Here is a 115,343-nt window from a genome sequence, read left to right as displayed (position 1 = left end):
AAGATACCCTCGAAATTAATGGCCTGCACTCGGTCTACCGGAAGCGCCTCTATGCTGCCAACACAATCGCGGTGTCAGGGTTAGCCCTGACACCGCATAGTAAAAAAATACATGATATAAGAAGCAGAAACCGACAACCATGAAAACAGAAAACATTTTCCTCCTTTACCTAACCTTCTTGGTAGCCATGCCTACCAAGGCTCAATATAGGTTTGACAAGCCGCTCTATGGTGCTGCCTATTATCATGAGTATATGCCCTACGAACGTCTGGACGAAGACATCCGGCTCATGAAGAACGCTGGACTGAATGTTGTACGTGTCGGGGAATCGACATGGGGGTTATTCGAACCGCAAGAAGGGGTATTTGATTTTAATTGGATGGATCGCATCATCGACAAGATGTACCAAGCAGGTATCAAAGTGATATTGGGTACTCCTACCTACTCCATTCCGGCTTGGCTAGCCCATAAACACCCCGAGGTAATGGCCGAATATCTCCGAGGCAGTAAAGCCTATTATGGCATTAGACAGAATATAGATTTTACCAATCCCACATTTAAATATTACAGCGAAAGGATCATTCGCAAACTAATGGAAAGATATGCTCAACACCCGGGAGTAATCGGCTATCAGGTAGACAATGAGACCGAAGCACGTGGTATAAACAACCGCGATTACTTCGTTGGGTTCCGCAACTACGTTAAAGGACGCTTCAACAATGATCTTGCTCTTCTTAACAAAGAATGGGGAATGAATTACTGGGGGATGAATATCAACAGCTGGGAAGAATTCTATACCCGGGATGGTGTTACCAATCCCTTCTATAAAAACGAGTGGGAACGGTACAACCGCAAACAGGTGGCTGATTTCCTGAATTGGCAATGTGATATCGTCAATACGTACAAACGCGAAGATCAGTTTATCACCCATTGCTTTATGCCCGATTTTCATGATATCGACCAGGTAGAAAGCTTTCGACAGATGCAATATCCTGCCATCAACATTTACCACGATGTGCAGGACAAACAGGACGGTCAGCGCATCGCCTATGCAGGTGATTTTGTACGCACTGTCGCGCACAACAATTATCTTGTCACGGAAACCAATGCCCAGGGAACCGGATGGGATTCGCGCACACAATATCCACCCTACGACAAGCAATTGAGGCAAAATGTCTACGGACATTATGCCTCCGGTGCGAATATGGTGGAATACTGGCACTGGGCGACCTTACATTACGGGCAAGAAACGTACTGGCGCGGTATCCTGGGACATGACCTGCAGCCTAATCGCGTCTACGACGAGTTCAAAACGACTTCAGAAGAGCTGAAGAAAATTGGGAACCAGATCGTAGATCTGAAAAAGAAAAACAAGGTAGCCATACTCTATAGCCACGACTCCTACCACGCGCTAAATTTTATGCCGTATACTCACAAAAGCAATTACCCAATCGATATGGTACATAGATCATTATACTTCCAAAATATCGAGACCGACATCCTGCCTTGTGATAAAACTATCAATTTCAAGGGATACGATATGTTGGTGATTCCGCCGCTATATGTTGCCACCGATGAGCTGTTAAAGGCCATTGAGCAGTTTGTAAAGGAAGGCGGGCATGTCGTAATGATGTTCAAAAGCGGGTATTGCAACGAGCATTCGGCAGTCAGGGCGTCGCTCTCTCCCGGCCCCTTGCGCAAGGCCTGCGGGTTCTACTATCAGGAATATTCGACAATCGGTGAAATGCTCCTGAAAAATAATCCCTTCCAATTGAAAAATAACAAGCAGATCAGTGACTGGTACGAGTTTCTGATCCCTGAGACAGCTGAACCGCTGGCTTATGCCGAACACAGCTTTTTCGGCAAATGGCCCGTCATTACCCAGAACAAATATGGCAAGGGAATGCTGACCTATATAGGAACCTATCCATCTCAAGAACTGCTCGATAGCATCATAAGAAAGGTCGCTGTAGAAGCTCAAATCATCCCCGCAGATAAGTTCATCTTCCCTATTATCGAACGTTCGGGTACCAATAAATCGGGAAAAAAAATTCACTATTTTTTTAACTACAGTGCAGCAGCCAAAGAAATCACCTATACCTATCGGCCTGCGAACGAACTGGTTTCGGGTATTGCACTACAATCTGGTAACAAGATAGTCCTGGAGCCCTGGGACGTATTAATTATGGAAGAGAAATGATCCATCATCCATCTAACTATTAAACAACTTTCATGAAAACATTTTTAGTCAGCATATTTCTATATTTATCGTTTGGCCTCTGTGCCCAAACGATTACCGTGCAGTCACCTAACGGACAGATCGCTGTGCATATCGACCTTTCCAACGAACTTCAGTATACCGTTTTTTATAAGGGTCAGCCATTGATATACCCCTCCCCCTTGGGTTTTGAGTTACAGGATGGACCGGCCATTCATAAAGGCTTTACTTTGCTAAATGATGCCCGTTCTAACTTTCAGCAAGAATCCTGGGCACCCGTGGTCAAAAACAAGCATGCTCAAGTTACCATGAAATGGAATGAAACACATCTCGCTCTCGTAGAAAAAGGAGGCGAAAAGCGCCGAATGGATCTCTTTTTTAGAGCGTACAATAATGGAATCGCCTTCCGCTATCAACTCTATAGCAGTCAGCGAATCGGCAATAGAGCCATCAGTCGGGAAATGACGGGTTTTTCGGTACCAGCACATGCCCAAGCATGGATAGCAGAATATGATCCCTCCTATACCTCCAGTCAGGAGAGCGAATTTAATAAGCGACCAGTGTCTGCATTAAAGCCGACAACTGTAGCCGGACTGCCACTGCTGGTCGAAATCAATAAAGACAACTATCTGGCTATCACTGAAGCAAACCTAGACAACTTCCCAGGATGCTACATTGGTCGCGAAGCCGAAGATACCACAGCGAAAGTCATGCTCACCACCAAGCTCTCACCCCTTCCCGGCGAAAAAGAAGAGGGCATCAAAGCACGCTTTGCAGACAAAATATATACCCCTTGGCGCGTGGTGATGATAGCTGACAAACCCGGACACTTCATCGAATCTGAAATAGTGCAATCGCTCAACCCGCCCTGTGCCATTGACGATCCTTCATGGATACAGCCCGGTCTTTGTGCATGGGATCACTGGTGGAGCGGTGAAGTAAAAATGGAAATGGCTGTCATTAAACAATACATCGACTTTGCTGCAGCGCAGGGATGGCCCTATATGCTCATCGACTGGCAGTGGTATGGCCCATTTAACCAAGCTCAGGCCGACATTACCAAACCTGCTCCACAACTCGATATGACTGAAATCATCGCATATGCCCGTGAAAGGAATGTACGCATCTGGTTGTGGCTATACAGCACGGACGCCAACCGTAATAATGCATTCGAAGAAGCCTTTGCCTTATACCAACAATGGGGTATCGCGGGCGTGAAAATAGATTTTATGGATCGTGATGATCAGGATATGGTAAATTGGTACCGTAAAGTGATCAAAAAAGCTGCTGAGCACCGGCTTATGGTCAACTTTCATGGTGCATATAAACCGGATGGTATTGAACGTACCTATCCCAACATGATAACCCGGGAGGGCGTGCTTGGCGAAGAATATGCGAAATTTTCGAAACGCATTACGGCTGCTCATAACGTCACACTACCTTTTACGCGTATGTTGGCAGGCCCCATGGACTACACTCCCGGCGGTTTTCTCAACGTTACTCCCGAACGGTTTAAGAATCAATCTCCTACTCAGGTAATGAATACACGCTGTGCAGAACTCGCCAAATTCGTGATCTATGAGAGTCCATTAACGGTCTTTTCTGATCACCCCAAACATGTGTTGGGGCAGCCCGGAAGTGACTTTCTAAAGATTGTTCCCACAGTATGGGATGATATTCGCTTTATCGATGGGTATCCAGGAGAATACATTGCGCTAGCCAAACGTTCAGGAAAAAACTGGTTTATCGGTGCCATGAATAATCACGCGGCACGTAAGATTGACTTACTAACCGATTTTCTACCCGCTGGCGAATATGAGCTGGAATACTGGGCAGATGCGAACGACGCAACAGAGAATCCCACAAAGCTCCAAAAAAAACGTCTGATAATCGAGTCTGGGACGACAATAACGATACGAATGGCAAACAGTGGCGGCTATGTCGCTGTGCTTAAACCCCTTTGATCCAACTTAAACAATGAAAAATATAATGACAACTATGTGTAAGAAAATTTTTGATATGTTATTGCTAATAACGGCGTTTGCCTATCCCGCCGCTGCCCACGCCCAACAACAGCGGCACGAGCAGGCACAGCAAGGCAAATTCCAGCCAACTTGGGAATCTCTCGCACAGTACGAGGCGCCAGAGTGGTTTCGCAATGCGAAATTTGGAATCTGGGCCCACTGGGGTCCCCAATGTCAGCCCGAACAGGGCGACTGGTATGCCCGAGGCATGTATGACGAAGGAAGCTGGCAATATAATGCACATGTGCAACGGTATGGCCATCCTTCTGTATTTGGTTTTAAAGACATCATTCATACTTGGAAGGCCGAAAAATGGAACCCCGAAAGGCTTGTCGCCTTATACAAAAAGGCAGGCGCACAATATTTCTTCGCGATGGGCAACCACCACGATAACTTTGACCTATGGCACAGTAAGTATCAAAAATGGAATTCGGTCAACATGGGGCCCAAACGCGACATCCTCGCGGCATGGTCGAAGGCCGCAAAAAAAAATAAGCTGCCATTTGGTGTCAGTATTCATTCATCTCATGCCTGGACATGGTATGAAACATCACAAAGGGCTGATAAGTCGGGGCCTTTTCAAGGTATACCATACGATGGACATATGACGAAAGAAGATGGTAAAGGTAAATGGTGGGAAGGCTATGATCCGCAGGAATTGTACCGTCAAAACCATTCGCTGAGCCAGGGTAGCGAAGATGTGAAATCACTCTGGGCACAATGGGATTGGCATAATGGGGCCTCCCTGCCGACTCAAGATTATATTGACAATTTTTACGACAGAACGGTGGATATGATCAACAGTTATCAGCCAGACCTCTTGTATTTCGATGATACCACGCTCCCACTATGGCCCATAAGCAATGTCGGGCTCGATATTGCTGCTCATTTTTATAACAGCAATGCAAAGAAAAACAATGGAAAATTAGGCGCTGTATTGTTCGGAAAGATCCTCAGCGAACCCCAAAAGGAATGCTTGGTGTGGGATGTCGAGCGTGGCGTCCCAGATAAAGTTCAAGAAAAAGCATGGCAGACCTGCACCTGCCTGGGAAGCTGGCATTATAACAGATCGGATTACGAAAACAACAATTACAAGTCGAGTAAGACGGTCATACATATGCTCATTGATATTGTCAGCAAAAATGGAAACCTCTTGCTCAATGTGCCAATCAAGGGCGATGGCAGCATAGACGAAAAAGAAGAACAAGTATTGCATGAGATCGGCGAATGGATGCAAGTGAACAAAGAGGGAATTTTTGACACTAGACCTTGGAAGATCTTTGGCGAGGGGCCAAGTGCGGAAGAATCAAAACCGTTAAATGCCGCTGGATTCAACGAAGACAAAGAAAAGATGTATAGTTCTAGAGACATTCGTTTTGTTCAGAAAAACAACTCGATTTATGCCCACATCATGGCATGGCCGCAGGATGGAGCAATTAGCATAAGATCTTTGGGAAGAAAAAACAAGGCAATAGAACCAATAGTCGTGCAATCCGTCGCCCTGCTGGGATACGATAAAAAGTTGACATTTCAACAAAGCGATGAATATCTTTCTGTAAAGCTGCCAGCGATAAAGCCAAACCAGATTTCACTTGTTCTGAAAATAAACTAGATTCACACCTAAAACAAACTCAATGATAACATTTTCAGCGACATGACTAACAAACAACACATGAATAAAACTATTGACAAAATAAAAATAACACTATTGTGGTTGCAAATATTTCCAATCCTATTGCATGCACAGTCGGCAATGACTAATATTGAGGGACGACAATCGACCAGTTTGAACGGTATATGGAATATTATCATCGACCCTTTCGATGCTGGATCGGGCAACTGGGCCGCCTACTACAAAGACCGAAAGCCAACAAACGACTCCGACTTTGTCGAATATGCTTTTGAAGGCGGCCCCCAGCTCTATGTTCCCGGCGACTTTAATTCGCAGCTTCCGGACCTCAAATATTACGAAAGTAGCATCTGGTACAAACGTACATTTTCCATACAAACGACGGCAAACAACAGATTCTTCCTCCACTTTGGAGCCGTCAATTATAGAGCCGAAATCTATTTGAATGGAGCCAAAATCGGTGAACATGAAGGTGGATTTACTCCGTTCCAGTTCGAAGTAACAGATCAGCTCAAAAACGGGGACAACAGCCTGATTGTAAAAGTTAACAACCAGCGTGTGAAAGACGGTATCCCCGGTCTCGGATTTGACTGGTTCAATTATGGTGGAATAACGCGGGATGTCGACCTTGTCTCCACACCTAAAACTTATATCAAGGATTACTTTATCCAGCTGTCGCAAAACAATGAGAATATCGTCAAGGGATATGTGAAACTGGATGGCTCGACTAAACAACAAGAAATCCGGATAAGCATTCCCGAACTAGGTGCCAATTTCAGAACAAGAACCAATGAGGATGGAATGGCAACACTGCGGTTCCCCCTTAAAAACAAAAGCCTGTGGACGCCAGCAAATCCTAAACTATACGACGTGATTGTATCTGCACAAACAGACACTATACAAGAAAAGATTGGCTTCAGAACGATTAGAGTGGATGGGACAGATATCTTACTTAACGGCAAATCAATCTTTCTAAAAGGCATTAATATCCACGAGGAGATTCCACAGCGCCAGTCTCGTGCATACCATGAGAGTGACTATAAAATCCTTCTGGACTGGGCTAAAGAACTGGGCTGTAACTATGTCCGCCTAGTACACTACCCGCATCATGAAAAGATGGTAAAAATGGCAGAGAAAATGGGACTGATGGTTTGGGAAAAGCTTCCGGTGTACCAAGGAATCGATTTTGCCAACGAGAGCATGAAGGAAAAAATGAGCTTAATGCTAAAAGAAATGATTTCGCGCGATCAAAACAGAGCAGCCATTATCATATGGAGTCTTTCAAACGAAACCTACTCCTCCCCTCCGCGCGACAGCGCACTGAAAAGGTTATATCAGCTCACAAAATCGCTGGACGATACCCGACTGGTAACATCAGCGCTCAACAATATGCGCTTTGAGGGTAACAAGGCTTATATTGAAGACGAGGTGAATAGTTTCATGGATGTCATGGCCATCAATCAATATCTCGGCTGGTACAAACAATGGCCTGAAGCGAATAAAGAAGTGGAGTGGATATCCAAATTCAATAAACCGCTTATTTTTTCGGAATTTGGCGGTGAAGCAGTTTTTGGCAACAATAATAATCCCGAACGCGCCAGTAGCTGGAGCGAGGATTATCTCGCAAATATTTATAAGCGACAGTTTAACATGTTTAAATCCATATCTTATCTTCGCGGAGTGACACCGTGGCTCCTCGTCGACTTTCGCTCGCCGGGCAGAGCACACCCCCTGTACCAGAAAGGTTGGAATAGAAAAGGATTGTTGTCTGATCGCGGAGAAAAAAAGAAAGCGTGGTATATAGTCGCTGGTTATTTTAAAGATAACTAAAAACAATCAAAAGCAGCCCTGCATAAAAGGACTTCCCCAATCTCTCTTCTCGGGAAGTCCCCGCTTTTCGCAGCGAGATGCCGAAAACACAGAGCAGGTACCGACACGATAGGAATAAAAGCGATTTCCTAACGGACTTTCAGAAAGAACCGACTGTATCAGGAGACAAATACCGGATAAACGATTTGATATTGATGATATGTTCAAGCTGGCTATCCAAATAAGTTTGGTGTAAGGGGGAAGGTATGATTAATTGCAAGTTCTGGGCGATCATCTCATCAGTCTGGTTCTTGCTTATAGCCGGTTCCAATGTTATTAAATGTTTAGCCGAAATACGATCCGCTTCGGAAAGGACTTGTCTCCATCGATCTTTGGCCGTCGTTTTTACTCCAAGCATAAAGAGGCGTTCTGCAGGAAATGTAATATCATGATAGGATTCCGAAGAGGGGAAAATAAAATCAGGGCGATTATTTCTCTCCGTCTTTGCTCCTTTTGAATACTTCACATCACACACATCAAAAATATGTCGAAGGTGGTTTTCAAAACTATGTCCTGCTCTGGACTTACGCCTATTAATGACGGTCAGCGCAAATTTCAAAAATGCATCTACGTCCTCCCCAAACCCTTCTCTGATTTTTTCACCGACCACAGCGCGTTCAAAAACTCTGAGTAGCTCTCCTTCCCTTTCCCACCAAGACATTAATGCGCCATCCGGATCATCAAGCGGGCTCACATGCAGTACAGTGGACCGTGCAAATTCCGAAAAGATAGCGGTGCTTGGAAAAGACAGCCCAAACCGGTCTAGCATTAGAGCCAGATAATCTGGCTCGTTCGGAATATTGATCTCCACGCCGATAGATTCAAGGATATATCTGCCTGCAAAGCCTAGATCAGCATAATCTTCCCTGTAGTCCCTGACGACAAACCGGTTATCTACCTCTTCTAAACCGAAAAGATACAGTAACTGTTTTTCGGAAGTGGAGCCCTGCGCTGCTACCATCACCTTTAGATCATTCTGCACAGTTTTGCCCATGATCACGAGATCTCCGACCGATGCATTTCGAATGATTTCGTTATCGGAATAGTACAACCTAAATTCGGGAGAACGCGACGGATTATTCTCCCTTACATCATACCATGTAAAATCTGACGGATTGTCGATCACCTCATCTTCGTCGTCCGCAAAATAAATAATACTTCCGGCAAAATTCAATCTGTCTTTACCGAGAATATCCCTGAATCTATTGATCCCGTTAAATTCGTGCTGATTGGAAAAAATTTCCACACGGCTCAGGCGTTTTGCAGCAATTCCCACAAAATGATCTGATAATTTAGTACTCATATCAATGGATATTAGCTATGTCTGATAATACCTACCCCAAGCCTTAAGTAAATAACTGTTGTTTTTACTCATTTCCCACTGGCCTACACATCCTCTTTCAAAATCAAGGACGTGGGCACGCATTGATTCCCATGATCAAAATCGATTACCTTACTTCAGTAGTTGGCTGATAATCTCTTTCGCTAAGGTTTTGATCACCGGAACCGAGACAGAATTACCAAACTGTTTATAGGCCTGCGCATCCGAAACCGCTATTTCAAACCGCTCGTTCTCATTACGTTCGTCTATAGGATACCCTTGCAACCGTGCTGCTTCGATGGGGTGTAGTTTACGCGGCCTTTTGCCCAGGGTGCTCTGATCAATTAATATCTCCGACCCATCCTTGTAGTAGCGCGCGGATATAGTGCTGGTATAAGGGGAATCATCTCGAAAAAGCGAATATCCAAATCCGTTCCCTTTTTCACCATGCTCCTTTTTGCGCCGCTGATGGCCGTCCCAAAGCTTATCCGAAATCGTATAGGTCCGACCTGTCAGGGACTCGATCCGTTCAAGTTCTTCCTCATCAAGCAAAATCTGGCCCACACTCGTAGGCAGACTCTCGGGATCTCTCAGATTGCGTTCGAATATCGGTGTACCCTCTCTGTTGAGCCCCCATGGAAATCTAAAATCAGTGGCCTGTACCAGTTGTTTATACCATGCTACAATAAAAATCCGCTCCCGATTTTGCGGCACCCCAAAATTCTTACTATTCAAAACTTCGGCTCTAACCTCATACCCCAATTCCTCGAGATGATGCTTTATAGTCTCAAAAGTTCTTCCCTTATCATGATTTTTCAATCCCTTCACATTTTCCAAAAATAGAACCTTAGGGATAAGGTCGTTATTGTTTTGCTTTTTTGATGCCTCTATTTTGGTGCGTACGATCTCTTCAATATTGAAAAACAATGTACCTCTTGTATCGCCAAAGCCTTTTTTTAATCCCGCGTGAGAAAAAGGCTGACAAGGAAATCCCGCACACAGAAGATCAAATTGCGGAATACTATTGTAATCCAGACTCTTATCTGTGATATCCTGATTAAAATTACCCGACTCAAACAGTTCGGGAGACCACTTTTTGTAGTTATGCTCGTAAGTGATTCTGGCAAACTTGTCAATTTCGGATGCGAAAACGCATTTACCTCCTACGCTGTGCATCGCGATATGAAAACCACCAATACCCGCAAATAAATCTATAAAATTGAATTTGTTTTTGCTATCTAGCCTTGCATTATCCCCTGTTTTCTTCGGGGTAGTTTTTTTAGTCTTTACTTCCACGCTATATCCTTTCATAAATAAAATGTCAGATCCATCAAATTAGGCCTGGTCTAATGTATGGCTCTCCTGAAAAAACACCGCAAATGTCGTATCCAATGCAATGATTATCTTTTCCAGATTGACGATAGAAACATTTCTCTTACCGTTTTCAATTTCGTTGAGGTATGTCTTGTCCATGGCAGCTTTAAACGCCAAAGCCTCCTGAGTTAAGCCCAGTGACTTACGTAACTCTCTAATTCTCAGCCCAACTTTTATTTTGATATCCATATTGCAAAGTCGCCAAAATTGGCTTATAAGTCAATCGGATATAAGTGAACTTTTGGATTATTTCAAGGATAGACCTTAAAATGATTCTCAGGACATATCCAGGTATAATTTTTGGAATTCTCTGATCTCATACCTATCCCGCCTTCAACATTTTCTTTGAGGCAATATTTGAAAAAATCCGTCATTGTGATATAGCGCCATTGCAGGAACTCACGCGTCCTCTGATCTTTTATCTGCTTTATAAAATAATAAGTCTCCATCCCGATCTGCCGCTTTAAATCTCCAAAGAAGCCAATACGTTCTATATCCATGCCAAAGCCTTTTGGTTCCCGCTTACAGAGATCTTTCTCCTTGACTTCAAGTAAATAATAGTCATCTGTTTTTCCAGAAAGTACTATCTGATCAATATCAGTAGGCTTCCCCCGTTCATATTGAAGCCCTATATATCCGTCAAAGACGAGCCGCTGCAGATATAGTTCTTTTAAGTGGGTTTCATCAAAGCGCATTAATGTGTCCGCAAAATGTTGTTTTATGCAGGAGTTAACCTCGTCTTTATACGAATGGTATGTTTTCCTAAACTCTGCCAGAAGCTCGTCCAATGAGGAGCTGATAAAGTCGCCGTCCTTAAATTTATATACAATAAATGTGGGAACAAGGATAGATTTGCCAATATTCAAGATATCTTTTCTGTCCCAGGTATGTGATGTATCCGCGTTCCAGCATAAAATATACAGTGCTTTGCAGCTCACGTTTGAAAACCTGCTATAAACGTCGCGGTAGTTTTCGATCGGTTGTGATGTCACAGTAAAATAAACGGGGTTTTCCAAATATGACGTCTTCTGTTTAATGGGTACAAACATCCCTCCGTCCAAAAAGATATTGTCAGGTTTTCTAAGTGTCATAAATTCCTTAAAGTCCAGTTCGCCCACAAAGCCATCAAACCGATGCTTGTATTGCACACTGCCCCTGACATTATAGGCAATCAAAGTGCTTAAGTTGTCGATAATTTCTGCTTTCAAGGCTATCTGTATAAGGTAAACATATTAACCTAAATTATAAAAAAGAACCAATAGACGCAATAGGATATAAGTGAACTCAGCTTCCACAAACGACTTCCACAAAAATATTGTTCCGTTAGACAAGATATTTGTAATTTTAGCAAATGGGGAACTACGAAGAGGAAGCAGATAAAATACATGTCCCACGTTTTGAGGAAGCTGCCGGTTTCTATACGAGCCCGACACGCAGCTTCAACATGTCCAAAATCAGAAGTCGCAATTCAAAGCCGGAATTAATACTACGAAAAGCATTGTGGGCTAAAAACATACGATTTCGTTTGCACGATAAATCTCTTCCTGGAACTCCGGATATTGTCATTAAAAAATATAAACTCGCCATATTCGTAGATGGAGAATTCTGGCATGGCTTTGACTGGAAAAATAATAAAGAGCGTATCAAATCCAATCAGCTTTTCTGGATTCCGAAGATCGAACGTAATATGCAAAAAGACAGACGTGTCAACAAAGCCCTGCGCGATATGGATTACGTCGTTTTCAGATTCTGGACACAGGACATTCTCAGAAATCTTCCTAAAGTGCTCAATCAAATTGAGTTGTTTCTCGAAACTAGGAGGCTCTGGCCATAATTTCCCAACGAACTAAAAACTTCGTGATATCGGGTGCATCAACTGTTGCCCCGGCCTATATATTAAAACATAGGATAAAAAAGCAGCGCCCTGATGGCAGCGACAATCATTCTTTTCCAGCTAATCACACTGCCGTAGCGGTTCAAGGGGCTACTTTTATCACACAAAAGCATGAACGGAGGTATTCTCGCCTATCTTGTGTCGGGATACGTGGCTTACCTATACCCCAGGACAACATGTCGCAGTAGTTACTGTATCGTTCGCCGATCAAGAGGAGCTTAGGATTAGACGACCTCGCCCTTTTTTAATTCTTTGTAAACCAAATTCCATCGAGATCAGTTCAAAAATAAACTTAAATATAAAAATTATGGCACTAACAACAGGAAACGAGGACAAGGTTACGAAAGGTATCGAAAAAGAAACATCAAAGCTTCCATCAGTTTTATTTTTAGGTGCGGCTTTTGTCGCTATGGGAGTTTCTGCGGCATTGAAATGTTGCAAAACAACACGCGACAGTGACGCACTGTTCATCGGCCAATGGGCTGCACCTTTTCTACTGCTGGGTATTTACAATAAGATTGTAAAAACTGAAGGCCACGATTAGAAGCTTATTTGAATTGTTGATCAAAAAAGACGGAATTTGTTCCGTCTTTTTTGATTTTATAAACCTACCAGAGCAACTATCCTTCACTGACTTGAATAGTTTTGAAATAGGTATCTTCGTTTATCATCGGCGTCGCCATCTGATTTTACCTTGCTGAATCATGTCGATATATTTCTGGATATGCTCCTCGGTTAATACGGTTTGTTCGTCATAGTGATATTCAAATCGTTTACTAAAACGATCATACTGAACACTTGCAGCATAAACATCATTCACGAAAAAATGCCAAATATTATACTTCTTAGGTCTGACTCGCACAACGTAACGCTTCCCCTGATGATAGAACATTTGTGGCACATCGTGATCGTAGCGTAATATGAGTGCATCGATACAGGCCTCTTTTATGTCATCTGCAAGCTCGCCATACGCAAGCAGCCAGCTTCCTCGATCTTTTCGAAAGATATAATAAATAATACTGTTTTTATGATACAAATAGAAATCGCGCATACCCGGGCCTCTTCCATGCACGACAATCTGCGCAAACATTACTCTTCCCCGACAGTGAATTTCAAGCAGATTCATAGCTCAAAACCACTAATAATTTTAGTAATTTTCAAAATTCTGTCTTCGGATAGGATGTTTGCCTAAGCGTGCTGCCATTTACAACAATCTATTGTTTAAGGCGAAAGCCAAAGCTTCACTCATGTTACTCACACCTAACTTTTCAAATAGCTTCCGACGGTGGAATTTTACCGTGTCTATCGAAATGAATATCTTTTTAGACGTTTCGTGAATATTAAGACCCCTGTGATAATAACGTAAAATCTCTATTTCCCGTTGTGTAAGGTTAACTCGTGTATTAGCTACCCATTTATTTGTCGAAAGATCGAGATGCCATATCAAATCCGAATGGAGTTTCTCTATCGTGACATTCCCCGAAGATATGTTAGAAGATAAGGATACGATACACATGGCTTTCCATATCTTCCCTTCTTCGGTTAAAAAAAACGGAGTCAGCTTATGATTGATTAAAATATATTTTTTGCTCGCATCCTGGATTTGAAAATCATAAGAGATAACATACAGCTTCCGATCCTCCACCGGTATTGTCTCATAAAAGCTGAAACCAGCATTGTTAATGTTGATAAGCATCTCAAAATCCGTTAATGGGACATATTTTTGATAAAAACTATAACCCATTTCCATCACTTCCCCTGGACTTAAACCAGCCAGAAATAAAGGGTTGCCAGAAACAAATTCAAATGATTTCATCTGATAATCAATTATATATATACTATTATAGGTAACACGGGCAAACGCCTTAACGAGTTCTATATAATGATTAGCCTGTTCCAAATCCTTTACGGATAGCTGGGTAACTGTATTTTTAGGGGAAAATAAATCGTTAAAATCCATAGCGAAATTCTATATTCCGAAAATAAAAAAAACTACACTTCCGTGTAGTCTTTATTAGAACAATCTATCCTATTTTTGAGCGGAAAATGTAGAATGTCCACCCAGCCATAAGCGAAAATTTAGAGACAGTCTATATTGAAAACCCTAACACCTATAAAACATCTATAATGATTCATTGCAAAAACTGTGGCACTGATGTTACCTCTAAATTCTGCCCCAACTGCGGTCAACCAGCGGTACTCAAAAGAATTGACGCCCATTATATCACGCACGAGATTGAACATGTACTTCATTTTGAACGGGGCATTCTGTATACCATCCGTGAACTCATTACCACGCCAGGAAAAAATATAAGACATTACATTTCCGAAAACCGAAGCCGCTTAGTCAAACCTATTATTTTTATCATTGTCACCTCGTTGATATACTCCATTATTACCCATATTTTTCATATTGAGGAAAACTATGTCCGTTTTTACGAATCCAAACCTTCTGCGACAGCATCCATGTATCTATGGATACAGCATCACTATGGCTATGCAAACATCATTATGGGGATATTCATTGCTTTCTGGGCAAAACTGTTTTTTAGGAAATATGGCTACAATATTTTTGAAATTACCATACTTCTATGTTTCACAATGGGCATGACGATGCTAATCTATACAGTCTTTGCCTTGATTGAAGGAATTACACATAAGAATAGCATGATATATGGAAGCATACTCGGCTTCTGCTACTGTGTTTGGTCCATGGGGCAATTTTTCGATCAAAGTAAAATAACGAATTATATAAAAGCGATCGCCGCCTATCTTATTGGTTTTATAACCTTCACAATAGCTGTATTCCTTATCGGCACTATCATTGACACCGTATTTACCTAACATGTGCATAGACTGTTACTGATAAAATGACTTCCGAAATTCCAGTGGTGAAATATCCGTCTTTGCCTTAAATAGCTTATTGAAAGACTGTGAATGTTCAAAACCCAAACGGTATGCGATCTCAGCGACTGACAGGTCCGTGGTGGAAAGTTTTTCTTTGGCCTTGTCAACTAATTTTTCGTGGATCAGTTGTCGCGGAGTTTGCCCGGTTAGCGATTTGAGTAGACTACGCATGTATTTGGGCGACATATGCAGCTTCTCGGAAATAAACTGTACGGTCGGAAGGCCATTCTGAGCGACATGGTCACCATCAAAATAGTTATTCAGCAACCTTTCCAGTTTCTCTAAAAATTGATGATTCGCCTTATGGCGGGTCATAAATTGACGCTGATAGAAGCGCTGTGCATAATTGAACATGGTTTCAAGCTGAGAAATAATAATGTTGTGGCTGAAACGATCTATGTTCATCTGATACTCCTGTTTGATATTTTCGATAATCTGCTGAACTTTTATTTCTTCATCCGCCGATAAGAACAGCGCTTCGTTAACTGCATAATCAAAAAAATCGTACCTCTTAATTGATGTTGCCAATGTGGTATTCCAAAAAAAGTCTGGATGAATCATCATCATCCATCCAGACGGATTTTTACCCTGCTCTTCTCTTATCACACGCAACACCTGATGGGGCGCCATAAAGAACATCATGCCTTCATCAAAATCGTAATCATGCTGTCCGTACTTGTATTTATGATCCATATTTCTTTTGACGGAAATCGTATAATAATCAAATAACAAACTCTCCTTGCCTATGGCTGGCTTTGTCATATCTTCAAAATCAACAATACTGATCAGTGGATGCTTTGGTTTCGGTAAACCGCGCAAAGCATGAAATTCAGATATGGTCTTTAGTCTTATCGGCTGATAGTCTGGCATGTCAAGTGTTTTAGAATATCACATGTAAACAGATCAAAGATACACTTTATTGCATTGGAGTAAAATAATCACCCTTCTTTAGATCGTGCAATAAAGTTGGATATTGAGGAATCCAGCCCAAATATTTTTTGGTCTGCTCACTCGATGTCAGATTATCCAACTCTGCAAAGTGTGTAAGCCACCCGAAATGTTGTGTCGCCTCTTGTTCGTTAAGGGAAACGAGCGGAATCTCCAATTGCTCGGCAATAGCTACCGCAATCGATCGGAAGGGGACGCCTTGTTCGGCAACGGCATGATAACGTATCCCTTTTTCAAAAGGTTTTTCTAAAGCCAGACGGTATAGCGCTGCTGCATCTAAACGGTGGACTGCCGGCCAGACATTATTTCCTTGATGGATCATCGCCGAAACACCTTTTTCCCGCGCAGCTTTGATCAGTAATGGAACAAAACCTATGCGGTCGCCCCTGCCGTGGACGGATGGCGACAATCTGATAACAGCAATGTTGACACCTTTTGCTGCCATTTCATCGGCAGCATTTTCTGTAGCAATTCTTGGATTCGGAATGTTGGTAGAAACATCCTGTTCAGTGGTTATACCGGGCCTAGAAAATAAAGCTGTTCCGGAGGTCACGATAAAAGGCTTGCTGGTTCCCAGCAATGTGTCTCCGATCGCACGGATCACTTCCTTATCTAGGGCACACATCTCTTCAAAGCGGCTAAAATCGTGAACAAACCCCAAATGAATGACAGCATCTGACATCGCCGCTCCGGATTTTAAACTTTGAAAATCGGTTAAGTCACCGTGATGAACTGATGCGCCCATCTCCACCAATTTCTCTGCTGATGCTGCTGACCTAGCCAATCCCAGAACAGTATGGCCAGCAGTTAATAATTCATGTACTACCGCGGTTCCGACGAAACCGGTAGCGCCTGTAACAAATACGTTCATATTAGATACTATTTATGAAACAAATTTCAGCTTTCATTTGTGGCTGTATGTTGCCAAAAAGAACTTTGTTGTAGCCGAATGGTCAGAGCTACCCTTCCCGTTGGCAGCAAATAGGGCGTATATTCTTAAGGTAAAAATCAAACTGCAAAAAGAGCAACTAACTTTTCAAAACGACCATGATGGCTTACTGAAACCGCCAAAGGTTCTCTCCGATCAGGCACTAAAAAATAGGGAATACCATCTGGATCTTTCAGAATTTTAGCCTTTTCAATCTCCTTAACTTGACTGAAGTTGGCCAGATCATCAACGGCAATGCTATGTATCAGATCGGCACTAATCATAGTCACAGTATAGAAAATTGATTCACCGCAGGTTACCTTACCCCATGCATAATGGCTAGACAACTTGATCAAGGAACACACCAACTGTTTGGGCATGAATTTTCTAATCCTGTTATGCCGATGCCATATTTTATAAGCAGCTTCTTTCATACTCCACAGCAACCATACCGTGAGCTCCGAATCTTTGCTATCAGCGACCAACAACTGTTCGCTGTCTGTAAAAAGCTTCGACATAAATCCTGGGCGAGTCCAGTTACTTTCACGACGGGATTGGACTAAATCAACGACATCATTCCCGATCATTTTTTCTTCTGAAGCTTGCTCTGTATGATATCAATAGCAGCTCTTACGTTAAGCATGCGCTCCATATCAGGATTGTCGATGACCACGTCAAACTTTTCCTCTATATCCAATACGACATCGACTAGGTTGGCCGAATTAATCTGAAGATCATGAATAAAATCGGTATCTTCATTCAGATTGCTAAACGCTTCATCATTAACCGCATAAGGCTCTATGATATACCGCAATGCATCAATTAATTCTTTTCTGTTCATAACTCGTGCTGATCAAAATTTTTTAAAAATTACACAGGCGTTCACATCTCCAAAACCGAAACTGGCCTTAGCAATGATATTCGCTTTATGAGCGAGTGTTGTTAAGGGTATTTTTAACGGATCGACGATCGCAGCGATTTCCGGATGTAAATCTTCGCAATTGCAGTTGCCGAAAAGAAATCCTTCGTGGAGCTGTAATACCGACGCGACACTTTCAATGCTCCCAGCTGCACCAAGACAATGTCCCGTCATACCCTTTAGGGAGTTGATATATGGGAAATCACTTTTATTACGTCCAAGAGCTTTGGCCCAGTTGTCGATTTCCACAGCGTCTTTTGTCGTCGCCGTAAGGTGTCCATTGATAGCATCAACCTCGGCCGCAGAAATACCTGCACTTTGAAGGGCGTCGGTTATACATCGCTGCACGGCAGCACTATTAGGAGCGGTCATGCTTCCATCTCCACACTGTCCTCCCGAATTGATCTGTCCGCCTAGCAATTCCGCATATATGGTCGCCCCCCGGTGCAGAGCACTTTCCAGTTCTTCCAACACCAGTGCGCCAGCACCGCTACCGGGGACAAATCCACAAGCGTTGGCGCTCATGGGACGAGAACCGGCCCATGGTTCACTATTGTAACGGGAACTACATACACGCAGGGCGTCGAAGCCCGCCCAGATATATGGACCGCTATCTCCGGCGCTGCCCGCTACCATACGTTTTGCATTTCCATGGCGTATACGGTCATAAGCCATTAGAATAGCCTCTGTCCCCGTCGCACAGGCAGAGGAGTTGCTGGTAACCTGATTTCCCAGCGCCAGTTTGCCGCCCAGGTACGCACTGACCCCACTATTCATGGTTTGAGCCACTACCGTACTGCCAAGCCTGCGGACCTGCAACTCGTCGATTTTGTAAATGCTCTCACGAAACTTATCTACTCCCGAAGTACCGGAACCAAAAACAGTCCCGCTGTCCCAGTCGGGATCAATGGGCATAGCTAGTGACAGACCTGCGTCCGCCCAGGCTTCCATGCCAGCGATGACGCCATACAATATACCAGTGCTACTAAAGGCTCTGAGCTCGAGCTCGGTAAAATACTGCCTCTTAATATCTTCCGTTATCGTTGGCATCCCAGCAATCTGACAAGAAAACTGCAACTCTTGTAGCCGAATATCATGACGAATGCCCGAGACTCCATTTTTTATTGCTTCCCTAAACGCAGGTACGCCTACTCCATTCGGCGCCACTACCCCGAGTCCCGTGATCACAACTCTTTTCATCCCTCTTGTATTATCATGCCTGACAATATACCTTTGCAAACTTCCTGCCCCATTTCATTTCGCATGCTGACAGCACACTTCAGTTTACCGAACCGAAAATAAAGCTTGTCTGCAATAACGGTAACTTTCTCTTTGGGATACACTGGCGTTAGGAATTGTACTTCAATTGATGTTAAAGCCATGGTGTAGGCATTCTGCTGACCGTCTTGGCTTAAATAAGCGCCAAAGCAGGCCAGCCCGATTTGCGCCATCGTCTCAGTCAGAATTACGCCAGGTGTGACTGGCTTATCCTGAAAATGCCCACGGTAAAAGTCGAGATTTTCGTCGAAAGTATACGTACCCACAATTCGGTTATCGTCTACATCAACCAGTTCGTCCACAAACAAAAACGGCTTGGTATGTGGCAACTGTGCAATAATATCATTCAATTCCATCACTCCCTTATTTATAAAATTTACCACCTCAATAAAACGCGCTGCGCCGTAAACCCAGGACCAAAACTCAGCATTAACCCCAACTCACCGGTACAGGGTTTACGCTCCATAATACGTTCAAGAACATACAGCACAGTGGCACTGGACATATTACCGTACTGCGAAAGTATGGCTTTCGTATCGGCAATATCCTTCTCCAATCCTTTGAAAATATGCTCGATTGTCGCCACTATTTTTTTACCTCCGGGATGGAAGATAAGATAATCAATGTCTTTAATTCCCAGATTATTCTTTTCGAGAAAAGGGTCGATGACCGCTTTAAAATGTGACGCGATTACATTCGGCACTTCCTCATCCAGTATCATCTGCATGCCCGTGTTGGTCAGCCTAAAACCCATGATATCGTGAGCATCGTAAAAATGATACATCTGCTCGTCCAATATCACAGGTCCTGAATCCGTCTCATCAGACGAGAGTAGACAACAAGCTGCCCCATCCCCAAAGATGGCCGCACTAACCATGTTGGACATCGAAAAATCGGCCAATTGAAATGTCGCTGAAGGTGCCTCCACAGCAATGACTGCGGCGCGCTTTCCAGGATTGGCCTGTAAAAAACTTTTGGCATAGATAATACCTGAAACCCCGGCAACACACCCCATTTCGGTAACCGGCAGCCTAACGATATCCTGCCGGAGTTTCATTCTATTGATGAGATGAGCATCCAAAGAAGGTATCATAATGCCGGTGCAGCTGACGGTGATAATATAATCCAACAACCGTGGCTCCCAACCGGCTTTGTCAAGTGCTTTTTGGAGTAAAGCTTCGCCCAAAATAATGGCTTCCCGACAATAAATATCATTCTTTTCTTCAAAAGATGTCGCCGTAAACACTTCAATAGGACCCATGATCGCATATCGTCGATCCACAGCTGAGCCTTCAAATAGTTTTTTCACCTTATTGACAAAGCGCGCTTCCTGGCCATCGAGCCACGCTTCCATTAGCGGTAGGATCTCAGCTGTTGTACAAGAATACTTAGGCAATTGCTTGGCGATACTTGTTATCTTAACGTTCATATATTGGAAATTATCCATTGGTAACGGAACGCCCATTTCCAGTGGAGACTATAATTTTTCAAATGCAACTGTTTAGCTAATCGTTCCAGCTCGCATTTCTTAAATCCTCGCAATATGGATATTAGCCCATCATCTTTTGTCATCTTATTTAACTTAAAAAGAAAGCAAATAGTTTGAAATAGCCTATAGGCAATTTTGCTGCGTTGAAGATCATTGATGACGACTCCCACACGGGCAAGTCTGCTCAGAACGCGCATGAAGTGAACTATTTTTTCATCATTAAAATGGTGTAGTGTCAAGGTGCATAACACGATATCAAAAGAAGCGGCTTCAAAATTCTCTTCAAATACGTCGGCACACCGATATGAAATATTTGGATAATCTCCAGATAGTTTCCGAGCATAATCTATAGTAAATGAATTAGCATCTATGCCGACCATTTTAAAATCGATATTATTTTGAAAACCGTAATCGCTTAGTATACGCAGCATATCGCCATTACCACAACCTATATCAATAACCATAATTGTCTGGACTGTACCAGTTTTAGCAAGCAATTTCTTGACACCGTTTAACGTGGTACTATTACCGCCAAGAAAACGATTGATCAAGGACAGTTGATCCAATGTGGTACGAAGCTCTGTTCCCTCAAGCGAAAAATCGTCCATAATTTCGGTTTGCGCTGTCCTATATTTGGTATTTATGCCCATTTTATTGTCTTTGTGGTTCCATGAGTTTGTTTGATGATCCAACTCAGTACGGCTGGAAAAAGAGTTGACATGTGGATAAGAACGGTTCTGCCAATTTCGTATTGGAGCACTTTTGCTAAGACTCTACCGAAAAATAGACGTCGTCCAAAATTTCGTTTCCATTGCCTGATATATGCGTTTTCCAGTTGTTGACGAGAAGTTATTTTGCCATCGTAATAATCGACGATAAGTTCCGAAGCAAGCTTGGCACTTTGTATGGCCATAGTCATTCCATTGCCACAGAATGGGTGAATCAGTCCAGCAGTATCACCTATCATTAGCATATGCTTTTCTACAGTGGTCTTTTTCTCAAACGAAATCTGGCTTATCGTAAGTGGTCTATCATAAAGCATGCTGCTATGCTCGAAGAAATATTTCAGCTGATTGTTTTCAGCTAAGACATACTTTTGATGCTCCGCGATATTTTTATATCTCTTAAAAGTCTTGATATCTGCCAAATAGCATACGTTGATAGTGTCTTGTTCGGTTTTTGAAATACCACAATACCCACCCTCAAAATAATGTAAGGCAATGAGATCATCTGGGAAGCACCCTGTATAATGGGCTTTGACAGCTATCCATCCCGACATCTTTTGTATGAAATTGCGCGACAACGCTTGGTCTATATGGCCACGTTTGCCGTAAGCGCCAAGGACGATTTTAGATTTAAGCACTTTGTCACGACAGGTAACGGTGAATTCATCACCTTCGAAAGAAATTTCCGATACTGTACCCGTGTTTACAATACATCCATTTGCAATAGCATTCTGATATAAAAAGTCATCCAGACAGTAGCGGCTCAGTCCGATCCCACCCAAGGGAAGTTTAATAATACCCTCCCGCCCAACTTGTGTTGTGAATTTAAGTCGCTCAATTTGGCTAGGCTTCAAGGTGTTGACATCTACCCTTAGCGAGCGTAAATAAGGTAAAACCTCATTGGACAAGTATTCGCCGCAAACCTTATGTCGGGGATAAGCGTATTTTTCAATTACAGTCACTGTCAACCCTTTTCTGGACAAATGTATGGCACCTGTAAGCCCGGCAGGACCGCCACCGATAATAATCACATCTGGATCTTTTTCCATACAGCCTATTTTACTCTTAAGACAACCTTCAAAAAGCCAATTTCTTGAATTACAATCCTCCAATAAGATGGCTGACCCTCTTATCACAAATAAGATTATCAAAAAAAAGAGCACGCTAGTGAGGGGAACACTGCGTGCTCTTTCGTTATTAACCTATTTTTGAAAAGTCTTCAATAGAACAATGGTTACCTGTAAATAGTTTTGTAGCCGCGGCAGATCTTACGGGTATCGGTATGCTGCTCGCCATATGGCCAACCCGACCAAGAGAATAACAGCCCCTACAATTACAGCGGTGATGCCCTTCGACGCGATAATACCCAATAGGACCACACCCGAACCTACTATCGCAATCGACAAACCAATCACCTTGATTCCAAATACGTTTTGACGATCGGCCTCCTTGTTTTTGTACTCATCCTGTGCCCCCGTCTGCTCAAACGACGGATAAGATTGTCGTTTATTCGCGCATTCAAACCAAGCCAATACTAACAGTGGTAGCCCGACACCAAGGGCAGTTTCCCAAAACCGATCCAATTTGATATTCAATACATAAGGTGCTCCGATCTTCATAAACAGACTAACCGCTAAGCTCAGTAGCGACGCCACAACAAGTGAGCGCGCGGTCTGTCGTTCGGAAAAGAGTGACCAGATCAATGGAGCAAACAACGATCCACCGGCTATGGCTGCTGTGCTCAAAACCATCTCCACGATGCCCCCAACATAAGGGATCAGGATGGCAAGTACCATGGTCAATATACCAAACAACGCCGTAAAGACACGGGCTACCCAGATCAATGTTTGCTCCGAGACTTTAGGAAAGAAAATTTTCTTATAAACGTCGTTGGCAAACACTACCGCTGCAACATTGAGTGTCGTATTGGCTTTACTCGCTGTGGCGGATACCATACCCGACAATACAAGCCCAATAAGACCTGCAGGCAATACACGCTGAGCCATCATCATGTATGCACCCTCCGACGCTACACCTTCAAGCGCTGGATTGATAACCCGATAGATCATCGGAGGCAGCATCCAGACAAATGGACATATAAGATACAAACCTGCAAATAAATAGGCGACCTTGCGGGCATTCCGCTCACTTGATACACTTGTATACCGCTGGACATATGACCAGTTGCCACCAATATAGACCGTCTGATACAGTAAAAAGGCTAGAAAAAATCCAAAAGTGTATTCGCTATTGAAAAAGGTAAAAAAATTGTCGGGCGCATGGTCGACAAAACTCGCCAATCCACCGACATCTTCCAGCGCCAGAGGAATAACAATCATCACCGCTGCTGAAAGCACAACAAATTGGACCACATCTGTAACCAGCACAGCCCATAAACCTCCGGCAGCGGTATACAGTACAATGATACCTCCTATGGCAAGTACACTCAGCTCAATGGATAGCCCCGAAGCGACATTAATCATTTTGCCTACAGGATACAATACCGCAGCAATAGAAAAAAGGCTGTATAATAAAGTAAGTACTGTATAGAACTGCTGCGTTTTCACACCAAAACGAACACCAATATACTCAGCTGCAGTCAGAGCGCCAGTACGTTTCCATCGATGTGCAATAAAAATAGCAATGATTAGGCCGCCAAGGGTCATCGTTAATTGAATCCCGTTGGCGACAAAGCCCGATTGATAGGCAATGGATCCCCAGACCACAAAGGTGCCGGCAGAGAAATAACTGATAAACAAAGAAAGTCCATTGATCCACCAGGGCGTTTTACCACCCGCTTCGAAATAAGCGGACGTATTTTTACTGCCAGCAGTGAAAAGAAGACCAATGCCTAAGATTAACAGTGCAAAAATAGCCATTACGGCATAATCAAGATTGCTCATATGAAAATGTTATTGAGCATAGCAACGTACTGCAAATAATGCAGCGGGCACATGCGCGGATGGATGATTTAATTGTATGGTCAACGAATCAGTAAAAATAGGAACATTAAATCGGATCTGGTCACGACTACGATAATTTGCTTTCTGTTCATAAATCAACTGATGATCTCCATCCAGAATCCGATACTCGCGGATACAAAACGGCATTACTGTTTCGGGATGGGTCATTAGTACGGATTCCATCGGATGGTCAAAATCGGTATCAAAAAAAAGATCGATTGACGATATATACTGCTTCTCCTTCCATTTCAACTCGACAGTGGGGCTGCTGTCTTCAGGATCCGCCACCCAGGCGTTGGTAACCGTGGTCGGACGGTCTACGCCGTTCTTCAAATAATCGGGCTGAAAGATATCTATTGACTCAGAGAGAGTAAAATAAAGGTTCTGTCCCTGCGGCCGGCGTTCCGGACACCAAAACTCAAATTCATCCACGCCTTTCCCCGGCGGCGGCAGCTGTTTTCCAAAATTGGAAACGGCTTTGTTTTCGCCGTTACGCACAGCAACTATGCCTGTCACACGCTGCTCCGTATAAGGCAACTGCACGGCGGCATTGCTCCTAAAAATTAGAAAAACATAGGCCGGTTCGGGTAAACGAATATCAAAAGATAATTCCAGTTCTTGCTCCCCCTTTTGTAACTTCCATTGTTTGCTGTCCAACAACACATCGGGCGTAAAATTGCCCGCTTTTGCCGACGTCCTGAGTTCCACTGTCAAAAGGGTATTTTCCGAGGCACGTACAGGCATCTTTACAACGGGCCATTTTCCCGCTGGAACGGGTAGCAGCTGACCGGATGCGATAGCCAACGGCTTCCATTTTAACGAAATGGCGGCAAAACCTCTGAATGCCCAAGCAGAAGAAATCCGCAGGTTAGCAGCCTGTACAAGGTCTGTCTCGTCCCTCAACGGGACAGACGGAATATAATGCCCAATCTTCAACAGTTCGTTTTGAAGACATCTCATGTGCTTGCCCGCTCCGAGCTCTCTAGGGCGTAATGAGAAACGTTTACAAAGTGCCGCCGCCATCCCCACAGCCTCCCCTACATACGCACTGGTTGCCATAACACGGGTTGCACCGAAAGCCACGTGACTGACACTGATAATACGTCCAGACAAAAATAGATTTTTGATATTTCGGCTGTAAATACTTCGGTACGGAATCTGAAAAATCCCTTTACTATGCCATTGATCACAGCCATTTTTCTCCCCAAAGACACCGTCTGCAGGATGCAGATCAATGGACCAGCCTCCGTACGCAATAGCATCCACATGCTGCCGCTGTTCGACCAAATCGTGTTGTGTCATGATGTAATCACCTTCAAAACGCCTGCTCTCCCGCTTACCCGGTATTGTCCCTACCCATTCCAATGTCATTGTGTCGGCTTCAGGAAAATTGCCTGAGTTTTTGATATAATCCCATACCCCATACACAATTTTCCATAGATCGAATTTGATCTGTTCACTATCATATACAGTATCCATCCGCCCACCATGCTCTACCCACCATAACTTACATCCGAATTCTCTGGCATTGAAATTTCTGAATCGTGGGATCTCTTTGGTTACATCCAAAGCAAATGCTGGTGGTATAAATTTCACGGGCTTTCCAACGTCTTTACTATAAAAATAAAGAGAATGCCCCAACAGTTCCCCATATTCTTGATCTGGCGCCATTAGTTCACCAAACTCCATCGTGGACTCCGCGCCCATGCGGAAAGCTGCACCAGCCATAAAACCTAGTATACCATCTCCCGAGGCATCACAAAATAATGGCGCTTTTAGGTAATATTCAGTGGAATTCTGACTACAGAATGCTACAACCGCCGCTATCTCATCGACACCGTTTTTTTCCAAATCGTAAACGACCGTGTTGAGTAGGAGCGTTATGTTGGCCTCCTTATACACCTTTTCCAATAAAATCATATCTAGAATCAAAGGATTTCCCTCAGGGTTGCGATATGTATTTTCAACTAATATCTCGTCAATTATCCCTCCCTCCCTGCTCCAGCGATTGTTATTCCCCATATGCGAGGTCGCACCTAATATCCATAAGCGGACTTCACTGGAAGCATTTCCGCCCAAAACAGGCCGATCCTGCACAAGAGTGACTTTTAAACCCTGTCTCGCAGCCGCAAGCGCTGCACAAACGCCGGACAAACCTCCTCCTACGACCACCAGGTCGGGAACTATATTTACTCTCTTCTTGCTTCTTTTTTCTGCTGACTCAGCTTCCTTTACAATCATTGTCTATTAATATATGTATCTAAAAATTTTCGTTATCGTAGAATCTGTCCTTTGACCAGGACTTTGGCTATGTAAATTTTGCTCCGCGCATATTTTCGGGGATGCAATGCAATATCTTCCTGCTGATTGCGCCCCAGTATCGCAGCCTTATCGGGTAGCTCCGAATCAATACTGAATGTCAGCTCATGCTCTCCCCGAGGGACTTGCAATATAAAAAATTGACCACGGTAACGATTATTGCAATACTGATTGAACCGATTGAGGCCCAGTTGTCCATTTTCGTCAATACGATACCTTACACCACCATTCAGAGTGATAGAAATCTCTTTACCGTCCAATTTGAACTTCAGCTGTCCAACTTCGGGGCCACCGATATCGAAGAAACCTATTGCATCTCCTTCGAACCGGACAGTCCCCCAAGCACCCGGGTTTTCAGCAGCCATCACCGCGGGAAACCACAAAGCAAATTGTTGTAAACTATCTTTCATCGAAACGGACTGCCAGTCCTGCGAAAATTGAATAGCCGCTATTGCATCACTCCATCGAGCGCCTTCCCAATTATCTGGAAATAATGCCTCAGGTACATCTTTTTCTGCTGATCCTGCACCGATGTCTTGACCTACTGAACCATTGGCCTGCACGAGCGCCTTTTCGAATAACCTACCCATAGCTGCGGCGTAGAGATTGCCACCTTGCTCCAGGGGATGTACACCGTCTTCCGTAAACAAAATATTTCCCGCTCTGATGTCTGCCTGACTTCCCTTACCTGTCAATTTACTGTGCATGAGTACCCAGGTTGGATAAAGTGCCATATGTACGGAAGGGATACCATAATGATCGGCTAGCTTTTCTAGTTGTAGAATGTGTTCCGGCACCTTTCCATGGAGATAATCTTGTAGCTGATCTGCTGTTGCTGCATAAAGCAAACAGATATCTGTACGATTGTCTGTCTTTCTTACTTGTCTGATAATTCCTTCTACGCCTTGTGGAAATCCGCCATTAACAGCAAATTCAATAAATACAAGATCAGGATGATGGACCAGCACCTGCTCTGCGACCCGACAGGCGCCAAGGTCGGCATCGGTGCCCGGGATACCCGCAGCAACCTCCACCACTGTTGTTTTTGGATAGCGCTGACGGATATAATCTGTAGTCTGTCGTCTATATCGCTCAGCGAGTTGGGTAATACTCCCCCCAATGTATGCTATACGGACTGTATCACACGTTTGGAAGCATGTTGCGAAATGAGGCATTCCTTTCCGTAGCTCCGATTCTGCGATACCATTTAGACGAAAAGTCTGTAAGCTGCGTTTCTTAAAAGGAATACCAATCTTCTCGACCACTTGGGTCGCGACAGCCTCGCCCACTGCATTTAATCCCCGCTGATTATAATGGATATCATCCGTCATCCAGCCCCGCTCAAAGAATGTGATGGCATGTTCAAACGCAATATAAACTTGTTCTATATGCTGAGCTACATGAGTCTGCGCAGCTCTTACCTGATCAAAACCCTTTTGCGGATGATGACGATAGTAACCTGTTTTTACAATAAAGAAAGGAGTATGTCCGCCCAGCTCCGATCGAAACCGCTGAATAAGTTTCTTAAGACTGTCCCGATATTCCATGGCGCTTAGCTGTCCGCTATTTATCGCATTGGCATCCCGTTCGCCTTGTATCCAGACAATGGCACTAAGTGACAGTCCTGTTTTTTTCATGGCAGCCTTCACCTTTGTCACTGCAGCATCAAATAAAAGCAGCTGTCCAGTTGGAGACCATGTCCCCATCCCATGAAGCTCTGCCTTTACATGGTTGGAACTCCCACCTCTAGCAGCTGCCACTATAATGACTGTATCCCCAGTAAGCCGGTTAAAAGTCTCCACAAAAGCTGGCCATGCACTGCCGGATGCCGCTTGCTGGAAATTTAGTTCTTCTTTACCTACTGGGTCAAGCAAGGGAACCAGGCTATCTCCGGCAAACAGATATTCCCAGGCTGTGCCGGGCATGCCGACAGAAGACAGCGAGGCATCTCCTTTACCAACGCAATTACTTTGTCCAGCGACAAGTATCAACCGCCTGTCTGCTTTTGCCCGAGCGATAAACAATATGCCCAGCAGTCCGATAAAAAATACAATCACTGTTTTCATTTATTCAACTTTTATCTTAACCAGTCGGGTAAACCACCCCATACCATAGGCAAAGGTGACTACATCCCCTTTCTTGAGATTTGGAAATCGATTCATGGAAATGACACTTTCAAAACATAAACCATCGACGCCGTCTTCCTTCAGCTCAACAGTGCCCAGCGGTTCGTCACCATTCTTCATCACGATGAGTTTCGCATTTTCCCGAACAGACGGATCTAGGTTTAACGGAGCGGTCAGACGTAAACCTACCTGTTGAGATCCGGAGACCTGACTTAACGATTCTTTGAATTCACCGTCAAATAGCTGTACTTTCGTGAGATCATAATTTCGATAAGCTATTCCTTCAATCCAGGCAGTATTAAATGTTACCCATCCTTCGGTATGCCCCGGATCACCCCCGTAAGGATGATATGGATACATGTCTTCCTTGGGCGAACCGTCAAGTACACCACGTACCGTCTGCAGCATACCAGCACCGCCTTCAAGTTCCTGAAACCAAGGCACATCTGCTCCGACGAAATCCGTCAGAGCATCATAACTATAATGCCTTCCCGCCGGATTTCTGCCAAATACATTGTCAATCTGCCCTACGGCCAATATTTCCAGCTGATGTTGCAAGTTCGGATCGTTCACGACATCCTTGGCGATCAGTGCCGGTACAGGAAAACCCGCAATATTGCCCGGCTCGTTAAAGCTCCCTTGTGGATTGAAGGCGGGATCAGATGCCGGTTTGATATCCGGAATAACCCATTTATTATCATTATACATTCTAAAATCCCATAGGTTATGCCCGCGAGGCACTATTGTCCGCGCCCAGTCGACTATTTTATTAGCTAGGCCTTTAGGACATTTGTCAGGATATTGCTTTAAGAAATAACCGAGGTTCTGCAGAGTAACATATTCGTTCATGCGTTGCCCCTTGGTGACTGCAGGGTCTTTCCAGTCGATATGCCCGATGATCCACTCCGCCTGTTTAAATGCTGCATTCCAATATTTTTCAGCATCTCGCCGGCCCTCCCTTTTGGCCACTTCGTACATCATTAGATTAGGTGCAATAGAATGTCCCGGCGGAAATTGTCCTTTACCTGTACCTATAATCGTATAGGTCTGAAACAGGTTGGCGTCATGTTCAATATCGTGCCAGCGCCAGCGGCTGTTGACACTATCCCCCCAGATTCCAAATAAATAATCACGTGCCTCAAGATAGACCTGCTTAGGAATATAGTCGCGAAGCATGGGATATGCATATAAAAAGTAGGCCAGCTGTTCTTTTAAAAGAGTATGGTTTACTTTACCCCGAAGATAAATATCCACTGCATAATAGATGAGCCGTACCACTTCAGGTGTATTTGCCGGCAAGTCTTGCCGTAGCCCTTTGTAATGTCCTTCGACAGGCATCCTTTCGACAGTAAATGCGTCCGGATTCGAAAAATAAAGATTAATCAAAGCTTGAAGCTCAAAAGAAAACTGATGACTGTCGCGCCAGGCTACGCCAAGTGAAGGACAGTCCGCACAATCCTGTGTAGGTGAATAGGCTATCGCATTTCCATACCAGCAGCGGTCATCAATCATAAATTGCAGGGCTGGCCTGTAGGATACTCGCTCCATCACATAAGGGGCAATGAAAAAAGGATGAGATTTCCCGACAACCGGGCCATTCACAACAATCTGATATTCCGAAGTTCCTGATGGGTTGAATGCCGTAAAATCACCAACCTGTCCTTGGATCGTTCCTTGATAAAGGGGTTGTTCCTGTCCGGCCTTTACTACCCAAAAGATGGTACCTTCTGTAGATTTAGGCGCAGTAAAGCGTTTAATGGCGTTCGTATTATAACCACTCTGGTTTACCATAACCGGCTCCCGCTCGTAGGCGTAGACTTCAAGCTCCCCCATCAACGTCTTATTTTTGGGGACATATTCAAGAATCAGTTTATGTGCGGAAACTGGTTGGAAACTGATGAGTTTTTTACCAGGTAATGTTCCTTTGAACACAACAGTTTGCCCTCCCTTCTTGTCCACAGTTATCACCTGCATCGTATCATTTCCTCTAAATCCGCGTAGCAGGACACGATCAACCTGGTATTCACCCTGGAGATCGACAGTTATCCTATTTAGTGGTGCACTAGGATAGGCATAGAACAAGGTTTCATCGCGTCCATCGACCAGATGAGAAGGATTATTATCAGCGATATGGGGTTCCGCTGCGATGGGCTTTCTTGCTGCCAGATTTATCATCTGTGCCACGACCGCATCCGGACAGCAGAAAACCATGATCAACAATATAAATAAAAAAAATGATTTCATCCTCTACGATTAAAGGGTAAACAATGACTTCTTAATAAGTATTTTGTGGTATCCATCGGTCTTTATTGGCTAACCTGTAAGACACGTAATCCCCCTGGCGGAACAAACACTTTCTGCCGCTCATTAGACAACTGAAAACCAGTAACCTTCTCCCCTTTTTCATCCAATACACATGCCCTCATCGGTCGAAAAGCATCATTTAACAACCTACCGAAATCAAACTGTACACTGGCATCCTGTGCGTCTACACTGTTATTCAACAGAATCAAAAAGAAATGTTTTTTATCGGTACTCAAGGCTGAAATATAATCTACACGTTCGTTTTCAACCTGTAATCCCTTTTCAGGAAGCAGCATATCTGCAGGAATTCGGAAAACTTCTCCGGGTTTAAAGCCATAGGGCTGATGTGGACCTACTTTGGGAGTTACAAACCCTCGGGGAAACTGAATCAAATTATTACTTCGAACACTCGCTTCTGCTTGTAAATAGTCCGTAATCCAGCCGATCTGCCACCAAGCATGATGCGGATACGGACCAGCTCCCTGATTCATCGCCCACCAATAATAGGAAGCTACGTGAGTGCCTTTGTCCACAAATGCATCACGTCCCCATGCTGCCGCTCGCGCCATATCCAAAAAAATAGAATCTTGGGTGAGTCCAAACATACGTACAAACATCCCCGCATGGCTTGCCAATAAAATTGGACCGTCATTATTGACCGATCCCATTAAGCCCCCGTGTTCAAAACTTAATCCTGTCTGGCTGATTTCCCAATCTTCGCGTTTTATACCTTTTACTGACTTTTGGACTTTGCTCGCAATCGGATGAGTAAAAACAGAGGCTGTATAAATGCGCGCGGTTGCCTTTGCAGCTTCTAAATATTTATCATCTTTCGTAATATCAAAAAAGTCTAAAAAAGCCTGTGCGGTCTGTGCAGTAGCAAAATCCGGCACGAAACGTGCGTCTCCACATACTCCCAGGAAAAATCCATTATTGACAGCTTGCTGTAATAACCAGTTGGCGCCTCTTTTGGCAGCATCCAAATACTTATTATCGCCCAAAATGCGGTAAGCCACCAATAACCCATAGAATGTCGGACGTAGATCTTTAATATCTATAAATAGAGGCTGTTCATGCTTCTTATCATAGGCCACTTCCCAGCTACCGTCAGGCTTTTGCCATCCGAGCAATTTATCTGCTCCAGCACGAAGACGTGCCCGAAGTTCCTCATCGTTGGCATGGAATAATAGGATGTTACCGATATCAAGCATAGTATAATATGTGAGAGCAATTGGCTCAACATAATCTCCCCATTCTTCCGTAAACCGCTTACTATTCGACAAATAATACTGTCCAATCGCAGCCCCCTTAAAAAAACCTTCGGCTTGCTGCTGCTGAACAAGTTTGAAATTTCGCACGTAGGGCAGACGATCTTGATTTAGGACCTTGTCGCCTGTCAACTTTGCCAGCATCCACATGGCCCCATAATCCGAATTTTTCATAGCGTCTCTATTTGAACCGATCACTCCACCGAAGTAAGATTGCGCGCCGATCTCTAGTCCTCGATAGGAGACTTTTCGCCACAGTGAGGTGGAATCTGCACGTACGTAATCCAGCATGCCATACAATCGGTGCGTCAGCGACTCTTTAGTATCCTTCAATCTCAGGAAATGCTTAAATTGATAAATATCATAAATCGCATGTTTGTATTGATCAAACCAGTCTCCCTTACTCAAAGCATACCGAAACTTTAATACTCTGGTTTCTCCTGGCTGTAAATAAGAATCCAGCTGCCCCAAGACAGGACGGTACAGTGTAGGGCTCAATTTTCCCGCCCGATTCATCAGTGATAGTCCTAATCTCCATTCCGCCTGTGTCAGCTTATCAGCAGCCCAAGGATCCCTTGACATACCGGGATCGGCAATGACACTTAAATTTATACCCGTTTTATCTTGAATCAAGGGAGCTAATGTACTTGCTGCCTTTTCTCGTACGATAACCGGTTTATCCGGAATTCCGTGTCCATAAGCATAAGAGAGCACCAGATTAGACTGCAGAGCCTTCCCTTGAAAATATCCCGGCAAAATGCCCCAGCTTAACGCTTCTTCCGGAACACTGTACAACGTCGGGCTGGCAACCGAAAAATATCCGGCTGTCTTCGCACGGATATGCATTGCAACAGTTATGTCTCCCAGAAAGTTCGGGTCAAGTTTCCAAATAGCGTCTAATACAAATCGGTCTGTTTCCTGCGTAAACTGAATCCCGTCGTTGAGCTGTTTGGCTCTGACGGGATAAAAGTCAACAGCTTCACCAGCCGTGTTCATTGGCACAGGACAAAAAGCTTCATTCCACTTTTTGATATGATAGGTATAAGGCCTAAACAAATCCAACCATGCCCGATTCGGAAAGTGAGGAGTGCTGTCTGGTTTCACCTCGCTGTATAAGATGGTATATTGACCTTTTGGATCCGGAACCGTGATCTGATATCGTTGATCTCGCAATTGTAGTTCCGACAACACATATCCAGCACCACTATTGTGCCACTGGAGTTTGAGTTTGGCATTTTCCAGTCGCAAAGCTTGTGCCCGAAGTATAGAAGCAGATAGGCAGCATCCTATACATGCCATTAGGCTTATGGCTATATTTTTCATTTGCATCACAATAAGATTTAATCCCAATCAGGATTTTGAACTAACAGATTATTTGCATTGACCTCATCCTGCGGTATAGGAAAATACCTATATTTTGGCTGGACATTGCGCACAGGATATACAGTATTGGTCGCTTGAGGGATAACTTTTAGGTACTTTCCGGTCCGGGTAAGATCATACCAGCGGTCACCTTCGGCAAAAAACTCCCAGGCCCGTTCTTGCAGTACTGCCTCAATGAAGGCATCTTTGGCTAATCCTGCAGGCAGCTCTCCTAATCCTGCACGGTGCCGGATTGCATTCACATAACCATAAGCTTTGCTTGTTGCGCCGCGCAAACGAGCTTCTGCTTCTGCCGCGATGAGGTAGATGTCTGCCAAGCGCAGAATAGGAATATTGCAGATCGTACCAACGGTGGAAACGGGATCCTGATATTTTTTGATCAACACAGCGTCAGTTGTGATGGGTGTAATTTTAGCCTGCGGCACTATTTTCCCCTGTTTATTCACATAGCTAGTATCCAACAATTGACGTCTTCCGTCCTTAGGATCAAACGAATTAAAAAAATCCATGTAAGCAAACATCGAACCATAGGAAGTAACTGCATACTGAGGTGCAGCGCTCCCTGTAGGTCCACACAAACCAACAAGCTGATGTCCGTTGCCCGGTGAAATGGGATCGGCTTCATAAGCCCATATCATCTCCTTACGGTTCTCGTTTTCTTTAGCGTAGCTAAAAAGTTCTGCTTCAGTGGCCACCAATGAATAGGTACCTGCGGACAATACGGCTTCCGCTTTCGTTAAGGCGGTGCTCCAATCTTCATTATATAGTGCGGCCTTCGCATAAAGGGCATTAACCGCCTCTTTCGAAGGGCGTCCTGCCACGACATTAGGATATGATGACAAGCCTGCATCATAAGCAGCATCTAAATCTTTATATATTTGACCGTACACTTCTTTAATCGCGCTCTTGGCGGTATAGGCCTCCTGCTGCGAGGTACTCGGAACTAGTTTAATCGGTACTTCTCCAAAATTTTTGGCAAGCATCCAATGATAAAAAGCACGAAGGAAATGGGCCTCGCCCAAGATCTGCTTCTTACGAACCTCATCCATAGCTATTTCAGGCACTTTAACCAACAACCAATTGGCCTGTTCGATACCTTTGTAACAGGATATCCAGATCTGCTGTGGCGATTCATTTGTACGACCTTGGCTTATCTGTGCAGTATAGGTTGGCTCCAAGGTAAAAAGAGTCAATGAATTTCGTCCCACTACTGCCCTTGGATACACCTGATCGGCGCTAAAGTCCGGTACAAGCGTCGCTGCTGGCCCACCATACAACGCGCCCATCACACTATACACCGAAACCAATGCTTTTTCGGCATCAGAAGCTGTCTTATAAAAAGTTTCAACGGTAATGGATGAATATAGGTCCTCATCCATGGAACATGAGGTATACGTACCGCACAACGTAAGGACAAGAGCGATCTTTAAGTAGTTTCTAACTCGAGAAGTTTTCATAATTCGATTACATTTAGGTTAAAAATTCATTTGAATCCCCATAATAAAGGATCTCGCCTGCGGATATACCAGATTATCGATACCAATTTGAGTATTGGATCCCGCATAACTGTTTACCTCAGGATCATAGCCGGAATAATCTGTTATTGTAAACAGATTGTTGCCGCTGACATAGATCCGGATATCCTTTAATCCGCGTTTAAAGTTTTTAAAACGATAGCCCAGTGAAATATTGCGCATGCGCAAGTAAGACCCATTTTCCATCGGATAATCACTTATCGGAAGCCGCCCACCCGCAAAAGCACTAACATACTGGTTGTTATGATTTTCTGGATTCCACCGATTAATCATTCCCTTGAAAAGATTCCGTTGCCCCAGTGGATTTTCGAAAGAAAACCTACTAATATTGAAAATATCGTTACCATATGTTCCGGACAGGAAAAAGCTTAGATCAAAATTCTTATAACTCAAATTAGAGGTTAAGCCGTAGATAAACTTTGGATTGGGATTTCCGGTGATCAGCTGGTCGCTGGAATTGATTTCACCATCATTGTTTATGTCCTTCACGCGATGCCCTCCGATCCGGCCGTCGTAACCGGGTAAAATATCGTCTGCCGACTGATTAATCCCATCAAACACATACGTCTTGAATATACCAATAGGTTCACCTACTTTAAGCAGCGAATAGGTATTGATAAACCTCTCCTGTGTAATGCCATTGTCTAAGTCCAGTATTTTATTTCGGTTGAATGTAATATTCGAACCCAAAGACCATTTGAATTCTCCACGCATAAGATCTGCGTTGAAAGCAAATTCAAATCCTTTGTTTTGCAGGGCTGCAAAGTTGCCGGTCATATTCCCATATCCAGAAGACAAGGGAAGCGCAAGCACATACAATAGATCGTCTGTTTTTTTCTTATAGTAATCCGCCACAATTGACAAACGATTATCGAACATACTCAGATCCAGCCCAATATTCAGCTGTTTGGATTTTTCCCACCGCAAATTTGGATTGGCAATGCCAGTTGAGCCAATTGATGTAACCCACATGTGACCAAGATTGGCTCCGCCGTTTGATTCCACTCTGGCTAAAGACTGATAAGGATCAATACCTCCAGCGTTGCCGGTAACTCCATAGCTTGCACGGATCTTCAGATCACTAATCATTTCAACCTTTTTCACGAAATCCTCCTGACCTAAACGGTAGGCTGCTGCGACAGCAGGGAAAAAGCCATATTTATGGTTGGCCCCGAATTTACTGGAACCATCAATACGCGCAGTGATGTCAATAAACAGTTTATCTTTAAAACCATAATTAATGCGCCCCATATACGAATCAAGCCGTTGTTTGCTGCGATAGCTAGTGACCTGCCTATTGACCGCAAGTTGTAGCGCCTCGTTTTGCGTAATGTCGTTCGGGAAACCGTTGGCATCAATGCGGTTCTGTTTGTAAGTCTGTACCTGCGAAGCAAAAAGCCCTGTCAGTTTCACGGAATGCTGATCTCCGATCTTGGTAGTGTAAGTCAGCAAACTCTCGTGTAGCAAATTTAAATTATCCTGATTGTCTTTCGTTGCTGATCCCGAAGTTTCATTGATATCCGGCTTAGCTATTAACGCCAGTGGTGAATAGCCATCAAATAAACGATTATCATTGTCCACATTAAATGACGCCTTATATACCAGACCAGGCAATAGAATATACTCTCCATATAAATTAATCAAGGTGCGCTTGATGGCATTCCTTCGCAATATTTCTATAAAATTCAACGGATTGACCACCTCTCTATAACGACCGTTGCCTTGTTCAGCGAAAGGGTAAATGGTACCGTCCTCACGATACGGCTGCAATAACGGTGGGGCACCTATCGCCGCTCCCAGCACACTCTCTTTGACGACTCCAGAATTATCCAAACCGGTCTCGCCCGAGCTAATGCCATTACTAATTGTATAGCTTCCCAAAATACTGGTTCCTAGTTTAAAACGCTCGTTAACCTGATGATTTACATTCAGACGATAGGAATACCTCTTGAAATCAGAATTACGAATGACTCCATCCTGATCAAAATAGTTAAGAGACAAAGCCAATTGGGTCTTCTCACTACCACCACTGATCGATAGCTGCTGATTATTCATCGCCGCACGTCTGAAGATCTGATCCTGCCAATTAATTCCCTCCCCCAGTGAAGCTGGGTCTTTATAATAATTATCTTTGAACACCTCATTTTCTAGTTGGGCGAACTCACTGGCGTTTAAGACATCTAGCCGTTTAGCTACATTCTGTAACCCGAAATAACTTTCCAACGTCACACGGCTAGCCCCCGCTTTACCCCGCTTAGTTGTGATCAAGATTACACCATTTGCAGCCCGGGAACCATAAATTGCAGATGCTGAAGCATCTTTTAAAACTTCGACTGACTCAATATCATTAGGATTGATAGTCGATAACGGGCTTATATCATTGATGCCGCCGCTGTTGGAGATTTGTATCCCATCCACAATGTACAGAGGTTCTGATGTCCCATTGATTGAGTTTGTACCTCTGATTCGCACGCTGACGTTTCCACCCGGAGAACCCGAATTCTGATTGATCTGCAGACCTGATACACGTGATTGTAAGCCCTGAGCAACATTCGCAACTGGTGTCCTGGTAAGCTCTTCGGCCTTCACGGAGGCGATCGCGCCTGTCGTTTCAATTTTACGTTGCGTACCATAACCGACCACGACTACCTCATTCAAAACCTCTTGTTTTGACGAAAGTTCAACATGGACGGTTGTCTGGTTTTCATTCAAGGTGACCTGCCGGAGTTCGTAGCCAAGCAGAGAAAACAGCAACTCACGCTGTCCATCATTCAATTGCAGCGTAAAGGTACCATCCCCTTGAGATTTGGCTGAGACCTGTTTTTTTGTATCGCTGACCGTTACTCCCGAAAGCGCCCGCTGTGTTTTCACATCGACAATTCTTCCAGAAATAGTTCGCTTTTCCTGCGCCAAAGCGATAATGCTGAGGAGGACGCAAAGAGATGATAAAATTAGCTTTTGCATGGTTAGCATATTTTTGTTTAAAATTGGTATGGTCTGGTTTGGTATTACAGACAAACAATTATAAGGAGATTAATTTCTAATTCCAAATAAATTTTATACTTTCGTAACGTATAAACGGTTTTTATTACAAAATCCCTCTTTGGTCAGGCTTGGTCGGTATCTTAAACAGGGGATTTAAAAGCGTATTACCAGTATAGACTATGAACGAAAACAGAGATTCTTCGCAGCAGCGTATGAAATATCTTCAGTTAGTAAACCACATACTACAATTGATTGAAGCGGATGAATTGCAGTTAAATGATCGTTTGCCTTCATTAAAACAGTTTGAACAACAATTTGGTATGAGCAAAGAAACCGTGCTGAAGGGCTTGAACTTCTTGTTGGAAAAAGGAATCATTGAATCCGTGTATAGGAAGGGCTATTATGTGAGAAAAAAATCAATAGATCATAGTTTCAGGATTTTCCTATTGCTTGATAAGATGAATATTATGCGTGATAAATTTTATCACACTCTTTTTGACTCGTTAAAAGACAGTGCCGATATTGATGTCTATTTCCATCACCACAATTTCAAGGTGTTCGAAAAGTTAATTCTTGAGAATCTCCACAGCTATACCCATTTTATTGTCGCCCCTTATCTTAAAGAAGATGTTTCGGAGGTATTGGACCAGATTCCGGCCAATAAAAGGATTATTATTGATTTTGATCAGCCTCATTTATCAGGAACGTACTCGTCTATTTACCAAGATTTCAAATCGGACATTTATGATGCACTATCGCATGTAGCCGTCCGGCTAAAAAAATACAAACAGCTCATACTCATTGTTCCGAACGAAGCTTTCCATGCTAATTTGGTGATAGAGGGCTTCCTTCAATTTTGCCAAAAACATCACTATAATTATATTATACAACATGAAATACTAGCTACTGGGTTTAAGAAGGGCAATGTTTATATTACTTTCAGCAGGTATGATACGGACGACGTTGCGCTGATCAAACTTGCAAGAAAGAAAAAGTTGCGGCTGGGTGAAGACATTGGTCTGATCTCGTACAATGATACGGATGTGAAAGAAATCCTCGAGGGGGGCATAACAGTAATATCTTCTGACTTTGAGGCCATGGCTGAAACGGTAGTAGACGTCATCCAGGATAAGCAAACTATTCGAAAGCGAAACCCAACGAAGGTTATCCTGCGCCATTCGCTTTAAAATTAAAACTGTACGAATAGCAAAAGCAACGCTTCCGCTACGGCATAGATTTCGTTCTTTTCCAGAAAAGCTACTCCAGAAAAATACCTGTCCCGTTCGCGGACATCATTTCTCTGAAGGTTGGCCAGTGCTATGAATCAGCTTTGCTTTGTTCAAACTTTTTATATGCAGTATCTAGTGTATCGAATTCGGATTCTGATATAGTGACTTGTTGGCCGTCCGCCAACTGCGCTACACGATTAAAAACATCCACAGTTTTTGAGATGATTTCTTTGGGGAATTCGTTCAGTTTTCCCTCTTCAATAAGCGATCGGAAAAACTTCAGCTGTTTCGTGTAATAGGGTTCGTCCTGCTCCAGGATAGCGTCGTAGATCTTTCTTAAAGTATCGACGTGAAAGTATAATCCACTTTTTTCCATACCATCGTTTTTTTAATTTTAAGGTTTCTTTATGAGATTTTACTCAATTGCATGTTTCGTATTGAACAAATATCAACACAACATCGTTGCCAGAAGATGAAAAATACTGCCTCCAGAAAGTTAAATATTTTCTGGAGGCAGCCTATACATCTGCATGAATTATTTCCAACCTACATTTTGAACCAGATTCGGATTTTTATCGATCTCGGATTGTGGAATGGGGAACCAGTAATTTTTGGCGGTAAATACACGTTTTTGATAAACCGACCGTTTGAAAAATGCCTTCGGGTTAGCATCGTTATCGTCTTTTTCTGTGCCCGAAAAATTCATACCATAAAAATTTCCATTTAGGACACTTTCTCCTATTTTCCAGCGTCTTATATCACGATATCGTATACCTTCATTGTTCAATTCCACACGGCGTTCATTTCTGATCGCCTTTCGCATCGCATCCTGAGAGGTAGGAACGGGCAATGCATCTTTTCCGGCACCATATTGAGGGACACCAGCACGTTGTCTTATCAAATTGAGATATTTCAAAATATCGGAATGGGAAGCATCTATCTCATTTAGGGCTTCTACATAATTCAGATAAACTTCGCCTAGACGATACAAGATGCCGGGCCGGTACGGATTCGTTCCATTTCGGGGATCATGATCCGGATGTACCTTTTTTCGGATCAGATACCCATTCTGTGGTGCGTCGTGTGTAGGACCTCCGTCCCAGTTGCCGCTGTAAAATTGGGTTGTCCGATTTTCCCTTCTATACCAGGCACCATTATACAATACCGAGATATAAAACCTCGGCTCGCGATGTGTATACATGTTATAGGTACCGGCGAGAGTGACTTTTCCGTCTCCCTGTGATTCGGCCCAACGCGTATTTCTGACTTCCGCTGCTGTTGAAAATCCCTTCTCCTGATAGCCTGACAAAGGGTCGTCTATTGTACGTCCATTCTCCATAAAAAAAGCGTCTACCAGCGATTGCGTGATACCGAGTCCGCCATTACCACCGGTACCTCGTGGCTGCGCGTGTTTGTCGTATTCCCAGACATTGCAGTCGGGTCGCGCAAAAAGAATCTCCTCATTGCCATCTTGAGGCCTTCTGAACAGCATATTCTGGTAGGAAAGAAACGGATCAATAGTCCCGTCAGGATTATACTCTACATAGAGCTTATGCCCAGCCATTTCCGCTTTCTCTATCAGCAACTTTGAAGCCTCAGCAGCTAGTCTCCACTTCTCAGGATTATAGGTTCCATTAAATATCGCTTCACCTTTATTATTGACAAACCCTGTATAGGCAGTATTTCCATTGACCAGCGGACTGGCCGCAAACAACAGAAGCCGAGCTCTTACTGCTAGACACATAATGGAAGTGGCCCGTCCATACTTTTGTGCAGCGCTGTATTTGGCGGGTAGGATAGCGGATAGATCCAGCAGCTCCTTTTCTGCCCACTGCACCACCTGATCAAAGGGAGTCTGCCCGATCATCAACTCTTCGGCTGGAGCATTGGGATCCGACAAGCCGAGATGAAACGGTATAGCGCCATAAGTCTCCAACAAGAGCGTATAATAGTAAGCAATCATAAAACGTGCTTCCGCTTTCATCAGATTAACTTCTTCTTCCGTCACTAGTTGGGCGGGATTAGGTTTTACATTTTCCAGAAAAATATAAGCCGATCGGATCCGTTTGGGAAGCTCCACCCAATAGTTTGGTTCCCAGGCAGTACTTGGATTCCAGTTCCCTGTTTGCATACCGATAACCGACCAACCAAATTGTTCCCAGCCTGTAGATGGAGCCATGTCGTCCGAAAGAGGGTCCCACCCCAACGTCCGTGTGCTTCCCCAATAGGGGTCCGGCACATTGCTGTAAATCCCGGCCAGCCAATCTTCGGTCCTCGTTTTGTCCTTAAAGATCATTTCCAGCGTTAACTGATCGTCAGGGCTTTTATCCAAATATTTGGAACAGGACACCAAGGTAAGAACTATCGTTGCCAGAGAGAAAAAGGCAATTTTATATTGTATTGTCTTCATATTCTTATCGCTTAACTCTATTTAAAATTTAACTCTAACCCCATCGAGACGGATTTCATGATTGGATAGCGCATTCCATTGTTGACACCAAGTTCAGGATCCCATAGCTTAAAATCACTGACCGTCAAAAGGTTGTTACCACGAAGAAATATCCTAAAATTGCGTATCGAAAGGTGATCCAATAGTTTTGTAGGTAAACTATACCCTATTTCAACATTTCGTAACCGAATAAAACTCATATCTCTGAGCCACCAAGTAGAAGCCATATTATTGTTTGCACTCTGATAGTCGGAAAGACGCGGATAAAAAACATCCTGACTCGGGTTATCCACTGTCCATCGGTCCCAAGCATTACTAAATATATTTCCCATAGCACCATTGGCGCTTCCCGGAATAAAATTTGAGCCGCCTATAATACGGTAAGTACGCGATACGCCTTGGAAAAAGAAACCGAAATCAAGGGCTTTATATCGCAGGTTGGAACCAAAACCGAAAACAATCTGTGGATCCTCTGTCCCCCCTATTGCCGTCCTGTCCAGCGCGTCCACCACACCATCTCCATTGAGATCGCGGTATTTGATATCCCCAGGACGTACAGGCCCAAAAGAATGCCTAGCGATCCCGGGCTTCAAGACGCCGTTAGCCACATCGGTGAAATCCGCATCCGTGAAAAGACCTTCGTCAACGAGGCCAAACAGCTGTCCGATCGGTTTGCCCGTCGAAGAGCGTGATGTGCCGATTACCGCACTAGGCTCATCCTGTTCCAGTATTTTATTGATAGCATAGGTGAATGTGCCTCGTACGGAAAGGGATAAATTATGGTTGATCGCTTTATTTACTTCAAGTGACATATCTATACCTTTGTTGTTCACCCGTCCAAAATTTGCCCAAGGCGCATTGGTAAAACCGCTAGATCCCGGGATCGAACGACGTTGCATAAATATGTCTTTTCGCTCCTCATTAAATAAGTCAAGTTGAAATTCCAGGGCTCTCCATAGCCCCAGTTCTACACCGACATTCGACTTTGCTACGGTTTCCCATGTCAAATTGCCGTTACCTTGATCTCCTTCCATGCGACCAGCTCGTTTAAAATCATTGTTGAGTCCCCAGGAATATCCTCCAGTTTCGTTGATGGTCGTGATATAAGCAAATCGACGGCCGTCGAGTTTATCATTCCCTACAAGGCCATAGGACCCGCGCAGTTTAATTTTGGAAAAGGTTCCCCTCAGATGCTCCATAAAAGGCTCCTCGGAAAGATACCAGCCAAGTGCAAACGAGGGAAAGAAGCCGTACCGCTTGCCCGGTGCAAAGTTTTCAGAACCATTATAACCAAAATTAAATTCGGCTATATACCTATTGTTATAATTGTAGGAAAACCTGCCCGCAATACCTTGATTGCGATAAGACAAAAGGTCGCCATTATCATAGTTTCTCTGGTTGTAAAGAAACATGGCTTCTATATTATGCCCCGCGAAAGTCTGGGTATAGTTAAGAGCTCCCTCTAGATACATGCTTTTATCTCCCCAGTCCGAGTTTTTCTCATACCCCAAGAATTCCTGTCCATAACTATCAATCACCAACTGTAGTTTTCCGTTTTCATCCCGGCCAATGGCTGGATTATAATAGTCAGGGCTTTTGCTTCTCACCACTGATGTGTTCGAATATCTATCAAACGAAAATAGCCCCCGCGCTTTTAACCCTTTGAGCCAAAATGAAAGGTCTTGTTCCACAGAAAATAGAGATTCGATTTTACTGGCGCTGATCCGTTCGTATCCCCGTTGTGTGGCTAGAGCCCATGGGTTGGTCCGCTGTGGGGTACGGGGGATTTCACCGGAAGAATAGATAGTCGGATGCACATAGGGCGGGATAGTGAATGCTTCTTGAAATAGATCATCGACGCTCTGAGGTGCCCGGGTTCTATCCTGCAGATAGCCACCAATATTCAGGCGGAAAAGTGTAGTCGGGCTGACATTGATATCCACATTGGACCGCACATTGTAACGGTTTAATCGCGAAGATGAGTTCCAAGCCTGATTTTTGTCACGCTCGATCAGCCCGCCCTCCCTGTAATAAGAAGTCACCAATGAATATCGCAGAATATTTGATCCACCATTGACACTTACATTAGCCCTTGAATTTCCGGCGCGGTCGCGAAGTATTGCATCAAGCCAGTTGACATCGGGGTAAAGATCCGGATCTGTTTGATTACGAATATTTTCTATCCGTTCTTTGGAATAAAGTCCTTGCTCTCCTCGCTCCTCCCGGATACTATTCATGACTTCGAGATAATCGGCTGCTCCTATAAATTGTGGTAGTTGTACCGGCGAAGTGATACCTTGCTCAAAACGCGCCGAGACATTCGGCTTACCGACTTTGCCTCTTTTTGTATTAATTAAAATGACGCCGTTAGCGCCCCGGACTCCATAGACTGCGCTGGCCGCAGCATCTTTTAATATCGAAAATGATTCAATCTCTTCGGGATCCATATTATCGAGTGAGCGCTCGACTCCGTCTACAAGAATTAATGGACTACGGCTTCCCCCAAAAGTACTGATGCCACGAATCCAAAAGTTGGAATTATCATAACCCGGCTCTCCCGACCGCTGTACGGCGATAATACCTGCAAGTTGCCCGGCAAGGTTATTACTCATAGAGCGCGATGTCCCAATTTGTAACCGTTTGGGTTCAATCGTCGTAATAGCTCCAACGACAGAAGCCCGACGCTGTGTTCCAAATCCGACTACAACAACTTCATCTAATGCACTGACGCTGTCGCTTAGTAATATGCGATATTCACTACTGGCATGTAAGGGTACTCGCTGATTCGCGAAGCCAACCAAACTCACAGTAAAATAACTGTCCTCAGGACCAAGGCTGAGCTGAAAGCGTCCCTGACCATCTGTAAATGTGTGTCTCTTACCTGAACCACTTGTGACCGTTGCATTGGCCAAAGGTGTTTGCCCGGTATTGAGCACTTGGCCGTTGATTAGACGCTCTTGTTGCTGTACAACTGGTTTACCACTACGTTTTACAATAATGGTATTATCATTTATAGTATAAGAGGCTTTCAAACTCGAAAATATGCGGTCCAGAACATTCTTAATAGGTTCATTTTTGAATGTCATCGATATACGCCTTGTATCGTTGATATCGTTTGGTGAATAAATAAATTTTAAACCAGTCCTGCTGTTTAGGTCTTTAAATACCTGCTTCATGGGGAGGTTATTAAAATCTATTGTGATATTTTTTTCCTGACCAAAAAGTGGACCGCTTAGACAAAGCAACCAAACAGAGCTGCTCAAAAAAAAGCAAAAAAAGTTTCGCGCAAACTTATTTTGTTTGCGGGATGTCATAAGTAATTTATACATTTGAAAATTGATTAATATTTGATCATTACCAAAATGCCATTAGGCGTGATTAGGAATGTAGCAGCATTCCTAATTTTTTTATGGATTTGTTCGTGTTACATATATTTTTCCTTTCTTTTCTAAATAGTTTATATTATTGGTCTGTTGAATGATATCCAGAACATCGCTGATGTTTTCATATCTACTGATCATACCTGTTATGGGAAAGTTGGAAATTGCCGGATCAACAATGACGTTGATCCCGTACCACTGTTCGAACTCAAGCGCCACATCTGATAGCTTTTCATTTTCAAAATAAAATAGGCCTTTTCGCCAAGCACTGGCCTTTTCAATGTTGTTGGACTGTACCAATAGGATCTTCGATTTGCTCCTATCGATAAAGGCCTGTTGCCCCGGTTTAATAATCACCTGTGTTTCAAACAGGTTATGTTTAAGACGGATGCTTCCTTCCGTCAGTACCACATTTTCTTCATTATGACCAGATGCGTTCACATTGAATTTGGTTCCTAGTACTTCAATGGTCTGCAGCGTTGAACGTACCACGAATGGCACCTTTTTACCCGCCGAATATTGCTTATACACATCAAAAAACACCTCACCATGGACGTCTACAGAACGGTTATTCTTGTTAAAATCTCGATCAATCTCTATGGCAGCCAAATAATTGAGCCATACCTGCGTACTGTCGTTCAACAATACGGAGAAAACACTACGTGACGGATTTTCTATGCGTAGTTTTCCATCGCTCTCCATATCCGCGAGTAAGTCGAGGGCAAGTACTTTTTCATCGTTGATTGTTGTATAACGTACGCCTCTGGGAAGCGTATCCAGAAGATCAAACCGTTGTTTATTGCCTATTAGCAATGATGGATTGCGGTTGCTGCTAACGGCAATTTTCATAGGGCTAATTGTGGTATGCTGATTTCGATAAAAAATAAAAATTCCTAAGATAATAAGGATACTTGCTGCAGCATACCATATCTGAGGGCGATACCGGTGTACTCCTCTTTTTCTGGTGCCTTGATGGACTGCCGTTCTAATTTCCTGTCCGATACGGTCTATATCAACAGGATCTTCACCTTTCCTGTCCATTGCATCATATAGACGCTCTACAAATTTTTGTTCTCTAGTTGTCGTCCTGCCCGAGAGATATCTATCGAGAAGATCTTTTAAAATTGCACGGACATAAGGTTTCCTTTCAGACATATAAATTGGTTTATACTGCTTCCTTTTTTATATGTCGTTCGTACTAGCGGGAATTCCCAAAAAAAAATTAAAAAAAAATAAAAAGGATCTTTTGGATGAGGTGTTTGAGCGTATTTGTGGTATTGAGTAGCTGATTTTGTACTGTCTTGGTAGATATTCCAAGTAGATCTGCAATCTCTTTTACGGTCTTGTCTTCATTGTAACGCAGCAAGAAAATCGCCCGACGTTTTTGAGGCATGCGCGAAAGCCATGTATTTACCATTAATTGAAGTTCTGACTGTATATATCGGTCATCAGCGGTCGACCCGTCACTGATCTCCTCAACGAGGAGCTCCAGTTCATCAACGTATTTCTTTTCTTTCCGAAATCGATCAATCACTTTAAAACGAACGGCCTGGCAGAGGTAGTGGTCTACGTCCAGAATTACTTTTCGCTCGCGTTTTTCCCATAATTCTATATAAAGATCCTGAATAATTTCTTTTGCAGTATCTGCGTCCCGCAGCCGACGGAAAGCTATTTCGTACAATTTCTGCCACGTCCGATGGTAAAGTTCGTCAAACGCTTCCTCGTTCGAGTTCTTTACCAAAAGAAAAAGTTCTTCAAGACTAGTTTTGCTCATAACAGACGATTTATAATTGTTACGATATTAACTTGGTTTAAAATTGATGAATGCAATATATAAAATCTTAATGGAAGATCCTATCACGACACATCCGCACCATCTGCAAGATCTTTTTTAACGTTACCTACTATCACTGATGTACATCTCTATTGTTATTGTTGAAGCAGCTTTTTCTGCTAAGCTCTTCTTCCAAATTTTGTTTATATTTACATATTCGCAACAATTCGGAATGAAGTCACTGAAATAAATTATGGAAAACAGAATTATCGACAAGGTCGCCCTTATCCATATTGCCAACAAAAAAGTATTGAGCACGCGCTCCAAGTCGAAGAATAAGCTGTACTTTCCCGGAGGAAAACGAGAGAATAACGAATCAGACCTCGAGTGCCTAAAAAGAGAAATAACAGAAGAACTGAATGTCGATATCGTGGAAAGCACCGTGAAATTCTTCGGTTTTTTTGAAGCACCAGCAGATGGGCATGAAATCGGTGTGACGGTCCAAATGCTGTGTTATTTAGCGGATTTTACAGGCATATTGGAAACGGCCAATGAAATAGAGTCTTTTGAGTGGATAACCTATAAGGATAAAAACAGAACCTCCGCCGTGGATCACCTGATATTGGATAAACTGAAGAGTATGAATCTGATCGATTGATTTTTATTAAATCAATTATTTATTTCTCGGCTGGTTGATCACCTGTCGACACCAAAGGCGTGCACCCCAGCTTGGAAAACGACACCAGACCATGCCGCTATCGTATCCTCAAATTGCTTGAATTGGCTTTCGCCATTGATGTCCGCCCCTTGGTCCGTATCAAAAATACGTTGCCATTGCGGCATATCTGAAACAGAAATCTGCTGGTCTCTATCCGAAAAATTCATCACAACAAGTAGGCGTACGCCTTCCTTTTCGATACGGAGCATCAGCAGACTTTGCTCATGCACATAACTCGCCTGCATCTCTTCACGCTGTATATTCTTAAATACGGGGTTAGTTTTTCGGAAATTAATCAATGCGCGATAGTAAGCCAAATACGAACGATGTTTGCCGCTATCGGGCTCTTTCCAATCTAATACTGAGCCCTCAAAAGTCGCTTGGTTCTGTGGATCCGGCACTTCATTCCCGGTATGGAACTCCGCAAACTCCTTCCTCCGGCCTTCCCGTACGGCCTTCACAAGCTCCGCACTGCAATGACTGACAAAATATTGGAACGGTTTTTTTGTTCCCCACTCTTCACCCATAAAAATTAAGGGAATAAACGGAGATACAAACACAGCCAGCGCCAACAGCTTTGGAATGGGATCTTTATAAAGCACAGTACTTCTTTCACCCAGCATCCGGTTGCCCACCTGATCATGATTCTGGCTGAAAACAATAAACTGCTTTCCGGGGAGGCCGTCGGCCTTACTACCAAAGAATTTCTGTCGATGGGTAGAATAACAGCCATCGTAAACATAAGCAGTTTCATAGGCTTTGGCTAGGTGACCGATCCCATCAAACTCTTCATAATATCCCCTTCTCTCCTCACCTACCGCCACACGTAGCGCGTGATGAAACTCATCAAGCCATTGCGCATCCATCGCAAATCCGTTCTTCACCAGTGGCTCAAGAAAACGGCGGTCATTCAGATCGCATTCCACAAATAGATAACGCGGCTTACCCGTGGCTGCAATAATTTCATCGGTCTGTTGTCGGATAGCTTGCAAAATATGTACTGGACTGAAGTCCTTTATCGCATGAACCGCATCCATACGTAAGGCATCAATATGAAAATCTTCAAACCACATACGAACATTAGCAAGCACCATATCGCGGATGCCATGATTTAAGCGATCATCATAATTGATCGCTTGACCCCAAGGGGTATGATATTTGTCTGTAAAGTAAGGCCCAAACTCCGGGAAATAATTTCCTTCAGGTCCCAGATGGTTATAAACGACATCCAAAATCACGGCTATATCGAGCTGATGACAGGCGTCAACAAAACGTTGTAATCCTACAGCCCCCCCATAACTATTATGCACAGCAAAAGGAAAGACGCCATCATAACCCCAGTTTCTGTCGCCAGAAAATTGTGCTATCGGCATAATCTCTATCGCAGTAATGCCCAAATCTTTGAGATGCGGAAGTCTTTCCATCGCTCCGGCAAAATCATGCTTTTCTGTAAAAGTACCGACATGGAGCTCATAAATAATAAAGTCCGACTGTCGTGATGGCTGGTAATCTCGATCCGTCCACGGAAAGCTCAAGTCAATTATTTCGGAAGGACCGTGTACGCCCTCGGGTTGCGAAAGCGATGCTGGATCAGGGTATTCTTGTCCGTCAATATTGATTCGGTATAAACAACCTTGTCTAAGATCTTGGCTCTCAGCATACCAATAACCATATTCCTCTTTCTGAAGCGGTATCGTAAGCTGTGAACCCAACACGCAGCTTACAGAAGTTGCAAAAGGTGCCCACACCCGCACCTGCCCGCCCGTCGCACTGCAGCTGGCTCCGATTTTTTCTATTCCCGTTTTTTGCATATCTGATAATACTTGATGAATTTTAAATAGACATAAATACAAGGACCGAACGTGGTGGCACCATAATCGGATCTCCGGGCGCATGTGATGCAAGCTCACCTATTTGGTCGAAATTGGTGTCCAGTACTTTCGTCCAGCCGGCGCTATATCGCTCGTCAGGAAGTATATATTCAACTTCTTCCCAATAGGCATTAAAAAGTAGATAAAAGTTTTTATCAGTCACTTTGGTACCGTCCTGATCTACCGACCGGATCCCTTGCCCATTCAAAAATAACGCAAGTGAACGCGCCAGATCATCCTCCCAATGCTGGTCGTCCATTTCGGAGGCATCTGGCAAAAACCAGACAATATCTTCAACACCCGTACCTCGGATAGGAATTCCCTGAAACCACTTTCGTCGGCAAAAAATCGGATGTTCGCGCCGAAATGCGATCAATTGTTTGGTGAAATTCAGCAAGGATTCATCTTTACGCGCCCAATCGAGCCATGAAATTTCATTATCTTGACAGTACGCATTGTTGTTTCCTTGTTGGGTGCGCCCCCATTCATCTCCTGCTACTAGCATAGGTACTCCTTGAGAAAGAAACAACGTTGTCAGCAGATTCCGTTTTTGCTTTGCTCTCAACTGATTGATTCCGGAATCGTCCGTGGGACCTTCGGCTCCGCAATTCCACGAACGATTATGATCGTCACCATCTTGATTATCCTCTCCATTGGCTTCATTATGCTTTTCATTATAGGAAACGAGGTCATGCAAGGTGAAGCCATCGTGGGCGGTCACAAAATTAACGCTGGCAGAAGGGGTGCGGTTGTCACCCTTATAGAGGTCTGACGAGCCAGTGAGGCGGTTGGCAAACTCACCAATCATGCTATCTGCTCCAATCCAATAGTCACGGATACAATCACGGTATTTTCCGTTCCACTCTGCCCAACCCGCCGGAAATTCGCCCACTTGGTAGCCGCCCTCGCCAATATCCCAAGGTTCAGCAATCAATTTTACCTGAGAGATGACAGGATCCTGATGAATGACGTCGAAGAAGGAACTCAATTTATCCACATCATGCAGTTCGCGAGCCAAGGCAGAAGCCAGATCAAAACGGAAGCCGTCTACATGCATTTCCTGAATCCAGTAACGCAGACTGTCCATGATCATTCGCAGAACATTTGGCTGTCGCGCATTTAGGGTATTTCCGGTGCCTGTAAAATCCATATAATACCGGGGATCTTCTGCCAGACGATAGTAAGATGCATTGTCAATACCTCTAAAGGAAAGCGTGGGCCCCATTTCGTTGCCTTCACCAGTATGATTATAGACAACATCTAAAATCACCTCAATCCCCGCCTGATGAAAGGACTTCACCATATTTTTAAATTCTACCACTTGCTCGCCGTGTGTACCTGCCGATGAATAACGGACATCTGGAGCGAAAAAACCAATACTATTGTAGCCCCAGTAGTTGCTGAGGCCTCTATCTTGTAAGTGCCGATCTGTTAAAAAATGATGTACTGGTAACAGCTCAACAGCGGTAATGCCCAAATCTTTGAGGTAGGCGATTGCCACGGGATGTGCCATTGCGGCGTAGGTTCCCCTGATTTCCTCGGGTATATCAGGATGCAGAGCCGTAAATCCTTTTACGTGTGTTTCATAAATAATACTTTTGTGCATCGGTATACGCAACGGCCGATCTTCACCCCAATCAAAGCCACTGTCGACAACGACTCCCTTTGGAATATAGGGTGAACTATCCCTTGTGTCAAAACTCAAATCTGCCTCAGCGTCACCAATGTGATACCCGAAGAGTGCGTCATTCCAATTTATTGTACCGGAAATGGCTTTGGCATAGGGGTCAATCAACAACTTATGGGGATTAAACCGATGTCCCTGAGCTGGTTCATAGGGACCGTGAACGCGGTATCCATACCGTTGGCCGGGTCTGACCCCAGTAAGGTAGATATGCCATACTTGGTGCGTCTTCTCGGTCAATTTATATCTGGCGACCTCTTCAGAATCCTCGCCGTCATCATAGAGACAAAGCTCCACGCCCTCTGCGTGTTCAGAAAAAAGTGCAAAATTAACGCCTTTGCCATCAAAGGTAGCACCAAGTGGGTAAGGACTACCGGTAAAAACTTGAATTTCCATGGTATTTTATCGATTGAATAGTATGGTGAGTTGAAGTAATTGTTTTTGGATAGCTATATTAAAAGCATCCTTCTGCATTCGCCAAATCCAATTGCCTGTTGTGCTCGCAGGTCTATTCATCCGGCAGGATCCATCCAGATCTAACAGATCCTGCATAGGGACAATAACCGTATCAGCTACGGAGGCGTACAACATATGCAGAAAAGATTGGTTTATCGATCTGCTATCGATCGATCGTCCCATATACTTGCTGATCCGACCCTTAGCGGTTTGATCCAGATCCTGATTATACCAGGACAAAGTCGTATTGTTGTCATGGGTACCCGAATAGGCAACAAAATTCTGTTGATAATGATGTGGAATATGAGGTGAACAGGCGAAATCTTCGCCAAAAGCAAACTGAAGTACTTTCATCCCGGGAAAACCAAATTGGTCGCGTAACTGAAAGACCCGTGCATCTACATCCCCAAGGTCTTCAGCTACGAAGGGCATACTGCCCATCGCCTGTTTGACCTTATTAAAAAAAATAGCGCCAGGGCCCCGAGACCAATGCCCCTCTTTAGCCGAAAGGGCGGTAACGGGAACTTCCCAAAAGGCCGAAAAAGCCCTAAAGTGGTCCAAACGCACCCGATCATAAAGTTTGCAGCTATGGACCAGACGATCGATCCACCAGCTATAACCATCTTTTTTAAGCGTCTGCCAATTATAGACAGGCATGCCCCACAACTGCCCAAGCTCGTTAAAATAATCGGGTGGAACCCCTGCGGCCATCGTCGCCTTGCTATCATCAGCGATTGAAAAATATAACGGGTTGGCCCATACATCAGCAGAATCATAGCTAGCATAAAATGGTATGTCGCCCAGTAGTCGTACCCCCCGGTCTTTACAATACTGATGTAAGCTTTCCCATTGGCTAAAGAAGATGAACTGCATCCATTTCTCTCTTGAAATATAATAATCATGGGCTTTCTCAAATTGATCAAGTGCTGATTGATCACGTTTCCGATACTTTTCTGGCCAGGTATACCAAGGTTTATATCCATGTTTTTCTTTCAAAACCATGAAGAGCGCGTAATCGTTGAGCCAAACAGATTCCTGCAGACAAAAATCATGGAAAGCTGTTGTAGCTTCTCTCGAAGCACGCTCATAGGCCCTTGACAGCAGTGCGAGTTTCCCCGCATGGACGCTGTCAAAGTCAACCGGTAGTGAAGGGTTAACTTTAACCTCGGTGAGATCAGCTTTGTCGAGCAGTCCTAATTTTATCAAGGGCTTCAGGTCTATAAATAATGGATTGCCAGATCTGGTGCTAAAGGTGCTGTAAGGAGAATGATTTTGCGCGGGATCAGTGGGACCAAGTGGAAGCACCTGCCACCAGGTCTGCCCGCTTGCCTGTAGCTTGTCCACAAAACGACGGGCCTGTTTGCCCATATCTCCTATGCCAAAGGGAGACGGAAGCGAACTGATGTGCAGCAATATTCCGGCGCTCCTGTTTTGCGGCTTATCTTTAAAGGTCAAAATTGCCAACGGTAGCTGATTAAAAATGTCGTTCATCAGGATTTCGTTGCCTTCACCACTGTTTTCAGAAACGACTTGCTGCCAGTTCACTTTATGCATAGTTGGGAGGCAAACCCGCGTATCCGCCCAGTCAAAACTTCCGGTAACAAACTTGACAGCTTTTGCGAGTGCCCCTAGATGTAGAGGTACTACTACGACCAGCCAGTTGTCATCAGATCGACGTGCAAAAGCTAAAATATGCTTCCGGTAACGGCCGGATACCTTAAGTTTAATATAACTGCCGCTGCCAATTAGCGCTGGATTTGTCTTACGTATCCGGATCAGTTCGCGGATCAGCCAAAGCTTGATCTTCCCATCATGCCGTTCACGCCACAGTGTAGCAACCAGATCTTCTTCTTGTATTGCAGCGATATCAGATATTAGCTGCTTCCGCAACGGATAATCGACCGGCCGCCGATTATCGGGGTCGACAAAACTATAATCCCAAAGTTCGGAACCTTGGTAAATATCCGGAACACCGGGACAGGTAAACTTTAATACTTGCTGGACAAGACTGTTGAGCATACCATGGTCTGCAATCTCTTCGATAAACTGATAAAAGCTCGTGAAGAACGGGCGTTCCGCATCAAGCAGAAAGCGCGCGAAGTCCTGAACAGTGTTTTCATAACTGAAATTGGGTTCCTCCCAGTTAGAGCGTTCTTTACCTTCGCGCAGATATTTAACCAAATAATCCAAAAAGCGCTGTTCAAAGCCCTCGTCTACAACCTTTCGATGTTTCCCTGAAGGATAAGAACTCACTAAGGCCTGATAAATAAAGTACTCGTCATTAGGGTGCGGGAGATCGCTACGATATTCGTTCCACACAATGTCCTGCCAGATCTGTACTTGTTTCACCCATTTATCTGCGATTGATGTGAGCACCAATAGGCGGCTACGGGCGTCTTCCCCACGCTTCGTATCGTGCGTCGAGCTTGCATTCAGCGAAAGGGGCCAATATTGTTGCCGATGACGCATTGCGCGATGAAACTCCTTTTTGCTGAAGCCAAAATTATGCGGGTGATCCCCTACCTCGTTGTGTGCAATAAACCGGTTGTACGTATACATGAGCGTATCCTCCACTCCTTTAGCCATAACAGGGCCGGTGAATTGCATCATACGCATCAATAGTTGAAGTAACGCAGGCAATGTGGATATCTCCCGCCCCTCCTGCGCATCCTTAAATAGGCTCCAAACTTCTTGTACAATCTGTTGGTCCAGTTCTGTAGTACAGGTTAGCTTCTTAAATAATCTGGTTATTAGGGCATAACTCTCTTGCGATAGGGGAAAATGGTCATCATAAATCCTATACAATGGAAAATACGCGAGAAAAAATTCCACAAATGCCTTTATAGCATCTTGTTTATCATGGGCAGCCGGCAACAATGCCGACATCATCCGCACCAAATTGTCAACGTCACCACTCATGTGCTCACGAACAATATGCAATTTCTTGTTCAATTGCAGCTTTTTGATCGTTTGTTTTTCACCCATCAATTTTCGGTAGTAGCGATCGAACACTTTCCTACTTTTCCGATTGGTAAAGACATTATTGCAGGCAGATAGAAATTCGTACCCGGTGGTTCCCTGGATAGGCCAGTTTTGAGGCAATTTTTCTCCTCGTTCGAGAATTTTTTCGGCCACGATATATGTATTAGGCCCGACCAGTTTACGTAAATTATGTAGATATCGACTAGGGTTATAAAGACCGTCGATATGATCCACGCGTAGTCCATCTATCAACCCCTGTTCAATGAGTGTGTTTAACAGCTGGTGCGCATGATCAAACACAGCCGCATCCTGCATATGTATACAGATCAGGCCGTTGACCGTGAAAAAACGGCGGTAATTTATCCGCTTGCTGGTTTCCCACCAGGGACATAGTTCATAATACTGACTATGGGCAAGTTCGCGCAGACGCTCACCGCTGCTGTTAAACTTCTGTAGGATAAGCTCAAGTTCCACATCGCCAATTTCCGAAATGATGGATTGACGGATGCTATTCCACTCTTCGATATTGCCGTTGGCTTGAAGGGTATTTATCTGCACGAGAAACCCGTTGTAGTCACCGTGCGTTTTCCGGAGGCTATCCACCAGGATGTAACAGTAGGATTCGGGACAAAGGGGATAGAAATTGTCCTGATAACTCAGGTAAAATTTGTCATGATTTCGGATTAAAGAGAGATGCCCCTGATGGATTACATCGTCCAGCGATTGTACAAGAACTGGAACCATGAGCTTTCCATCTTCAAACATATTTGAACTGAGACAGGTATCAAAATACGTATTGTACCGCGAAGCCGCGCCAAATTCTAAAACATCCATCAACCATTGATTTGAAGTATGGAACGCCATGTGATTCGGCACGATATCCTGCAACCATTTTATACCATATTGATGGAGTTTTTTTCTGATCCGTTTAAAATCATCCAATGACCCTAGTTCCGGATCAATTTGGTTCATTTCGATTCCATCATAGCCGTGGCTGCTGGAAGGAACCGAACGTAATATCGGTGCAGCGTAGATAGTATCTATCCCAAGCTGCTGCAAATAATCGATTACCAATTCGAAGTCACTGAAATTAAAGTCTTTATGAAATTGTATTCTGTAGGTAGTATATGGCGCTGACTGATGGCAAATGGACACATTTTTATTTGTATGCATAGCTTGGCTGATTTCGTTTTTATAGCAGAACAGTACCCAGCCGAATTAGTTCGCCAGATCTTTGAAAAAAATTTGTTGATGCAATCCAATCTCCGGAACATCTTAGAAAAAAAATAATTTAAAATTAAAACGAAATCTGCTGAACGAGGTTCTTATTGTACTTCTTCAATATATATTGCAGGTTAAAAATAAATACATTATGAAAAAAATAGGAATTACCTTTTCTGCTTTTGATTTGCTCCATGCTGGTCACATCAAGATGCTCGAAGATGCAAAAGAACAATGCGACTTTCTGATCTGTGGTCTTCAGACTGATCCAACTTTAGACAGACCCGAAAAAAATAAACCGACGCAAACCGTATTTGAACGTTATATGCAATTAAAAGCCTGCAAACATGTGGATATGATTATTCCCTATGCCACCGAACAGGACCTGGAAGATGTACTGCGTTCCTATAAGATCCATGTACGGATCTTAGGCGATGAATATATGGATAAAGCTTTCACAGGACGGAAATATTGTGAGGAAAAAGGTATAGTGCTTTATTTTAATCGGCGCGAAAACCGGTTCTCCAGCTCTTCTTTACGTAGCATTATAGCGACCAAACAGCAAGCCAATCAGGGAGCGATTGTCAATATTAATGAAAATACCAATTATCCATTGAAACGTGCGAATGCATAACTTTTTAAACTAGCAGATATGATTATAGGAATTATTTTCGGTGTTTTTGATATGTTACATGTAGGTCATATCGTCGCTTTGCAGGAAGCCAAACGGCAATGCGACTACCTTATCGTCGGCCTCAAGACAGACCCAAACCGGCAGGAACCAGGTGAATATGTACCTGCCCAGACCATGGTAGAGCGATTTATAAAATTAGAAGGATGTCAATTTGTTGATGAGATCATTCCGTATGAATCCGATGATGATATTACTGATATGTTGCAATCACTGCCTATTCACAAACGCTTTATTGGTGAAGAATATAGAGCCATAGATTTTCCCGGAAGAGATTACTGTGTGGCCGAAGGCATTGAAATCATCTATACCAAGCATAAAAATCGCTTCTCCAGCCATTCGCTACGAAAAATTGTAAGCACAAAGGAAATGGAAAAGTCCAGCAAAAGCTTTATGATGAAAGCGGCAAATTAAAAACTATCCAGAGTCCTGATAGCGAGCCATATACTCCTAGTTCGATAATAAAAGGCACAAGCAATTTATTCTTCAATGATGGAAAAGATCAATATCGGCATAATAAGCAATATCAGAAAAATCCGGCTAGCTTATCGGACTCTAATCAACGAACATCCGCAAAGCCCTGCAAGAGTTGTACTTGAAGGGCCTTCGATTGATACTATCAGCATTTCACCCAATATCTCACCCCAGCTCTTATTATTGGATTACCGGATCGTATTCAAGGATGCTGACCTCTTTTTTGCATTGACAAGAGATCATTTCGGAAATATCCCGATACTGCTAATAGCTGATCCGGCAAATATCGATCAAACAAGATCATGTGATCGTTTTATTCATTCCTTAATAGCCGTTGAACTTGATCCTCTACAATTGTTCTCCCATATTAGAAGTTCGGTTGAACAATACAGTTACCATTGATGAACGGATAGTATCCAAACCTCACTCGACAATCTGCCAGTAGCCAGTCAATACCGCCACATGAACGCTATCGGTTGGCATACATACATCAGTTCATCCTAAAAATCGGATATAGCAGATGGGATTTTTCATAATAATCAGAGTGCTTATAGATCCAGTCTAACTGAGCTCTCCCATCAGTTGCAAATTTCGAATTGTTTGCTTTTTCCCGTTCGAAAGCTATTTTCAAATTCTTGTTTTCCTTGAGCAGCTTAGCGGCCGTATCTTCAAAAACGTAAGCTGAATAATATTCTTTCTGCCCTAAAATTGCATCAAAAAAATTCCAGTTGAAGTAGGAATCGGTTGCCTCGGGTTCCAATGTCTCCAAAAGATATTTCACACCATCCTGATCTAGTGGAATTAAAAGATCGCCGGCGCTAAACTTGCGCGCGGCAGATTGGCGGACTACATCGGTGTCGTAGTGCAAATAATGGCCCTCGTACGGAGAAGTGACAGTCTTGAAATCCTTGATTCGATATTCCTCCACGTTCAGTACAGTGTCCTGCTGGATCGGAATCATTTTAATATGATTAAGTTTTAGCAGATCAACGACTTTCCATTCAGATTGAGGAATTACATAATATCTCGGGATAATGATCTTTTTAACGGGCACATAGGAATTATACAGTTTGATCTTTTTTGAAAATTTTGCATTCCGATCATACCATAACCTCTGGGTTGATGAGACTTCGCTTGGTTTATATTTTGCTTCATACCCTTTGAAGTCGATGTTTTCATATGTTGATGTATCCAGTCTCCAGGAAATCGGATAGTCATTTCCGATACGATATTGGACCAAATTCTCGGCCTTTTTCCGCTGTATCACCTGATAATTCTGCTCCATAAACTGAATATTATAATGCATATAGTCATAAGTTGCCTTGACACGGTCGGAATAAGATTTTAGCATGTGTGTTTCGACCACTGTTCCGATAACGTTAAATAGACTGGTATAACCCGTGGCATACCTGGGGGAATCCATAAAAACTGGAAAACCAGCATCGGGAACATCGTTATGAATATTTACGTAAGGAACCGATAAAAAACCATTCTTTTGCAGCTGATGTAGCAGTGTTTTTTGCATTTCATTGTTTAAATAGCTTCCCAACTTCTCTCCCAGTCGCTCCTTATTTGTCGATATATAGGTAAATGTATATTGATAGTCTGCACCATTGCTTACATGGTTGTCAATAAAAACATCGGGCTTCAACCAATGGAAAATCTGCTGAAAGCTTCTCGAGTTCTTCGTATCAGTTTTGATAAAATCACGATTTAGATCATAATTGCGCGCGTTACCGCGAAAGCCGTACTCCTCCGGCCCGTTCTGATTGGCTCTTGAGAAACTGCCCCGATTGAGCATACCGCTTATATTATAACTCGCAATAGCAGCGACGACAACGTTCTTGGGTATCGTTATCTTGCCTGTTGCCAGGTCCCGCATAAGCATCATCGTCGCATCAATTCCATCTGGCTCACCGGGATGGATCCCGTTGTTTATCAGCAATACGGATTTTGCTACCCTTGATTCTTCCAGAGCCTCCCTTGATGCGTCAAATATGACAACGTCGATGGGCATGCCGTTATCATCTTCACCTCTGGTCTCATATCGGATAGACGGGTATTGACTGGACAAAGCTCGGTAGAAATGCTGCATCTCTGCCAATGTTGTCGTTTGATTGCCATTCCCGCGTTCATAAGGCGTCAGATTCTGCCCATAGGCAACACTGACGGTCAAGAAAAGCAATAGTATGGGAAACGTATTCATAAATAAATTTGAAGGGCTAATTTACAACAAACTTTATTTAAATCGTAGTCACATTCTTTCCCAACGCTCCACCGATGTATTTTCCACCACCGTTTGAGCTCATGAAGTGTTAGATAAATGTCATCGGATAACAATTGGTTATCTGCCCCTTGCGGATTTTTTGCAGTTTAGACTCCAGCATCCTTTTCGTCAATGGCTGTAAATGGTCAAGATAAAGGATGCCAAGTGTGTGATCATATTCATGCTGAATCATCCTCGCGGTCAGCCCAGAGAACTCACGACGTTGTTTCTCAAAGTGAGCATTATAATATTCGATCGTAATTGACCAGCTGCGTTTCACCTTACGGGAAATTCCGGGGATGCTTAAACAACCTTCTTCATCTTCCCACATTTCATCGGACCTTTTGATAATCTTGGCGTTAATGAACGTTTCTCTTATGCCTTCATCGGTTACATCGAAATATACTGTCCTATCTTCATAGTCTAGATTCCTATAAGAGGAAATGCTATCGACAACAAACAATCGGATAGGAATGCCGATTTGTGAGGCCGCTAATCCACAGCCGTTGGCGTTTTCCATTGTTTCCCATAAATCCGCTATCAATGTCTGCAACTGCGGATAATCTTTGTTTATGGACATACAGTCCTTTTTCAGTATGCTATGCCCATAGGCTAAAATGGATCTCTTCATCTGTCATCTTTTTAACAAAGATCACAAGTCTCAGGCATTCAGACAATGAACCTATGTTAACAAATCTCCCGACGGATACGGCTCAAGCCCTGTGGCGTAATGCCAATATAGGATGCAACATATTTTAATGGGATCAACTTAATTATTTCAGGCTGTTCGGTAAATAAATTTATATAGCGCTCCTTTGCACTATATTTCAATAAAGAGACCTCTCTCTTACTCTTAGTGAGAAATAGTTTTTCTGCAATATGACGTCCTAGATAATTCCCCACCTCGCTATGGGCATAAATGTGCTGAAGATCTTCATAGGAAATATACCAAACTATGGTCTCAACCAAAGCCTGTAATTCATATTCCGACGGTGTCTGTGTCAAAAAAGAATCGTAAGCACAGGTAAATTCTTTGTTAAAACAGAAATGAAAAGTGATTTCTTTTTCTTCGTCGGGAATACAAAATCTAACAATACCGCTTTCTACAAAAAATAGGTTATTTTCAATCTGCCCCCTAGCAGTGATAACCTCATTTCTCTTATAAATTCTTCTTCGAAAATGACGAGCGATAAAATGCCATTCCGACTCGGACAATTTTATAATCCGTTCATAATATTCTCTTATATGTCCCATATGATCAACTTGCACAGCAGTACGACTGAGTCACCCTGCGGTCAAACGCCTTTATGTTATTATCAATTTATGATTTGCCCCTTGTTATCTTCCAGTTTTCGCCGAAACTGCTCCAGTTCTGCCTGACTCGGTCTCTCCCAGTCGGTTACTTCTCCAATAATTTTTAAGGGCGAGCGCGAACGGTAGGATCGTGTTGGATTACCCGGAAATTGGTCCGTAAGATTTGGATCGTTTTCGAAGCTGCTCACTGGTTCGACTAAATACACGTGTTCCCGGCCCTCACCTTTGGCCAATGCCGCAGCAAGACCAGCTCCATTGACAAGGGCAGTAAAATAAATATGGTTCATCTTGACATCCGCCTTATAATTGGAATTCCCCCCAGGCGTCAACAAATCTCCGATCTTCAAATTCGCTCTGGTACCATGATAAAAAGGTCCTTTGTCAGAGGGATTGCCGGCGAGCTGTTTTGACAATGCTGCATAATCAGCCGACTTTTTGGCTTGCCCCAATCGCCCATATGATTCAGATATCTTCAAATAAAGAAAAGGCAACGCACTCTTTACTGTATCATCATTTATTTTCATCGCATAGCGCAACACGGTCTCTTGCCATTTTAGCGTATCCGATAAGGTGTCTTGGTGCCTGGATATATAATAGGCAGCCAGAAATCTCTCATGGTCGTTCGTTGATTCGGTCCATCCCTGCTCAAACAGTCTGGCAGCTTCTTCATTATTTCCAATATCCTCCATGGCCATTCCCTGTAGACAAAGCTTAACAACAGCATTAAAGGGTGAAAATTCCATATTTAGTTTATTTGATGTTCCTACAAAGATAATGATTAATCAACGCTAAAGCATCATCCTTCCTTCGTCTCCAAAAGAGAGACTAATTGTTCGAGAAATGACACTTGCATCACATTGATCTTCTGTTTTGCTTCTTCTAAGGTGAACCAGCCCGCTCGATCTACTTCCGGGAAGCTGTGTCGTGTACCCGATCTTGGCGGCCACTCTATCTCGAAATGGTTGCTGGATATCGCATCAGGGTCAATGGTGCCCTCAACAGCCCAGCACTTTACCGTTTTTCCACCCTTCTGTCGGATGGGATCCAGCAGAATAAACTGTCCCTCGGGTAAATACCCTGTCTCTTCGAAAAATTCACCCTTGGCTGCACTGAGCTCATCCTCGTCTTCTTCAACCTCTCCTTTGGGCACCGTCCACCAGCCGTCATCTTTTCTGACGAAGAACGGTCCTCCCGGATGCACCAAGAAAAACCTGATCTGTGAGTCCTGAAATTTATACAGCAATAAGCCTGTGCTAAATTTTCCTTTCATGAGCGCTAACGATCGATACCTAACTATTGAACGAATATCATACCAATAGTGGTGTAAGATTATTTTTTTTAGTATATTTACTCCACAGTCAGCATCCGACACACCAATCACAGCGTTATATTATAAACCTCCACATATTTTTTTATATTTATAGTTGGAAAAATAGCATAAACATGTCAAATACAGAAGGTAAATCTGAAACAAGAGCAGCAGAGATAACCCGCAAATACTTACTTTTTTTGGATAAACATATTGACGATGTTGTACAAGGCCGTGTGTCGGACTTCATGGAACTCAATGAGATCGCGAAAGAACTGGCTATATCGCATACACACCTCACCGATACGGTGCAAAAAGAGAAAGGTAATCACCCCTGTTATTTTTATGACCTCAAGATTATCAATAAAGCAAAACAACTGCTGGCAGATTCGGACCTCTCTATTGCCAAAATCGCTTTGGTATTGACGTATGACCCCTCGAACTTTTCGAAATTCTTTAAAAAATGGACTGGGCAGACTCCTGGCTCCTTTAGACAAAAGAATAAGATCCCACTGGAGTCGTAGAAAAATGATATGCCGGCGTTTGGTACTTAGATTATCCAAGCCGCGTGGGTATATTACCTGAAATTACTATATTCCACTTGTTGCGTCAAGCAGACTAATGCTTATCTGCTTGACAGAGTGCAGCTGCATAATTCTCGCTTTTGGTTCTTCTCACGTAAAATAACGAAATAATAATGCCCCCAGCAGTCATTGCAGTTCCTACTAGTAGTGGAGAGGCATAGCCATATCCCTGCTCAATTGGAACTCCGCCCAGAAAGGCCCCCAGAGCATTGGCGATATTGAAACAGGCTGGGCCCAAGGATGCCACGAGCATTTCCGAATCACTCTTTACAGAATTAAGCAATAAAACGGTAAGTGATGGCACTAGCGCAAATGTGGTCATTCCAGTCCAGAAAGTCATGACCAACGAAGCCCAAGCAATCGAAGCAGTATAATAAGTCGTAAGCATGCTGAGCATCTGAATTATCAGTACAACAATAACAACTACCGGAGCAGAAAAGGAATCCGTAAGCTTTCCGCCAATCAGGTTGCCAACAAACATACCCAGTCCAGCCAGAACCATAATATACGGCAAGTGTTGCTCCGCAATGCCAGACACTTCACTCATCAACGGAGCAATGTAGCTGATCCACGCGAAAAGAGCTGCAGGAGCCACTGAAAAGATCAATATCATAAACCAGACATTGCTATCCCTAAAGATGGCGAGATCTTCCCAAGGATTTGTTCTCTTCTGTTTACCTATTGTTTTTGGAAGCCATAATTTTAAAGCGATAATGGTCAGCAAGCCAATTAGTGCAATCAACAAAAAGGTATAACGCCATGAAAAATGATGCCCTATATAGGTTCCCAGTGGTACACCAAGCAGATTCGCAACAGTAAGGCCAGAAAACATAATGGATACCGCCTGGGCTTCCTTACCTTTTGCAGCAAGACGGCTGGCCACCACGGATCCCACACCAAAGAAAGCCCCATGAGGAAGCCCCGATATAAAACGCGATAACAACAGAAAGTGATAATCAGGAGCGATGATCGAAAGACCATTAAAAATAGTGAAAAGCACCATTAGCACGATCAGCGTCTTCGTGGGCGAATACCGGTTCATACCCAGTACAAGTAACGGAGCGCCGATAACTACACCTAATGCATATGCTGTAATTAAATAACCTGCTTGCGGGATTGAAACATCGAGATCGTTGGCAACATCTGTCAACATTCCCATCATCGTAAATTCCGTAACACCAATGCCCAGTCCTCCGAGCGCAAGTGATAACAAGCTTTTTTGAATTTTCATTTCTTCAAAGTATTTGCTTACAAAGTTCCGACAGGAAAACATATAATCAAAATAATTTAAATTTCGATAATCTATAACTATAATTATACAAAAGCAACAACTGGCCCCCGCATGTACACAAATTGCACAGGGAGGCACTTATTTCACATGATAAGATTTAAATGGAAGTGTGTAAGAAAGTTCCTGCTTCAAAAGAGGTATCAGTCAATGATATTGTGGATCGGTTTGTGGTTTGTATCGATTTGCTTACCGATCATTTCATAAATAGTATGATCAATCACACTACACATACTATTAAGTGCCAGATCGTTTGCTTCTATACCAAAGGGTTCTTCAATTTCGTCGGCTATGGCTTCCAGGGCGACAAAAGTATACGCAATAAAAACCACAATCAATGGCATAAACCACCCTAACGCATCCACAAGACCAAAAGGCAACAGAAGACAATAAATGTAAACTGTGCGATGCAATAGCACACGATAACTATAGGGAATCGGAGTGGAAATTATTCTTTCGCATCCGCCGACGATATTTGCCAAATTATCAAAATTTTCATCGAAACGGGCCTGTTGTATACTATCTATTCTATTTTCCTCTCTAGACTGCTCTACCCACTCAGCCATTAGTTTTAGTACTATGGCTGGCTTGTACCGCGCATTTTGGACCAGCCGGAGCTGTTGAGGGCTTAGCCTTGGCGTCAAGTCGTCATGCGCGTCTGTCTGTCGCAGCTGATGTTTAAGGGCATGTAAAAAAGCACTCAATAGGTTTACAAAATCGGCAACGGTATCTTTATGGGCTTTTGGACTGCCTAAAGTTAAAGCCTGCCGGGTCAATGAACGGGATACATTCAGCAAGCTCCCCCATAGTTTGCGCCCCTCCCAATACCTTTCATAACTGACATTGTTACGAAAACCTAAAAACAAAGCAAGTACAAAACCAAAAAGTGTCAGCGGAGCGGTATTCAATGGGACTTTAAAGGAAAAGATATTGCCACGAAAATAAGCGACCGATAAAGACAGGGCAAACAATAATAACAACCTAGGGACTAGGGCAGGTAATACGGAGCCATGCCACACAAAAAGCATCTTAAACCAGTTTTCCTTTTTTCTTACAATCATTGCTTTTGCTCAGATCACTTAATTATCCTTGCCTCACGAGACAGCCAACTGGCTTATATCCTATCTATCACTTTCCAAAGATAAGTTTATAATTTAATAGTGCAATTAGGAAGGATTATTTTATCGGCATCACATAGTAAAAAAGGCGGCATCTTCGATACCGTCTTTTTTGTCATTTTCCCTGTTTGTCAATGGATGCCATATCAATCACAAAACGATACTTCACATCACTATCTAACACCCGCTGATAGGCCTCGTTGACATAATCGATATCAATAAGTTCTGTCTCCGGAAGAATATTATGCGCTGCACAGAAATTAAGCATATCCTGAGTTTCTTGTACTCCCCCAATGCTCGAAGCCGTCAGAATTTTATTCCCCCCCATGATGGAACGTCCATTAATTTCCATGGGAGCTGCAGGAATGCCAACACAGATATAAACTCCTTGTGTTTTCAATAAGCTCAGATAAACATTGTAATCATGAGGTGCGGAAACCGTATCTATAATAAAATCGAAATACGAAGCTGACGCAGTTATTGCTGAGGCTTCTCGTGCATTCAGAAACTTCTGAGCACCCAGCAATGCCGCATCCGCTTTTTTCCTTGGCGAATGGCTTATCATGGTCACCTCAGCTCCCATAGCAACTGCGATCTTAACAGCCATATGCCCCAGTCCGCCTAGCCCTAGTACACCGACTTTGTGTCCTTTCCTGACATTCCATCGCTTTAATGGTGAATAAGTGGTGATACCGGCACAAAGCAATGGCGCGACTTTCGTAATGTCCAGCGTCTCCGGCACATGCAAGACAAAATTGGCATCAGCTACAATATTATTGCTATAACCACCATATGTACAAGAGTGGTCATGCATAACGTCGACACTATTATACGTCCACACGGTCTTCTTCTGCTGACAGAACTGCTGTTGATCTGACTTACAGTTATCGCATTCCCCACAGGATGCAACCATACAGCCTACGCCTGCAAGATCTCCTTGTTTAAACTTGGTCACTTCACTTCCCACAGCCTGAATCCGTCCAACAATCTCGTGCCCTGGAACAATGGGATATTGTGTCCCCCCCCATTCGTCACGAACTTGATGGATATCCGAATGGCAGATACCGCTGTACAGTATATCGATTAACACATCATTCGGACCAAGCTCTCTTCTCTCAAATTCCCAGTATTCGAGTGGCGAATGCTGGTCTTTTGCCGCATATCCCTTCGATTTAATCATTATTCCTTTTTTTAGTAAAACAAAAAATACAAATTACAGTACGAAGGTAATAGCTATTCGCTTCGGATAAAAATAACATTCGGATATTGACATTGCACAAACAAACTGAAGTGCCGACGTGCTTGTTGAAGTACTTTACTCATCCCTTAGCGATTCCACTGGATTGGCAATTGCTGCTTTAATCGACTGATAGCTCACAGTGAGGAACGTCACAGCAATAGCGCCGACACCGGCAAGCACAAAGATATCCCAACCAATTGATATTCTATAGGAGTAACCGGACAAATAGCTTTCCATTGCCCAATAGGCCGCTGGAAACGCAAGTACACAGGAAACCACGATCAGCACGACAAACTCCTTTGTCAGCATCTGTGTCACGCCAATGACCGAAGCCCCAAGCACTTTACGGATACCTATTTCCTTAGTCCGGCTTTCAGCCATATAGGCAGCCAAACCAAATAGCCCTAAACAGGAAATAAAAATTGTTAGCCCCGCAAATAAGCTGGCTAGTTTACCTGTGCGTTGCGCATCGGCGAATTTCCTTGCATATGCTTCATCCACAAATTTGTAATCGAAAGGATAATCCGGGTTAAACTTCTTGAAAACGGCCTCAGCTTTCGCTAGCGCATCCATCGTGTTTAGCTTCGGATTAAGCCGAATATGCATCGTGCTCATCCAATTGCTTGCCCCTTCTATAACCAGCGGTTTCACCGGCTCAAATGGTGATTCTTGGATAAAATCCTTAATCACGCCAATAATTTGGAATTTTTTTCCACCATCATTAAAATACTGTCCAATAGGATTCTTAAAACCCATTGTTTTCGCAGCGGTCTCATTGATTATTGCCGCCGTTGAATCCGTGGCAAATTTCGTCAAATCAAAGTCCCTTCCGGCCACTAGCTCAAAACCTGCCGTTTCCACCACCCGATCGTCACCAGTCTGACGGTTAAACTGAATCACATCATTTGGATTTTTCCCTTCCCATGTAAAACCATTCCAGCCACTCCAGCGCTCGGTGAGAGGCGACATCAACCGACAGACCGATTGGGCAATATTCTCGGCCAACAACGCCTGCTTGACCAGCTGCACGTTTTTTGGTAGCTCGCCTACCTCCTGCACATAAATAAGATTATCTTTTTTAAACCCAAAATCCCTGTCTTGTGCATGTTTAATCTGCTTCCGTATGACGAGGGTGCTGATAATTAGGACAATAGCGACACTAAATTGACTAACCACCAGTATCTTGCGTGGATTAATCTTTTTGTGAACATTTTTAAACTTTCCTTTCAGTACTTTGATCGGGTTAAAAGAGGACAAAAAGAACGCGGGATAGATACCGGCAAGGAAACCTGTCGTTAAAATGAAGCCCAAGAAGGATAACCAAAACGTATATTTCTGGACGGGTAGGCTAAATTTCTGGCCTACCAAGGTATTGAAGCTGGGCAAAACGACAGCAAGGAGAATCAGGGCAATGATTCCCGATATAAAAGCTAACAATAAAGATTCCAGTAGAAACTGAAAAACAAGCACACGCTGATGTGCTCCTACCACCTTACGGATACCGACCTCCTTGGCTCTTTTCTCGCTTTGTGCTGTACTCAGATTGATAAAATTAATACAGGCGATTAATAGGATTAAACAGGCTACGATGCTAAAAGTCTTAACCATATCTATCCGGCCGCCTACAACCTTGCCATTTTCGTATTTATTGTAGAGATAGATATCACCAAATGGTTTTAAGAAAGTCTCGGTCTCAATACTCGAATTACGGGGAACAATATCTTTGATCTGTTCCTGGATCTTGCCAAGCTGCGCACCTTTGTGAAGTTCAACATAAAGGTCAACGGAACTATTGCCCCATTGGCTATCTGAATAGCCTAATTTTTCCATCAATGTCCAAGGTAGGAAATAGGCATAGCCACTGAAAATAGTATTGGCCTCGCTTTTTTTCAGCACCCCAGTGACGGTTAAGACATGAACAGTATCGATTTGTATCGTCTTCCCGATCACATCTGCACTTCCGAAAAGCCCTTTTGCGGTTTGTTCGGATAGTACAATGCTCTGAGGTGAGGTTAACATGGAATGACGATCTCCCGCATATAGCGGAAATTCAAACATATCGAGAAACGCTGAATCAACAAAGGCCCCTACGTCAGCCATGACCTTTTTTTCTCCTGTACTAAACAACAAACCGTTTATACTGCTTAGCCTTGACACATCTTTAATTTCCGGCACCTCGTTTTTTAACACTGGCGCTAAGGGCTTGGCCGTAGAAAACCAGACATTAAGCTTGTTATCCGAAAAATCTCTGGATCCAACTGTATATAATTCCGACGTTTTCGGGAAGTGCCGGTTAAAGTTTAGCTGAAAACTCACCCATAACAAGATCAGCATGGCTGAGCACATACCCACCGCCAGGCCAATAATGTTCGTTAGCGTAAAGCCTCTGTTTTTCTTTAAATTACGAAAGGCTATTTTGAAATAATTTTTAAGCATAGTCATCAATCGTTCCAAGCAACCCACTTGCCATACAAATAACACGCTGATAAACAAAATATTAAAACAAACAAACACCAATTTCAGCTGTCCATTATCGAACGCTTTTTGTCCGGAACTGAACAGCTGTCCTCTCATATTGCCGCAAATACACCGGCCTTGTACTTTCCCCTTTCCTTCAATTTGAATATTACCAAATAAACGTTTTCGGACCAACACTGGAAATTTCCCGATGGATAATGTTAGCAATACAGCAAGAAATATACAATTACTCACAAACCGGACAGTTGGGACTTACGCCCTGCAATAGGTTTGTCCCAATTCGCCGCTCAACAATTTGCTTTAGCAGAAACTAAAACCACGCTCGCTGGATGCTGCGTCAAACCGATAAATATCTCTGTGTAATGAAAGCTTTAATGGCAGGTAGATCTTATCTTTATAACATCTAATATTTCATAGTATGGTACACAGAGACAAAAAACTGCAAAATATTATTAACTGGTCACAGCGTAATGATGATATCCGGGCGGTACTGTTAACTAGCTCCATGGTTAATCCGCTTGCTCCGGTGGACGATTTAAGCGATTTAGATATTGAACTGATTTTTGAACACAACCAACACTATATCGCCGATAATCAATGGCTACACAATTTTGGTACTCCCATAGCGATGATCGAAGAGGGCGAAACTAATTTCGATGGTAAACATGCCATGAAAATGGTTCTTTATGAAGATCAAGTAAAAGTAGATTTTAAACTTTTTAGTAAATCGAATTTTCTCGGAGAAGTCAAACAAGCACAACTCCCTGAAGATTGGGATATCGGATATAAGGTATTATTGGATAAAGACGGAATAACGCATGGCCTAAAGAAACCGAGCCATCAGGTATCTATTATAAAAAAACCAAATAAACTTAAATTTGAGCAGGTCCTAAATGACTTTTGGTGGGACTGCACATATGTTGCCAAATGTTTGGTCCGCAAGGATATCTTTTATGCAAAATTCATGGCGGAAAACAATATCCGAACAGACTACTTAGTTCCACTCATCGAATGGTATATTGCAAACCAGCACGACTGGAATATCACGACCAATAAGCACGGGCGGCTTTTCCAGACCTATCTCACTGATGAAATGTGGAACAAAACATTACTTACGTTTGCTGGGAAAGAAATTGAAGAAAACTGGAATGCCCTGTTTGCAATGGCAGATCTTGTCTCCCAGATAGGTCGTGAGCTGTCAAGTCAGTTGGTTTATGAATATCCTGAACAGCTTGAAGCCGACATCCGGAAATATCTGATTGGATTAAAAACAATTTCCTTAACTTAACGTCCACCTACAATACGCTGGCACATGGATACATTGGAACTGAATAAAGACTATTGGGACGAACGCTATAAAAAACATGAAATCGGCTGGGATATTGGCTATGCATCGCCAGCGATCGTCGCCTATGCAACAGCATCGATTCCAAAATCCGCCACGATACTGATTCCCGGCTGTGGCAACGCCCACGAAGCTCGGGCCCTGTTATTTGAGGGCTTTACAAATCTTACTTTACTTGATATCGCACCCACACTTGTTCGTAAGGTGCAAAAACAATTCGATAAAACTAAATACGTACGGGTTGTCTGTAAGGACTTTTTCCTGCACACACCACAGTACGATTATATCCTCGAGCAAACCTTCTTCTGTGCGCTCCATCCCAGCTTGAGAGAAAAATATGTCGAACAAATGGCATCTTTGCTGCGCCCCGGGGGAACTCTTGCCGGTCTATTGTTCAACAGGACCTTTGAAAGAAAAGGTCCACCATTTGGTGGAAACATTGCTGAATATCAGAAGCTGTTTAATAGCCTTTTTGACATTGTACAGATGAAGCCCTGCGCAGACAGTATCCCACAAAGGCAGGGCAGTGAGCTTTTTATTGAACTGCGAAAGAAGTAAAGTCAGTTTCCCGGCATTACTTTATAAGTCGGGTCCTCTTTAATATTCACTAAAGCGACTCCTTCAGCATTCTTCAGCAGAGATCGGCAATCCTCACTGAGATGCCAGAGCTCAATCTTTTTGTCCTGAGCCGCATACCGTTCGGTGATTTTATTGAGCGCATCAATAGCAGACATGTCAACAACCCTGCTTTCTTTGAAATCTAAAATCACATGATCAGGATCTTCGTTTACCTCAAATTTTTCCAAAAAATTGGCAGTAGAACCAAAGAAAAGCGGGCCATAGATTTCATAGTGCTTTACGCCATCCGAATCTATGTACTTTCTAGCTCGTATACGTTTGGCATTGTCCCAGGCAAATACAAGGGCAGATATAACTACCCCCATCAGCACAGCAAGGGCCAAATTGTGCAAGAGCACCGTGATTACGGCGACGAGCATGCCAACAAATATATCTGACTTCGGAAATTTAGTAATGATACGCAAGCTTACCCATTGAAAGGTGCCAATGGCAACCATCATCATGACACCAACCAGTGCAGCCATCGGAATCTGCTCTATGAAAGGAGCACCCACCAAAATGATCAACAAAATGGTCATTGATCCAATAAACGCCGATAATCGGGTGCGGGCGCCGGCGTTCAGGTTGACTAAAGTCTGTGCAACCATAGCACAGCCCCCCATACCGCCAAAGAGGCCATTTATCGTATTGGCGATACCCTGCGCCATGGACTCACGATTAGCATTTCCCTTGCTTGCCGTGATCTCGTCCACCATGTTTAAGGTCAATAAGGACTCCACGAGGCCCACTCCCGCCATCACTAAAGAATACGGAAAAATGAGCTGTAAGGTCTCCCAATTCCATGGGATGTCTGGAAAATGAAACTGCGGCAGCGAACCACTTACCGAAGCGATATCCACCACTTTCTTGGTGTCGATTCCCAATGCTGACACGAGAACAAAAATTACCAAAATAGCTACCAGAGAGGCAGGTATAGCCTTGGTAAGACGTGGAAACCCGACGACGATCAATATCGTCAATAAGGTGAGTCCGCCCATGACATATAACGTGCCCCCCGTCATCCAGGCCATACCAGTATCCGTGTTCACCTTGAATTGGACAACTTGTGCCATAAAAATAATAATAGCCAAACCATTCAAAAAACCATACATAACCGGCTGCGGGATCAGACGGACAAATTTACCCCACTTAAATAAACCAACCAAAAATTGTAAAAGACCTGCTAACAGCACTGCCGCAAAGAGATAATCTATTCCATGGCTCGCAGCCAATGCCATCAGGACAACCACGGTCGCCCCAGCTCCACCAGACACCATTCCGGGCCGCCCTCCTAAAATTGAAGTCACTAGTCCCATTAAAAATGCAGCATAAAGCCCTGTCAAAGGAGGCAACCCCGCCAAGATCGCAAAGGAAAGCGATTCGGGTATCATGGTCATCGCTACTGTCAATCCAGCGAACAACTCATTCTTGAGATTGACGGATCGCAGCGAAAAAAAGTCAAAGGTATTATTCATGTCGATAGTTGTTGTAGCCTCCAAAGAAGCGATGCAAAGGTAAGCATCGACCCGCCATATCCGCAATAGAGATACGCTCTAAATAGTGGTGACGAGAGCCATTATTGCAAACACTTTCCGTTAATAATTGTTATTCTTATCAAATTTTATTGCAAAACAGTATATTAACCCTATGAAGCAACACATTGGCCCTTTCCCCTACTTATTCGTTCTTTTTCTGCTACTGTACAACACTTGTTTTAGCAGTATACCCACTGCCCTTGTTGCTGATGACAGCATTTATCATGACATATTTCGGCCCAGTCGCCCACTAGCTCCTGCTCCTACCACACGGTTTGACAGCCTGACAATTGAGCAGAAGAAAAATTTCCTGCGCGCCGGTATAGAGTGGTTCTCCATTCAGGCGATTCCTGCTTCGGTCAATTATTTTATACGGAAAGATCCTGTTGCCAACATCTCCTTTAAGAATTTTTTTAGTCATCTTAAATTTTCTGCCTGGACTTGGGATGACAATCATTTTGCGACTAATCAGATTGCCCACCCCTATCATGGCCAGTTTTATTTCAATGCTTTTCGGTCCAACAATTTTAGTTTTTTGCAGTCCACGGCAGCTACGGTCGCAGGTAGCTATATCTGGGAAACTGCCGGTGAAACTGAACCCCCTTCCATCAATGATATCATTAATACAAGCTTTGGTGGTACTATTCTGGGAGAGATGACCCATCGGCTGTCGCATCATATACTGGCCAGGCCGAGCCTGACGAAAAGCCAGCGCAATAAAAAGGAAATTTTAGCCATGTTGATCAATCCGATCAACGGGTTAAACCGTTTGCTCGACGGCCGCTGGGGGAATACACACAAAGGCACAGTGATAGATAGTTCCTTAGTACATACCGAAGTCGAACTTGGTATACGTCGTTTTGATGCCAAAGAACACGATATTATCAATCGTGGAAAGAATGACATCTATGCCCGCATCAAACTGATCTATAATAATGATGCTTTAGACCGCAAGAAACCTTTTGACGACTTCTACCTCAATCTGGAAGTCGGCTCAGACGACAGCTCCATCGTGAACGCTGTCAATATCTATGCATCACTGTATGGAAACCGCGTACTATCAAATTTACCAGGCCGTCACCGCGGTATTCTGTCCGCTCATTTTGACTTTCTGCGTAACGAAGCCTTTTACTATGGATCTCAAAGTATAAACTATACTCTTTTTTCACACTTTGCCATCGGCAGTCAAAGTAAGTTAACAACTGTCCTGGGCGGTGGACCAGTCATACTGGCCGCGGTGCCCGACCCTTACCTACATTTTGGTGAAAGCCGTACCTACGATTATGGCCCCGGAGTAGATATCCGGGCGTCAGCAACCCTCAGTACCCTGAAGCGTTTCAAATTTGGCGTCGACTATCGCGGTGGTTACTTTGTTACGATAAGCGGCAATAAGTCGCACCACTACCTGCATACCGCCTCCACCAGTGCTGCCTTACGGATCTGGAAAAATTTTGGCGTAAACCTGTATTCAGGGTACTTCAGACTAGAAGGACACTATCGGTATCACAACAACGTTAATAGAGATTATCCCTTTGTCCGCCTAGCACTGGCCTATAACTCTGAATACTAGAAGAAGTGCCTTTTTTGGATGGGCTGCCGGTGAAGTCGGCTTAGTTCGCCCAGTACTTCTTTAAAGCTTCTTTCAGTCGCGGATCATAGCCATAGATGTCCGGATAGGACACTATTTTCCCCGCATCATCCAGCCATGTTGTATAGTACGTAAGGTATACAGGCATCTTTCGCTTCAATGTTACCCAACGTGATTTGGAGATCGAATCCGTCGTGATCTCTTTTGCGATCCGCTCGGCCTGCTTTTCATTATTGACGAGGTAGCTCGCCAGATCTACCGGCTTTTCTACGCGTACACAACCATGGCTCACCGCACGGTTGGTCTGCCCAAACATCTGTTTGGCCGGTGTATCATGCAGATAGATCGAATACGGATTCTCAAACAGAAATTTTACATTTCCCAATGAGTTGTCTGAGCCCGGATTCTGTTTAAAGCGAAACTTTTCGACAGAGTCGGCATTCCAGTTTACCGTGGCCGGATCCACCTGTTTGCCTTTATAATAAGCTACCATGTTGCGTGACGCCAAATAGTTTGGGTTGTTTCTTACACTGGCCAGTAACTCTTTTTTAACTATACTGCTCGGAATATTCCAGACAGGGTTTACCTGCATAGCATCCAAGACGCCCTGCATTACAGGCGTTTCGTGATTCTCACCCTTGCGCGTATACCCCGGATTAGCCGTCTCTCCTACACATACATTCATCACTTGCCGGGATTTGCCTTCTTCTACAATATGTAACCGTTGCTCGGGGATATTGACAAATACATAGCGTTCGGGAAACACCTCGCCCATCCAGCGCAATTTCTCCAGCGTCATCAACACACTGATCCGTTGCGCAGGATCCAGATCCCCATTCTCCAACAGCTCCTGAAACTTGAGATAATACTGATTTTTTGGCTGAACGGATGCTAAAACCGCCCCAATCGAAACGCTATCCATCAAACGTGCTACATTGCCGTAGTTCATACGCTTTTGCGGTACAAAATAACGACCATACAGACGCTTGGGATTCACCATCCCATATTTGAGTCCGCTAACATAGGCGACAAACCCATCTGTACCCAGCAAGTCCAACTTTGCCAAAAGAGGATAGGCTTCTGCCACATCTTTGGGCTTCAATTTGCGAAGGGAAAATAAGGTTTCCTTAATTTCAATGGTATGGAAATAGCTCGTACGTATGCCATGCGCCTCACTCCGCTCAAAATACGTCAGCATCGTATCCAGGCTTCCATCAAATAAGTGGCTAGCAACTAAAGTCATTCCTTCCGTCGAATCAGCCAGCTGCTTCATCCAGCTTGGATTATGTAATTTAGCCTTCTGCTTCCCGTAGACTTCCCAGAATACTTTAACATAAGCCGCTGTATCGAATTCCTTATAGGACTTTTGATCAAAACCCTCTGCCAGCACATCACCATATGTCGGCGGATTCTCTTTACAAGAAAAAAATACTATTGAAACGAATGAAATAAGAACTAAAAATCGTGACATACTACAGATAATGAAAAAGAAATGGCTTCGCAATAATGAAGCCATGTTCGGTGCACAAAGATAAATAATTCTTTTTGGCAAACGAATGCCCTTTGTCATCGAATCACTACAGGAATCAATCCCTATATTTTTGAAGAAAATCCTCAAGAAGATCAACCATCTCCGTATTCCCTAGAAATGCTGCGGAGCGCTGATGTAAGCTCCTGGGCTCAATATCCAGAATACGTTGACAACCATTGGATGCCTTTCCTCCTGCCTGCTCTATGATAAAAGCAATGGGGTTACATTCGTACATCAGGCGCAGTTTGCCATTGGGATGCGCAGAGGTCGTTGGATAAAGAAATATACCGCCTTTCAACAAATTGCGATGGATGTCGGCGACCATCGAACCAATATAGCGGGAAGCATACGGCCGTAGGGTTGACGGATCTTCCATCTGACAATATTTGATATACTGCTTAACACCGTTAGGAAATTTAGAATAATTCCCCTCGTTGATGGAATAAATATGTCCGGCTTCAGGTATTTTCATATCGGGGTGAGATAAACAGAATTCGCCGATTGAAGGATCCAACGTAAAGCCATTCACGCCTTTTCCAGTAGTATATACCAGCATGGTGGAGCTGCCGTAGATCACATAGCCCGCGGCAACTTGCTTGGTCCCTTTTTGTAAAATATCATTGTTGTTGCAGGAAACGCCTGTGTCAGAAATCCGCCTGTAGATCGAAAATATGGTGCCGACAGAGACATTAACGTCAATATTGCTTGACCCGTCCAACGGATCTATACAAACAATATATTTCGCATTTTTTGACACACCAGAATGGATATAAACGGGGTTTTCATGCTCCTCTGACGCAACCACACAACATTCGCCCCCACTTTGTAGCGCCTTAATAAACTGCTCATCGGCGTACACATCCAACTTCTTTTGCCCTTCGCCTTGAATATTCGTCTGCCCCGCGTCGCCCAGAATATCTACCAGACCGGCTTTATTCACTTCTCTGTTGACGATTTTTGCGGCGATACCGATATCGCGCAGCAGCCGGGAGAGCTCTCCTTTTGCATATGGAAAATCGGCTTGCTTTTCAATGATAAATTGACCTAGTGTAGTGATGCCACTCATAATATTGTTATATTGGATATTTGTTGCACAAAGCTAAAAAAGTAAACTACATTTTAGCAAACCAAATCGACTAAACCCGTACATTTTAGCAAATCAAAATACGCAATCGATTGCGGGTATCCTTGCTAACTTTCTTATGCTAAAACGATTATAGTCAACAAAAAGGCAACGATGCTCCGAAAGCACTAAATTATTGCAAAATTTTGGCCGTTAGAAAAAGACTAAAAAATGATAAGTATTTGGTAATTTTGGCTAAATTAATGATATATGCAGCAACTGATTAAGCTCATCGAAAAAGAGAGAATAGGAAACCAACCGTTCAGCCAACATACACTTATCATTGATGATAAGCAAGTCGTACATGGAGCACTTTTCTTAATCAAGACAACCCGAAAAACCTTTAAAATTATGGTCCCAGCGCCGTTTTACGAAGAATTATTAAACGGAAAGACATCTATCCAGCAATTGATCAGGCATCCGGAGGCCATGTTGCTAACCTAGGTGCTTGTTTTCTCGTCTCGGGATAAATTTACATAAACAGTCTGTGGCAAAGGGCATATTCCATATCTTCGCAGTATAATTAGGACATAGATTTATCATCCAGAACTATGCGCAAAATACTTTTAATCGCTTTATCAGTTGTTATCACACTCATTTGTGCTCAAAACACGCAGGAAGTGAGCGTAGGTCTTATTGTCAAGACACAAATCGCACTCTGGAAACTACTTTTATTGTTTTTTATCCTTGGGATGTTATTTGCCTTTCTTTTAAAAGGGGGAAAAAGGAAAACACAGGCTCCGCTTGTCGGAAATACGGATTATTCTGCTGATGACTATCCGGAGCACAACCCCGGACTTTCCGACGAAGATAGGGAGTTTCTCTCGTAACCGTAAAAAAATAAAAGACTAAAAATGAAGGCCTAAACTGTTTAAACGCATTTTTATTCTCCAAATAGTTGTGAAAAACATGGATTACTCCTATCTTTGCATCACTTCAAACAAGGAACAATAGTTCAAAATAAAAGAAGTAGGATTCCGTAGCTCAGCTGGTAGAGCAATACACTTTTAATGTATGGGTCCTGGGTTCGAATCCCAGCGGGATCACAAGAGAAAAGCTAATCGCAAGATTGGCTTTTTTGTTTTAACGGTATTAAGGATTCGAAAGAAGGGCCGGCCGGGTTCGATCCGATGGAGGCTCAGGGATGTGCGCGGGAACTGTGGGGCTGAGCCAATCCCAGCGGGATCACTTCTTGGGACAAGTCTAAAAACGATAGACTTGTCCCATTTTTTTACCCTGTAATCTGCTGTTATTCTGATAGATAAGAGCAATGGCAGAATTTAGTCTTGGAGTTCGATGTTGTATTCCGTCAAATTCCAAAAATTCGGTCGAGCAAAAAAGACAGATCCTCCCCGGGTCTGAACAGTCTTTTTTGAGAAAAATGGAAGAACCCCTTTGTCAAATGCTCGCACCCTGCAGTTTCCTCCATTGCATTTTCAAAAGGGCTGCGCTTATGATAAAAAAAGCGCAGGCAACTACTTACCGATACTAAGGCACTGGTACGCCGAACCCCGAATAAGCGAGCGCCCACGCCATAACGTGAGCGTCCTTACTTATTGTCTCGGGGTTTAAAAATTACCAGTTTTTAGTATCGAGACTTAAAGCAAAAACACTTTAAGTATTTTTATATTTTCTAAAAGCAAAGATACTAAACTCGTTTCGATATAGAAATATGATTGCTCGAAATCCGTTACTTGTTCTTTTGTCCATTTGCAGACATAGTTTTGTTCAAGTATCCGTAAAAGGTCGGTTTGCTTAAAAGTGATTTTGCCGCCTATCTGGATGTATGGGAGTATTTGGTCATCACGATATTGCTGTAAAGTCCGTCTGCTGATATGTAACAGCTTGCACACGTCTTCGCCTGAAAGATATATTTCACCATTCATTACAGGACGGTAGTTTCTTAATATTTGTTCGATACGATTTCGCAATTGCGCTATCATTTCCTGATGTGCAACGATTTCGTCACTATCATTCGTGAATAAATCCATTTTGGGTAGTACTGTCCGGCTTCGAGCAAAGCCTGTACATCCGAGCGTTTATAATAATTTTTGCGGTTCAGTTTTGAATACGGTAAAAGTCCTTTGCTTTTGTAGGTCTGTAAAGTCCGCTTGGTAATGTTCATCATCAGGCACACTTCTTGGTTGTCCAGCCATTGCTCTTCTTTGAAAATGGAAAGATATTTTTGCGTTGCATTTTCGGTTAGTTCCAAAATTGCTTTCAGCTTATTCTTCATTCCTTCCGGTACGTATTTTTGTATTCCTATTCCTTCCATTATTTTGCTTCATTTTGCTAAGGAAGTCTAATCTATGAAGGGATTTTGCTGTATTTTTATATGTTGTACTCATTGGCGTTGGAAGTCATTGTTTGGCTGAACAAGAGTACTTATTGACAGTGTTTTACCAAGTGATAATGAGTTCTTAAAGTCCATTTTTTACCAAATGGTAAATATGTCAAGTAATATTATTTTTAATTTGCATACATGGAAGAAATGATTGAATATATTCTGCAATTTGGAAATCTTAACAAGCAGCAAATTGATCTTGTAATAAGTAAGGGAGAAATCCTGCAATTAAAAAAAGAGGATTATTTTTCTGAGGCGGGGAGAATTCCAAAGCAGGTTGGATTTATAGTAGAAGGAGTTATTCGCGGTTGTTATTACAATAATAAAGGCGAGGAAATTACCCGTTGTTTCATAAGCGAAAACAGCCTGGTATGTGATTATGTCAACTTCGAGGCGAATGCTTCATCTTCAGAGTACTTGCAAGCCGTTACAGATTGCAGTCTTATCGTATTTTCAAAGAAGAATTGGGAAGAACTATCCCATATTATCGTGGGTTGGGACAATATTAAAAATAAAATGGTGCAGCTGTGCATGTACCAAAAATCAAGAAAAGGCCCGGTAATTTCGCAGGACGCTACAACAAGATACCTTGAATTTTTAGAAAATTATCCTTCATTGACCAACCGTGTTCCATTATCATACATAGCTTCCTATTTAGGAATTACACAACAATCTCTTAGCAGAATACGGAAAAACATCCGCTGATGCACTTTTTACCATTTGGTAAATGATGCCATTGTCTAATACCTCAATTTTGTATTGAAATTTAAATATTACAAAATATGAAAACAGTATTAATTACAGGAGCAAACAAAGGCATCGGTTTTGAAACTGCCAGACAGCTTTTAGAAAAGGGATTTTTCGTATTTATTGGAAGCCGTAATATCGAGAACGGTTTACAGGCAGTTCAGAAACTTAATGCAGAAGGATTTTCAAATGTAGAAGCCGTAGAACTGGATGTTACTGACCCTGCCTCGGTACGGACGGCACGAGAGGAAATAGGCAACAAGGTTTCGGTTTTGGATGTACTTATCAATAACGCAGGTATCAATGGAGGAAGTGATCCTTACACCGTACTGGAAGCCACAAGTGACGAATACCTGAATGCATTTAAAACAAATTTGGCAGGTACAGCAAACGTTACACAAGCTTTTATAGATCTGCTCAAAAAATCCTCAGAACCAAGAATAGTCAACTTGAGTACCAGCGTAGGGTCTCTTTCATTGCAAAGTAATCCAGAATGGCCTGCCTACAGCTATGCTAAATACGGAGTTTACGCAATATCAAAAGCGGCTCTAAATATGTACACCATCCAGTTAGCATATGAGCTGCGTGATACTAATTTTAAAGTAAATGCCATTTGTCCCGGACTTACGAAAACCGATTTTACATTCTTTAATGGTGGAGAAGTCAGTGTTGCTGCCAATAGAATAATCAAATACGTCCTGATTGATAATGATGGCCCGACCGGTAAATTTTTTAGTGAAGAAACTAATCCGGCAACAGGAGAAATTCCTTGGTAAAACAGTTTTTCAATTAAAAAAGGGTTGGTAAAAATTAACCAACCCTTTTTGTTATAAAATAATAGCTTTCAGGAAACGTTTACCTGTCAGTTTTTATCTTGGTATTTCAGTCTGTGCTATTTTTGTTTCATTATCTTTTTTCTCACGGGAATAAACCCACAACGACAACAGCCCGAATATTATCAGGCCCTAAGCTATCCATTTGCCAACCTTTTCAATCAATTTAATGAAAACCGAACTTTCATAAGATGAGAAACCCTCTGCTCCCATAGGGCTGCGCCTGTAAAACTTTCTCCGGTTAATCCAATAACGAAGTCCCAAGCCTGCAACCAAGAATATTATCCCTATAACCAATGATGCAACCATATCCTCACATTTTTAATTTCACAAGTATAAATTTAAGAAATATTGATGAGCCAGTAAAATGCTCCTAAGCATACGCTGTAAATAGAAAATGTCTTACCAACCAGATAAGCCGTTTTTATGAAATGATATACTACTTTTAATCGCTACTATTAAACTGAAAGAAACTAACCTCCTATAAATCCAATTCTTCGCTAATCACTTTGGCATAAATCTGAGTAATTGCAACAAGAACAATAATATTTATTCTTCGATGGAATGATTTTCAAACAGCTCGTGTAGTTTCTGTTGCAGTAGTTTTTTATCGGGCAATTGGGTTTGATAATCTGAAACTAATGCCGGCGAAATGGAACGGCTCAATGCATATTCCACCACTTCACTGTCTTTGCCCTTGCATAACAAAATCCCAATGCTCGGATTTTCATTGGGTTTTCTTACATCCCGGTCTAATGCTTCCAAATAAAAATTGATTTGTCCCAAATGTTCGGGTTTGAATTTTTCGGCTTTCAATTCAAATGCCACCAGACATTGCAAACCACGATGATAAAACAATAAATCAATGTAGAAATCGCTATTGCCTACCTGAACTTTGTATTCTTCATCAATAAACAGAAAATCCCTACCTAACTCCAAGATAAAGTTTTTCATCTGTTTGATTAAGCCCTTTTGTAAATCGCTTTCGCTGTGTGGTTCGGGCAGGTTTAGAAATTCAAACACATAACTATCTTTGAAAGTGTTTGTTATATTAGTATTTAAACCCGTTGTGCATTTTGATACAGAAGTGCCTCTATTGTCATGCTGAGGCTTGCCGAAGCATCTAAAATCTTGTTAAGATATGATTTTTAGATCCTTCACTACGTTCAGGATGACAAAATAGCGCTTATAATGCACAACGGGTTATTTAATTCTTTCGACAGTGTTGAGAGTTTTGTATTACCTATTATTGTGCGTTCAAAAAGACTTGCGGAAATTTGGCGGTCAAGCTCCCGAACGCTGTAATGTTCTTTGGCAGTCATACGCAAATAAAACTCCCGCTCTTCTTCGGTTTTACAGCGTGAAAAAATTGTAAGATGATGTGTCCAACTGATTTGAGCCAAGAGCGTATTTCTAATGTCTTGGGGTTGAAATTGAAATTCTGTCCTAACTGCGGACACAATCTTATTTAATTGATTTTCAGTATTTTGCAATTGTGTCATCACTGATGGCACAATTGGCGTTTCGGCATAGCTTTCATAAAATTGTATCATTCTGTAAAGCCCTCTGCGGTTAAATCCTTTCAGTTCGGGATTGTTTTGCTGAATAAAATTTGCCAATTCATCAACCGTTTTATCTCCCCAATCTGCAACGGATAATCTTTGTTTAATGCCCCAACATTCCAATACAGGTTTATCAGCTCAATATTAACCGCCTTTATTGCGTTGCTTCGGGATTTCTGAATTAGGTTTATGATGTCGGTAAAACGATTGTCCATATTCAATTTTCTATGTCACAAAGTTAGCAATAAATGTTTCCGTTTAGTTTTAATTCACATACTGCTCCACTGCCTTATCCAATTCCTCGCTGATTACTTTAGTGTGAGGTATTGAGGAGTACCTGACAGTAAGCATTATCCACCACATCTTCCTGCAAAATATCAAACAAAGCATTCTCGAACTGCTCTTTTGGAACGGTCGTGAGTTCAGGAAATTGAACAACTTGCTTTATTTGATAACGTTTTGGCATCATTCAATCAAGTTCAATGTTGGATATTAACTCGGTCATTCATATTTCCCGGAAAAGACATCACTAAAAAACGTAATTCTCCGGAACTCTCATTACTTATTTTATGTATTTGCTTTGCTGAAATTTTAATCCCCTCGTTTTTTAATAAAGAAACCTTTTCATTCTCTAATAAGAATGTGGCTTTACCTTCAAGGATATAGAAAAACTGCTCCGTTTCGTTATGAAAATGAAGCTGTTCCTCCGTATGTGGTGGCATTAATTCTTCTTTGACAATAACGTTTTCAGATTGTATAAAAGTCCAGGCTTGACAATTATTACCCCATTGATAATGTTTTGTATTCTTTGTATTGATAATCATATCACTTTCTTTTTTATAAATCATCTGTATAATGCCGCCTGTCTCTATCCTGCGAAAACTTGCGGCTGTTGTAATCTGCTGATTTGTTTCTTGCTATGGACAAGGTTTTCCAATCTTCATTTTTCAGCATTTTGGCTATGAAAACCATCTGTCCAATATGATAAGGATAATGAGCCAATTGCCTGTTAATGGCTTCGGTAACCGTATGGCCGTCATTTCGGATGTAAATGATTTTCTCTAAATCTGCCTCCGTAAGCTGGTTTAAAGCATTCATCAGACAATCCCAACCTTTATTCCAATGCTCCATTAATTCAGCTTTGTTCTGAAACGGATTGGTAAATTCCGCATCCCGGTTTCGCCAGGGCTTTTCTCCGTCTGTGGTCAGAAATTCGGTAAACCTGGATAGCATATTTCCAGCAATGTGATTGACTAGAATAGCAATGCTATTGCTTTCCCCGTTATACTGCCAGAATAATTGTTCTTCCTGTAATTGTTCCATTGCTTTTTCTCCAAGCATTTTGTAATACAGGAATTGCTTTTTGATACTTTCTAAATAGCTGTCCATTTCTCTATTTTATTTGGGTTAATACAAATTCTTTTCTTTTATTGATATTACCTATCGGCACGTTTATAACTTCATAACCGTACTTTTCATAAGTGCTTTTCATTTGGAAATAGGTGTGTACTGCCTCCTGCCAATCCTGTTTCCGTTCATTATCTGTTTGATAAATTTCTTTCCAGGGTGGCAGGATAAATACCTTAGGATTATATGAGCAATTCAGCACTTTTTTCATAGTTTCTGTTGAAAGTGCATAACCAATCATATCCGCATAGCACACGGCATCCAAAATACTCCGGTCGAAAAAGCAAATTTCATTTGGCTGGCTTGCTGTTGCTCTGTTGTAGTCTAAAAGGGAAGCTCCTATCATTTTATCGGTATAAAGTTGTTTGTTTTTCCAAGGCAAAGCATCACCGTTTAGTGCTGTTTCTTTGCGGATAATCGTTCTGGCTACTTCCGGAACGATATTATATCCATCTGACTTCATAGCATTTAATAAGGTTGTTTTTCCTGCTCCGGGGCCACCGGTTATAACGAATAGCTTACTTTCCATTTTCCAATTCTTTTTTCAAAACACTATGCTCCAATACATTTACTCCAATTCCTTTTAATTCATCTATCCCTTTGGGATAGATCTGCGAAATCGCTTCGGGAACAATAGCCAAACGATAATCTCTTTCACTTGCTTCAAATATTGTTGTGCGTGGACAGTTCGGGAAATTACAACCTGCAATTACCAATGAATTAATCTTGCGATTTTTCAGCCAAGCCTCTAAGTTTGTTTTATAAAATGCACCCCAGCGTGGTTTGTAAGCCACAAAGTCAAAAGGAGCAAGCTGTAGAATACTGCCGGTCAATAATTTTTTATCCTCATACATTTCGACATTTTTAGGCAAAAGCTCTTGTACGATTTTAGCTCCGGAACTACCCGGAATGACCATTGCCTTACTTTGTCGGATGACTTCTTTCCTGCAAAGTTCGGCGTTGCTTCCGTCTTTAAGATATAATCTCACAATATGTAGAACTGGCAATTGATTTCTCCTGAATGTGTCAGCCAAATATGCCACATTTTCTATCACATCCTTCGTTCTGTCGATATAGGCATTACCGTCAGGCTTTGCAAAATCATTTTGCATATCGATAATCAGTAAAGCCGAACGGTTCCAATTCATTTCCATAGACAACGTTTTTATTCATCAAACTTATAATGTGCTCTCACTTTACTTACTTTCCCGTCATTATTCAATTCCATATATTCTGCCGAAAAGGAATTATTGACACTTCTGTAAAACAATACGGTTGAATTAGCTCCTTTGAGTTCGTGGTACAATTCAAAGTGCAGGTCGGGGTATTTTTGCAGGGCTTTTGAAAAGTAATCCTTTAAATCAGTTTTGTTGGAAATTTTACCTTCTGCGTTTATTCCCATTTGTTGAATAATTGGAGAAACAAAATCAATGTTTTCGCTGTAATGTTCCATTATTTTATCCAAATCGTGGCTGTTCCAGGCCTCAAGCCATTCTTTTGCAAAGTCTGTATTCATATCCTTTTATTTTGATTGACTGTTTTGAAACTTTCCAATAGCTGTGTCTTTCTTTCATCGTTCATAGTCTAAGCGTCTTTATATAGGTTATTTCTTTTTATTTCCATCAATCTTTCCGGGTTTTCAGGAGATTCAAATCCAAACTGACGGTAAAGCGAATGAGCATCTAATGTTGCCAATAATGTCCTTCTTAGCCCTTGCACAAAATCCAATTCCAATAGATGTTTTATCATCATTTTTGATAATCCTTTACCTCTGTATTCTTTCAAAATATAAACATCTGCCAAATAGCCGAAAGTGGCATAATCCGTTACCAATCGGGCAAAACCAATCTGTTTTTCATCTTCAAATAATCCTACGCAAAAAGAATTTTGCAACGCCGTTTTTACAGTTTCCAACGGAATGCCTTTTGCCCAATAACTTTCCTTGCTCAAAAACTGATGGACGGCATTAATATCCATATTTTCAAAGCCCGTTTTTATTTCAATTACCTGATTGCTTATTTCCATTGCATTTGTTTTTTCAGATTTTTGATTTGTGCCAAATGGTGATTGCAATGCCAACTGTATTTTGCCATAGCCTCAGCAATAGTCTGGCAATTATTCAATTCCGGATGAAAGAACGTTCTGTCCCAATATGGTTTTTCTAAACCTTTTAAAAGTATCGTCCAACGTTCATGAATGCCTTCTAAAATGCTTAATGACGGCAAAATGGATATATGTTTCGCGTCTGGTAACTCCGCCCATTTTTCTTCTGCAAACGGTTTAATAATCGGATTATCTTCCGTCAATGCAAATTTGATGCGGGCAAAACAATTGATATTGCTATCCGCTAAATGATGAACAACCTGCCTGACAGTCCAACCTCCTTTCCTGTAGGGTGTATCTAATTGTTTGTCGTCTAAACCCATTACCGCTGATTTTATATTTCCGGGAAATAATGCAATAACATCAATGTATGATGCGCACATTTCTTCGGTGATTACTTCTGGCTCTTTGTATTTTCGAATGGGATATTGGTTGTTTAGAAGATTATCATTTAAAATCATTTCCATTTTAGTATCTGCCCGTTTGTACTTTCCCTGTTCAATAGTAACGTCCGTAAAGCCTAATTTTCTATAAATACCCAACGCCGGTTTCAATGCGGATTGTGTGTAGAGTACCAGTCTTTTTACGCTCAAATCTTTTGCCTTGTCAATAGCTGCCTGACACAACATTTTTCCTGCTCCGATGCCCTGATAATTTTCACCCACCGCCATTTTGGTCAATTCCATTGTATCCGTATCTACTTTTTTCAAGGCGACAGTTCCGATTACCTTACCTCTATAAACGGCAAACAAAATTTTTCCTCCGTCATTTAATATCGCTTCTTCGGGATTGGAAAGAACGTATTCGTCAATATCTTCCAACACAAAATATTTTTCAATCCACGCCCGGTTGAATTTTTCAAAATAGGTTTGCCATTCCGGACAGTAATTTTCTATGGTTATCATTTTCATAATCTTATCTCAAATAAATTGACCTCAATATTGTTATAGTGTTCCGGCAAATCACTCTGTGGCGGCAACTGTCTTTTACCTATCCATTCAAATCCTAATTTTTGGTAATAACCGGTCAATGCTTTATTGTTTGCCCAGGTATCTATCCGGATAAATTTCTTCTTATTTTTCCACGCTTCAACCATAGCCCAATCCACTACTTTCTTTGCTATATTTTTTCCTCTGTATGAATTGCGTATCGCCATACGGTGTAAATAAATGGCTTCCTTTCCGTCCTTGTCGTTCCAAATAATAGGTTCGGCTTTTACTATGGAAAATACACCTGCCATTTCATCATCCTTATCTAAGACTTTAAAGTGCCTTTTCTCTGTAATTTCCTTTTCAATAAATGATTTACTGAAAACAGGCCAACCGTATCCGCTTTGCTGAAATTGATAGGCTCTTGCTTCGCTGTATATTTTTTCCACCTTTGGAATGTCGGCTATAACCGTTCGCTCTATTCTCATTTTTTTGACATTTTCTGATAACCTCTATTGACACAATACAGACCGCTTAAAGTAGCGACCAAAGCCAATAAAGTGATACCGGTTAGTTTCTCATTCAGGAATAGAAATCCGAGCATAATGGCAATGAACGGATTGATATATGCATACAGGGATGAAATGCCTATCGGCAAATGTTTCAGAGCATACACAAAAGCAGAATACGCAATGACAGAACCCACTACAATCAGGTAAACCAAAGCCCAAATACTGGATGTCGTTACAGTTTTTAACTCTGAATAATCATCCAAAAAAGCACTGAATACAAACAAGGCCATTCCTCCCGAAAACAATTGCAATGCAGCATTTTGTAACACGTTCTTACTGTTCGGGATTTTGTATTTTGCAAATACACTCCCCGAAGCCCAGGCCAGACAAGCTCCGAAGGCTATTAACATTCCCTTAAAATAGGCAGGATTGGCAAGGTCTTTTAGATTGTCCCGAAAAATCAGTACAATACCCAAACAGCCTAATATCAATCCCACGATAATTAATAAATGTGGTTTTCTCCTGTCAAACCCAAACAAATAGCTGATGACAACCACAAAAACAGGAATGAGTGATAATATCAATGCTGCCAGTCCGCTTGAAATATAGCGTTCACACCAACCGATAACACCATTTCCCAAAGCAACCATTAATACACCCGGAACAGATTGATATAATACATCCGATTTATTCAAATTCAGATTTCCTGTGAGCTTTAGTCCAAACAGTAAAATTGCTCCGGCTAGTACTTGCCGAATTGTCGAAAATAAGAATGGCGGAAAGGTTTGCACTCCGATACGGATAGCAAAGTAAGTCGTTCCCCATACCAAACAAACGACAAAAAGAGCTCCGTAAGCCAACATATTTTTATTACTGCTCATAGCAATCTGATAATTTATAATGCAAAATAAGGAAGAAAAAACATATGGTTACAGATACAATTTTTGTAATTTTGCAGGATACAGTTATTAAGCAATGAAAGAAGTATTGTATCAAAAAATTTCCGCTTCTCTATCGGAACAAATCAAAAACGGCACACTGAAAACAGGTGATAAGATGCCGTCATTACGTACGCTGCATAAAGAATATGGTGTGAGTATGAACACAGCCATACAAGCGTACTTGGAGTTGGAAGCCAATGGCCTGATTGTTTCCCGACCACAGTCCGGCTACTATGTGAGTTACAAGCCTGCATATTTGTCTGTGCCTTCCGTGAGTACCCCTTCTAATCAGGCAAAATCTGAAAGTGTAGAAACACTGATTTCCAAAGTATATTCAACTTTAAGTAATAAAGATGTTACCAGGTTTTCTTTGGGCGTTCCCGAAAACGAATTGCTTCCTATTGCAAAGCTCAATAAAGAGTTAGTTAATGCGATGCGTGACCTCACAGGAAGCGGTACGGAATACGAAGAAATTCAGGGAAACCGAAAATTACGCAGGGATATTGCCCGATTGACTTATACCTGGAACGGAAATTTAAGTGAAGACGATATTGTTACGACTGCCGGGGCTATGAATGCCATTTCATTCGGGTTGATGGCACTTACACAGAAAGGCGATACGATAGCCGTTGAAAGTCCTGTTTATTTCGGCATATTGCAGCTGGCTAAAAGTTTGGGATTAAAAGTTATTGAATTACCAACACATCCTGTTGCCGGAATTGAGCCTGATGCTCTAAAAAAAGTCCTGTCCAAAATAAAAGCGTGTATTCTGGTTTCTAATTTCAACAATCCGTTGGGAAGCTGTATGCCCGATGAGCATAAAATGGAAGTGGTAAAAATGCTTTCGGAACGAGGTATTCCGCTCATAGAAGATGATTTGTATGGCGATGTATATTTTGGGAACAGCCGCCCTAAGCCTTGTAAAGCATTTGACGAGGAAGGTTTGGTTCTTTGGAGCGGCTCTGTGTCAAAAACATTAGCTCCGGGTTATCGTGTGGGCTGGTTAGCTCCGGGAAAGTTTAAAGATAAAATAGTTCATCAGAAACTCATTCATACCGTTTCTTCTACGACCATCACACAGGAAACTATTGCCAACTTCCTTGAAAAAGGCAGGTATGAACATCATCTTCGGAAATTGAGAACTGAGCTGCACGCCAACAGTCTGCAATTTGCCAGGGCTGTTGCCGAGTATTTTCCGGAAGGAAGCAAAATAAGCCAACCGCAAGGCGGATTTATGCTTTGGGTAGAACTGGACAAAAGAATTGATACTACGGAATTGTATGATCTGGCTATCCGTCAAAAAATAAGTATTGCTCCGGGCAGGATGTTTTCATTGCAAAACCAGTTTACTAACTGTATGCGGTTGAGCTACGGACAACGCTGGTCGGAACAGATAGATAACAAACTGAAACAGTTGGGGAGAATTGCTAAAGGGTTATTGTGAACTAAAAAATACTCCTCCACCGCCTTATCCAATTCCTCACTAATCACTTTGGCGTAAATCAGATTTAGAATTTTATTGATAATTCCGCTTCGCTTTTTCTAAACGTCAGTTTATATGGGTTGGATAACAAAGAAAAGAAAAATGAAATCGACTATTCAAAAGTAATTCACTGAATAGTAAGGGCTAGAATTTCTGATAATCATCCGACATTTTTTCGTTCCTTTGTGAAAGTACTAAATGGTATCTTTATAAAGTTTGAACAATTCAATCTGAGCATAAATAGACGATAAATAGATGAAAAAGGCAGAAGCAACACGGTTGATGATTTTACAGAAAGCGTTTGAGCTAATCTATGTTAAGGGATACCAAACGACAAGCATTGACGACATTATCGCCACGACAAAAGTAACGAAAGGCGCATTTTATTACCATTTCAAAACCAAAGACGAAATGGGGGTCGCCATCATAAACGAAATTCTAAAACCGACACTGGCAAACAGTTTTATTGAACCGCTTCAAATAGAAGAAAATCCGCTACAAGCCATTTACTACCTAATGGATAATCTATTGATGGAAAATGAATTTCTGAAAGTCGAGTATGGTTGTCCGGCATCCAATTTTACACAAGAAATGACACCGTGGAATTCGGAATTTAATAAGGCTTTGAATGAATTAACCCAGGAATGGACAAAGGCAATAACCGCCACCATCGAAACAGGCAAGAAAAACGGCGCCATCCGCGAGGACGTAAATGCGAAACAGGTAACCATCTTCGTTTTGTCGGGCTATTGGGGCATTCGGAATTTGGGAAAATTAGAGAATAGCAAAAAAGTGTATGTTTCTTATTTAAAACAACTTAAAATCTATTTAGATAGTTTGAAATAATTTTTCCCTAAAAAAACATATCGATTAGTATTTTAAAAATTTAATTTTGCAAGTCAGATAAAATGTGCCTGCATACATCATTCTTAAGTTACAGTAACCAATACATTGGGTACAGCGCTTTTCGGGTCCAAATTTCTCATCATGTTATATGTGAACGAACAGGAGCATTGTCCAAAATGGACAATGCTTTTCGCTACCTTACCGCAGCCTTTCCTCATATTCAAGTTATAATAACTACAAATAATTCGTGTCAATAAAATGGAAGCTCCAATAAATAACATTCCAACGCATTTTTTTAATATGGAAGAGAATTCCAGAATATTTGTAACCAAAATAACCTCGGAAACCTTTAATGAAAATGTTGAATCGGGTCAAGCACATCGGCATAACAGCCATCTTTTGGGATTGCATTTAAAAGGAATATCTCTTATGGAACTGGATTTTAAACAATACCAAATAAAATATCCGTCCGTTTTGTATCAGTCTCCCAATCAGGTACATAGAATACTGAATGTCGATGAAATAGAAATGTTTTTATTGGGAATCGAGCAAGAACTTATTGATAAAAACCTCTATAAACATCTCCAGGAAATTATTACGCCACATCCCCTGCACCTAAGTTCTGATGAAATGAATATTTTAAGACAGGCTTTCTTATTGTGTGCTAATCTTCATGATAAAAAGGAGGATAAATTCTATTTCTATTCATTAAAGAATGCTTGCAATGCCCTCATCGGTCTATACCTTTCTTTTTATCTAAAAACGTTGCAGTCACAAGAACAGCTTTCCAGATTTGAGCGCATATACAATGACTTTCTAAAACTGTTGGAAGTACAATTCAAAGTATGGAAACGTCCTTCCGATTATGCTCAAAAATTAAACATCTCAGTAGCCTATCTCAATGAATGCGTAAAAACAGTAACTGGATTTACCGTTTCGTATCACATTCAACAGCGGGTTGTCTTAGAAGCCAAGCGCCTGCTGTACTATGCCGACAAATCCGTAAAAGAAATTGCAAACGAATTGGGCTATGATGATTATCCGTATTTTTCGAGATTATTCTCTAAAGTTGCCGGAATGACTGCTTTGGCATTCAGGAACAAAAACCACGTTTAGTCCAATGCTTACCTCTATTGTATACTTTCTCGGTTTATCAATTCTTCAGTTATTTGCATAACTAAAATAAATAACAATATGCCAAGAGCTCCCAAATGGTTATTTGATACCGTTGATTTACTTACGACAAAACTTCCCGAGGTAAAAGTAGAAGAAATCGTTTTCTTATCTCCATCAGTAAAGAAAATTCGGATGTCCGGAGTCTTTGATAAAGTAAAATTTACTGTTGGCGCATATATTGATTTCAGAGTAACAGAAACCGAAGTCAGACGCTACACGGTTTCAAATTTTGATAAGAAAACACAAAGTATTGAGTTTATCGTTCACCTTCATGGCAAAGGTTGTGGCGCTGATTATATGAACGCCTTGCAACCGGGCGACGTACTATCTTTAAATAAACCCAGTACGATGATAAAATATTATGCTTCATCCTTTCAGCATTATATTATTTTTGGAGATGAGTCTTCTTTGGGATTGGCACAATCGTTTGCTCCTGTATTAAAGCAAAACAATCATATATTTCAGTTTATTTTTGAATTAGACGAAGAAAATCTAAAAATTCCTGAAATTTTGGGGCTGGAGTCGGTTATCGTTTTTCCCAAAACAGGATTATTTAAAAACGAGGAATGGATAAAGAAATTGCCCGTTTTTCCTCTTCAAAATGAAGATCATATCAAGTTTATCCTCACAGGAAATGTAAAATCAGTGCAAACCTTTAGAAAAGTTATTAAAGATACAACGAAGTGCAAAGTATATCTGCATGGCTATTGGTTAGAAGGCAAAAAAGGATTATAAAGGTTAATATTTACTAAATTTGCAGTGTAAATGCAACAATTTAAATAAAAATGTCAATAACAAAACACGAAGAATTAATCGGAATGCAGAAAGTGAGCGAAGTGGTTGCTTACACATTGAAGGAAATGCGCAACTATGCAAAGCCCGGTATGACAACCAAAGAATTGGACGACTTCGGGGCAAAAATACTTTCGGGCTTCGGAGCAAAATCAGCACCGTATCTGACTTATGGATTTCCGGGTTGGACTTGTATCAGTGTGGACAATGAGTTTTGCCACGGCATTCCGTCCGAGAAAAGAATATTGAAAGAGGGCGATTTGGTGAACATTGACGTTTCCGCCGAACTTGACGGCTTTTGGTCGGACAACGGAGGTTCATTTGTGCTTGGAGAAGACATCAACCAACATCAAAAATTAGTGGATGCATCCAAAGAAATCCTGCAAAAAGCCATCAGTAATATTAAAGGAGGGGTTAAGATTTCTGAAGTTGGGCACATCATGGAAACCGAAGCCAAAAAAAGAGGATTCAAGGTTGTTAAAAATTTGGGCGGACACGGCATCGGAAGGGGTTTACACGAACAACCCGATGAAATAATGAACTACAAAAGCCGATTTGACCAAAGGCGGTTTAGAAAAAATTCAGTGGTTGCTATTGAAACGTTTATTACCACAACTTCAACCTATGCAACAGAGTTAAATGATGGTTGGACAATGGTGGGAAACAAAGGCGGTTTTATGGCGCAACACGAACATACAATCGTTGTTACCGACGGGAAACCAATCATACTAACCGAAATGAATGGGATTTGGAATTAAAAAATCGAAACAACGTTTTGGATAAAACTCGGTTGTAAATTTTTGAACAAGTAAGTCGGTGGTATATTTTGAATCTTAGGTAGTACCAGTTATTTTATTATTCTGAAATGTAGAAAGAAAAGGGCAATGAAATCATTTTTATTGATTGGACAATCGAATATGGCAGGTCGCGGGTTTGCTCATGAAGTGAAACCGATATACAATAAAAGGATTATGATGCTGCGAAACGGCAGATGGCAAATGATGGTCGAACCTGTTCATTATGACAGACCTGTTGCGGGTATCGGGCTTGCTGCGTCATTTGCAGAAGCTTGGTGTTGGGACAATGAGGAAGAAGAAATCGGCCTTATTCCCTGCGCAGAAGGTGGTAGTTCCATTGATGATTGGTCAACAGATGGAATTTTATTTCGTCATGCAATAAGCGAAGCTCAATTTGCAACCGAAAACAGCGAACTATCTGGTGTGCTTTGGCATCAAGGGGAAAGTGATAGCCAAGGCGGAAAATTCAAACAATACTACGAGAAATTATCAAAAATATTTAATCAAATTAGGGAGACATTATCAGTACCCGAAATTCCATTTATTGTAGGCGGTTTAGGTGAATATTTAGGTAAAGTAGCATTCGGAGCCGGGTGCACAGAACATCAGCAAGTGGATAAAGAACTTCAAAAATATGCCCAAGAGCAAGAGAATTGTTACTATGTTACGGCCAAGGGACTTACAGCCAACCCGGACGGCATTCACATCAATGCTGCGTCTCAGAGAATATTCGGCATCCGATATTATGAGGCATTTCTCAAAAGAAAACATATACATAAGCCGTTAGTAAATGAACTAGAATTAGTTGACAGGTGCAATAATAGAGAGAACACAACAGAGGAAAAACAGTACATGGCCTTAGAAAAATTCACTCAGGGGAAAATTGCTTATAAGGAATTTATGAAGGCATTTTCTTAGTTTTAAAAATCCCCGCCCAAAGATTGAGATGGATTTAATGATGCTACTATTATTACGCTTAAGACCTTGGGATTTGACGGAATGTACTTCATGCCGTTGAGTTGTCTGTAATTTTATCACCGCACAAGTCGTAATAATTTCCTTTTTTCTAATTCAGCAAATTGAAAATGGTTTATGATACTGTTGTATAGAATTGAAAATTTGCACTTCTTTTTCTGTTACTATGCAAACAGCCAAATAGCTATCAGCAGTTCCAAAAACGATACCGCACAGTGAAGCAAAAAACTAAAAATAAAGACCCTTGGACCATCTTCTCACCTTTTTTCAAACAGGTGGAAGCTCCGGCAAGAACCATCCTGTTGCAGGAAGGGAAAATTTCCAAAACGATGTATTTTATTGAAAAAGGTTGCCTGCGTACCTGGGTGAACAACGACGGCAAAGAAATCACTACCCAATTTTTCTTTGAGGGCGACAGCGTTTCTTCCATCGAAAGTTTCCGAACCAACCAACCGAGTTTGTACAGCATCGAAACCATTGAACCTTGCGTTTTGCAAACCATCACACAAAAGGAATTTCAAAGGATTGTAGAGCAATCGCCCGACATCAAAAAGCAATTTGAAGAACATTTGTTCAAACGCCTTTTCCAGGCACAGCAATTGTTTTTTTCCTACCTCAAAAATTCACCGCAACAACGTTACGAAGAGTTGTTGTCGCAATATCCGCATATCGTGCAGCGTGTACCGCAACATTACATCGCCTCGTATCTGGGCATCACTTCCGTTTCCCTGAGCCGAATCCGAAACAGAAGATAAAACGGATTTATTAACAATTGTTATCGTCCGACACCTGATTTGCTGCTCAATTTTGTACTGTTATTTAAACAGTCAAAAAATGAGAACCGTCATCGTATTCAACCATCCTTATGAAGGAAGTTACTGCAACGCCATTTTGAAGGCAGTAACGCAAGGGCTTGAAAATTCCGCACACGAAGTGGATTTGATGCACCTGGACAAAGACCAGTTTCACCCCCGAATGACATCGGACGATTTAAAAGCCTTTGTGGAACATCGTGCGGTGGATTCCCAGGTTATCGGCTACTGCATATTGAAAAAAGCCGACCACCTGATTTTTATTTTCCCGATTTGGTGGGACATTATGCCTGCCGCCACCAAAGGATTTATCGACCGGGTTTTGTCGCCCGGATTGGCGTATGACCATCATCCGAGAGGTTTTGGATTGGTACCGCTTTTAGACAACCTGAAAAGCATCACCGTCATCACCACCATGAACAAACCTAAAATTATGTACTCACTACTTATCGGAAACTTGATTCGCAAAGTGATGATACGGAGTGTTTTCAAAACAATGGGCTACAAAAACGTCAAATGGCTCAGCTTTACATCGGTCAAGAGCGTGAGCCACGAAAAACGGGTGAAATGGTTAAATAACCTTGATAAAAGATTTTCAAATTTTAAATATTAAAAAGCGAAAAGACTCCATTTATATCCCTCTTTGCCTGCTTCTAGAAAAAACTCAAAAATCAGGCTACGCTGCTTGTTGAAATATGTTTCAGGAAGTGCAAGAACTTGTTTAAAACTCATCCAATTGTTTTGTTGCCCGTATACGATTTTATAATTTTGAAGGAAATTGGTTTAATAGTATTATTCAAAATGGTAACAACGTGCAAATGACATTACAGACTAAATAATAGCTTCATAATCATTGCACTTGATATTAATCATAAAACAAAGAAATGGGAAGAGATATAATCATAAAGCCGGATAATACCGCAGTAAGAACCGCATTATGGAGAGCGTTACACGTTCGGGCAGATGCAAAACCTCATATACTTGAAGATGAAATAGGATTCAAGTTGATTGCACCTGATGAGGATTGGCAGGAACGTCCTGACATGAAATATACCAAACGGCTGCGAGCTTCTATCGTTGCCCGTTCACGTTTTATTGAAGATATAGCTAAAGAGCAAATCGCAAAAGGCATAAAACAATACGTTTTACTTGGTGCAGGATTGGATACTTTTGCCCAACGAAATACGGAAATCAGTTCGCAAGTTGATATTTATGAAATTGACCAACCCGACACATTAACGTGGAAAGAAGAAAAGCTGATTGAAAACGGCTATAAAATCCCCGGCAATCTCCACTTTGTACCTGTCGATTTTGAAATCTCATCTTGGTGGGATGAGCTATTAAACAAAGGTTTTGACATTAATAAAAAAGCCGTTGTTTCTTGCACAGGCGTAACCCTTTATTTGACAAAAGAAGCCATTACCGACACACTGAAGAAAATGACTTTGCTTGCATCCGGTTCAACGATTGCAATCGCCTTTTATCTGCCATTGGAACAACTTGACGAAGAAGACAAACCAATGCAGGAAATCGCAATGAAAGGTGCAGCCGCTTCGGGCACACCGTTTGTGAGTTTTTTCAGTGCAGAAGAAATTATAAAACTCGCCGAAAAAGCTGGTTTAAAGGAAATCCAAACCATTTCCACAAAAGAGATGACGGAAAGATACTTTAAGAAACGAACCGACAATCTTCTACCAGCAAGTGGAGAAGTTTTTTTAGTGGCAAAGACCTGATAAATTGTGCAAGGAAGTTTTTTCCTGCAACCGTGATGTACAGTGATATAAAACGGCTGAAAGCAATGTTTGGGCCGGTGTTTTACCATAGATGAACCAATCCGCACAAAAACGGTTATTATAAATAACGCTAAATTTGTATTGAAACACAGATTAAAAGAGAGAATATTTTTATGGGGCATATCAGAGAATACTACGAACGCATAATAAAATTACAGGAAACAGAATGGAAATTTATCTCTTCCCATTTTAACCGAAAAGTGTTTGCCAAAAACCAAATCATCACACGACAAGGTGAAACAGAACATTTCCTTTCATTCATCGAAACCGGCATTGTTCGGTTTTACATTCCTGATGATGAAAACGAGCTGACTTTCAACTTCAGTTTTGACAAAGAGTTTACTTGTGCCTACGACTCATTCTTGACACAAACGCCATCCGAATACGAATTACAGGCATTGACAGAAACCGTGGTTTGGCAGATTTCCTTTGAGGATTTACAAAAAGTCTATGCTCAAACCAAAGTCGGGAATTATTTGGGACGTTTTGCTTCCGAGAAATTATTTTTAGCCAAAAGCAAACGCGAATTATCTTTATTGAAATACAATGCAAAAGAGCGTTATTTAAGACTGTTTAAAGAACAGCCCGATATTCTGAAATTTATCCCGCTAAAATACATCGCTTCCTACATCGGAATCACCCCACAAGGCCTGAGTCGGATCCGCAGACAAATTGCGTAGCAATCATCGCTAAAAAATCAATGAACAGCGTAATTACTTAACATCGGTTCATTGCCTTCCTGGTTTATTCTTTTGAACTTTGCAATAAAATCAAAAGAATGAAACGACCCATTTTAGCATACGAACACAGCATTTTGAAACAGAAATGCAACGACATCGGAAAGGATTATCCTGAATTGGATAAAATGATTGCCGATATGCGGGAAACGATGGAAAATGCCAATGGATGCGGTTTGGCTTCGCCCCAAATCGGACTTCCCATAAGACTATTTATCGTGGACAGTAAAACGACTTTCGAAAATCTCGATGAACAAGACCAAGGAATCTATTTTGAGAAAAATGATAGCGGCATAAAGGAAATATTCATCAATGCAAAAATCATTGAACGTTCGGCAGAGCTTTGGGAAGACAATGAAGGCTGTTTGAGTATTCCGGAATTATCCCAAAAAGTAAAAAGACCTTGGACGATTACGATAGCCTATTACAATAAAGATTTTGAACTGCAGAGAAAGACATTCAGCGGAATCACCGCAAGAATGATACAGCACGAATACGACCACACTGAAGGGATATTATACCTTGACTATTTGAAACCGCTGACCAAAAAACTGTTGGAAGGGAAACTCAAAAAAATAGCCCGAGGACAAATAAAAACAAGGTATCCGATGAAGTTCGTGTGATGATACTGCCGACCTCAGCCTATAAGACTCCAACATCACGAAGCTTCATCGCAACTTAGCGCAGCATTCTCACTGACCCAAAGGAAGTCACGAAAGTTTCAATCCCTGTTGACAAATGCGCGGTGGTTGTTTTGCACCTGCCTGTGAACTTTTTAAAAACATATCTACCTCATTAAGAGTGATTTATAACTCAATCAAACAACCTAAAATATTTTTTATTCAAAAACATACCAATTAGTATGTTTTTTTATTTAACTTTGCATGCAAACATAAAAACAAGAAATATGCATACACATCATCACATCATTCCGGAATTTACAACCACCCATGCATTCGTTGCAGCGTTGATTGGTTTGGTATTTATCATCATCATGTCGTTTGTGAAAGAACCCTCCCGACAGAAAATCAACGCCATGATTATTGCCGGTGCAGGCGGGGTTTATTGGAGTGGCGGATTAGGCATTTGGGAATATGTTTTTGGTGCTGTTATGTTGTTCGTCGCTTTCAAAGCCCTCCATCACTATTATTTCATCGGCATCGGTTGGCTGTTGCACACAGGCTGGGACATTATGCATCATCTATACGGTGATCCCATCATTCACTTTGCACCACTTTCGTCCGCCGGTTGTGCCGTGTGCGACGCGGTTCTGGCAATCTGGTTCTTCTTTGGTGCACCTACCATTTGGAACGTATTCAAAAAACAAAAAACAATTCCGGCATAAAATGTATTCCACTTTATTAGTCTTTCACTCTTTGATTCGTTGGGTTGTTTTAGCTTTTTTACTGTATTCCATTTACAGGGCCTTTGTCGGTTTGGTCAACTACAGGGCTTTTTCGAAAACGGACAACGCTTTCCGACATTGGACGGCTACGGCTGCACATATTCAGTTAATGATCGGCATCATCCTTTACACGCAAAGCCCGATGGTCAAATATTTTTGGAAAGAAAAGGAGAGTAATTTTCAAAACCTAGAGCTGACTTTCTACGGTTTAATTCATATTATTTTAATGCTAACTGCTATTGTGGTGGTAACAATCGGCTCGGCAAAGGCAAAGCGACAGCCCTCGGACAAGAAGAAATTCAAAACAATGCTTGTTTGGTTTACCATTGGCTTAATCCTCATTTTCGTAGCCATTCCCTGGCCGTTTTCACCCTTATCAGGCAGACCTTATTTCAGAATATTTTAATGATGAAGAAACTTTTCACCACCTCTATCGGGCGTTTAAGACTCCTGGCTATCTTAGAAGGCATATCATTACTTGTCCTGGTTTTTATTGCCGTACCCCTGAAGCATTTTTGGGATGTTCCCAGCTTATCAAAGTCGCTTGGCCCCATTCACGGCGCACTTTTCCTGCTATTCGTATTTAATGCTTTGCGTGTAGGCGTAGAACAACAATGGAAATTCAAAGAAACCACCTGGAAAGTTCTTATTGCGTGTTTTATTCCATTCGGTACGTTTTATATTGATTACAAGATTCTTCGTAACATACCGACAGACGATGATCAACCGACTGAAAAAAGAGCAACGGGTAATATCGGATTTGCAAAAGAGCGGGTTAAGTGCTAAATTCAACGACAGCAATTCTATTGCCGCATAAGCCATTTTCATTTCCTTTTTCTAATTCAGCAAATAGAACATGGCTTATGTAACGTTTAGGAATAACTGAAACTTCGTGTTTCTATTCACGTTCCTTTGCGAAGCCCAAAACCGATATGACGAAATTCGTCCGACGTTGAATACAATGTAAAAATATTGAAAGTAGAACCCGTTGTGCATTTTGATACAGAAGTGCCTCTATTCATGGTGAGGCTTGCCGAAGCATCTAAAGTCTTGTTAAGATATGATTTTTTGATCCTTCACTACGTTCAGGATGAACTGTGTTTATTTTAAAATTTTAATTAAAATTTTACCAAATTATATTCTGTTTTACTGAATTGCTTAATAAATAATATACAGACATGTTCACCATACTTACTTCATATCCCCAACTGGAAAAACACCTGTCAGCTTTTCATGGATGTATGACAGGGCGGAGCAAAGAACAGTCGCAGGAATAGGTAGCATCGGCAAAAATTCTATTGTCACGGAGGTGCAAATCGGATGTCGTCACTTTTTGGTATCCAAGGCTATTCGTATTTAACAATGGAATAGGGTTGTGCAAAATTTCGTCGGTAATATCCTTAGCGGACAGGTCGTTATATTTATATTCAACGCTATATAAATAACCATACATTATCAAATGATAATAATTGCGTATTTTAGTATTTTCTGATATACTAAGTTTGACATGAGAATAAACTTCACCTTTCATAATTATCATTTTTCAATCTGGACGGAAAAGCATTCCCAGGACTATACTAATTTTTAGACATCTTCCTTATGATACAAAAACATTCAGATAACTTTGATCTGCTCAGATATTTAAGGTCTAAAAAAAATGATGGACATATAGCGCCTTATTATCTGGCATCAAAAACGTGTCTGGAAGACTTGAAAATCACCAATCCCTTTAAAAACTACTTTTATACTATCGGTCTGTATTATGGTGAAGGAGCCCGCATCAGGATAGGCACAACCGATTATGATTTAACACGAGGAAGCCTGTTGACGATTGGCCCCGGAATGACCTGTCAATGGCTCAATACCAGTTTTCCCTCAAATGACACGTTATTTTTTTATGATGATATTTTTGTAAATAATTTCAGCAGGTCATTTTTCTATTCCCTCGAATTTTTTTGCCCCGATGAAAAGAGTGTAATGCAACTCACCGACAGGCAATTTGAGGAAATGCAACAGCTATTCAGCACACTTCGGGCAATCGCTGATAAGCCCGAAGCAGTATCGGGAATACTATACTCGATCCTGATCATTTCACAGAAATATTTCTGGAACCTGTACCGGGGCAATAAAAAGGAACTCAACGGTAAAGAACATACCGTTGTAAAGTTTAGAGAATTAGTTTCAAAGAATTTCTCGCAGTTTAAAGATGTTGCTTTTTATGCAGAACAGTTGCATATATCCCCAAAATACCTGAGCGAAATATTAGTTGAATACACCGGGCTTTCGGCGAAAAAATGGATTGAGTTCCATATCATGCAGGAGGCAAAGTACCTGTTGAGCTTTTGGAATATGTCTGTCAAGGAAGTGTCTTTTCAACTTGGCTATACAGACTCTTCTCATTTTTCCCGTGCATTCAGAAGCTACGAAGGCCAGCTCCCCACTGAGTTCAAAAATACAATTGAAATTCCTGCATAATCGCGGGTTTTACATCAAAAACAGAAAAAACTACATTTTTTGCCGTCATACTTACAGTATTGACGGCTAGGCTCCTTCATATCTTCGTATGGTATTACATAAAATGTACAATGAAGTTTAGATAAGATGTATTTCTTTCGTTACGAAAAGACAAGACAAATCACCAACGGAAGAAAATATCCTGAATAGGTTGTCACGTTTTCTGCACTTCATGTGTCCATATTTTAAACAGTGGTTGACTGTAATAATTATCCGACCACAGCCTAACAAAAAGAAATTTGAAGGGAACGATGAAAGAAACAACGAAAATAAAATACTTGCTGGCCTGCTTGTTTTTCAGCATGTGCTACTTGCACAGCCGGGCGCAAGTTCCTGTGGAAATCACTGCAGGGCATTCGAGTTACTATTATCAGCATATGTTTTCCGGTAAAATCATAGCGGAAAAGCCGTTAGGATTTTTTAATACGTCTTCTATTTTGCTTCCTTACGACAAAAAACGCGGAATTGAAGTGATGAGCCAATCGTATCTTACTTACGAAATAAATAAACGCTGGGCAACCGGTTTGGGTTCTATCTATGCACCGGGAAATCGGTTTGTGCCTTCGGCTTTTGTTTGGTTTTTCAATAAAAAAAATGATTTATCGTATCTCATTTTTACGAGAATGGATGTTTGGTCTAAACCCAGTCTTGAGCTATTCGGTTCTGTGGAATATCAAGGAAGCAAAAATCAGGATTTTAATCTTTATGCGCGTTTGCAGCTTCAATATATTACTTCAATGCATGGGAACGGGCACTTAAAGAGCGTGCAATATGCAAGATTAGGAGTGGACAATAAAGGTGTACAATATGGTTTGGGTATAAACTTTGACCAATACGGGCCAAATACCAAACACTACAGCAACTTTGGACTTTTTGTGCGAAGAGTATTCTAACATAACTTTTAAAATAAAATTAAATATGAATATAGATAACATCAAAACAGAAATACCTCACAACAAAAGGAAGAGCGTAACGGTACTTGGATTGGGTAATATGGGAGCCGCGATAGCCTATACATTTATCAATCAAGGTTATGATACGGTTGTGTGGAACCGTAATGCGGAAAAATGTAAACCACTAGTTGAAGCAGGTGCAGCGGGTATAGAAATACTTAGTGAGGCAGTTGTTGCCAGCAATCAGATTGTGATCTGCTTGTTAAACAATACGGCTGTGGATGAAGTACTCAAACAGGTAGCTGGTGCGGTTGCCGGAAAAGTATTCATCAATTTAACGAGCGGCACACCCGCTCAGGCTCGTGATTTTGCTGAGTGGGCTGAAAAACAGAACGGTTCTTATATCGATGGCAAAATATTGGCTGACCCAATAGACATCGGAACCGCCAAAGCACAGTTATTATTCAGTGGTAAGCCAACCGTTTTTGATGCGCAGTATCCGCTGTTGGAAAAGCTAGGTGCCATTACTTACTACGGAGAAGACGCAGGAGCCGCAGCTGTAGATTTTTTAGCGCAGGTAGCTATTGGCTATGAATTTTTAATCGGCTTTTTGCATACCCTTCAATTGGTGCATCAGGAAGGAGTGGATTTGGCCGCTTTTGCACATCGGGTTGCGGGCACGCTACAGGGCTATGGCCCGCTGCTGTCCCTAATGGTCAATGAAATTAAGTTGGGTACATACCAGCCCGACTTGGGGCCGCTTCAGGTTCAAGCCGCGATGTTTGATGACCTCATCAATCATCGAAAATCAAAAAATGTGGAAACTCTGCGCATGCAAGAAATCAAAAACCTCATGGACCGTAGAATAGCTGATGGGCATGGAGCGCAGGGATTTTCGAGTTTATTCGAACTACTAGGGAAACAATAGCAATTACCAGCATTGACCACAATATTTAAAGGGGATACAAACAAGATATAACTAGAATAAAAAAGGAAAATGATGAAACAGAAATTTTTTAATACGCACAATGATTATACAGGTCTGATCATTCGACTGACAATCGGTATCGTTATGTTTCCACACGGAGCGCGGGCTATGTTGGGCTGGTTTGGTGGCTTTGGGTTTACCCAAACTTTGGAGGGGCTGCAACAGATGGGACAGCCGTGGTTGGTGGGGCTATTGGTTATTGTAATAGAGTTCTTTGCACCCATTTTTATAATAATGGGCTTTGCCTCCCGTTTTTGGGCAATTGCATTGGGTGGACTTTTTATCGGAATAATTTTATTTGGCGGACATCTCGAGCATGGCTTTTTCATGAACTGGTTTGGCGATAAGGAAGGTGAAGGATTCGAATATCATTTGCTGATGCTCGGCTTATGTCTGGCACTGTTCATTCAGGGAAGTGGAAAATATTCACTGGACAATTTAATATCCAAAAAACTCACAGCTTAAATTTAAACAACGATGATCCCGATTCATGAACTTTTGTGGTTTGCTTTGGCTGCCTTCCTGATGGTTATCAGCCTGGGGCCGAATATGATTTATCTTATTTCAAGAAGCATTACGCAGGGTAAAACAGCCGGGCTTGTTTCACTAGTTGGCGTTATCTGTGGTTTTTTATTTCATATCGTCCTGGCGGGATTTGGATTGACTGCCATATTACTGGCTGTTCCCTTTGCTTACGGGATACTGAAAATTTCGGGCGCTATTTACTTGTTGTATTTGGCGTATCAGGCCATTAAACCCAATGGCAAAACATTTTTTGAAGTGAAGGAGGATATCCCCAAAGACAAGCCTAGAAAACTGTTCCTGATGGGCTTTTTAACCAATTTGTTGAATCCCAAGATGGCTGTATTTTACCTGTCTTTTTTTCCTCAATTTATCAAACCGGAATATGGCTCTATATTAGGTCAGAGTATGGCATTGGGTATTACACAGATTTTTATCAGCTTCACCATCAATTTTATTATTGTAATGACCGCTGCAAAAATGGCTTCTTTCCTTACAAGAAATCCACTTTGGGTAAGGGCGCAAAAATGGTTTATGGCCAGTGTACTGACTTTTTTAGCCATAAAAATGGTGCTTTCAAAAGCTAAATAATGACAAACAAAAAATAAATATGGAAAACAGAATAGACATACAGCAGCTTGAGCCGGATGCATTCAAGGCAATGTTCGCTCTGGAAAATTACTTACACAATTCAGGACTTTCTAAAGCGCATTTCTATCTGATTAAAATTCGTGCTTCGCAAATCAACGGTTGCGCTTTTTGTATCAACATGCACACTTCGGATGCATTAAAGCAGGGTGAAACCGCACAGCGAATTTTCCTGCTCAACGCCTGGAAAGAAACCGGATTATTTACCGAGGAAGAGAAAACAATTTTAGCCATAACCGAGGAAGTAACCTTAATCAGCCAAAACGGGTTAAGCGATGAAACGTACAGACAGGCCGAACAACTTTTTGATGGAAACCAGATTGCACAGATCATAATGGCGGTTGTTACGATAAATGCATGGAATAGGATTGTAATCAGCACCAAGAAAACAGTAGTATAAAAAGAATAATGAACTAAAAATGATACTCAATTATGCAAACAATTCCTAAACCATTCAAAATCCTAGTATCTGTCCTTGTAATTTCCAATGTCGTGTTGATGATTTGTATTGTCTACCTACATTTAAATAACAGGCCAAACTTTAATGCAGAAAGAATAAATATCAATGATGCTTCGGGAAAAAACCGTGTCGTTATTGCAAACACAGACCATATTCCCGAGCCCATTATTGATGGAAAAACGTATAAAAGAGCTTACGCCCCAGCAGGTCTTATATTCTATGACAAGAACGGCGACGAAAGAGGCGGTCTTGCTATTACCGATAATGAGCAGACTAACTTAAATGCCCTATCATTCGATTACCAGAATGCAGATGCCATTGGAATTCTCGCACAGGATAATAAAAGCGACAATTATTTCAGGGCTGGGCTGGTGATCAATGACAAAGACCTGTCGGGGAAACCCGGACATAATATCAACCGTATCAACCTGATAACGGAAAACGGGAATGCGGCTTTGGTAATGAAGGATAACAATGAAATACCGAGAATTATTCTAAAGGTTGATAGTGTGGGCAACCCGTCCATCGAAATGTTTGACAAAGACGGTAAGCTGAACTGGAAACAATAAACTCAAGCCTTATGAAACAGACATTAAAAACCGTCATCCTTATCATACCCATTCTTATGGCGGTGAATACTTTTGGTCAACAACAAAATCAAGTCGAAATGGAACAGAATAACGGAGAAGAGCGTACTGTTACGGAACATGTCGCCGTCATCGATAAAATCAGCATTCCCAAAAAAGCTATCGCGGAGTATTCCCAAAAATCGCTTTTCATCAGAAATATACTTCGGCAACAGCCTGGCTTTGTAAAATATGAAATCTTTCAACAGACAGGCGATATTGGAGACCTTCGGGTCATTACGGTTGCCACTTGGGCAGACCGACAGCGGATGGACGATGCCAGAGTTGTCATACGGGAGGCAATGCAAAAAGCAGGGATTAAAATGCCCGCCTTTTTAGAACAACATGGTATTACGATGGAAAGGGGTATTTATCAGATGGTCGAGGAGTAGGCTAGAGAGACTTAAAACTGGCTCAATAAATACCTAATACAAGAGACAGTTTAGTGAAAACAAAAAATTATAAGAAATGATAACAAAAGATGAAATTTTAAATCTTGAGAATACACTTTACGAAGCCATCAAAAATAGTGATACGGAAGTACTCGACAACCTATTGCATGCTGATTTGCTTTTTATAATACCCAGCGGTCAGACGATAACCAAAGAAATGGATTTGCAAACGTATCGTGAGGGAAACTTAAAAGTAAACAAAATCACTCCCAAAGTAGAAGAACTGCATATCATAGCGGATCTGGCAGTTATTACTTTGCAGATGGAGTTAAAAGGGAATTATAATAACGAGCCTTTTGAAGCTAAATATAAATATATCCGTTTTTGGAAAAAGTTTCCCGAAGGCATAAAAGTAGTTGGCGGAAGCGGAATGGCTATTTAATCAAAAGCCTGTATAAGACACAGGAAATCGGCAAAACAGTAAAGATTAACAAAACAGGACGATGCGATTATGCTTCTATTTGCATTGTATATAAATAAGATGAAAGAAAAGTTCCTCATAACCTTGATAATTACCTCAATCAGCTGGCAGTTTTGTACAGCCCAAATTAATTCCATCAATGAATACAACCGTATTGAATTAAATGGTGTCAGGCACAGCGTATTTATTAAAGGGGAAAATGCCCTGAACCCTGTTTTGCTCATATTGCACGGTGGCCCTGGGTTTTCTGATTTTTATTTTTGGCAAACACACAATAAGGAACTGGAACAGCGCTTCACGGTGGTTACATACGACCAAAGGGGAACGGGTTTATCCTACAACGATACCCTGCCTCCCGGAAGCATCACTATTGAACAGCTGGAAGATGATGCGCTAAGTTTAATACATATTCTTAAAGAGCGTTTTAAGAAAGAGAAAATATATTTGGTTGGTTATTCTTTTGGTTCTATTATGGGCATGCATCTGATTCAAAAGTATCCATCGCTATTTCAGGCTTATATTGGCGTGGGACAGGTTACCAGTATGTATTTGAATGAAAAGGTTTCGCTCGATTATTCAATTCAACAGGCCAGGTTAAAAAAAGACAGCGTAGCAATGGCTCAATTGCAAAAACTCCGTAAGCATTACCCGTCCCGCTCAAAAAATGAATTATCAGACCTGTATTTATCAAGAAAATGGCTCCGGCACTTTCATGGTGACTTTTGTGAAGGTACCAATGTTGGCCAGCTCTATAAAAATATGGATTCCTTTGCCACGCAATATTACAAAGATAGCCTGATAGCTAAGGGACAAGCCTTCACAATGAATGCCATGTGGGATGAAGTAATGCAGGTAGATTTATTTAAAACGGTTCGGGAAGTAAAAGTCCCCGTTTACTTTATCGCAGGGCGGTGTGACTATAATACCCCCTCCACACTTGCTTATAAATTTTTCAGGAAACTAAAAGCGCCTCAAAAACAATTCATCTGGTTTGAAAACTCAGGGCATTATGCAGCTTTTGTAGAACCGGAAAAATTTAATAGGATTATGGTGCAGGAAGTTCTGGCCGATAAAGGAACATAAAGCCTGAAATTTGCTAATATCAAAAATAGAATAAAAAGATGGAGAAACATTATAATAAGTTATTGACCTATGCCTACAATATTGTCGGTTCTTATGAAGATGCGAAAGATCTGGTACAGGATGTACTGGAAAAATACATTACATTGGATAAATCGAGCATCCGCCACGAATCCAACTTTCTGATTAAAAGCACGATTAATCATGCCATAAAATTTTAAAACCCGCCAAAGTAAAAAAGAAGTTTTCGGCGAATGGCTCCCCGAACCTGTTTCTTTTGAAAATGCCGATGCAAAACTTATTAGGGACGAAACGGCAAGCTATACCATGCTCGTGCTGTTCGAGTACCTGAACCCAAAAGAAAGAGCGGCCTACATTTTGAAAGAGGGCTTCGATTATTCGCATGCAGAGATAGCCGAACTGCTTGAAATAAGCACCGAAAATTCACGTCAGCTATTGAGCAGGGCCAACAAACAATTGAAAGACAGTAAATACTCAAGTTATAGCCCACATTTGGGTCACTCATTTGAGACTGTAGGCAGGTATCAGAAAGCGTTGGCTCAGGCTGACATCGTGGAATTGCAGAACTTATTGGTAGACGACATAAAACTCAGTGCCGACGGAGGTACGAAGGTGCAGGTAGTGAGCGGTTCGGAAATAGGGAAAACAGCTACGGCCACTTTATTGGTTTATGTACAGCAGCATTTTCTGATGGGAAAAACATTTACCTTTCAATTTTTCAATCATCAACCTGCTATCTGCTTTTGGGAGCATGAAAAGCTCCATAACTGTCATATACTCCAATTAAGTGAAGATGGATTGATCCAGGAAATATATTCCATTGTAGACCCGGATAAGCTAAAAAATATTACCAAGCTGTCACATATTTAGTACTCAAATGGTCTTCCATAGAAATAGTAAAAAAGATGAAGACATTATTGAGAATTGACAGTAGCTTACGTGTAAAAAACTCCTATTCCCGCAATGCGGGAGACAATTTTGTACGGGCATGGAAAGAACTTAATCCGGAAGGGAGCATCAGTATAAGGGAAGTAGGCACCTCCCACATTCCTCATCTTAAGCAGGAAGTACTTGAAAAATTTTATACTGCCGGGGATACTTCAGACCGCCTAAAATTGTCTAATCAGTTGATAGCAGAACTATTCGGGTGTGATGAAATCCTTATCACAGTGCCTATGTATAATTTTGGTATCCCCTCTTCGCTGAAAGCATATTTCGACCTTGTGCTGCGGACAGGTAAAACTTTCAGATACGACGAGGACAAAGCAATCGGATTGCTTCAGAATAAAAAAGCATACGTTCTCTCCGCTATGGGGGAACCGGATTCAGCTTTGCCCAATCTAGTGGAATTGCATCTACAGCAGATATTGAACTTTATTGGCATTAGGGAAATTTACTATTATTCATTGGACGGAACGGATGATAAAGAATCTGTCAAACAACAACTAAACCATCAAAAAGAATTATTTACAAACATTTTAAACAAATAAAAATGGTACAGGCAGAAAAAGCAATCGAAGCATTTGTAAAAGCTGGCGACAATCGTGATCTAGCAGCATTGGAAAGGATCTTACATCCCAGCTTTCAGAATATACAGGACGGGTTTTTCGATGAAAACGGGATTTTTGTATTCTCGAAATCTGACTATATCGAACTCATCCGTACCAAGCGATTCGGAGGAAGCCCAAGGAGCTTGGTGATAAACAGCATAAAGCAATCAGACCATATGGCTATTGCACACACGACGTTGGAAAGTGAGTTTCTTATCTTTCATTCATTGATAATATGCATTCGGGATAATGAGCATTGGAAAATAATAAATAACACACCCACAATCCATGTGAAGTAGTTTTCAATGATGGCTGAATAATATTCAGCCATCTTAAATAATCTTGAAGAATAATTTTGTTAATGCCTTATTTCTGCATTCTAAACAATTATTCTCCAACCAATAGGGAACCGTCTAAAATTATTCTAATGGGTTAACAAATACTAACGTAAGAGCAGATCGGCACGCTCCGGTCGGAACTCAATAGGAGAATAAATGCGAGTAAATGGATAAATTTTACAATGATAAGTTACACAAACTAGAAACTGTCATCAATGACTTCGAGATTGAAGCCGATTGTTCCATACAACGGATAGAAACCGTTATACACCATATTCTTGAATGCCTGTCCGAAATGAAAGGGTATGTCCTGAAAAGAGGGTTTAAGAATACTGATGAAGAAATCCGCTTTTTCAAATATCAGAAACCTGCCATTGTAGCTAAACTCATCTACTACAATGCCATTTACAAAATCGAGACAAAAAAGCCGTATGGCGCAAAACCTATAAGGAAATACCTCAATAAAGAACTGAAAAAGCTAAAAAGGTTCTTTGAAAACAACCTTTATTATACAAAACTGTTTATAAATGATTAATGCGTAAATTCTGATCGAAATATCTGCTATGGGTGATTCTTTAACAGCATAATACGTTAAAAATTAGTATTTTATTTGTCGTACTCTGTTTGTTTTGCTATATTTGGGTATAGCATTTGCAGCTAAAATGTATTAGAAAAAAGGTGAGTTATTAGGGGAGTCCAATAACAAAAGTCCCTCAAAATATTGTTAATCGTTGATTTTCGGACTAGGTTCGAATCCCAGCGGGATCACAAGAGAAAAGCTAATCGCAAGATTGGCTTTTTTGTTTTAACGGTATTAAGGATTCGAAAGAAGGGCCGGCCGGGTTCGATCCGATGGAGGCTCAGGGATGTGCGCGGGAACTGTGGGGCTGAGCCAATCCCAGCGGGATCACAAAGCCACTCGTTTTTGGGTGGCTTTTTCATTTTTCATAGCGACATCAAGCACTTAACCCAAAAGGCAACCTTCTGATCATTCCGTCAAAGCTGAGATACGCTTAACTACATAAATGCCGATTTTCACGAAGTTTATATACACCCTACTACATGGTACAGAATATGTAAAAAGACAATAAGGGGATGTAAAAGCATCGATTAGGTAAGAAAGCCGACACGCGGGATTTATAACAATACGGAATTAAAATTGTATATTGGATCCCATGAGCAACCCAATAATTCCTAATCCATGTACTTTTACGATATGAAAAAGTCACTTTTTCCTGTAATTTTACTCTCTTCCGGTTTAGTCGCAATATCCCCCCTGATCACGCGGGCGCAGACATCCGGGAAACCCAATGTGATTTATATCTATGCAGATGATCTCGGCTTTGGTGATTTAAGTAGCTATGGAGCTCAACAGATTCAAACACCTAACCTCGATCGGCTCGCCAGTACCGGCACGCAATTTACCAATGCACATAGCAGCTCCGCGACCTGTACCCCCTCCCGTTTTGCATTAATGACCGGCACTTATCCTTGGCGCCAGACAGGAACCGGCATTTTGCCGGGTGACGCAAAACTGATTATCCCAACAGATAAAATTACCTTACCCAAAGTATTTAAAAATGCAGGATACGCGACTGCAATTGTCGGAAAATGGCATCTCGGTTTGGGCAATCAAGTCAGCAAAGACTGAAATGCCGCAATACGGCCTGGACCAAATGATGTGGGTTTTGACTATTCTTTTATCTTTCCTGCCACCGCCGATCGCGTGCCGACCGTTTTTCTCGAAAATGAACGGGTGATCGCTGCGGATATAAACGATCCTATTCAGGTCGATTATGAAAAAAAAATTGGCAATGATCCCACGGGAAAAGAACATCCTGAATTATTAAAAATGCAATCCTCCTCAGGCCAGGGACATAATCAGACCATCGTTAATGGTATTGGCCGGATCGGCTACATGAGTGGTGGTACGCGTGCACGTTGGGTAGATGAAGAACTTTCTATGACTTTTCTTCATAAAGCACAAGAGTTTATTTCACAGCATCAGGACAAACCCTTCTTTCTTTATTTCTGCCTGACCGAACCTCATGTACCGCGTATGCCCGCAACGCAGTTTAAAGGCAAAAGTAAGCTCGGATATCGTGGCGATGCCATTCTTCAGCTGGACTGGACAGTGGGGCAAATACAAAAGCACTTGCAATTGCTCGGTATTGATCACAATACCCTCATCATATTTAGTAGTGATAATGGTCCGGTGCTCGATGATGGTTATATGGATGGCGCGGTTACCCAATTGAACGGTCACCGACCCGCCGGCCCACTCAGAGGTGGCAAATATAGCATCTTTGAAGGGGGCACTCGCGTGCCTTTTATTGTGAATGGCAAAGGTGCGGCTAAGGGCAAAATTTCGGATGCCCTGATTTGCCAGATCGATCTTTTGGCCACTAGCGCCCAGCTTGTGGGCGTCAAACTCAATGCTGATGAGGCGATAGATAGCGAGCCTTTATTAACAACATTGATGGGGCAGGAAGATAAAGGCCGGACGCACATGGTTCAGCACGCACAGACCCTGGCGATCGTAAAAGACAACTGGAAATACATCGCACCTAGCAACGGTACCCCATATATGAAACTGACAGACACCGAAACCGGAAATCTTTCCGAAGACCAATTGTATGACCTAAAGAATGACATCGGAGAAAAAAATAATGTTGCTTCAAAATATCCTGAAAAGGTAGCCGAACTAAAACAGTTGCTAAATGATCAACGAGAAAAATAACGATAAACCAAGCTCTCAAGCCTAAAATGTTGACAAACAGCAATTCATAACAAACAAAAAAAAGCTTAGCATCCGGTCGGGCGACCTGCTAAGCTTTTATAAATACCTCTGTGTAAGAGGCAATCAACCTAAACCTATGACAAAGATAGTGCTTCAAATGATATAAACAAAAATTTTGTTATATTTTTTTTCAACTCCCATTAATTTGCTTTCAGATCATATTCACAAAAGGAATAGTAAGTGTACAATATACACACAGACTTTTTGGGATTTTCCAAAGCTCTTTTTTAAGTTAAGCACCTCCAGTGGGGTTTTAACCTAAATAGCTATCCCCGCCCTGAATAAATTCCGCAACATTATTCTGTCATTCAACGGTCTATTTTATACCTCTGGAAAGGTGTTTATCGGATTATTTGTTACCTTTGGTTAATCAAAATTGTACGTGCATGTTTACCGGAATCATCGAAACGCTGGGAAAAATTGAACATATCGAAGCTGAAAAAAGCAACATCCATTTTTATGTGAGCTCCCCTATCTCAAACGAACTGAAAATTGATCAGAGTGTCAGCCACAATGGCGTCTGCCTCACAGTTGTCGGGCTGAATGATCAAGTACATAAAGTGACTGCGATCGATGAGACACTGCAGAAAACCAACTTAGCCGAACTGAAAATCGGGGATCTGGTTAATCTGGAGCGATGTACACTTGCTGGCGGAAGATTTGACGGCCATATCGTACAGGGCCATGTCGATCAGACGGCTACCTGCATCCAAAAGAAGGATGAAAATGGCAGCTTTATTTTTACGTTCCAATATGATCCGTCCAAGCAGAATATCACAGTGGAAAAAGGATCCATAACGGTCAATGGGATTAGCTTAACCGTCGTAGGTTCCAGAGATGATCAATTTTCCGTTGCGATTATCCCTTATACACTCGAACATACCAATCTTAAACAGGTCAATGTTGGCACCACCGTCAATCTTGAATTTGACATTATTGGCAAGTATGTTCATAAAATAATGGCTATGCGCGGATAAGCCCTTCATGACGATTGGTGGTGAGCACTGCTGCTTTACTCCAGATAATGCCCTTGGCGAATGAGCAAGGCTCTGTATTTATTAAAGACGCTTGACTTGGAGACAAATCCCATATACTTATTTTCATTCCCCAGCACGGGTAGTATCCAGGTATCATCTTTATTCATCTTAGCCATTACAATTTCCATATTCTCGTTGATATTTACCGTGTCATTTGGTTTCTGGGCCAGTTTTTCAAAGGTTGTGTCCCCACCGTCGACCTCCCCGAGCAGAACAGAAAATAAAAACTCGCTGTACAAGATGCCCATAAATTTCCCCTCATGACTGACCACCGGAAAGATATTGCGTTTGCTGTGTATAATATCGGATTGTCGGCTCTTGGGTGTCTCCTCCGGCCTCAATATAACGAAATTCGTTTCCAGCACATACTTGATCCGCATCATGCTCAGCACAGACCGGTCCTTATCCTCATAGGAAATCAGATCCCCGGATTCAGCCAATACTTTGGTGTAAATCGAATGTTTAAGTACCGCCCGGTTGATCAGATAGGAGATTGAACAAACCAACATCAGCGGCACCATCAGTGTATAGCCTCCGGTGATCTCTGCAATCAGGAATATACCTGTCAATGGTGCATGCATAATTCCGCTTAAGGCACCGGCCATCCCAGCCACCACAAAGTTAGGTACATTGAGTTCGGCCATTCCCGTTAGGTTCACGCCATAGGAAAATGCAAAACCTAACAGCCCCCCCATCACCAAGCTTGGACCAAATACACCTCCGTTACCGCCACCATTTAGCGTAAAAAGCGCAGCAAAAGATTTCCCGAAGAGTGTTAGAATGGTATATCCAAGCACCACCAGGCCAATGTCCTTATAATCGGAAAATAGACTGTTCTTCACAATGGCGTTAAACTGCCCATTGAGGATCTGTTGTATTGTAATGTAGCCCTCACCATATAGTGCAGGAAAGACAAAGATCATCAGCCCCAGCGAAATACCACTGATCCATACTTTACTGTAGGGATTTTTCACCTTGGCAAACCACTTGCCGACTGTCCGCGAAACACGGGCAAAATAGATCGTATACAATCCCACCATTACGGCCAGCAACAGATAAAATAACAGGGCCGAAACCTGCCAGTCAGAGTTGAACGTGCTAAATAGAGGCTCACTGTACAGAATTCGCGACACCACGGAAGCTAATGCCGACGAAATCAATAACGGAATAAAAACCGGAATCGAAAATTCCGGAAGTAGGATCTCAATGGCGAAGATCATCCCTGCCAAGGGGCTGTTAAAGGCCCCAGAAATGCCCGCCGCCGCACCGCACGCCAACAACATCGTGACTTCCTTGTATTGTAAACCAAAAAAACGGGCGATATTCGAACCGATAGACGATCCGCCCAGGGCCACTGGCGCCTCTAGACCACAAGACCCACCAAAGCCTACCGTGATCGCCGAAGTGACGACCTGCGAATAGATATTGCTCGGATCCAATCGGCTGCCTTTGCGGCTAATCGCGTAGATGATCGGCGTGATGCCATGCTCCATCTTCTTCCCCTTCAAAAATTTGCGTACAAAAAACACGCTCAACAAAATCCCGATTAAGGGAAACACCAGATACACTGAATATTTGACTTTCCAGTCAATATCATCCTGGATCGTCGCCGCAATAAAATGAGTCAGTCTTTTTAAGATAGATGCCATAAGTCCACCAACAATACCTACCAAAAAGGCTAGAATGATGATAAAATTCCGGTTCGAAACTTTCTTCATCCGCCATTGATTGATCTGGTCTATCTTCTTAAAAAAACGTACACTGAGGTTTGCCATGTCTTTTTATTGAAAGCTCAACACTTCCTTTTTCTTTTTTGTTTTGAACTTGTCTGGTACAACAGCCAGAACTTCCTTCTCTAAGGCCTGTATAGCTTGCCGCTTCACGTAGTTCTGCGTGGTGACCAGGGATATTTCCCGCACGGGTTCGGGAGATTTAAAATAACGGATCTTGTCCAGCTGCTCTTCTACATAGTCCGAAATTGACAGTTCTGGAAGTATCGTAATCCCGTCATTTATATCGACCATTCGCTTTAACGTTTCCACACTTCCTGTATTGTATTCAAAGCGTCCGGAGAGATCCTGATTATGTTTGTGATGACAGATGTTTAGCACCTGCCCACGCATACA

General features: G+C 42.1%; 111 protein-coding genes and 1 tRNA gene (2 of these 112 cut by a window edge). 54 read left to right on the top strand and 58 right to left on the bottom strand.

The annotated features are described in order from the left end of the window. The 5 genes from FGL37_RS17430 to FGL37_RS17410 all read left to right on the top strand — a co-directional run. On the top strand, window positions 1-19 hold the 3' end of the coding sequence (locus tag FGL37_RS17430; RefSeq protein WP_197734481.1) for a glycoside hydrolase family 5 protein. 1,181 nt of this gene lie to the left of the window's left edge; 19 of the gene's 1,200 nt are visible here — the last part of the coding sequence; the start codon falls outside the window, past its left edge; it ends in the stop codon at window positions 17-19. 120 nt (window positions 20-139) lie between these two features. Beyond that, window positions 140-2,200, top strand: coding sequence for a beta-galactosidase (locus FGL37_RS17425; protein WP_028068802.1), 2,061 nt, complete (start codon window positions 140-142; stop codon window positions 2,198-2,200). A 32-nt stretch (window positions 2,201-2,232) separates the two neighbouring features. Next, window positions 2,233-4,182: a glycoside hydrolase family 97 protein gene (locus FGL37_RS25560; RefSeq protein ID WP_081817798.1), complete on the top strand. Its 1,950-nt coding sequence runs from the start codon at window positions 2,233-2,235 to the stop codon at window positions 4,180-4,182. Between the two features lie 55 nt (window positions 4,183-4,237). Beyond that, on the top strand, window positions 4,238-5,854 hold the full coding sequence (locus FGL37_RS17415) for an alpha-L-fucosidase (RefSeq protein WP_197734480.1): 1,617 nt from the start codon (window positions 4,238-4,240) through the stop codon (window positions 5,852-5,854). A 60-nt stretch (window positions 5,855-5,914) separates the two neighbouring features. Next, window positions 5,915-7,702, top strand: a complete 1,788-nt coding sequence (locus FGL37_RS17410; protein WP_028068805.1) for a glycoside hydrolase family 2 protein — start codon at window positions 5,915-5,917, stop codon at window positions 7,700-7,702. A 139-nt stretch (window positions 7,703-7,841) separates the two neighbouring features. Here FGL37_RS17410 and FGL37_RS17405 read toward each other — a convergent pair whose 3' ends face one another. The 4 genes from FGL37_RS17405 to FGL37_RS17390 form a co-directional block, all read right to left on the bottom strand. Further along, entirely contained in the window at window positions 7,842-9,044 is a 1,203-nt protein-coding gene (locus FGL37_RS17405; protein ID WP_028068806.1) for a type II restriction endonuclease, read from the bottom strand. A gap of 150 nt (window positions 9,045-9,194) precedes the next feature. After that, window positions 9,195-10,373 carry a DNA (cytosine-5-)-methyltransferase gene (dcm, locus tag FGL37_RS17400; RefSeq protein ID WP_081817799.1) on the bottom strand — a complete coding sequence of 393 codons (1,179 nt, stop codon included), beginning with the start codon at window positions 10,371-10,373 and terminating at the stop codon, window positions 9,195-9,197. Window positions 10,374-10,397: 24 nt separating this feature from the next. Next, entirely contained in the window at window positions 10,398-10,625 is a 228-nt protein-coding gene (locus FGL37_RS17395; protein ID WP_028068808.1) for a helix-turn-helix domain-containing protein, read from the bottom strand. Window positions 10,626-10,687: 62 nt separating this feature from the next. Beyond that, on the bottom strand, window positions 10,688-11,644 hold the full coding sequence (locus FGL37_RS17390; protein ID WP_028068809.1) for a hypothetical protein: 957 nt from the start codon (window positions 11,642-11,644) through the stop codon (window positions 10,688-10,690). A gap of 143 nt (window positions 11,645-11,787) precedes the next feature. Between FGL37_RS17390 and FGL37_RS17385 the strand changes: the two genes are divergently transcribed. Beyond that, window positions 11,788-12,270, top strand: a complete 483-nt coding sequence (locus tag FGL37_RS17385) for a very short patch repair endonuclease (protein ID WP_028068810.1) — start codon at window positions 11,788-11,790, stop codon at window positions 12,268-12,270. 367 nt (window positions 12,271-12,637) lie between these two features. Beyond that, on the top strand, window positions 12,638-12,874 hold the full coding sequence (locus FGL37_RS17380) for a hypothetical protein (RefSeq protein ID WP_028068811.1): 237 nt from the start codon (window positions 12,638-12,640) through the stop codon (window positions 12,872-12,874). Between the two features lie 123 nt (window positions 12,875-12,997). On the opposite strand, the gene FGL37_RS17375 is transcribed toward FGL37_RS17380, so the two are convergent. Together FGL37_RS17375 and FGL37_RS17370 are read right to left on the bottom strand one after the other, a co-directional pair. Continuing rightward, window positions 12,998-13,456: a hypothetical protein gene (locus FGL37_RS17375; RefSeq protein WP_028068812.1), complete on the bottom strand. Its 459-nt coding sequence runs from the start codon at window positions 13,454-13,456 to the stop codon at window positions 12,998-13,000. 78 nt (window positions 13,457-13,534) lie between these two features. Beyond that, the gene (locus tag FGL37_RS17370) at window positions 13,535-14,146 is read right to left on the bottom strand and encodes a response regulator transcription factor (protein ID WP_197734479.1); all 612 of its coding nucleotides are present in this window, start codon (window positions 14,144-14,146) and stop codon (window positions 13,535-13,537) included. A 311-nt stretch (window positions 14,147-14,457) separates the two neighbouring features. Here FGL37_RS17370 and FGL37_RS17365 point away from each other — a divergent pair, with 311 nt between their 5' ends. Further along, the gene (locus FGL37_RS17365) at window positions 14,458-15,174 is read left to right on the top strand and encodes a DUF3667 domain-containing protein (protein WP_138096910.1); all 717 of its coding nucleotides are present in this window, start codon (window positions 14,458-14,460) and stop codon (window positions 15,172-15,174) included. 15 nt (window positions 15,175-15,189) lie between these two features. On the opposite strand, the gene FGL37_RS17360 is transcribed toward FGL37_RS17365, so the two are convergent. From FGL37_RS17360 to FGL37_RS17285, 16 genes are all read right to left on the bottom strand, one after another. After that, window positions 15,190-16,107: a helix-turn-helix domain-containing protein gene (locus FGL37_RS17360; protein WP_028068815.1), complete on the bottom strand. Its 918-nt coding sequence runs from the start codon at window positions 16,105-16,107 to the stop codon at window positions 15,190-15,192. Between the two features lie 46 nt (window positions 16,108-16,153). Beyond that, the gene (locus tag FGL37_RS17355) at window positions 16,154-17,056 is read right to left on the bottom strand and encodes an SDR family oxidoreductase (RefSeq protein WP_028068816.1); all 903 of its coding nucleotides are present in this window, start codon (window positions 17,054-17,056) and stop codon (window positions 16,154-16,156) included. Between the two features lie 137 nt (window positions 17,057-17,193). Next, on the bottom strand, window positions 17,194-17,700 hold the full coding sequence (locus FGL37_RS17350) for a 4'-phosphopantetheinyl transferase family protein (protein ID WP_028068817.1): 507 nt from the start codon (window positions 17,698-17,700) through the stop codon (window positions 17,194-17,196). Then, the gene (locus tag FGL37_RS17345; protein WP_028068818.1) at window positions 17,697-17,954 is read right to left on the bottom strand and encodes an acyl carrier protein; all 258 of its coding nucleotides are present in this window, start codon (window positions 17,952-17,954) and stop codon (window positions 17,697-17,699) included. Before FGL37_RS17345 ends, FGL37_RS17350 begins: the two co-directional genes overlap by 4 nt. A 12-nt stretch (window positions 17,955-17,966) precedes the next feature. After that, window positions 17,967-19,232, bottom strand: a complete 1,266-nt coding sequence (locus FGL37_RS17340; protein WP_028068819.1) for a beta-ketoacyl-[acyl-carrier-protein] synthase family protein — start codon at window positions 19,230-19,232, stop codon at window positions 17,967-17,969. Beyond that, the gene (locus tag FGL37_RS17335; protein WP_028068820.1) at window positions 19,229-19,666 is read right to left on the bottom strand and encodes a 3-hydroxyacyl-ACP dehydratase FabZ family protein; all 438 of its coding nucleotides are present in this window, start codon (window positions 19,664-19,666) and stop codon (window positions 19,229-19,231) included. Before FGL37_RS17335 ends, FGL37_RS17340 begins: the two co-directional genes overlap by 4 nt. A 20-nt stretch (window positions 19,667-19,686) precedes the next feature. Further along, window positions 19,687-20,739 (bottom strand): type III polyketide synthase, encoded by a 1,053-nt coding sequence (locus FGL37_RS17330; RefSeq protein WP_028068821.1) that lies wholly within the window; start codon window positions 20,737-20,739, stop codon window positions 19,687-19,689. Next, window positions 20,736-21,407: a methyltransferase domain-containing protein gene (locus tag FGL37_RS17325; RefSeq protein ID WP_232048728.1), complete on the bottom strand. Its 672-nt coding sequence runs from the start codon at window positions 21,405-21,407 to the stop codon at window positions 20,736-20,738. Before FGL37_RS17325 ends, FGL37_RS17330 begins: the two co-directional genes overlap by 4 nt. A gap of 32 nt (window positions 21,408-21,439) precedes the next feature. Next, on the bottom strand, window positions 21,440-22,573 hold the full coding sequence (locus FGL37_RS17320; protein ID WP_028068823.1) for an NAD(P)/FAD-dependent oxidoreductase: 1,134 nt from the start codon (window positions 22,571-22,573) through the stop codon (window positions 21,440-21,442). A gap of 219 nt (window positions 22,574-22,792) precedes the next feature. Next, the gene (locus FGL37_RS17315; RefSeq protein WP_028068824.1) at window positions 22,793-24,427 is read right to left on the bottom strand and encodes a sodium:solute symporter family protein; all 1,635 of its coding nucleotides are present in this window, start codon (window positions 24,425-24,427) and stop codon (window positions 22,793-22,795) included. Between the two features lie 9 nt (window positions 24,428-24,436). Beyond that, window positions 24,437-26,728, bottom strand: coding sequence for an FAD-dependent oxidoreductase (locus FGL37_RS17310; protein WP_028068825.1), 2,292 nt, complete (start codon window positions 26,726-26,728; stop codon window positions 24,437-24,439). Window positions 26,729-26,760: 32 nt separating this feature from the next. Further along, complete coding sequence (locus FGL37_RS17305) at window positions 26,761-28,872, bottom strand: SGNH/GDSL hydrolase family protein (RefSeq protein ID WP_051606570.1); 2,112 nt, start codon at window positions 28,870-28,872, stop codon at window positions 26,761-26,763. Continuing rightward, window positions 28,873-31,176: an early set domain-containing protein gene (locus FGL37_RS17300; RefSeq protein ID WP_028068826.1), complete on the bottom strand. Its 2,304-nt coding sequence runs from the start codon at window positions 31,174-31,176 to the stop codon at window positions 28,873-28,875. It abuts the gene before it with no gap. Between the two features lie 62 nt (window positions 31,177-31,238). Further along, window positions 31,239-33,833, bottom strand: coding sequence for a prenyltransferase/squalene oxidase repeat-containing protein (locus FGL37_RS17295; RefSeq protein ID WP_028068827.1), 2,595 nt, complete (start codon window positions 33,831-33,833; stop codon window positions 31,239-31,241). A gap of 11 nt (window positions 33,834-33,844) precedes the next feature. Further along, the gene (locus tag FGL37_RS17290) at window positions 33,845-35,344 is read right to left on the bottom strand and encodes a RagB/SusD family nutrient uptake outer membrane protein (protein ID WP_037532434.1); all 1,500 of its coding nucleotides are present in this window, start codon (window positions 35,342-35,344) and stop codon (window positions 33,845-33,847) included. A gap of 18 nt (window positions 35,345-35,362) precedes the next feature. Next, window positions 35,363-38,386, bottom strand: a complete 3,024-nt coding sequence (locus tag FGL37_RS17285) for a SusC/RagA family TonB-linked outer membrane protein (RefSeq protein WP_028068829.1) — start codon at window positions 38,384-38,386, stop codon at window positions 35,363-35,365. 200 nt (window positions 38,387-38,586) lie between these two features. On the opposite strand from FGL37_RS17285, the gene FGL37_RS17280 reads away from it, so the two are divergent. Further along, on the top strand, window positions 38,587-39,594 hold the full coding sequence (locus FGL37_RS17280; RefSeq protein ID WP_028068830.1) for a GntR family transcriptional regulator: 1,008 nt from the start codon (window positions 38,587-38,589) through the stop codon (window positions 39,592-39,594). Between the two features lie 130 nt (window positions 39,595-39,724). Here the strand turns inward: FGL37_RS17280 and FGL37_RS17275 are convergent, their stop codons facing one another. The 5 genes from FGL37_RS17275 to FGL37_RS17255 all read right to left on the bottom strand — a co-directional run bounded on the left by FGL37_RS17275 (window position 39,725) and on the right by FGL37_RS17255 (window position 47,239). After that, a complete protein-coding gene (locus tag FGL37_RS17275) occupies window positions 39,725-40,012 on the bottom strand; it encodes a hypothetical protein (protein WP_028068831.1) in 288 nt (95 codons plus the stop codon). A 159-nt stretch (window positions 40,013-40,171) separates the two neighbouring features. Beyond that, a complete protein-coding gene (locus FGL37_RS17270; protein WP_028068832.1) occupies window positions 40,172-42,046 on the bottom strand; it encodes a RagB/SusD family nutrient uptake outer membrane protein in 1,875 nt (624 codons plus the stop codon). A gap of 17 nt (window positions 42,047-42,063) precedes the next feature. Further along, window positions 42,064-45,399, bottom strand: coding sequence for a SusC/RagA family TonB-linked outer membrane protein (locus FGL37_RS17265; protein WP_028068833.1), 3,336 nt, complete (start codon window positions 45,397-45,399; stop codon window positions 42,064-42,066). 93 nt (window positions 45,400-45,492) lie between these two features. Continuing rightward, window positions 45,493-46,620: a FecR family protein gene (locus FGL37_RS17260; protein ID WP_037532436.1), complete on the bottom strand. Its 1,128-nt coding sequence runs from the start codon at window positions 46,618-46,620 to the stop codon at window positions 45,493-45,495. A 67-nt stretch (window positions 46,621-46,687) separates the two neighbouring features. Next, complete coding sequence (locus tag FGL37_RS17255; protein ID WP_028068835.1) at window positions 46,688-47,239, bottom strand: RNA polymerase sigma factor; 552 nt, start codon at window positions 47,237-47,239, stop codon at window positions 46,688-46,690. Window positions 47,240-47,492: 253 nt separating this feature from the next. Between FGL37_RS17255 and FGL37_RS17250 the strand changes: the two genes are divergently transcribed. Beyond that, window positions 47,493-47,897, top strand: a complete 405-nt coding sequence (locus tag FGL37_RS17250) for an NUDIX hydrolase (protein ID WP_037532438.1) — start codon at window positions 47,493-47,495, stop codon at window positions 47,895-47,897. Window positions 47,898-47,935: 38 nt separating this feature from the next. On the opposite strand, the gene treZ is transcribed toward FGL37_RS17250, so the two are convergent. The 3 genes from treZ to treY are packed head-to-tail and all read right to left on the bottom strand — an operon-like array spanning window position 47,936 to window position 56,123. Further along, window positions 47,936-49,768: a malto-oligosyltrehalose trehalohydrolase gene (gene treZ, locus FGL37_RS17245; protein ID WP_051606573.1), complete on the bottom strand. Its 1,833-nt coding sequence runs from the start codon at window positions 49,766-49,768 to the stop codon at window positions 47,936-47,938. Window positions 49,769-49,790: 22 nt separating this feature from the next. After that, window positions 49,791-51,908: a glycogen debranching protein GlgX gene (gene glgX, locus FGL37_RS17240; protein ID WP_028068837.1), complete on the bottom strand. Its 2,118-nt coding sequence runs from the start codon at window positions 51,906-51,908 to the stop codon at window positions 49,791-49,793. 6 nt (window positions 51,909-51,914) lie between these two features. Beyond that, on the bottom strand, window positions 51,915-56,123 hold the full coding sequence (gene treY, locus FGL37_RS17235; protein WP_051606575.1) for a malto-oligosyltrehalose synthase: 4,209 nt from the start codon (window positions 56,121-56,123) through the stop codon (window positions 51,915-51,917). A 199-nt stretch (window positions 56,124-56,322) separates the two neighbouring features. On the opposite strand from treY, the gene FGL37_RS17230 reads away from it, so the two are divergent. The 3 genes from FGL37_RS17230 to FGL37_RS17220 all read left to right on the top strand — a co-directional run bounded on the left by FGL37_RS17230 (window position 56,323) and on the right by FGL37_RS17220 (window position 57,738). Then, entirely contained in the window at window positions 56,323-56,805 is a 483-nt protein-coding gene (locus FGL37_RS17230) for an adenylyltransferase/cytidyltransferase family protein (protein ID WP_051606577.1), read from the top strand. 18 nt (window positions 56,806-56,823) lie between these two features. After that, entirely contained in the window at window positions 56,824-57,276 is a 453-nt protein-coding gene (locus FGL37_RS17225) for an adenylyltransferase/cytidyltransferase family protein (RefSeq protein ID WP_037532441.1), read from the top strand. Window positions 57,277-57,351: 75 nt separating this feature from the next. After that, complete coding sequence (locus tag FGL37_RS17220) at window positions 57,352-57,738, top strand: hypothetical protein (protein ID WP_028068839.1); 387 nt, start codon at window positions 57,352-57,354, stop codon at window positions 57,736-57,738. A gap of 88 nt (window positions 57,739-57,826) precedes the next feature. Here the strand turns inward: FGL37_RS17220 and FGL37_RS17215 are convergent, their stop codons facing one another. The 5 genes from FGL37_RS17215 to FGL37_RS17195 form a co-directional block, all read right to left on the bottom strand. Continuing rightward, complete coding sequence (locus tag FGL37_RS17215; RefSeq protein ID WP_028068840.1) at window positions 57,827-59,542, bottom strand: M14 family metallopeptidase; 1,716 nt, start codon at window positions 59,540-59,542, stop codon at window positions 57,827-57,829. A gap of 109 nt (window positions 59,543-59,651) precedes the next feature. Continuing rightward, window positions 59,652-60,233, bottom strand: coding sequence for a peptide deformylase (locus FGL37_RS17210; RefSeq protein ID WP_028068841.1), 582 nt, complete (start codon window positions 60,231-60,233; stop codon window positions 59,652-59,654). 56 nt (window positions 60,234-60,289) lie between these two features. Then, window positions 60,290-60,856 (bottom strand): Crp/Fnr family transcriptional regulator, encoded by a 567-nt coding sequence (locus tag FGL37_RS17205; protein ID WP_028068842.1) that lies wholly within the window; start codon window positions 60,854-60,856, stop codon window positions 60,290-60,292. Window positions 60,857-60,918: 62 nt separating this feature from the next. Then, window positions 60,919-61,329, bottom strand: coding sequence for an NAD(+)--rifampin ADP-ribosyltransferase (gene arr / locus FGL37_RS26135; RefSeq protein WP_407695583.1), 411 nt, complete (start codon window positions 61,327-61,329; stop codon window positions 60,919-60,921). Between the two features lie 383 nt (window positions 61,330-61,712). Further along, window positions 61,713-62,186, bottom strand: coding sequence for an NUDIX hydrolase (locus FGL37_RS17195; RefSeq protein ID WP_028068844.1), 474 nt, complete (start codon window positions 62,184-62,186; stop codon window positions 61,713-61,715). 173 nt (window positions 62,187-62,359) lie between these two features. Here FGL37_RS17195 and FGL37_RS17190 point away from each other — a divergent pair, with 173 nt between their 5' ends. After that, a complete protein-coding gene (locus tag FGL37_RS17190; RefSeq protein WP_028068845.1) occupies window positions 62,360-62,749 on the top strand; it encodes a helix-turn-helix domain-containing protein in 390 nt (129 codons plus the stop codon). Window positions 62,750-62,843: 94 nt separating this feature from the next. Here the strand turns inward: FGL37_RS17190 and FGL37_RS17185 are convergent, their stop codons facing one another. The 4 genes from FGL37_RS17185 to FGL37_RS17170 form a co-directional block, all read right to left on the bottom strand. Next, on the bottom strand, window positions 62,844-64,040 hold the full coding sequence (locus tag FGL37_RS17185) for an MFS transporter (RefSeq protein ID WP_232048727.1): 1,197 nt from the start codon (window positions 64,038-64,040) through the stop codon (window positions 62,844-62,846). Between the two features lie 200 nt (window positions 64,041-64,240). Beyond that, on the bottom strand, window positions 64,241-65,158 hold the full coding sequence (locus FGL37_RS17180; protein ID WP_028068847.1) for a bestrophin family protein: 918 nt from the start codon (window positions 65,156-65,158) through the stop codon (window positions 64,241-64,243). Window positions 65,159-65,330: 172 nt separating this feature from the next. Continuing rightward, window positions 65,331-66,395: an NAD(P)-dependent alcohol dehydrogenase gene (locus FGL37_RS17175; protein WP_028068848.1), complete on the bottom strand. Its 1,065-nt coding sequence runs from the start codon at window positions 66,393-66,395 to the stop codon at window positions 65,331-65,333. Between the two features lie 135 nt (window positions 66,396-66,530). After that, window positions 66,531-68,891 carry an ABC transporter permease gene (locus FGL37_RS17170; protein WP_028068849.1) on the bottom strand — a complete coding sequence of 787 codons (2,361 nt, stop codon included), beginning with the start codon at window positions 68,889-68,891 and terminating at the stop codon, window positions 66,531-66,533. Between the two features lie 460 nt (window positions 68,892-69,351). Here FGL37_RS17170 and FGL37_RS17165 point away from each other — a divergent pair, with 460 nt between their 5' ends. Next, the gene (locus FGL37_RS17165; protein WP_028068850.1) at window positions 69,352-70,221 is read left to right on the top strand and encodes an AadS family aminoglycoside 6-adenylyltransferase; all 870 of its coding nucleotides are present in this window, start codon (window positions 69,352-69,354) and stop codon (window positions 70,219-70,221) included. Between the two features lie 24 nt (window positions 70,222-70,245). Continuing rightward, window positions 70,246-70,836 carry a methyltransferase gene (locus FGL37_RS17160; RefSeq protein ID WP_028068851.1) on the top strand — a complete coding sequence of 197 codons (591 nt, stop codon included), beginning with the start codon at window positions 70,246-70,248 and terminating at the stop codon, window positions 70,834-70,836. 2 nt (window positions 70,837-70,838) lie between these two features. On the opposite strand, the gene FGL37_RS17155 is transcribed toward FGL37_RS17160, so the two are convergent. Beyond that, window positions 70,839-72,371, bottom strand: a complete 1,533-nt coding sequence (locus tag FGL37_RS17155) for a SulP family inorganic anion transporter (RefSeq protein ID WP_028068852.1) — start codon at window positions 72,369-72,371, stop codon at window positions 70,839-70,841. Between the two features lie 172 nt (window positions 72,372-72,543). Between FGL37_RS17155 and FGL37_RS17150 the strand changes: the two genes are divergently transcribed. After that, a complete protein-coding gene (locus tag FGL37_RS17150) occupies window positions 72,544-74,001 on the top strand; it encodes a DUF3943 domain-containing protein (protein ID WP_051606578.1) in 1,458 nt (485 codons plus the stop codon). Window positions 74,002-74,041: 40 nt separating this feature from the next. Here FGL37_RS17150 and FGL37_RS17145 read toward each other — a convergent pair whose 3' ends face one another. Together FGL37_RS17145 and fbp are read right to left on the bottom strand one after the other, a co-directional pair. Next, window positions 74,042-75,490 (bottom strand): L,D-transpeptidase family protein, encoded by a 1,449-nt coding sequence (locus tag FGL37_RS17145; protein WP_037532445.1) that lies wholly within the window; start codon window positions 75,488-75,490, stop codon window positions 74,042-74,044. A 115-nt stretch (window positions 75,491-75,605) separates the two neighbouring features. Beyond that, window positions 75,606-76,616 (bottom strand): class 1 fructose-bisphosphatase, encoded by a 1,011-nt coding sequence (fbp, locus tag FGL37_RS17140; protein WP_028068854.1) that lies wholly within the window; start codon window positions 76,614-76,616, stop codon window positions 75,606-75,608. 267 nt (window positions 76,617-76,883) lie between these two features. Here fbp and FGL37_RS17135 point away from each other — a divergent pair, with 267 nt between their 5' ends. From FGL37_RS17135 to FGL37_RS17125, 3 genes are all read left to right on the top strand, one after another. Then, complete coding sequence (locus tag FGL37_RS17135; RefSeq protein ID WP_028068855.1) at window positions 76,884-77,117, top strand: hypothetical protein; 234 nt, start codon at window positions 76,884-76,886, stop codon at window positions 77,115-77,117. 107 nt (window positions 77,118-77,224) lie between these two features. Then, complete coding sequence (locus FGL37_RS17130) at window positions 77,225-77,503, top strand: LapA family protein (protein WP_028068856.1); 279 nt, start codon at window positions 77,225-77,227, stop codon at window positions 77,501-77,503. A gap of 143 nt (window positions 77,504-77,646) precedes the next feature. Next, window positions 77,647-77,719 (top strand) — tRNA-Lys (locus FGL37_RS17125). A 552-nt stretch (window positions 77,720-78,271) separates the two neighbouring features. On the opposite strand, the gene FGL37_RS26130 is transcribed toward FGL37_RS17125, so the two are convergent. Further along, complete coding sequence (locus tag FGL37_RS26130; protein ID WP_232048789.1) at window positions 78,272-78,559, bottom strand: helix-turn-helix domain-containing protein; 288 nt, start codon at window positions 78,557-78,559, stop codon at window positions 78,272-78,274. Window positions 78,560-78,612: 53 nt separating this feature from the next. Then, window positions 78,613-78,948: a helix-turn-helix domain-containing protein gene (locus FGL37_RS17115; RefSeq protein WP_138096906.1), complete on the bottom strand. Its 336-nt coding sequence runs from the start codon at window positions 78,946-78,948 to the stop codon at window positions 78,613-78,615. Between the two features lie 207 nt (window positions 78,949-79,155). On the opposite strand from FGL37_RS17115, the gene FGL37_RS17110 reads away from it, so the two are divergent. Next, on the top strand, window positions 79,156-79,722 hold the full coding sequence (locus tag FGL37_RS17110) for a Crp/Fnr family transcriptional regulator (protein ID WP_028071586.1): 567 nt from the start codon (window positions 79,156-79,158) through the stop codon (window positions 79,720-79,722). Between the two features lie 77 nt (window positions 79,723-79,799). Beyond that, the gene (locus tag FGL37_RS17105; RefSeq protein ID WP_028071587.1) at window positions 79,800-80,540 is read left to right on the top strand and encodes an SDR family NAD(P)-dependent oxidoreductase; all 741 of its coding nucleotides are present in this window, start codon (window positions 79,800-79,802) and stop codon (window positions 80,538-80,540) included. 606 nt (window positions 80,541-81,146) lie between these two features. On the opposite strand, the gene FGL37_RS17095 is transcribed toward FGL37_RS17105, so the two are convergent. From FGL37_RS17095 to FGL37_RS17045, 12 genes are all read right to left on the bottom strand, one after another. Then, on the bottom strand, window positions 81,147-81,647 hold the full coding sequence (locus FGL37_RS17095) for a PDDEXK nuclease domain-containing protein (RefSeq protein ID WP_081817978.1): 501 nt from the start codon (window positions 81,645-81,647) through the stop codon (window positions 81,147-81,149). A 116-nt stretch (window positions 81,648-81,763) separates the two neighbouring features. After that, complete coding sequence (locus tag FGL37_RS17090) at window positions 81,764-82,282, bottom strand: DUF1016 N-terminal domain-containing protein (RefSeq protein WP_262709467.1); 519 nt, start codon at window positions 82,280-82,282, stop codon at window positions 81,764-81,766. A 190-nt stretch (window positions 82,283-82,472) separates the two neighbouring features. Beyond that, window positions 82,473-82,628, bottom strand: coding sequence for a hypothetical protein (locus FGL37_RS25405; protein WP_160169539.1), 156 nt, complete (start codon window positions 82,626-82,628; stop codon window positions 82,473-82,475). A 10-nt stretch (window positions 82,629-82,638) separates the two neighbouring features. Continuing rightward, a complete protein-coding gene (locus tag FGL37_RS17085; protein ID WP_028071588.1) occupies window positions 82,639-82,983 on the bottom strand; it encodes a cupin domain-containing protein in 345 nt (114 codons plus the stop codon). A 13-nt stretch (window positions 82,984-82,996) separates the two neighbouring features. Next, the gene (locus FGL37_RS17080; protein WP_028071589.1) at window positions 82,997-83,548 is read right to left on the bottom strand and encodes a DUF1572 domain-containing protein; all 552 of its coding nucleotides are present in this window, start codon (window positions 83,546-83,548) and stop codon (window positions 82,997-82,999) included. Window positions 83,549-83,552: 4 nt separating this feature from the next. Then, the gene (locus FGL37_RS17075) at window positions 83,553-84,095 is read right to left on the bottom strand and encodes an AAA family ATPase (RefSeq protein ID WP_028071590.1); all 543 of its coding nucleotides are present in this window, start codon (window positions 84,093-84,095) and stop codon (window positions 83,553-83,555) included. Next, window positions 84,085-84,720: a cysteine hydrolase family protein gene (locus FGL37_RS17070; RefSeq protein WP_051607252.1), complete on the bottom strand. Its 636-nt coding sequence runs from the start codon at window positions 84,718-84,720 to the stop codon at window positions 84,085-84,087. The genes FGL37_RS17075 and FGL37_RS17070 overlap by 11 nt, the downstream gene beginning before the upstream one ends. Before the next feature lie 11 nt (window positions 84,721-84,731). Next, the gene (locus FGL37_RS17065; RefSeq protein WP_028071591.1) at window positions 84,732-85,082 is read right to left on the bottom strand and encodes a nuclear transport factor 2 family protein; all 351 of its coding nucleotides are present in this window, start codon (window positions 85,080-85,082) and stop codon (window positions 84,732-84,734) included. Between the two features lie 68 nt (window positions 85,083-85,150). Next, window positions 85,151-85,591 carry a GNAT family N-acetyltransferase gene (locus FGL37_RS17060; protein ID WP_037534167.1) on the bottom strand — a complete coding sequence of 147 codons (441 nt, stop codon included), beginning with the start codon at window positions 85,589-85,591 and terminating at the stop codon, window positions 85,151-85,153. Further along, window positions 85,582-86,580: a YfiT family bacillithiol transferase gene (locus FGL37_RS25790; RefSeq protein ID WP_081817979.1), complete on the bottom strand. Its 999-nt coding sequence runs from the start codon at window positions 86,578-86,580 to the stop codon at window positions 85,582-85,584. Before FGL37_RS25790 ends, FGL37_RS17060 begins: the two co-directional genes overlap by 10 nt. After that, on the bottom strand, window positions 86,577-87,047 hold the full coding sequence (locus FGL37_RS17050; RefSeq protein ID WP_160169540.1) for a GNAT family N-acetyltransferase: 471 nt from the start codon (window positions 87,045-87,047) through the stop codon (window positions 86,577-86,579). Before FGL37_RS17050 ends, FGL37_RS25790 begins: the two co-directional genes overlap by 4 nt. 35 nt (window positions 87,048-87,082) lie before the next feature. After that, window positions 87,083-87,991, bottom strand: coding sequence for an EamA family transporter (locus tag FGL37_RS17045; RefSeq protein WP_051607254.1), 909 nt, complete (start codon window positions 87,989-87,991; stop codon window positions 87,083-87,085). Window positions 87,992-88,085: 94 nt separating this feature from the next. Here FGL37_RS17045 and FGL37_RS17040 point away from each other — a divergent pair, with 94 nt between their 5' ends. From FGL37_RS17040 to FGL37_RS16885, 32 genes are all read left to right on the top strand, one after another. Continuing rightward, window positions 88,086-89,495 (top strand): aminotransferase-like domain-containing protein, encoded by a 1,410-nt coding sequence (locus FGL37_RS17040; RefSeq protein WP_028071595.1) that lies wholly within the window; start codon window positions 88,086-88,088, stop codon window positions 89,493-89,495. A 294-nt stretch (window positions 89,496-89,789) separates the two neighbouring features. Then, window positions 89,790-90,380 (top strand): TetR/AcrR family transcriptional regulator, encoded by a 591-nt coding sequence (locus FGL37_RS17035; protein ID WP_028071596.1) that lies wholly within the window; start codon window positions 89,790-89,792, stop codon window positions 90,378-90,380. Window positions 90,381-90,809: 429 nt separating this feature from the next. After that, window positions 90,810-91,496 (top strand): AraC family transcriptional regulator, encoded by a 687-nt coding sequence (locus FGL37_RS17030; protein WP_160169541.1) that lies wholly within the window; start codon window positions 90,810-90,812, stop codon window positions 91,494-91,496. A gap of 78 nt (window positions 91,497-91,574) precedes the next feature. After that, window positions 91,575-92,291, top strand: coding sequence for an FAD-binding oxidoreductase (locus FGL37_RS17025; RefSeq protein ID WP_028071598.1), 717 nt, complete (start codon window positions 91,575-91,577; stop codon window positions 92,289-92,291). Between the two features lie 50 nt (window positions 92,292-92,341). Further along, window positions 92,342-93,106 carry a type I methionyl aminopeptidase gene (gene map, locus FGL37_RS17020; protein WP_028071599.1) on the top strand — a complete coding sequence of 255 codons (765 nt, stop codon included), beginning with the start codon at window positions 92,342-92,344 and terminating at the stop codon, window positions 93,104-93,106. Window positions 93,107-93,232: 126 nt separating this feature from the next. Next, window positions 93,233-94,063, top strand: coding sequence for a sialate O-acetylesterase (locus tag FGL37_RS17015; RefSeq protein WP_028071600.1), 831 nt, complete (start codon window positions 93,233-93,235; stop codon window positions 94,061-94,063). A 272-nt stretch (window positions 94,064-94,335) separates the two neighbouring features. Then, on the top strand, window positions 94,336-94,875 hold the full coding sequence (locus tag FGL37_RS17010; protein WP_051607256.1) for a Crp/Fnr family transcriptional regulator: 540 nt from the start codon (window positions 94,336-94,338) through the stop codon (window positions 94,873-94,875). Window positions 94,876-94,954: 79 nt separating this feature from the next. Then, complete coding sequence (locus FGL37_RS17005) at window positions 94,955-95,545, top strand: NAD(P)H-dependent oxidoreductase (RefSeq protein WP_028071602.1); 591 nt, start codon at window positions 94,955-94,957, stop codon at window positions 95,543-95,545. Between the two features lie 271 nt (window positions 95,546-95,816). Next, window positions 95,817-96,665 (top strand): class I SAM-dependent methyltransferase, encoded by an 849-nt coding sequence (locus FGL37_RS17000; RefSeq protein ID WP_028071603.1) that lies wholly within the window; start codon window positions 95,817-95,819, stop codon window positions 96,663-96,665. A 173-nt stretch (window positions 96,666-96,838) separates the two neighbouring features. Beyond that, the gene (locus FGL37_RS16995) at window positions 96,839-97,405 is read left to right on the top strand and encodes a Crp/Fnr family transcriptional regulator (RefSeq protein WP_028071604.1); all 567 of its coding nucleotides are present in this window, start codon (window positions 96,839-96,841) and stop codon (window positions 97,403-97,405) included. Window positions 97,406-97,503: 98 nt separating this feature from the next. Further along, complete coding sequence (gene def / locus FGL37_RS16990) at window positions 97,504-98,085, top strand: peptide deformylase (RefSeq protein ID WP_028071605.1); 582 nt, start codon at window positions 97,504-97,506, stop codon at window positions 98,083-98,085. Window positions 98,086-98,369: 284 nt separating this feature from the next. After that, a complete protein-coding gene (locus FGL37_RS16985; RefSeq protein WP_028071606.1) occupies window positions 98,370-98,807 on the top strand; it encodes a DUF6010 family protein in 438 nt (145 codons plus the stop codon). A 1-nt stretch (window position 98,808) separates the two neighbouring features. Then, window positions 98,809-99,273, top strand: coding sequence for a hypothetical protein (locus FGL37_RS16980; protein WP_028071607.1), 465 nt, complete (start codon window positions 98,809-98,811; stop codon window positions 99,271-99,273). After that, entirely contained in the window at window positions 99,273-99,653 is a 381-nt protein-coding gene (locus FGL37_RS16975; protein WP_232048725.1) for a DUF3817 domain-containing protein, read from the top strand. Before FGL37_RS16980 ends, FGL37_RS16975 begins: the two co-directional genes overlap by 1 nt. Window positions 99,654-100,466: 813 nt before the next feature. Further along, a complete protein-coding gene (locus FGL37_RS16965) occupies window positions 100,467-101,342 on the top strand; it encodes a helix-turn-helix domain-containing protein (RefSeq protein WP_028071609.1) in 876 nt (291 codons plus the stop codon). A gap of 290 nt (window positions 101,343-101,632) precedes the next feature. Continuing rightward, a complete protein-coding gene (locus FGL37_RS16960; protein WP_028071610.1) occupies window positions 101,633-102,274 on the top strand; it encodes a hypothetical protein in 642 nt (213 codons plus the stop codon). Between the two features lie 25 nt (window positions 102,275-102,299). Further along, the gene (locus FGL37_RS16955) at window positions 102,300-103,202 is read left to right on the top strand and encodes an NAD(P)-dependent oxidoreductase (RefSeq protein WP_051607257.1); all 903 of its coding nucleotides are present in this window, start codon (window positions 102,300-102,302) and stop codon (window positions 103,200-103,202) included. 69 nt (window positions 103,203-103,271) lie between these two features. Then, window positions 103,272-103,727 (top strand): DoxX family protein, encoded by a 456-nt coding sequence (locus FGL37_RS16950; RefSeq protein WP_232048724.1) that lies wholly within the window; start codon window positions 103,272-103,274, stop codon window positions 103,725-103,727. A 12-nt stretch (window positions 103,728-103,739) separates the two neighbouring features. After that, window positions 103,740-104,375, top strand: coding sequence for a LysE family translocator (locus FGL37_RS16945; RefSeq protein WP_028071613.1), 636 nt, complete (start codon window positions 103,740-103,742; stop codon window positions 104,373-104,375). Window positions 104,376-104,394: 19 nt separating this feature from the next. Further along, window positions 104,395-104,832 carry a carboxymuconolactone decarboxylase family protein gene (locus FGL37_RS16940; RefSeq protein ID WP_028071614.1) on the top strand — a complete coding sequence of 146 codons (438 nt, stop codon included), beginning with the start codon at window positions 104,395-104,397 and terminating at the stop codon, window positions 104,830-104,832. A 32-nt stretch (window positions 104,833-104,864) separates the two neighbouring features. Further along, complete coding sequence (locus tag FGL37_RS16935) at window positions 104,865-105,461, top strand: hypothetical protein (protein WP_099369747.1); 597 nt, start codon at window positions 104,865-104,867, stop codon at window positions 105,459-105,461. A gap of 11 nt (window positions 105,462-105,472) precedes the next feature. Further along, complete coding sequence (locus FGL37_RS16930; RefSeq protein ID WP_028071616.1) at window positions 105,473-105,910, top strand: antibiotic biosynthesis monooxygenase family protein; 438 nt, start codon at window positions 105,473-105,475, stop codon at window positions 105,908-105,910. A 76-nt stretch (window positions 105,911-105,986) separates the two neighbouring features. After that, on the top strand, window positions 105,987-106,352 hold the full coding sequence (locus FGL37_RS16925; protein ID WP_037534172.1) for a nuclear transport factor 2 family protein: 366 nt from the start codon (window positions 105,987-105,989) through the stop codon (window positions 106,350-106,352). 99 nt (window positions 106,353-106,451) lie between these two features. Next, window positions 106,452-107,474: an alpha/beta fold hydrolase gene (locus FGL37_RS16920; protein ID WP_028071618.1), complete on the top strand. Its 1,023-nt coding sequence runs from the start codon at window positions 106,452-106,454 to the stop codon at window positions 107,472-107,474. A gap of 38 nt (window positions 107,475-107,512) precedes the next feature. Next, a complete protein-coding gene (locus FGL37_RS16915; protein WP_028071619.1) occupies window positions 107,513-107,692 on the top strand; it encodes an RNA polymerase sigma factor in 180 nt (59 codons plus the stop codon). A gap of 106 nt (window positions 107,693-107,798) precedes the next feature. Then, window positions 107,799-108,362: a sigma factor-like helix-turn-helix DNA-binding protein gene (locus tag FGL37_RS16910; protein ID WP_028071620.1), complete on the top strand. Its 564-nt coding sequence runs from the start codon at window positions 107,799-107,801 to the stop codon at window positions 108,360-108,362. A gap of 35 nt (window positions 108,363-108,397) precedes the next feature. Continuing rightward, window positions 108,398-108,982 carry an FMN-dependent NADH-azoreductase gene (locus FGL37_RS16905; RefSeq protein WP_051607258.1) on the top strand — a complete coding sequence of 195 codons (585 nt, stop codon included), beginning with the start codon at window positions 108,398-108,400 and terminating at the stop codon, window positions 108,980-108,982. Between the two features lie 2 nt (window positions 108,983-108,984). Next, window positions 108,985-109,341 carry a nuclear transport factor 2 family protein gene (locus FGL37_RS16900; protein WP_028071621.1) on the top strand — a complete coding sequence of 119 codons (357 nt, stop codon included), beginning with the start codon at window positions 108,985-108,987 and terminating at the stop codon, window positions 109,339-109,341. 205 nt (window positions 109,342-109,546) lie between these two features. Continuing rightward, window positions 109,547-109,915: an RteC domain-containing protein gene (locus FGL37_RS16895; RefSeq protein WP_037534188.1), complete on the top strand. Its 369-nt coding sequence runs from the start codon at window positions 109,547-109,549 to the stop codon at window positions 109,913-109,915. A gap of 681 nt (window positions 109,916-110,596) precedes the next feature. Continuing rightward, window positions 110,597-111,031, top strand: a complete 435-nt coding sequence (locus FGL37_RS25785) for a sulfatase family protein (RefSeq protein WP_232048723.1) — start codon at window positions 110,597-110,599, stop codon at window positions 111,029-111,031. Between the two features lie 30 nt (window positions 111,032-111,061). Next, window positions 111,062-112,120, top strand: coding sequence for a sulfatase-like hydrolase/transferase (locus tag FGL37_RS16890; RefSeq protein ID WP_232048722.1), 1,059 nt, complete (start codon window positions 111,062-111,064; stop codon window positions 112,118-112,120). A 446-nt stretch (window positions 112,121-112,566) separates the two neighbouring features. Next, the gene (locus FGL37_RS16885; protein WP_028068857.1) at window positions 112,567-113,157 is read left to right on the top strand and encodes a riboflavin synthase; all 591 of its coding nucleotides are present in this window, start codon (window positions 112,567-112,569) and stop codon (window positions 113,155-113,157) included. Window positions 113,158-113,192: 35 nt separating this feature from the next. Here the strand turns inward: FGL37_RS16885 and FGL37_RS16880 are convergent, their stop codons facing one another. Both FGL37_RS16880 and FGL37_RS16875 read right to left on the bottom strand, forming a co-directional pair. Further along, window positions 113,193-114,992: a chloride channel protein gene (locus tag FGL37_RS16880; protein WP_051606579.1), complete on the bottom strand. Its 1,800-nt coding sequence runs from the start codon at window positions 114,990-114,992 to the stop codon at window positions 113,193-113,195. A 6-nt stretch (window positions 114,993-114,998) separates the two neighbouring features. Further along, window positions 114,999-115,343: the final stretch of a hydrogen peroxide-inducible genes activator gene (locus tag FGL37_RS16875; protein ID WP_028068859.1), read on the bottom strand. 594 nt of this gene lie beyond the right edge of the window; only the last 345 of its 939 coding nucleotides appear in the window; its start codon lies beyond the right edge, outside the window; its stop codon occupies window positions 114,999-115,001.

The organism is Sphingobacterium thalpophilum (assembly GCF_901482695.1).
Classification (GTDB): Bacteria; Bacteroidota; Bacteroidia; order Sphingobacteriales; family Sphingobacteriaceae; genus Sphingobacterium; species Sphingobacterium thalpophilum.
Note: the sequence above shows the minus strand (reverse complement) of the source record. Positions and strands in the feature narration are given on the sequence as shown.

Bases quoted from the DNA above. Each gene is read 5' to 3' on its own strand.
- FGL37_RS17425 (WP_028068802.1), top strand. From the start codon at position 140: ATGAAAACAGAAAACATTTTCCTCCTTTACCTAACCTTCTTGGTAGCC.
- FGL37_RS25560 (WP_081817798.1), top strand. From the start codon at position 2,233: ATGAAAACATTTTTAGTCAGCATATTTCTATATTTATCGTTTGGCCTC.
- FGL37_RS17415 (WP_197734480.1), top strand. From the start codon at position 4,238: ATGTTATTGCTAATAACGGCGTTTGCCTATCCCGCCGCTGCCCACGCC.
- FGL37_RS17410 (WP_028068805.1), top strand. From the start codon at position 5,915: ATGAATAAAACTATTGACAAAATAAAAATAACACTATTGTGGTTGCAA.
- FGL37_RS17405 (WP_028068806.1), bottom strand. From the start codon at position 9,044: ATGAGTACTAAATTATCAGATCATTTTGTGGGAATTGCTGCAAAACGC.
- dcm (WP_081817799.1), bottom strand. From the start codon at position 10,373: ATGAAAGGATATAGCGTGGAAGTAAAGACTAAAAAAACTACCCCGAAG.
- FGL37_RS17395 (WP_028068808.1), bottom strand. From the start codon at position 10,625: ATGGATATCAAAATAAAAGTTGGGCTGAGAATTAGAGAGTTACGTAAG.
- FGL37_RS17385 (WP_028068810.1), top strand. From the start codon at position 11,788: ATGGGGAACTACGAAGAGGAAGCAGATAAAATACATGTCCCACGTTTT.
- FGL37_RS17380 (WP_028068811.1), top strand. From the start codon at position 12,638: ATGGCACTAACAACAGGAAACGAGGACAAGGTTACGAAAGGTATCGAA.
- FGL37_RS17375 (WP_028068812.1), bottom strand. From the start codon at position 13,456: ATGAATCTGCTTGAAATTCACTGTCGGGGAAGAGTAATGTTTGCGCAG.
- FGL37_RS17370 (WP_197734479.1), bottom strand. From the start codon at position 14,146: ATGAAATCATTTGAATTTGTTTCTGGCAACCCTTTATTTCTGGCTGGT.
- FGL37_RS17365 (WP_138096910.1), top strand. From the start codon at position 14,458: ATGATTCATTGCAAAAACTGTGGCACTGATGTTACCTCTAAATTCTGC.
- FGL37_RS17360 (WP_028068815.1), bottom strand. From the start codon at position 16,107: ATGCCAGACTATCAGCCGATAAGACTAAAGACCATATCTGAATTTCAT.
- FGL37_RS17355 (WP_028068816.1), bottom strand. From the start codon at position 17,056: ATGAACGTATTTGTTACAGGCGCTACCGGTTTCGTCGGAACCGCGGTA.
- FGL37_RS17350 (WP_028068817.1), bottom strand. From the start codon at position 17,700: ATGATCGGGAATGATGTCGTTGATTTAGTCCAATCCCGTCGTGAAAGT.
- FGL37_RS17345 (WP_028068818.1), bottom strand. From the start codon at position 17,954: ATGAACAGAAAAGAATTAATTGATGCATTGCGGTATATCATAGAGCCT.
- FGL37_RS17340 (WP_028068819.1), bottom strand. From the start codon at position 19,232: ATGAAAAGAGTTGTGATCACGGGACTCGGGGTAGTGGCGCCGAATGGA.
- FGL37_RS17335 (WP_028068820.1), bottom strand. From the start codon at position 19,666: ATGGAATTGAATGATATTATTGCACAGTTGCCACATACCAAGCCGTTT.
- FGL37_RS17330 (WP_028068821.1), bottom strand. From the start codon at position 20,739: ATGAACGTTAAGATAACAAGTATCGCCAAGCAATTGCCTAAGTATTCT.
- FGL37_RS17325 (WP_232048728.1), bottom strand. From the start codon at position 21,407: ATGGACGATTTTTCGCTTGAGGGAACAGAGCTTCGTACCACATTGGAT.
- FGL37_RS17320 (WP_028068823.1), bottom strand. From the start codon at position 22,573: ATGGAAAAAGATCCAGATGTGATTATTATCGGTGGCGGTCCTGCCGGG.
- FGL37_RS17315 (WP_028068824.1), bottom strand. From the start codon at position 24,427: ATGAGCAATCTTGATTATGCCGTAATGGCTATTTTTGCACTGTTAATC.
- FGL37_RS17310 (WP_028068825.1), bottom strand. From the start codon at position 26,728: ATGATTGTAAAGGAAGCTGAGTCAGCAGAAAAAAGAAGCAAGAAGAGA.
- FGL37_RS17305 (WP_051606570.1), bottom strand. From the start codon at position 28,872: ATGAAAACAGTGATTGTATTTTTTATCGGACTGCTGGGCATATTGTTT.
- FGL37_RS17300 (WP_028068826.1), bottom strand. From the start codon at position 31,176: ATGAAATCATTTTTTTTATTTATATTGTTGATCATGGTTTTCTGCTGT.
- FGL37_RS17295 (WP_028068827.1), bottom strand. From the start codon at position 33,833: ATGCAAATGAAAAATATAGCCATAAGCCTAATGGCATGTATAGGATGC.
- FGL37_RS17290 (WP_037532434.1), bottom strand. From the start codon at position 35,344: ATGAAAACTTCTCGAGTTAGAAACTACTTAAAGATCGCTCTTGTCCTT.
- FGL37_RS17285 (WP_028068829.1), bottom strand. From the start codon at position 38,386: ATGCAAAAGCTAATTTTATCATCTCTTTGCGTCCTCCTCAGCATTATC.
- FGL37_RS17280 (WP_028068830.1), top strand. From the start codon at position 38,587: ATGAACGAAAACAGAGATTCTTCGCAGCAGCGTATGAAATATCTTCAG.
- FGL37_RS17275 (WP_028068831.1), bottom strand. From the start codon at position 40,012: ATGGAAAAAAGTGGATTATACTTTCACGTCGATACTTTAAGAAAGATC.
- FGL37_RS17270 (WP_028068832.1), bottom strand. From the start codon at position 42,046: ATGAAGACAATACAATATAAAATTGCCTTTTTCTCTCTGGCAACGATA.
- FGL37_RS17265 (WP_028068833.1), bottom strand. From the start codon at position 45,399: ATGACATCCCGCAAACAAAATAAGTTTGCGCGAAACTTTTTTTGCTTT.
- FGL37_RS17260 (WP_037532436.1), bottom strand. From the start codon at position 46,620: ATGTCTGAAAGGAAACCTTATGTCCGTGCAATTTTAAAAGATCTTCTC.
- FGL37_RS17255 (WP_028068835.1), bottom strand. From the start codon at position 47,239: ATGAGCAAAACTAGTCTTGAAGAACTTTTTCTTTTGGTAAAGAACTCG.
- FGL37_RS17250 (WP_037532438.1), top strand. From the start codon at position 47,493: ATGGAAAACAGAATTATCGACAAGGTCGCCCTTATCCATATTGCCAAC.
- treZ (WP_051606573.1), bottom strand. From the start codon at position 49,768: ATGCAAAAAACGGGAATAGAAAAAATCGGAGCCAGCTGCAGTGCGACG.
- glgX (WP_028068837.1), bottom strand. From the start codon at position 51,908: ATGGAAATTCAAGTTTTTACCGGTAGTCCTTACCCACTTGGTGCTACC.
- treY (WP_051606575.1), bottom strand. From the start codon at position 56,123: ATGCATACAAATAAAAATGTGTCCATTTGCCATCAGTCAGCGCCATAT.
- FGL37_RS17230 (WP_051606577.1), top strand. From the start codon at position 56,323: ATGAAAAAAATAGGAATTACCTTTTCTGCTTTTGATTTGCTCCATGCT.
- FGL37_RS17225 (WP_037532441.1), top strand. From the start codon at position 56,824: ATGATTATAGGAATTATTTTCGGTGTTTTTGATATGTTACATGTAGGT.
- FGL37_RS17220 (WP_028068839.1), top strand. From the start codon at position 57,352: ATGATGGAAAAGATCAATATCGGCATAATAAGCAATATCAGAAAAATC.
- FGL37_RS17215 (WP_028068840.1), bottom strand. From the start codon at position 59,542: ATGAATACGTTTCCCATACTATTGCTTTTCTTGACCGTCAGTGTTGCC.
- FGL37_RS17210 (WP_028068841.1), bottom strand. From the start codon at position 60,233: ATGAAGAGATCCATTTTAGCCTATGGGCATAGCATACTGAAAAAGGAC.
- FGL37_RS17205 (WP_028068842.1), bottom strand. From the start codon at position 60,856: ATGGGACATATAAGAGAATATTATGAACGGATTATAAAATTGTCCGAG.
- FGL37_RS17195 (WP_028068844.1), bottom strand. From the start codon at position 62,186: ATGAAAGGAAAATTTAGCACAGGCTTATTGCTGTATAAATTTCAGGAC.
- FGL37_RS17190 (WP_028068845.1), top strand. From the start codon at position 62,360: ATGTCAAATACAGAAGGTAAATCTGAAACAAGAGCAGCAGAGATAACC.
- FGL37_RS17185 (WP_232048727.1), bottom strand. From the start codon at position 64,040: ATGAAAATTCAAAAAAGCTTGTTATCACTTGCGCTCGGAGGACTGGGC.
- FGL37_RS17180 (WP_028068847.1), bottom strand. From the start codon at position 65,158: ATGATTGTAAGAAAAAAGGAAAACTGGTTTAAGATGCTTTTTGTGTGG.
- FGL37_RS17175 (WP_028068848.1), bottom strand. From the start codon at position 66,395: ATGATTAAATCGAAGGGATATGCGGCAAAAGACCAGCATTCGCCACTC.
- FGL37_RS17170 (WP_028068849.1), bottom strand. From the start codon at position 68,891: ATGCTTAAAAATTATTTCAAAATAGCCTTTCGTAATTTAAAGAAAAAC.
- FGL37_RS17165 (WP_028068850.1), top strand. From the start codon at position 69,352: ATGGTACACAGAGACAAAAAACTGCAAAATATTATTAACTGGTCACAG.
- FGL37_RS17160 (WP_028068851.1), top strand. From the start codon at position 70,246: ATGGATACATTGGAACTGAATAAAGACTATTGGGACGAACGCTATAAA.
- FGL37_RS17155 (WP_028068852.1), bottom strand. From the start codon at position 72,371: ATGAATAATACCTTTGACTTTTTTTCGCTGCGATCCGTCAATCTCAAG.
- FGL37_RS17150 (WP_051606578.1), top strand. From the start codon at position 72,544: ATGAAGCAACACATTGGCCCTTTCCCCTACTTATTCGTTCTTTTTCTG.
- FGL37_RS17145 (WP_037532445.1), bottom strand. From the start codon at position 75,490: ATGTCACGATTTTTAGTTCTTATTTCATTCGTTTCAATAGTATTTTTT.
- fbp (WP_028068854.1), bottom strand. From the start codon at position 76,616: ATGAGTGGCATCACTACACTAGGTCAATTTATCATTGAAAAGCAAGCC.
- FGL37_RS17135 (WP_028068855.1), top strand. From the start codon at position 76,884: ATGCAGCAACTGATTAAGCTCATCGAAAAAGAGAGAATAGGAAACCAA.
- FGL37_RS17130 (WP_028068856.1), top strand. From the start codon at position 77,225: ATGCGCAAAATACTTTTAATCGCTTTATCAGTTGTTATCACACTCATT.
- FGL37_RS26130 (WP_232048789.1), bottom strand. From the start codon at position 78,559: ATGAATGGTGAAATATATCTTTCAGGCGAAGACGTGTGCAAGCTGTTA.
- FGL37_RS17115 (WP_138096906.1), bottom strand. From the start codon at position 78,948: ATGGAAGGAATAGGAATACAAAAATACGTACCGGAAGGAATGAAGAAT.
- FGL37_RS17110 (WP_028071586.1), top strand. From the start codon at position 79,156: ATGGAAGAAATGATTGAATATATTCTGCAATTTGGAAATCTTAACAAG.
- FGL37_RS17105 (WP_028071587.1), top strand. From the start codon at position 79,800: ATGAAAACAGTATTAATTACAGGAGCAAACAAAGGCATCGGTTTTGAA.
- FGL37_RS25405 (WP_160169539.1), bottom strand. From the start codon at position 82,628: ATGATGCCAAAACGTTATCAAATAAAGCAAGTTGTTCAATTTCCTGAA.
- FGL37_RS17085 (WP_028071588.1), bottom strand. From the start codon at position 82,983: ATGATTATCAATACAAAGAATACAAAACATTATCAATGGGGTAATAAT.
- FGL37_RS17080 (WP_028071589.1), bottom strand. From the start codon at position 83,548: ATGGACAGCTATTTAGAAAGTATCAAAAAGCAATTCCTGTATTACAAA.
- FGL37_RS17075 (WP_028071590.1), bottom strand. From the start codon at position 84,095: ATGGAAAGTAAGCTATTCGTTATAACCGGTGGCCCCGGAGCAGGAAAA.
- FGL37_RS17070 (WP_051607252.1), bottom strand. From the start codon at position 84,720: ATGGAAATGAATTGGAACCGTTCGGCTTTACTGATTATCGATATGCAA.
- FGL37_RS17065 (WP_028071591.1), bottom strand. From the start codon at position 85,082: ATGAATACAGACTTTGCAAAAGAATGGCTTGAGGCCTGGAACAGCCAC.
- FGL37_RS17060 (WP_037534167.1), bottom strand. From the start codon at position 85,591: ATGGAAATAAGCAATCAGGTAATTGAAATAAAAACGGGCTTTGAAAAT.
- FGL37_RS25790 (WP_081817979.1), bottom strand. From the start codon at position 86,580: ATGAAAATGATAACCATAGAAAATTACTGTCCGGAATGGCAAACCTAT.
- FGL37_RS17045 (WP_051607254.1), bottom strand. From the start codon at position 87,991: ATGAGCAGTAATAAAAATATGTTGGCTTACGGAGCTCTTTTTGTCGTT.
- FGL37_RS17040 (WP_028071595.1), top strand. From the start codon at position 88,086: ATGAAAGAAGTATTGTATCAAAAAATTTCCGCTTCTCTATCGGAACAA.
- FGL37_RS17035 (WP_028071596.1), top strand. From the start codon at position 89,790: ATGAAAAAGGCAGAAGCAACACGGTTGATGATTTTACAGAAAGCGTTT.
- FGL37_RS17030 (WP_160169541.1), top strand. From the start codon at position 90,810: ATGGAACTGGATTTTAAACAATACCAAATAAAATATCCGTCCGTTTTG.
- FGL37_RS17025 (WP_028071598.1), top strand. From the start codon at position 91,575: ATGCCAAGAGCTCCCAAATGGTTATTTGATACCGTTGATTTACTTACG.
- map (WP_028071599.1), top strand. From the start codon at position 92,342: ATGTCAATAACAAAACACGAAGAATTAATCGGAATGCAGAAAGTGAGC.
- FGL37_RS17015 (WP_028071600.1), top strand. From the start codon at position 93,233: ATGAAATCATTTTTATTGATTGGACAATCGAATATGGCAGGTCGCGGG.
- FGL37_RS17005 (WP_028071602.1), top strand. From the start codon at position 94,955: ATGAGAACCGTCATCGTATTCAACCATCCTTATGAAGGAAGTTACTGC.
- FGL37_RS17000 (WP_028071603.1), top strand. From the start codon at position 95,817: ATGGGAAGAGATATAATCATAAAGCCGGATAATACCGCAGTAAGAACC.
- FGL37_RS16995 (WP_028071604.1), top strand. From the start codon at position 96,839: ATGGGGCATATCAGAGAATACTACGAACGCATAATAAAATTACAGGAA.
- def (WP_028071605.1), top strand. From the start codon at position 97,504: ATGAAACGACCCATTTTAGCATACGAACACAGCATTTTGAAACAGAAA.
- FGL37_RS16985 (WP_028071606.1), top strand. From the start codon at position 98,370: ATGCATACACATCATCACATCATTCCGGAATTTACAACCACCCATGCA.
- FGL37_RS16980 (WP_028071607.1), top strand. From the start codon at position 98,809: ATGTATTCCACTTTATTAGTCTTTCACTCTTTGATTCGTTGGGTTGTT.
- FGL37_RS16975 (WP_232048725.1), top strand. From the start codon at position 99,273: ATGATGAAGAAACTTTTCACCACCTCTATCGGGCGTTTAAGACTCCTG.
- FGL37_RS16965 (WP_028071609.1), top strand. From the start codon at position 100,467: ATGATACAAAAACATTCAGATAACTTTGATCTGCTCAGATATTTAAGG.
- FGL37_RS16960 (WP_028071610.1), top strand. From the start codon at position 101,633: ATGAAAGAAACAACGAAAATAAAATACTTGCTGGCCTGCTTGTTTTTC.
- FGL37_RS16955 (WP_051607257.1), top strand. From the start codon at position 102,300: ATGAATATAGATAACATCAAAACAGAAATACCTCACAACAAAAGGAAG.
- FGL37_RS16950 (WP_232048724.1), top strand. From the start codon at position 103,272: ATGATGAAACAGAAATTTTTTAATACGCACAATGATTATACAGGTCTG.
- FGL37_RS16945 (WP_028071613.1), top strand. From the start codon at position 103,740: ATGATCCCGATTCATGAACTTTTGTGGTTTGCTTTGGCTGCCTTCCTG.
- FGL37_RS16940 (WP_028071614.1), top strand. From the start codon at position 104,395: ATGGAAAACAGAATAGACATACAGCAGCTTGAGCCGGATGCATTCAAG.
- FGL37_RS16935 (WP_099369747.1), top strand. From the start codon at position 104,865: ATGCAAACAATTCCTAAACCATTCAAAATCCTAGTATCTGTCCTTGTA.
- FGL37_RS16930 (WP_028071616.1), top strand. From the start codon at position 105,473: ATGAAACAGACATTAAAAACCGTCATCCTTATCATACCCATTCTTATG.
- FGL37_RS16925 (WP_037534172.1), top strand. From the start codon at position 105,987: ATGATAACAAAAGATGAAATTTTAAATCTTGAGAATACACTTTACGAA.
- FGL37_RS16920 (WP_028071618.1), top strand. From the start codon at position 106,452: ATGAAAGAAAAGTTCCTCATAACCTTGATAATTACCTCAATCAGCTGG.
- FGL37_RS16915 (WP_028071619.1), top strand. From the start codon at position 107,513: ATGGAGAAACATTATAATAAGTTATTGACCTATGCCTACAATATTGTC.
- FGL37_RS16910 (WP_028071620.1), top strand. From the start codon at position 107,799: ATGCTCGTGCTGTTCGAGTACCTGAACCCAAAAGAAAGAGCGGCCTAC.
- FGL37_RS16905 (WP_051607258.1), top strand. From the start codon at position 108,398: ATGAAGACATTATTGAGAATTGACAGTAGCTTACGTGTAAAAAACTCC.
- FGL37_RS16900 (WP_028071621.1), top strand. From the start codon at position 108,985: ATGGTACAGGCAGAAAAAGCAATCGAAGCATTTGTAAAAGCTGGCGAC.
- FGL37_RS16895 (WP_037534188.1), top strand. From the start codon at position 109,547: ATGGATAAATTTTACAATGATAAGTTACACAAACTAGAAACTGTCATC.
- FGL37_RS25785 (WP_232048723.1), top strand. From the start codon at position 110,597: ATGAAAAAGTCACTTTTTCCTGTAATTTTACTCTCTTCCGGTTTAGTC.
- FGL37_RS16885 (WP_028068857.1), top strand. From the start codon at position 112,567: ATGTTTACCGGAATCATCGAAACGCTGGGAAAAATTGAACATATCGAA.
- FGL37_RS16880 (WP_051606579.1), bottom strand. From the start codon at position 114,992: ATGGCAAACCTCAGTGTACGTTTTTTTAAGAAGATAGACCAGATCAAT.